The organism is Rathayibacter sp. AY1C2, assembly GCF_002931195.1.
Taxonomy (GTDB): Bacteria; Actinomycetota; Actinomycetes; order Actinomycetales; family Microbacteriaceae; genus Rathayibacter.
The window spans coordinates 260,199-354,408 of sequence record NZ_PSWG01000002.1 but is presented as its reverse complement, the minus strand read 5'-3'; the positions used below and the strand labels follow the sequence as shown (position 1 = coordinate 354,408).

Sequence of the window (94,210 nt, the reverse complement as noted above, 5' to 3'; positions counted from 1 at the left end):
GGCTCATGGGGGACCGTTCTCGAGGGGGAGGACGGTGGGGGAGCCGTCGGTGCTGACGCTAGGGGAGCGGCGCCCCGGATGACCCCGAACGGGTGACCCCAGAACGGGCCGGATGTGCGCGACGGCAGCGGATCCGGTCGTCCGGCGGCGGAACCGTCTGGAAGGCGAGCGTCCTCTCAGCCGCCTGCCACCGGCACGATCCGCAGCCGGCTCATCGCCCAGACCAGCGCCCCCGACGCGAGGAACGCGACCGCGATCCCGACGACGAACACCGACACCTGCCCGTACCCGGTCGCGGGATCCAGGAACGGATAGGGCACCCAGCCGTCCGTCGCTCCGCGGATCAGCACCACGACGAGCCAGACGATCGGGTAGACCACGACCAGCCAGAGCCTCCGCCACGGCAGCGGAGGGCGATCCGCGAGCAGCAGCCAGTCGAGCAGTCCGTAGACGGGGAACAGCACGTGCATGACGGTGTTGGCCCACGGCAGCGCCACTCCGCCCGCCACATCGGTGAGGAGGGTGTTGTAGACGAGGCCGACGATGATGATGTACCCGGTGAAGGCACCCCTCACCAGCACGAGCCCGCCGGGCGCGGGACGGCGGCGGAGCGCGAGCACGGCGGTGGCTCCGAGCACGACGGCCAGCACGATGTTGCTCTGGATGGTGAAGAAGCCGAAGAAGTTGAACGGGTTCAGCGGCGTCCGAGAGGCGGTGTCGACGGCCGTCGCGATCACGGCCACCAGAACGGCGGCGGCCACGAGGAGGCGGAGGAGCGCGACCGGCACGCGGGCCGACTCCGCCCGGGAGGAGGGAGCGGGCGGCGTCATCGCTCGAGCGTAGCGCCGGAGCGCCTACCCTGTCCCCGTGCTCACGATCGGTGTCGACCTCGCTGCGGAGCCGGTGCGCACCGCTCTCGCCGCCATCGAGTTCTCCGGCGGCCGGGCCGTCGTCCGCTCGCTCGTACTCGGCGCCGAGGACGCGACGATCGTCGAGGCGTCACGGGACGCGGCGGTCATCGGGATCGACTGCGCGTTCGGCTGGCCGGTGGAGTTCGCGGCGTTCGTCTCCGCGCACACGCGACGGGAGGTCTCGCCGCGGACGCTCGCGGGACGCGACTGGCGCCGCCGCCTCGCGTACCGCGAGACGGACCGGGTGGCGCGCGAGGTCACCGGCCGCTGGCCGCTCAGCGTCTCGACCGACCGGCTCGGGATGACCGCGATGCGCTGCGCGGAGCTGCTCGACGCCTTCGCCGCGAGCGGGGAGGACGTCGACCGCTCCGGGCGCGGACGGCTCGTCGAGGCGTACCCGGCGGCGGCGCTGCGGCTCTGGGGAGTGGACACCACGGGGTACAAGACGCGACCGGAGGCCGTGGCGCTCGCCGTGGAGTCGCTGCGACGGGCCGCGCCCTGGCTCGATGTGCCGGCGCCCGCGCTCGCGCTGATGATCCGCTCCGACGACGCGTTCGACGCCGTCGTCGCCGCTCTCAACGCCCGCGCCCACGCCCTGGGCGCGACCCTGCCGGTGCCTCCCGAACTGCAGGAGGCGGCGGAGGCCGAGGGGTGGATCGCGGTCCCGACCGGATCGCTCGCGGAGCTCGCGGGCTGATCCGAACCGTTCCGACGGGTGTGCGCTCAGGCCGGGATCTTCGCCCCCAGCAGGCCGGCGGCGACCTCGGCGGCCCGCTCGGCCTCCTCGACGGTCGAGAAGGGTCCGGTGGGGACGAGGGAGGGCGCGGTGGTCAGTCGGGTGTCGATCTCGAGTCGGAACCGGGGCAGCTCCGCCCCGGGAACGACGACGATCCTGACTCCGTTCCGGCTCCATCGCGCGGGTTGGATAGAAGAAATCTGTGTCATGGTGCTCTCCGCTTTCGCGATCATCCGCACGGGTGGCTGACGCCTCGACCGTGCACGCTTCACGCTACGTCCGGTGCCCGTCTCTCCGAACGGGCTTGACCTCTCAGGCTCGTCGGGCGTAGCGCGTCACTGCAGTCGGTCGAGGGTGTCGCTGATCCGCCGCAGGCACTCGATGAGGACCGACACCTGCACGGTGTCCAGGTCGGCGAGCACCTCGCCCTCGGCGGCGACGAGATTGCGCATCGCCTCGTCGACCCGCTTCGTGCCCCGCGGGGTGAGCGAGACGATCTTGCTGCGCGAGTCGGCGGCGTTCTGCTCGCGGACCACGAGCCCGCGGGCCCCGAGGCGGTCGACGCGGCTGGCGAGGTTGCCGCTGGACAGCGCGAGGTGCGTGGCCAGGGCCGAGGGCGTCATCCCGCCCTCCCCGCGCTGCCGCAGCAGCGAGAGGAGCTCGAACTCCCACGGGGCGAGATCGCTGACGGCGAAGGACTGCCGCCGCACCTCCTGCACGCGCGGGCTGAGCCGGCGGAGGCGGGAGACGACGTCCAGAGGCGCGAAATCGAGGTCGGGCAGGGCCCCGGCCCACGCGTCGATCACCAGATCGACATCGTCGTCTTCGCGCATGCCCCGATTATCCCCGGACGGCGCGGGCGCCGACGACGGGTGGTCCGGGGAGGCCGGCGGGCCTAGCCTGTGCGGACGGCGGGCGGACCGGTCAGGCGCGGGCGGCCCGGACGTAGGCGACGATCGCGTTGGCGTGGCCGTGGCCCAGGCCGTGCTCGGTCTTCAGCCAGGTGACGACCTGCATGTGCGGCTCGGAGCGCAGACGCTCGTCGGCGAGGTCCAGCCAGTCCTGGACGGGACGGTCGTAGGTCTTCTCGATGCTCGGGAAGTACGAGGCCGGTCCCTTCGGCTTCGCACCGTCGGCGGGCGGTTCGGGAGCGAGCACGCGGTCGGTCATGCGGTCACGATAGCGAGCCGCGGTCAGGTCGTGTAGGCCGAGGGGTCGAACCGGCCGAGCTCCTCGCGGAAGGCGAAGGCGAAGTCGGGCCAGAGCAGGGTGAGTCGCCGGTTGTCGTCCAGGTACCAGCTCTCGCAGCCGCCGTTGGTCCAGACGGTGTCGGCGCTGAGGGCGTCGAGGCGGGCGACGGAGGCGGCCTCGGCCTCGGCGGTGACCTCGAGCCGGTCGGCGCCGGAGACCGCGAGGTGGTCGAGCGCGGCGAGCACGTAGGCGATCTGCGTCTCGATCATGTGCACCGCGGAGTTGTGGCCGAGGCTCGCGTTGGGGCCGTTGACGACGAAGAGGCTCGGGAACCCGTGGACCGCGGTCGACTCGTAGGCGACCATGCCGTCGGCCCAGCGGTCGGCGAGGAGGACGCCGCCGCGGCCGCGGATGCGCCGGGCGAAGGGCGGCCGCGTGGAGTGGAAGCCGGTCGCGAAGACGAGCACGTCGACCCTGTGCGGGACGCCGTCGTCGCCGAGCGCGGCGCCCTCCTCGATGCGCCGGAGCGGACCGGGGACGACGCGGACGTGCGGCTGCGCGAGAGCGGGGTAGTAGTCGTCCGAGAGGAGCACGCGCTTGCAGCCGATCTCGTAGTCCGGAGTCAGCACGGCGCGGAGCGCGGGATCGATGATCTGCGCCTCGAGGTGGCCGAGCGCCTCCGCCCGCAGCCGATCGATGGCCTCGGGCACGGCGACGCGGCCGGCGAAGCCGAGCTCGGCGCGCCAGAACAGCTCCTCGCGGAGCCTCGCGAGGGCCCCGGGCGCGCGGGAGAGGGTTCGGCGCTCCTCCGGCGGGTACGGGCGGTTCCGGCGGGGGACGACGTACGGGGCCGAGCGCTGGAAGAGCACCACCTCGGCGGCGCGCTCGGCGAGGTGCGGCACGATCTGCACGGCGGAGGCTCCCGAGCCGACGATGCCGACGCGCTTCCCGTTGAGGTCGACGTCGTCCCTCCAGCGGGCGGAATGGAAGGCGGGACCCGCGAACGAATCCAGGCCCGGGACGGCCGGGAGGCGGGGCTCGGAGAGGCGCCCCGCGCAGACGAGGAGGACCGCGGCGGAGTAGTCGCCCCGGGAGGTGCGCACCCGCCAGCGGTGCGCCTCCTCGTCGAAGACCGCCTCGAGCACCTCGGTCCCCAGCCGGAGCCGGGGCGCCAGGCCCTCCTTCTCGACGACGCGCTCGAGGTAGGACTGGATCTCGGCCCCGGGGGCGTAGAACGCCGACCAGTCGGCCTCGGGGGCGAAGGAGTAGGAGTAGAGGTGCGAGGGGATGTCGCAGGAGACTCCGGGGTAGACGTTGTCCCGCCAGGTCCCGCCGATCCGCTCGGCGCGCTCCAGCACGACGAACGAGGTCCCGCCGCGGCGCTCCAGGCGGACCGCGGCTCCGAGCCCGGCGAACCCGGCGCCGATCACGACGACGTCGACGTCCATCAGACCGTCGTCCTCGCCAGGACGCTGCCCGCCGGGTCGCGGTGCGGATCGGCGAGGAAGTGCTCGAGGACGGCGAGGAGCTCGGCGGGCCGCTCGGCGAGCACCGCGTGACCGGCGTCGAGGACGGCGTAGCGGGCGTCGTCGATCGCGCCGAGCAGGGCCTCGGCGCCCTCGACTCCGGCGACAGCGTCGGCGGAGCAGCCGACCACGAGGGTCGGAACCCGGCAGTCCGAGGCGGCCGCAGCGACGTCGGCCCGGGCGGAGGCGGCGAGCATCCTGGCGACGTCGGCGCCCCACGGGGAGGAGGCGGTGGCCGAGCGGACGGCGAGGAGCCGAGCGGCCTCCTCCTGCGCGTCGGGCGGGAGCATCGGCCAGAGGCGCGCCGCGCGGAGGAGGCGCTCCGTCGGCCGCAGCCATCCGGCCACGAGGGCGAGGGCGCGCACCCGCCGATCGCCCGCGGCGAGGGCCACGGCGGCTCCGAGCGAGTGGCCGATCAGGACGGCCTCGTCGGCGCCGAGCGCGTCCAGGGAGGCGCGGACCGCGGCGGGTCCGTCGAGCCAGGGGTCGCCGAGATCGGCGAGCTCGAGCGCGGCGACGCGGTGGCGCCGCGCCAGCATCGGCAGCAGCAGCCCGGTGTCGCTCCGCACGCCCCGGCCGACGCCGGTCAGCATCAGGACCGCGCGCGGGCTCCCGGCGCCCGCGGTCAGCAGCCGCACGGTGGCGCTGTCCGACTCGATCCGCTCCTCCCGGACCAGCTCGGCCTGGCGCCGCAGGTACTCGGAGCGGGTCATGACGCCCGGCGGGTCCCGCGGACCGGGAGGCGCATCCGCTGAGGACCCGCCGCTGCGACGGGCTCCGCCCGCAGCGCCCTCTCCGGCGCGACCACGCCGTACGTCGTGGTGCGCTGGCGCCAGCCGCGGCCGATCTCGCCGCTCAGCCGGGCGACGGTCGCGATGTCGAGCGAGCGGTAGGCCTCCGCTCCGGCCTCGGGCCGCAGGGCCCCGTCGAGCAGCAGGCCGCCGAGGTCGTCCGCCCCGCCGCGGAGGAGGACCTGCGCCGCGTGCAGTCCGAGCTTGGTCCAGGCGGTCTGCACGTGGGCGATCCGGCCGTGGAGGACGAGCCGTGCGACGGCGTGCACGGCGCGGGTCTCGCGGAGGGTCGGCCCGCCCCGGCTCGCGCGCACCACGGCCGGAGGCGCCTCCGCCGGGACGAAGGGCATCGCGATGAACTCGGTGAAGCCGCCCGTCTCGTCCTGGATCGCCGCGAGCGTGCGCAGGTGCGCGAGCTGCTGCTCGGGGGTCTCGACGTGTCCGTAGACCATGGTCGAGGTGGAGCGGAGGCCGCTGCGGTGCGCGGCCGTGATCGCCTCCCGCCACTCGGCCACGGTCGGGTCCGTCCCCTCGCTCAGGACGGCGCGGACGTCGTCGTCGAGGATGCGGGCGGCGGTCCCCGGGACGGAGTCCACGCCGGCCTCGCGCAGAGCGTCGAGCATCGCGGGCAGGGTTCGGCCCGTACGCCGGGCGACCTCGAGGATCTCGCCGGGCCGGTAGGCGTGCAGGTGCAGCGAGGGCTGCCGCTGCTTCAGCGTGCGGACGATCAGCAGCAGATCGTCGCCCGGGTGCTCCGGTCCGATCGCGCCCTGGAGGCAGAGCTCGGTGGCGCCGAGCGCGACCGCCTCGTCGGCGAGCTCCTCCAGCCGCTCGACGGTCAGCCCGCCGTCTCCCCAGAGGGAGGTGTCGATGTTGCGGTTGACGACGACCGAGACCTCGTCGCCGGCGGCGTCGTGCCGCAGGTCGTCCGCCAGAGCGGAGAGGGCGTCGAGGTCGTCGCCGTCGGCTGCGAGCAGGGCGAGGTAGTCGGCGTCCTCGAGACCGGCGGGGTCCGTCTCCGCCCGGGCGAGCACGGCGCCGAGGGCGGGCGCGACTGGTCGGGGCAGGGCGTCGAGCGAGTCGCGGTAGGGCCGGGGGAGGACCGCTGCCGCCTCGTCGGCGAGCCAGGTCCCGCGGTCGGCGAGCGCCTCGACGTAGGGAGCGACGCGCGGATCGATCCAGGTGGCCGAGTCGCGGAGGTACTGCGGGTGGGCGGTCAGCCGCTCGTGCAGCCGGTAGCCGGCCGTCGCGGTGAGCCGCGCGAGGTCGTCGATGTTCGGCCAGGGGCGCTCCGGATTCACGTGATCCGCCGTGAGCGGGCTGACACCGCCCCAGTCGTCGACCCCGGCGCGCAGCAGCAGCCCGAGCTCCTGCTCGTCGGTGAGGTTCGGCGGCGCCTGGATCGTCGCCTCGGCGCCCAGCACGAGGCGCGCGACCGCGACGTTGGCCACGTACTCCTGCAGCTCGAGGTCGACCTCGTTCTGCATGGCCGTCCGCGGCTTCGCGCGGAAGTTCTGGACGATGCACTCCTGCACGTGGCCCCACCGCTCGTGGGACTCGCGGATCGCGAAGAGGGCGTCCGCCCGCTCCGCCGCGTTCTCGCCGATGCCCAGCAGCACGCCGGTGGTGAAGGGGATGCGGCTGCGGCCCGCGTCCTCGAGCACGCGCAGGCGCAGCGCCGGGTCCTTGTCCGGGGAGCCGTAGTGCACGCCGCCCTTCTCGGACCAGAGGCGCTCGGCGGTCGTCTCGAGCATCATGCCCATCGAGGGCGCGACCGGGCGGAGCCGCTGCAGCTCGGCCCACGACATCACGCCGGGGTTCAGGTGCGTGACCATGCCCGTCTCGCTCATGACCAGGACGGCCATCGCGCGCACGTACTCGAGCGTCGAGGCGTAGCCGTGCTCGGCGAGCCAGGCGCGGGCGACCGGCCACCGGTCCTCCGGGCGGTCGCCGAGCGTGAACAGGGCCTCCTTGCAGCCGAGCGCGGCACCGGCGCGGGCGACCTCGAGGATCTCCTCCGGCTCCATGAAGGTCGACTCGCGCTTGGCCGCGAGCCCGCCCGGTGTCTCCACGAAGACGCAGTAGTGGCACCGGTCGCGGCAGAGCTTGGTCAGCGGGACGAAGACCTTCCGCGAGTAGGTGACGACGCCGGGCCGTCCGCGGCGGGCGAGTCCGTCGTCGCGCAGGCGGCCGGCGGCTTCCAGCAGCAGGTCGAGGTCGTCGCCGCGCGCGCCGAGGAGCTCCTCGGCGGTCTCGCGCGTCAGCGCCTCGCCGCGGTCGAGCCGGGCGAGCAGGGTGGCCGTGGTCATGCGGGAGCGGCCCTTCCGAAGGGGGTCGTGGCGGAGGCGGGAGGTCAGAGCGCGCGCAGCCGCGGCGCGAGGTCGCGCTCGAAGGCGTCGAAGAAGCGCTGCTGGTCGTCGCCCGGGGCGTGGAAGACCAGGTGGGTGAAGCCCGCGTCGACGTAGGGCTTGATCTGCGCGACCGTCTCCTCGGGGTCGGAGCCGACGATCCAGCGCTTCGCGACCTGCTCGATCGGCAGCTCGTCGGCGGCGCGCTCCATGTCGACCGGATCGGTCAGCGAGTGCTTCTGCTCCGGCGACAGCGAGAGCGGCGCCCAGAAGCGCGTGTTCTCGAGCGCGAGCGCCGGATCGGGATCGTAGGAGAGCTTGATCTCGATCATGCGGTCGATGGTCGAGGAGTCGCGATCGGCCGCCGCGGCGCCCTCCTCGACGGCGGGGAGCAGCTTCTCGGTGTAGAGCTCCATGCCCTTGCCCGACGTGCAGATGAAGCCGTCGCCCGCGCGGCCGGCGTACTTCGCGACGACGGGGCCGCCCGCCGCGATGTAGACCGGCACGCCGCTCTCGGGCTTGTCGTAGATCGACGCCTCGTGCGTGGAGTAGTACTCGCCGTCGAAGGTGACGCGGTCGCCCGCCCAGAGCGCGCGCATGAGCCGCACGGCCTCGCGCAGGCGGGCGAAGCGCTCCTTGAAGTCGGGCCAGGTCTGCTCGCCCGCGCCCTGGTAGCCGGTGGCGACCTCGTTCAGCGCCTCGCCGGTGCCGACGCCGAGCATGATCCGCTCGGGGTAGAGCACGCCGAGCGTGCCGAACGCCTGGGCGATGACGGCGGGATTGTAGCGGTAGTGCGGGGTCATCACGGAGGTGCCGAGGGTGATGGTGGAGGTGCGCTCACCGGCCGCGGCGAGCCAGGCGAGGGAGAACGGCGCGTGCCCGCCCGTGTGCCGCCACGGCTGGAAGTGGTCCGAGACGACCGCGGTCTCGAAGCCGTGCCGCTCTGCGCCGACCGCGAGCTCGACGAGCTCCCGGGCGCCGAACTGCTCCGCCGATGCCTTGTACCCGAGCGTGATCGTCATCTGCAGCCTTCGTGAGAGGTGGGACGGCCCCCGGAGCGGGAGCGGCCCCTCCATTCTGCGCCCGCCGCGGCGCCCGGCGGGACGGGTGGACGCACCCGGGGGAGGCGTGCCCCGATCCCGTGCTGGGGAGGAGCGTCAGGCCGGCGGAGCGGCGGTGTTCACCATCCAGCCGACGCCGTAGCGGTCGACCAGCATCCCGAAGCGGTCGCCCCAGGGCGAGGCGACCAGCGGCTCGACGACCGTGCCGCCCTCGGCCAGGCCGTCCCAGTAGCCGCTCAGCTCGGCGTCGTCGTCGCCGAAGAGCGCGATCGTGATGCGGGCGCCGCTCTCGGCCGGGCTCGAGGAGGGGGAGTCGGAGCCCATCAGGATCATCCCGCTCGGCGTGACGAGCTGGGCGTGCATGATCCGGTCCTGGTCGGCCGGATCCGCGCTCATCCCGAAGTCGCCGAAGCGGCTGGAGCTGAGCTCGCCGCCGAGGACGTCCCGGTAGAACTCCATCGCCTCCTGCGCGGAGCCGTCGAAGCCGATGTAGGGGCTCAGTGAAGTGGGCACGGCACGCCTTTCCGTCGAGGTGCGCCCAGTATCTCCGCGTCCCGACGCGAGCACCAGGGGCGTCCTGCAGAAGGTCCGCCCCCGGTCCTCAGAGCTCGTCGCGGGTGGGCGGGTTCGCGCCGGAGCGGGAGGTCGTTATGCCGGCGACGTGCGCGGCGTGGCGGCCGATCGCGTGCAGGGCGGGGCCGTCGAGCAGCATCCCGTTCGCGGCGCCGAGGCCCTGGCGGAACGCCTCGTCGAGGATCGCGCCCATCGCGGAGTCACCGGCGCCGATCGTGTCCGCCACCACGATCCGGGCGGCGGGCACGGTCACCCGCGTGACGGCCGAGGCCAGCAGCAGTCCCTCCGCGCCGCGTGTGACGACCGCGAGCTGCGACCCGAGGGAGAGCAGCCGGCTGAGGACCTCGTCGAGCTGCATCGTCGGGTAGAGCCACTCCGCGTCCTCGTCGCTGAGCTTCACGACCTCGCACGCGGCGGCGATCCGCTCGAAGCGCGCGAGCGCCTCGGCGTGCGCGCCGACCAGAGCCGGGCGGATGTTCGCGTCGACGCTCGCCGTCACTCCGGCGGGCAGTGCCTCGAGGAGCTCGAGCACGGCGGATCCGCCCGGCTCGAGGAAGATCGCGATGGAACCGGTGTGGACGTGGGAGGCGCCCTCCGGGTCCGCCGCCGGCGGGTTCCAGGAGAGGTCGAAGACGTAGCGGGCCGACCCGTCCGCGGCGAGGACCGCCCGAGCGGTGCTGGTGCGCTCCGAGTCGCCGTGCCGGACCTCCACTCCGGAGGCCTCGAGGTGGGCGCTGATGCGGCGGCCGCGCTCGTCGTCGGCGATGTCGGTGACGAGGGTCGCGGGTCGCCCGAGTCGGGCGAGCGTGAGGGCGACGTTGGCCGGGGAGCCGCCGACGTGCTCCGTGGCGCTGCCGTCGCGCTCGACGATGTCGATCAGCGCTTCGCCGATGACCAGGGTGCGGGAAGCCGGGCTGACGCGCTCGTCGGTGGAGGACATGCCGACATCATGCCGGGTGACGGGGTCGCCCCGCGACGCGCGGGGCCGACCGGCGCAAGCGGCTCGCGTCCCGACCGCGGTCTCAGCCCCGGGCGCGCAGGTCCGCCAGCACCGCGTCCACGGTCGTGATCTCGATCAGCGGCGCGTACAGGGACATGGCGTCGAGCGCGCGCTGGTGGTCGGCCTCGGAGGCGCCCGCGCAGGCGTCCGCGGCGACCCTGACCCGCACTCCGGCGTCCGCGGCCGCCAGCGCCGTCGAGAGCACGCAGCAGTCGGTCGAGACGCCGGTGAGCACGAGCTCGCGGGAGTCGTCGAGCTCGGCCTCGAGCTCGGGCCCCCACTTGCCGAAGGTCGTGGCGGTGATCGTGCGGTGGCCCTCGAACCCGGCCACGAGCTCGTAGAGCCGGTCGCTCTCGGGGACGAGCGCGAACGGCCACTCGCGGTAGTAGGGGATCCACGCGCCGGCGGGCCGCTCCGGGGCGACGAAGCGGGTGGTCACGACCCGCTCGCCGAACGCCGGGAGGAGCCGGCGGGTCCCCTCGGCCGCGCGCTCGAATCCGCCGGATCCCCACGGCGACTCGGCGTCGGCGAAGACGTGCTGCAGGTCGATCGCGACGAGCAGGCTCACGCCGAGGCCTCCTGGCGGCGGACGGCCCCGCGCGAGAGGGCGAGCGTTCCCGCGAAGCCGATCACGAGCGCCACGAGGACGCCGAGGTTGGCGCCGGCCCAGTCGCCGTCGCGGCCGCCGAGCGGGCCGAGGAGGTAGCCCTCCCACTCGAACCCGGGGGAGTAGTTGACCACCAGGCCCCAGCCGACGACCGCGCCGATCAGCACGAGGGCCACGGGGACCGCCGAGACGCTGCCGTAGCGGCCGCGGGAGTCGTACAGGGCCTCCTGGTCGTAGTCGCGCCGGCGGAGGAGGAGGTCGGCGAGGAACACGCCGAGCCAGGCCGCGATCGGCACGCCGAGGGTGATCAGGAAGCCCTGGAACGGGCCGAGGAAGTCGCCCGCGACGAACACGACGTAGACCGCTCCGAGGACCATCAGCACGCCGTCGATCCCGGCGGCCACCGGCCGCGAGACCTTGAGCCCCGTGCTGAGCAGCGCCAGGCCCGAGGAGTAGATGTCCATCACGGCCCCGCCGATCAGGCCGAGCAGCGCGACGACGATGAAGGGGAGCAGGAACCAGGTCGGCAGGATCCCGGCGAGCGCTCCGATCGGGTCCGCGGCGATCGCGTCCGAGAGCTCCTGCGAGGAGCCGGCCAGCAGCAGGCCGACCACCACCAGCACGACAGGCGCGACCGCTCCGCCGATCGTCGTCCACGCGATCACTCCGCTCGTGCGGGCACCGCGGGGGAGGTAGCGGGAGTAGTCGGCCGCGGCGTTCACCCAGCCCAGCCCGAAGCCGGTCATCATGAACACGAGCCCGCCGATGACCGCGGCGGCCGAGCCCGCGGGCAGGGCGCCGACGGCAGCGAGGTCGATCCGGTCGAGGACGAGCACGACGTAGACCACGGTCAGCACGGCGGTCGCGACGGTGATCGCGAGCTGGAGCCGCATGATCAGGCGGAAGCCCGCGATCCCGGCGATCACGATGAGCGCGGCGACCACGATCAGCGCGACCACCTTGGTGAGCACGCCCCCGTCCCAGCCGAACTCCTCGAACACCGTCGCCGTCGCGAGCACCGCGAGTGAGGCCAGCACCGTCTCCCAGCCCACCGTGAGCAGCCAGGAGATCACCGAGATCAGGCGGTTGCCGTCGACCCCGAAGGCCGCCCGGCTGAGCACCATCGTCGGGGCGGAGCCGCGCTTGCCGGCGACGGCGACCAGACCGCAGAAGAGGAACGAGACGACGATCCCGATCACGCTGACGAGCGTCGCCTGCCCGAAGGAGAGGCCGAAGCCGAGGAGGAAGGAGCCGTAGCTCAGCCCCAGCACGGACACGTTCGCGGCGAACCACGGCCAGAACAGGTCGCGAGGGCGGCCGTGCCGCTCCGACTCCTGGATCGTGTCGAGGCCGTTGAGCTCGATGCCGCCGGCGGGGCGGGTGCTCGGACGATCGGGGGAGGTCATCGCGTCCTCGTTCTCACGGGTGCCGGCCCTGCGCCGGAGCTGTGACGAACTTACAGCGCCCCGCGCTCGAACAGCAGCCGGAGCGATTCGAGGTCGTCCGCGACCCGCGCGCAGTCCTCGTCCCAGTCGTCGAGGCTCATCCCGGGGCGCCGCCGCACGGTGAAGGCCACCTCGGCGCCGTTCCCGTTCACGAGTACCCGGAGCGGATTGTCCACCACCGTCCCGTCGGGGAGCGTGACCTCGTGGTCCGCGACGCCGAACGGGTTCTGCGGGGCGAAGCGCACCTCGACCCGGCCCATCGGCGAGTCGGCGAACCAGCGTCCGTCGACCTGCTCGAGCGCGGAGGAGGCGAGGCCCGCGGCCCACCGCGGGAGGTTCGCCGGGTCGGAGACGAAGGCGTACACCTCCGCGGCCGGAGCCTCGATCACGACGCCCACGGGGCGCGATTCGTACAGGGTCATCCGCTCGTCCTTCCTTTGCAGCCGGTCAGTGCTCGTCGCCGAAGCTGGCGACCAGCAGCGCGGCCAGCGCCGTCCGCTCCAGCATGCCCTCGATGCCGATCGCCTCGCTGCGCGCGTGCGCCCCCTCGCCCGGGGCGCCGAGCCCGTCGAGGACCGGCAGGCCCAGCGCGGCGACGAGGTTGCCGTCGCTCGCCCCGCCGACCGCGATCTCGCGGAGGGGGACGTCGATCCGCTTCGCGACCCGCTCGGCCCTGCGGTAGAGCGCGGCGACGGAGGCGGTCCGCTCGAAGACGGGGCGCTCCCAGGAGCCGCGCACCTCCAGCCGGATGCGCGGGTCGGCGGCGGCGAGCGCGTCGAGCTCGGCCTCGACGCGGGCGGCCTCGGCGGATCCGCGGATCCGCGCCTCCAGCTCCAGGCGCACGCGGGCCGTCGTCACGTTGACCCGCGAGCCGCCGGAGACCACTCCGATGTTGACCGAGGTGCCCTCCTCCTCCCGCGCGATCGCCAGCACCCGCGGGATCAGCGAGCCGAGCTCGTGGATCGCGCTCGCCCCCTTCTCCGGCTCGACCCCGGCGTGCGCCTCGACCCCGACCACGTCGATCACGAAGCGCCCGATGCCCTTGCGCGCCGTCTTGACCGCGTCGCCGATCGCGCCCTCGAACACCAGGACCGCGTCGGCGCCCGCGCACTGCCGCTCCAGGAACGGGCGGGAGGCGGCGCTGCCGATCTCCTCGTCCCCGCTCATCACCAGGCGGACGGCCGGATGCGGGACGCCGGCGTGGCGGAGCGCGGCCACCAGCCACACCATCTGCACCAGCCCGGCCTTCATGTCGTAGCTGCCCGGGCCGCTCAGGCGGTCGCCGTCGACGGCGAAGGGCCAGGAGCGGGTCGTGCCCAGGGGCCACACCGTGTCGTAGTGGCCGAGCAGCGCCACGAACGGACGCGTGCCCCGGTGCGGTCTCGCGCCGCCGCTCGCCGGGAAGGTCCAGCTGGTCGCGGTCGGCGCGTCCTGCGCACGCCGGTGCTGCACGTCGGCGTCGTGCCCGAGCCGCTCTCCCACCCAGTGCACCAGGAAGGCGTGCAGCTCGCCGAGCGCCTCGAGGGAGTCGCTGGGGCTCTCGATCATCACGAGGTGCCGGACGTCGTCGAGCATCCGCGAGCGGTTGTCGCGGAGGAAGGAGCGCACGCGGGCGGCGTCGTCGGCATCGGGGAAGGTCATCGACTCCGGAGTACCAGAGTGCGGCCGCTCGCGCGAACCGGCTGAACCGTTCGGGCCCCCGTTACGTTGGTGCAGGAAGAGGTGGAGATGTCCGAGGATCAGGCCCAGATGCTGCGTGCGCTGCACGACGAGCACGCCAGCGCGCTCTGGCGGTTCGTGCTGCGCCTGACCGGCGACCGCCAGATGGCGGAGGACGTCGTGCAGGAGGCGCTGCTGCGCGCCTGGAAGCACCCCGAGATCCTCGCCCAGGGCGAGGCCGCCGCCCGCTCCTGGCTCTACACCGTGGCCCGGAACCTCGTCATCGACGACCGCCGCAGCGCCCGCTACGCCCGGGAGCTGGGCACGGACGAGGTCCCCGAGCGCCCGACCGCCGACCGCACCGACCAGGTGCTCGACGCCTGGCTGCTCTCGGACGCGCTCAGCGGACTGAGCCACGACCACCGCGCCGTCATCGTGCACGCCTACTACGGCGGCCGCACGGTCACCGAGATCGCCGCGCTCCTGGGGATCGCCCCGGGCACCGTCAAGTCTCGGATGCACTACGGGATGCGGGCCCTCAAGCTCGCACTGCAGGAGCGGGGGGTGACGGAGCTGTGAACCGCGACCCCTCCTCCGACGACCGGCACGACGACCCCTTCCGCGACTGGGACGCCGCGTACCTCCTCGGATCCCTGACCGCTGCCGACCGCCGCGAGTACGAGCTGCACCTGCGCGCCTGCCCCGGCTGCCGCGAGTCCCTCGCCGAGTTCGTCCCGCTGCCGGGCCTGCTGGCCCACCTGCCCCAGGACGAGGCGATGCGCCTGGTCGAGGAGCCGGAGGCGGCCGGCGATCCGGCTCCGGCGGCACTGCTGACCCGCCTCGCCGCGGCCACCGACTCCGTCCGCCGCCGCACCCGGCTGCGCATCGCGGGCCTGGTGCTCGCCGCCGCGGGCGTCTCGGCCGCCGCCGCCGTCGCCCTGCCGCTCGCGATCGGTCCGTCCCTCGCCCCCGTCGAGACCGTCGGCTCGACCGTCTCGCTCGCCGCGGCTCCGGGCGTCCCCGTCGAGGCCTCCGTGCGGTTCGTACCGCAGCAGTGGGGCACGCGGATCGACATGGACTGCAGCTGGGCCGACACGGCCGAGCAGTACGCGGGCTCGGCCGGCTACGTCCTCTACGTCACGGACACCTCGGGCGGCACCGAGGCCGTCGGATCGTGGACGAGCGCGCCGGGGACGACGATGGAGCCCAGCCTCGCCACCGGGCTCCCGCTGTCCGAGATCGCCTCGGTCGAGGTGCGGCTGCAGGGATCGGACACCGTCGTGCTCACCGGCCGCCCCTGAGCGGGCCGCCGGATTCCCAGGTGCGCGCTCGGCGGACTGAGTAGCTTCTCAGTCATGACGATCGCGACCCTCGCCCTCGCCCCCGCCTCCGTGGCGACCGCCTCCTCCTCCGACAGCATCGACGAGCTCTCCGGACTCGTCGGCGTCGCCGCGCGGGTGATCGCCGCGCTCGGTGAGGCGGGCGTCGGCCTGCTGACGCTGATCGAGACGGTGTTCCCGCCGATCCCGAGCGAGCTCGTGCTGCCGCTGGCCGGCTTCCTCGCCCAGCAGGGCCGGATGAACCTGGTGCTGGTCGTGATCACGGCGACCCTCGGCGCCTACCTCGGCGGCCTGATCCTCTACGCGCTCGGCCACCGCATCGGCACGGAGCGCTCGATCCGCCTGCTCTCCAAGCTCCCGCTGGTCGACCGCGAGGACTTCGAGAAGGCGGTCGGCTGGTTCCGCCGGCACGGCACCTGGGCGGTCCTCTTCGGTCGCCTCATCCCGGGCGTGCGCAGCCTCATCTCGCTCCCCGCGGGGGCCGAGCGGATGAACCTGCTGCTGTTCTCGGGACTGACGATCCTCGGCTCCGGCGTCTGGAACGGCCTGCTGATCGGCCTCGGCGCGGCCCTCGGCACGCAGTACGAGCTCGTCGACCAGTACGCGGGCGTGCTCGACGCGATCATCTACAGCGCGTTCGGCGTGCTGCTGCTCGCGCTCGTGGTGCGCCGCGTGCGGCGGCACCGTGCCGCGGCGCGCACCGGATCGCGCCACTGACCTGCGTCCACGGGCGGGCGGGCGCAAGGCCCCGCGCCACCTCGCCCCGGTGCCCTAACGTTCGAGGGGTCCGCACTCCCCGACGCGAAGGAACGCCATGTCCGAGACCGCCGCGCCCACGATGTCCCGCACCTCCGTCGAGCGCTGGTGGATCATCGCCGTCTCGCTGATCGCGATCGTGCTCGGCGTCATCGCCGTCCTGATCCCCGGTCCGACGCTGCTGACCGTCGCCATCGTCTTCGGCATCCACCTGATCGCCGCGGGCGTCTTCCGCCTGCTGCTGGCCTTCACCGCCTCGCGGCTCGATGCCCGGGTACGCTGGCTCGCGGGACTGCTCGGCGCCCTGATCCTGGTCGCGGGCATCCTGTGCCTGTCGAACCCGTTCGAGTCGCTGAGCGTCCTGGGCCTCGTGATCGGCGCGGGCTGGATCCTCGACGGCGTCTCGAGCATCACCAGCGGCCGCACCGTCGCCGGCCCCGCGTGGCTGCCGATCGCGGCAGGGATCGCCTCGGTCATCGCGGGCGTCCTGACGATCATCATGCCCGTGCTGGCGCTGGCCTCCTTCGTCACGGTCGCGGCCATCCTGCTGATCGTCGTGGGCGTCTCGGGCCTGCTCCTGCTCCCGGGCCGCACGAAGCGCCCCGAGGGCGCCGAGGCGTAGACCGCGCGGATGGCCGATCCCGATCTCGTCCCCGAGCTGCTCGTCGCCGACCTCGACCGGAGCCTGGGATTCTGGTGCGGTCCCTGCGGGTTCCGGATCCACTACGCCCGGCCCGAGGAGGGCTTCGCGTACCTGGTCCTCGGCTCCGCGCACGTGATGCTCGAAGAGGCGGGGCGGGGCCGCAACTGGATCGCGGCACCGCTGGAGCGCCCGTTCGGCCGGGGGATGAACCTGCAGCTGCACGTCGACGACGCCGACCGGACGGCAGCGGCGCTCGCCGAGGCCGGGACGCCGCTGTTCTCGCCGCTCGAGACCCGCTGGTACCGGGTCGGAGCGGAGGAGGCGGGCGTCCGTCAGCTGGTGGTGGCCGATCCGGACGGGTACCTGCTGCGGTTCCAGTCGTCGCTCGGACGCCGACCGGCTCGAGCGGACGTCCCCGTCGCTCCCTGACCGGCCGACCGCGCCACCATCCGCTCGGCTCAGGACGTCATGCCAGCGAGTGACGACCGTGACACCGCGCGGCTGGTTCCCTCGATACATGACGCAGCACCCCGCCACCGCGACCCTCCCGCAGGTCCCGGCCGCCGCCCTCTCCGAGCCCGCGATCGAGCAGGCCGCCTCTGCGGAGCACGAGCCCCTCGTCCGTCCGGCAGACCTGGTGTCGGCGCTCACGGGCGTCGCGCTCTGCTTCTTCTCCCTCTTCGTCTACGCCATCGCGCAGTGGCAGTACTTCGGCACGGACGTCGACGAGGTGAGCGTCCTCGGCTGGCTCGCGCCGCTGATCGCCGGCGTCGCCTGCCTGCTGTCGGCCGTCGTGTCCGTCGGGGTCCGCGCCTCCGGGCGCCGCGCCGAGCGGACCGCGGCATGATCCCCGTCCTCGCCGGGCCCGGCCTCGAGGCCGCGGAGCAGCTCCTCGTCCGCGCCGGCTGCCTCCGCCCCGAGCACCCGTGGGCGGCCGGTGCCGCCACGGAGGCCGCGCCGCGGATCGACTTCGCCGTCCTCGCCGAGCAGGCGTGCCTTCTCGACCTCTCGGAGGAGGCGGTCGCGCGCATCGCCGTGTCGCTCGCCACCGGCCGTCCCGTCGATCTGCGGAGCGCCTTCGGGCATCTCACCCGTGACCACGCCCGGCTCGTCATGACCGCTGTCGCCGCGGCCGCCGGGCACGACCGCGTGAGCAGCCGGATCCGCGTGGTCGGCGACGAGCGCCGGGTCGAGACGGCGCCGCCCCTGGCCGTCTGGCCCTCCTGAGCCCCCCGCCCGCCCCGATCGGGCGGACGCGCTCGCCGATCCGACCCTGGGCTCCGCGTTCCTCCGATGCTCCGGCCCGGTGAGCCGTACGGAGGTGCCGTGCCGCCGACCCGCGTCGCTACGGCCTTTCGGAGGTGCCCGGTTTAGGGTATCCGTGTGCAACGAGTCGACGATTTCCCAGGAGCCGGACCGGTGGCGACCTCACCCGAATCCGGTGACCAGGGGGAGGCGTCCGCGCATCGGCTCTCCCCGACGGCGACCTCTCCCGTGCAGGTGACGAGCGGCGAGGCCGGCTACCAGGGCGGCAACGTGGCCGATCCGGTGTGGCAGTCGTGGCGCGACGAGCTCGCCAAGGTCGGCGGTCCGTCGCCCCTGCTCCACTTCGTGGACTCGCCCCGGACGCGCATCGAGCTCTCGACCACGCACCCCGGCGGGCTGCCCCCGTTCATCTCGGGCAAGACGACGCTCCTCTCCTCGCTCATCCGCGACGAGCTCGCCCTGCGCACCGCGAAGAACGCCGCGGGTGCGATCACCGACAAGGGGATCGAGCTGCGCTCGGTCCGCGGCATCGAGGGCGTCCACCTCGCCATCGGCCTCGCCCAGTGGCGCGCCGGCGACACGGAGTTCACCGCACCCGTGCTCCTGCGCCCGCTCGCCATCCGCCGCTACGGCCGCGACTTCGAGCTCAAGCTCAAGGGCCAGCCCTACTTCAACCCGCAGCTCGCGCGTGCCCTCAAGCAGCAGTTCGGCATCACGATCGACCCCGAGCAGTTCGTCGAGCTGGCCGTGCAGAACGGCGTCTTCAAGCCGCAGCCGGTCATCGACCAGCTGCGCGGCCTGACCTCGCACCTGCCGTGGTTCGCCGTGCACCCGCGCCTCGTGGTCTCGAGCTTCGCCGACGTGGCGGGCGACATGCTCCGCGACGCCCGGATGCTCGAGCACCCGGTCCTCGACGCCGTCGCCGGGAACCCGGCCGCCAAGCGGGCGCTGCAGCAGTCGCAGAAGGTGGCGTCGATCATCCCGCAGGACGAGCGTCCTCCGGCGACCGACAACCTCCTCCTCGACGCGGACGCCGAGCAGGAGCAGGTGATCGCGAACATCGCGGCCGGCAACTCGCTCGTCGTGAAGACCCTTCCCGGCACGGGCGGCACCCAGACCATCGTCAACGCGATCGGCGCCCTGGCCGCCCAGCACAAGCGCGTGCTGGTCGTCAGCGCCCGCCGGTCGAGCCTCGACAGCATCCACCAGCGCCTGCTCTCGGCGGGCCTGGGCGGCATCGCGGTCGGGCCCCGCACGCTCCGCCGCGACCTCATCCAGTCGATCGGCCGCAACGAGAAGGCCGCGCGCCCCTCCGTCAGCGAGATCGACGACGCCCTGCTCCGGCTGCGGAAGGTGCTGCTCGACTACCGCGGCGCGCTCTCCCGGCGCGACGAGAGCTTCGGCGTCTCGGCGCTGCAGGCCCTCGAGGAGCTCGCCCGCCTCTCGCAGCTGCGGACGCCCCCGTCGACCGCCGCCCGCCTCGACCGCCGCTCCGTCACCGCTCTCGCGCACAGCCGCCCCGAGGCGACCCGGATGCTGATCGAGTCGGCGCGCCTGGGCGAGTTCCGCTACGGCCCGGGCGACTCGCCCTGGTACGGGGCCCAGTTCGACTCCACCGCCGACGCCGAGATCGCCCACGAGCTGGCCAAGCGCCTGCACCTGCGCGACCTGCCCCGCCTGCTCGACCGCGCCCAGGACGTCATCGGCCAGACGCGGATGCGCCCGTTCGAGTCGGTCGCCGAGCTCGGCATCTACCTGCGCCTGCTGCAGGACGTCCGCGAGACGCTGGACAAGTTCCAGCCGGCCGTCTTCGACCGCTCGATCCAGGACCTCATCGTCGCCACCTCGCCGCGCCGCGAGGCAGCCGAGATGTCGTCCACCAACCGCCGGCGCCTGAAGAAGCTCGCCCGCGAGTACCTGCGTCCCGGCGCGCACGTCACCGACCTGAACGCGGCGCTCCGCCGGGTGCAGCAGCAGCGGACGCTGTGGCAGCGCTACGCGGTCGCCGGCACGATCCCCGAGGTCCCGGTCGGCGTCGCCGACGTGCAGGTGGCCTACCAGCAGGTGACCGACCAGCTGAGCCGTCTCGACGAGCCGCTCGGCCGACGCGGGACGAACCTGCAGCTCGCCTCGCTCCCTCTCGCCGAGCTGGCCTCGATGGTGTCCGGCCTCGCCGAGGACAGCGAGGTGCTCGCCAACCTCCAAGAGCGGACGACCCTCCTCGCCACCCTGCGCGACTGGGGCCTGGACCCGCTGCTCACCGATCTCTCGCGCCGCCACGTGCCGGCCGAGCTGGTCGCGGGCGAGCTGGACCTGGCCTGGTGGCGCTCGGCGCTCGAGATCATGCTGACCGACGAGCGTGCGCTGCTCGGCGGCAACACGAGCGTGCTCGACCGGCTCGAGGCTGACTTCAAGCTCGTCGACGAGGCGCACGCCGCCTCGAGCGCCGAGCTGCTGGCCTGGAAGCTCTCCGAGACCTGGAAGATCGGGCTCGTCGACTGGCCGCAGGAGCGCGACGCGCTGCGCGCGCTGCTGCGCACCGAGGCGGCGACGACCCCTCAGGAGCTGCAGAAGGCCGCTCCTCACCTCTCGCGCGTGCTCGCTCCGGCCTGGCTCGCCTCGCCGTACGAGGTGCACCGCATCGGCACCGAGACGACCTTCGACGCGGTGTTCCTCGTCGACGCCGGGGCGACCACGCTGGCCGAGAACGTCGGAGCGATCCGCCGGGCCAAGCAGGTCGTCGCGTTCGGCGACCCGGTCACGCAGACCCCCACTCCCTTCGGCCTGCGCGTCGACGAGACGCCGGAGTTCGGCTCCACCGCCTCGCGGACCGACGTGGAGGCGCTGCACGCCCAGTCGGCGCTCGCCCGACTCGGCGAGCTGCTCAACACCGTCACGCTCACCCGCAGCTACCGCGCGGGCGGCGAGGACCTGGCCGAGCTGGTCAACCGCCGCTTCTACGGCGGCCGCATCGACTCGCTGCCCTGGGCCGGCTCGTTCCTCGGACACGACTCGCTCCGCTTCCACTACATCGCGAGCGGGCACGGCATGCCCGAGAACGACTCCGGAGCCGTCGAGTCCGTCGACGCCGAGGTCGCGAAGGTGGTCGAGCTGGTGCTCGAGCACGCGGTGATCCGTCCGCGCGAGTCGCTGATGGTCATCACCGCGAGTCCTCGCCACGCCGTGCGGGTGCAGCAGGCGGTGCTGACGGCCTTCGCCAAGCGCACCGATCTGAGCGACTTCATCCTCGGCGATCGGCCCGAGCCCTTCGCCGTCGTGACTCTGGAGCAGTCGGTCGCGCAGAGCCGCGACCGCGTCATCTTCTCGATCGGCTACGGCCGGACGCCCCACGGCCGCCTGCTGTCGAACTTCGGCGCGCTCGCGGAGCCGGGCGGAGAGCGTCTGCTAGCGGTCGGGATGACCCGTGCCCGCCGCTCGATGGACATCGTCTCGTGCTTCCGCCCGGGCGACATCGACGAGTCGCGCATGCGCTACGGCATGGTCGCGCTCGCGCAGGTGCTGCAGGAGGCGGAGGACCGCGTCCAGCCGAGCGACCGCGACGATTACTCGGAGCCGATGCTGGTGGATCTCGCCGCGCGCCTCGAGCGCCGTGGACTCCGGGTCAACATCGGGCACAAGGGCAAGCTGGCCCTCGTCGCCGCGCACGGGACCCGTGCCGTGGTGGTCGAGACCGACCGCGACGTGAGCACGCAGAGCCTGCGCGTGTCGCTGCGCCTGCGTCCGGAGCTGCTGCGCCGGCTGGGCTGGCACTACCTGCGGGTGCACAACTTCGAGCTGTTCGCCGACCCCGAGGCCGTGGCCGCGCGGGTGGCCGGGCTGATCGGTGCGACCGCGGGGGAGGAGCAGACCCCTGCTCCCGCCGCCGGCGAGGCTCCTGCTGCTCCCGCCGCTCCTGCCGCCGCCGCTCCGGCGTCGGGGGAGACGCAGCCCGTCGAGCCGCTGCCGCACGACTGATCGTGGCGCCGGATCCCGACGCCCCCGCGGGTGCCGACCGCCCGTTGCGGCGCACCCGCGGCGGCCGGCGGGCGACGCTCCCCGCGAAGCCCGGCACCGATCCGTCCCCGCACGATGCTCCGGTCGCCGACCCCTCCGCGCCGCCCGCGCGCCCCGACACCGGCCCGAACGACGCGCGCCTGCGCCAGGACGTCCCCCCGCACTACTGATTCCACCCGCGCGGCTGGCGGTCCGCGAGTCGACGCCGGTCCCGTCGACGACCTCGGGCCTCACCCCGGCACGCCCCCGCTCGACGAGCGGACAAGTCACGCGGACGTCTGGCGACCGATCACGTCGGGCCCGTCGACGGTGGCCGACCGCTTCCCGTCCGATGCCCGCTGACGACCGCACCCGTCCGGTGCCCGTTGACCGACCGCTTCCCGCCCGGTGCCCGCCGGTATCGAGGAGCGCGTGGAGACAGGGCCGATCAGCCCCGGTCGGAGACGCCGAAGGTCCCGTTCGGCGACCTCCCGAAGGTGCAGGTGCCGTTCGAAACGCGTGCCGACGTTTCGGACGCACCGTTCGCACAACGCTCTGCGAAGCGTTCCCCGATCGGGAAGCCGACCGCGGTCCTCTTCCGCCTCCGGCGGAAGGAGACAGAGCGACTCAGTCGACGTGCTTGCCGGAGTTCGCGGTGGTGGCGGTGCCGTTGTTGGCGAGCAGGTCGCGGATGTCGGCGAGGAGCTCGAGCTCGGTGGGGGCCTTGTCCTCCGCGGCGGGGGCGTCGGCGGCCTTCTTGGCGAAGGCGGCGTTCTTGAGGTGGTTGATCGGCAGGACGAACGCGAAGTAGAGGACGAAGGCGACGATCACGAACTGGATCAGGGCCGAGACGACCGAGCCGTAGGCGATGACGGTCGGGTCCTCGCCGTTCTCTCCCGGCCGGATGACCCAGTTCAGGGTCTCGAGGGAGGAGGCGTCGAAGATCACGCCGATGAGCGGGTTGAAGATCCCCGTCACGATCGCGTTGACGATGGTCGTGAAGGCGGCGCCGATGACCACGGCGACAGCCAGGTCGATGACGTTGCCGCGGAGGATGAACTCTTTGAAGCCGTTGATCATGATGGTTCCGTTTCTGCCGTGAGCGGTGGGTGGCGGGTCAGCTCCCGGAGGAGGAACCCGAGGAGGAGGACCCGGAGGAGCCCGAGGACGACGAGGAGGAGGACGATCCGGAGCCCGAGGACCCCGAGCCGGACGAGGAGCCGCCCGAGCCCGATGAACCCGAGGATCCGGAGGAGGAGCCGCCCGATCCCGAGGAGCCCGACGACGAGTCGGATGAGCCGGAGCCGGATGCGCCCGAGCCGGACGAGCCGGCACCCGAGGAGGAGGAGCCGCCCTCGCTCGACTTCCCGCCGGAGCGGGAGTCGGTGCGGTAGAAGCCCGAGCCGTTGAAGGTCACGCCGACCGCGCTGAACACCTTGCGCAGCGCCCCCTGGCAGCTCGGGCACTCGGTGAGCGTGTCGTCGGTGAACTTCTGCTGGATGTCGAAGGCGTTGCCGCACTGCGTGCAGCGGTAGGAGTAGGTGGGCACAGGGGGCTCCTCGGAGGCGGGTGGGGGAGAAGGAGGACGGGGTCAGTGGCGCAGGTCGACGATGCCGGAGGGAGTGACGACTCCGTCGACGGCCTGGTCGTGGACCTCGCTGGGCACCCGGTCGACGAGCTCGCTGTCGAAGACGACGGCGTAGACCGGCGGGCACTTCTCCATCGAGCCGAGGGTCTTGTCGAAGTAGCCGCGCCCCCAGCCCATCCGCATCCCCTGCCGGTCGACGGTGGCGGCCGGGACGACGATGAGGTCGACGTCGTTGATCGCGATGGGGCCGAGCAGCTGCCCGACGGGCTCGGGCATGCCGAACAGGCCCTGGGTCTCGGTGTGGCCGTCGCCGACCGCCCAGTCGAGCAGGCCGTCCTGGCGCGAGACGGGGAAGAGGACGCGGATGCCGTGGCTCTCGGCCCAGCCCAGGAACGGCCGGGTGCTCGGCTCGTCCGGAGCGGAGAGGTAGCACGCGAGGGAGCGGGCCCCCACGCGGGTGGCGAGCTCGATCAGGTGGGCGGTGATCTGCTCCGCGGCCTGGTCGCGAGCGGTCGAGGTCTGCGTGCGGCGGCGCTCGCGCAGCTCGGCGCGCAGCGCCCGCTTCTCGTGCGTGATGTCGGCTGGCATGCGCTCAGTCTAGAACCGGGCCCCGCGCCGGCCTCCGCACGGACGACCCTGAGGGACGCTCGTCCCGGACCGCCCCGGAACGGGGTCCGGCGCCTTCTGTCGCCGGTCCTGGCGCGAAACTCCCGCGACTTCCCCCGCCGCTAGGATGGCGCCCCATGGGCACTCGAATCCGCAAAGCAGTCATCCCCGCCGCAGGTCTCGGCACCCGCTTCCTGCCGGCGACGAAGGCCATCCCCAAGGAGATGCTGCCGGTCGTCGACAAGCCGGCGATCCAGTACGTGGTCGAGGAGGCGGCGGACGCCGGCCTCCAGGACGTGCTCGTGATCATCGGGCGCAACAAGAACGCGCTCGCCAACCACTTCGACTCGGTGCCCGAGCTCGAGCAGAACCTGTCCCAGAAGAAGGACGACAAGAAGCTCGAGCACGTCAAGTACGCCAGCGATCTCGCCGACGTGCACTTCGTCCGTCAGGGCGAGCCGAAGGGCCTCGGCCACGCGGTCTCCCGCGCGCAGCGCCACGTCGGCGACGAGCCCTTCGCCGTGCTCCTCGGCGACGACCTGATCGACGCCCGCGACCCGCTGCTCTCGCGCATGATCGACGTCGCCGAGCAGCGCGACACCACGGTGGTCGCGCTGCTCGAGGTCGACCCCGACCAGATCCACCTCTACGGCTGCGCGGCGGTCGAGGCGACCGACGAGGACGACGTGGTGCGGATCACCGGCCTGGTCGAGAAGCCCTCCAAGGAGGACGCCCCCTCGAACCTCGCGATCATCGGCCGCTACGTGCTGAAGCCCGACGTGTTCGGCGTGCTCGAGCACACCGCTCCGGGCAAGGGCGGCGAGATCCAGCTGACCGACGCGCTGGAGCGCATGGCCCAGGATCCGGCCGAGTTCGGCGGCGTCTACGGCGTCGTGTTCCGCGGCCGCCGCTACGACACCGGCGACAAGCTCGACTACATCAAGGCCATCGTGCAGCTCGCCTCCGACCGCGACGACCTCGGCAAGGACCTCAAGCCCTGGCTGAAGGACTTCGTCGCCGGCCTCTGAGCCCCGGCGAGCGCGCCTCCGGAACGGACGGGACCCCCTGCTGAGGCGGGGGATCCCGTCCGTTCCTCCGTTCCACGGAAGCACGGAATGCCCCGGAGTCCAGTCCCCCTCCCGCAGTGCGGCGGAGCAGTAGGGTCGCATCATGCCGCTCCCGATCCCGACGCTCACCGAGGGTCGTGTCACCGTTCGCCCCATCCGCGTGCGCGACGCCCGCCCTCTCGAGCGGGAGCTGATCGCGAACCGGTCGTGGCTGCGCCAGTGGGAGGCGTCCGACCCCCGGGGAGGCGCCGCATTCGACGTGCGCGCCAGCATCCGCTCGCTGCAGCAGAACGCGCGGGCCGGCGGGGGAGTGCCGTTCCTCATCGACTGGGACGGCGAGCTCGCCGGGCAGCTCAACATCTCGAACATCGGGTACGGCTCGCTCTCCTCCGGGTCGATCGGCTACTGGGTGTCCGAGCGCTACGCCGGGCGGGGGATCACTCCGATCGCCGTGGCACTCGCTGCCGACCACGCCTTCCTCGACCTGGGCCTGCACCGGATCGAGATCTGCATCCGCCCGGAGAACCGGCCGAGCCTGCGCGTGGTCGAGAAGCTCGGCTTCCGCTACGAGGGCCTGCGGCGGCGCTTCATCCACATCAACGGCGACTGGCGCGACCACTTCTGCTTCGCCCTCGTGGCGGAGGAGGTGCCCCGCGGCGTGCTCCGCCGCTACCTCGACGGGCAGGTCCCGTCGGAGGTCGGCGTGCCGACCGACGCGGACCTCCGCGCCTCCCGCCGCTCGGGTCTCTCCGGACCCTCCGACGGCGCCGGTGTCCCTCCGACGGGGCCCCGGCTGATCCGCGATCCGCACGGACACACCTACCCGTAATGACGGACGGGAGTGCCCGGTACTCCTAGCGTTGTCCGCATGAGTAGCGACTGGCTGGGCGGGGGCGTCGTCTGGGCGCTCGCCGCCGTTCTGTGGGTCGCCTATTTGATCCCCACGTGGATGCGCAGGCGGTCGTACAACGCGACCGAGCGCAACGCGGTGAGGCTGCAGCAGACGCTGCGGATCCTCGCCGAGACCGCGGAAGTGCCCGAGCACGTGCGTGCGGAGGCGACGGCCCGCGAGGTGGCGCTGCAGCAGCGCCGGCTCCGGGTGACCGAGACACGACGACGAGCCGAAGAGAAGGCACAGGCGATGGAGCTGGCACAGGCGGAGAAGGCGGCGCGCGACGCGCTGCGACGGGCGACCGCGAGCGCACGGCGGAGCACGCGGTCAGGGCCCTCGGTCCTGCGCTGGCGCCAGGGCGCCGCGCTGGCCGTGCTGGTCGGCGCGGTCGCCGCGCTGGTCGGGCTCGTGATGCTGCCGTTCGGCGGCACGGGCGCGGTGCCGCTCGTCGGCCTGCTCCTCGCCGTCGCGGGGCTCGGCACGCTGATCCTGCTGGCGCCGGGTCGCCGCCGCGCCGCCGCTCCGGCCGCGACCGCGACGACGGCCGCCGCGACCGAGCGCCGGCGCGCCGAGGTCTTCGAGGCCGAGCTCGCCGAGGAGGCCGCGGACGACGCCTCCGAGGAGCTCGCCGAGGACCGTGCGAGCTGGACGCCGCAGCCGCTCCCCAAGCCGCTGTACCTCTCCCGGGGCACGGTCGCCGCCTCCGCGATGGCGTCGATCGACGCCGTGGAGCGCCTGCGCACCGCCGCGGCGGAGGCGGAGCTCGCCCAGCGCGCCGCCGCGACCGCTCCCGAGGTGGCGCCGCTGCGCGTCCCGCGTGCCGCCGCTCCCGCTCCCGAGGCCCCGCGTCCCTCCTCCCGCTTCGCCGCCATGGGCGTCGTGGACGGCGTCGACGCGATCGACCTCGACCAGGCGCTGCAGCGCCGCCGCGGGGCCTGACGCGAGTGCGAGGCGCCTGCTCGTCCGTGCTAGTGTGGACGAGTTGTTCGGGCCGGTGACGGCTCGGAAGGCACGGGTCCGTGGCGCAGTTGGTAGCGCGCTTCGTTCGCAATGAAGAGGTCAGGGGTTCGAATCCCCTCGGATCCACCACCACAGAAGGCCCGCTCGAGAGAGCGGGCCTTCTGCTTTGTGCCGGCGGCCGGATCGGGAACCTCGCCTGTTCGGCGGGTCGACCGCCTCGCGGCCTCGACGCGCTCGTCGGCGGAGGAGTGGTCCGTTCGATCGGCACTCGGTACTAGGCGTCTCCGCCGATCCTGGCTCGACCGCCGAGGACGGCGACTCCTGTCGAGACTCCGGCGACTGCGACCATCGCGACGATGCCCAGTGCCCGGAGCACGAACGCCTTGTGCTCCGAATCCTTGAGTGCTTCGTCGTCGATCGCTTCTTTGAACAGCCGAAGGACCGAGTAGCGGTCCGCCGCGCTCAGGGTGTCACGATCCAGTTCGCGGTTCAGGACGGCGCGGTACTCGGCGAAGGCCCTGTGAACCTTCTTCTGACTCTTCCAGTTGGCTCGAACGGCTGAACTCGCCTGATCTCGCACTTCACTGAACGAGTCGAGGACGAGATTCTTGAAATCCGGGAACTGCTCGACGACCTTCAGGGCGAGCTCCTCGCTCATGTTCGGCAGCTCGGATGCGAACGCGATGAACTTCTCTTTCGACAGATTCCTCCAGGAGTCGATACCGATCCTCTGCTTGAGATCGTCCTCGTTCGAGTAGTCCATGCTGATCCCTCTTCCCTCCACGGCGACGGCCGATCATCGCTTCAGAGTATCGAGGAGGAGCCGTCGGTCCACGTGCTCTCCGGGCGGGAGAGCGCGCGGACCGGTCGTGCAGGTCCTGACGATCGGGCGCCCGAAGCTGTGGGCCGCTCGCCTCCGTGCGTCCTCCGTGTCCCCCATCCGGGCCGCGCCGGACGGGAGCCGTTCTCCTCCGGTCCGTCGGGGGATCCGCGGCGACGTACGCTCGCCCCTCGTGCTCTCGCAGCACGCGAGGCACTCGAACGATGGACGACCAGGGGACGGGACGACATGGGGACCACAGCACACAGGGCACGGCGGAGAGCGGCAGGGGTCGGCGCGGGGGCGATCGCGCTCCTGGCGGGGCTCCTGGCGGCACCGCCGGCGCAGGCGTCCGGGACGCAGACGCTGCTCGCGCTCGGCGACTCGATCACGCGCGCGGCCACGACCTGCGGGGTGAACCGCGACTGCGTCGAGAACTCCTGGGCGACGGGATCGGCGCCCGCGGTCGACTCGATCGCGAGCCGGATGGCGGCGGCGGATCCGCGGACGGCGGTCCGCGCGGTGAACTACGCGAAGTCGGGTGCGGTCATCAGCGGAGTCGAGTCGCGGATCGACGCCGCGGTCGCGGCCGGGGAGGAGCCGGACGTGGTCACGCTGCTGATCGGCGGCAACGACCTCTGCTCGCTGAGCCTCTCGCCCGACTCCCGCGACGGCTACGCAATGACGCCCGCGGCCTCCTTCGCCGCGTCGGCGACCCGGATCCTGCGCTCGATCGGCGAGGAGTGGCCGGAGGCGACGGTGCTCGTCGGCTCGGTCCCGGACATCGAGTCGGAGTGGGAGGCCGTGAAGCCGACGCCGGGCGCCGCGATCTGGGCCTGGGGCGGGGTCTGCCGGACCCAGCGCGGAGTCGACGCCACGACCGGAGCCCCGCTGACCGGCTCGGCCTACACCGCCTCGCTCGCGGCGGCGGAGGACCGGGAGGCCGACTTCAACGAGGCACTCGAATCGGCCTGCGCATCCGCCGCGAACGACTGCGTCTGGGACGGCGGCGCCCTCACGGCGGCTCCGATCTCGCTCGACCAGCTCTCGACGGACGTCGACTACTTCCACCCGAACGTCGCCGGCCAGGCGATGATCGCGGAGGAGCTGTGGACGGCCTGGGGCCTCGGCGACGAACCGGCTCCGACCCCGACCCCGACTCCCACGTCGGCGCCCACCGCGGCTCCTGCTCCGGCACCCACGGGCTCGCCCGCGCCGTCGCGCGACACGACGGCTCCGAAGACCGTCATCACCGCGCCGACGAGCGGATCGACGGTGCGCGGCTCGGTCACCCTGGTCGCCACCGCCAAGGACGACGTCGGCACGACGAAGCTGAGCTTCTGGAGCGGAGCCACGCGGCTGGGCGACGCGACGAGGGCGTCGGACGGCACGTGGCGCCTGACCGTCTCGGCCTCCTCCTACCCGGCCGGGCGGTACGCGATCGTCGCGCACGCCTCCGACGCCGCGGGAAACCTCGGGCGGAGCGCTTCGATCACCCTCAAGCGCTGAGCGGCTGAGGGGGCCGCCACCGGCCCCCTCAGCCCCGCGCGACGAGCAGCACGTCGGGACGATCCCAGTTCTCGACGGTCTGCAGCACCCAGAAGATCCCGAAGAGGGCGAGCGCGACGGCCTCGCCGAGCAGGAGCCACTGCTCGCCGAGAAGTTCCGCTCCCCGCCCCGTGAGAAGCAGGAGCACCAGCGCCGCATCGACCGCGGCGATCAGCACCGCGAGAACGGCGTAGCAGCGGGAGTAGAAGCGCGGCGTCCCCGGCCCGCTCGCTCCCTCCTCGCGCACCGCGACGGCGTGCAGACCCGCGGTGACGGCGATGAGGAGGAAGAAGACGCCGGCGGCGGCGTAGTGGCCGAGCCGCAGGAACGACGGGAGCGTGCTCCAGACCGCCAGCGCGATCAGGAGGGCGGCGGCGATCGCGGTGCGGACGAGCGCCCAGCGGTCGAGGACCCGGTCGAGGGCGAGCAGGATCACGGAGGCGACGAGGACGGCCGCGGCCGTGACCAGGTAGGCGGGCAGGGAGGCGGCGACCTCACCCGCGGCCGTCGCGGGAAGGCACGACGCCCCTCCCGCCGGGCACACCGCTCCCTGGAGGCGCTGCAGCTCCTCCGAGGCGAGGGGCACCGGCACGATCGCGATGACCGGCGCCGTCATGCCCGCCAGCAGCAGGAGGAAGCGCCGCACGCTCCTCCCGGCGAGGACGACCAGCGCGACGCCGACCGCGAAGAGCGCCCCGGTGAAGAGGGAGCGGACCGGGGTGTAGTACGAGGCGCTGATCGAGCGCAGCGGGCCTCCGACGACGAGCTGGTGGACGAGGCCGGCGGTGAGGAGCACCACGGCCGCCACCAGGGAGAGGCGGACGTAGCGGTAGGTGCGGAGGGAGGAGACGGCGCCGCCCCCGCCCAGCGCGTCGCCGCGGGCCACCCGGCTACTCCGGGCGCAGGCCGGAGGAGGCGAGGGCGAAGTCGACGTCGATGCGGATGGCGACGCGGAGGGGGTTCGGGCGCGGGGTGCGGTAGCGCTGGGAGTAGAGCTCGACGGCGTGCTGCACGGCGTCGGGCTCCTCCTCGATCGTCGCCGGACCGCCCAGGCTCAGCCACCGGATGCCGTCGACCTGCCCGACCGTCGCGGTGCCGCCCCGCCGGACGTTGAGCACCTTCTGGCTCTCGCGGGAGGTGATGACGCGGACGACGCCGTCCTCGTAGGTGAAGCCCACGGCGACCACGTGCAGGCGGCCCTGGCGGCCGGGGGTGGAGAGGGTGGCCAGGTGGCGCTCGGTGACGAAGGCGAGGCCGTCGGCGCTCAGGATGCTCATCCCGCGAGCGTAGCCGGAGGCGCCGACGCGCTCCCGGGGGCGGACCGCCGGTCAGCCCTCGAGGATCAGCGCCTCGCCCTGGCCGCCTCCGCCGCAGAGCGCGGCGACGCCCAGGCCGCCGCCCCGGCGCCGGAGGGCCAGCGCCAGGTGCAGGGCCAGCCGTGCTCCGGAGGCGCCCACAGGGTGGCCGAGCGCGATCGCCCCGCCGTCGGGGTTGACCGCCTCGGGCTCGACGCCGAGATCGTCCGCCGACTGGAGGACGACGGAGGCGAACGCCTCGTTGATCTCGATCAGGTCCAGGTCGGACACCGCTGCACCGCGGCGGCCGAGCGCCCGGAGGATCGCCGCCGACGGCTGTGAGTGGAGGGAGTTGTCCGGTCCGGCGACCTGCCCGTGCTCAGCGACGGTCGCGAGCCAGGGCAGCCCGCGCTCGCGGGCCCAGCCGCGGGACACGACGACCAGCGCGGCGGCGCCGTCCGTGATCGGGGACGAGCTGCCCGCCGTGATCGTGCCCTCGGGCGAGAACGCGGGGGCCAGCCGGGCGAGCGTCTCGACCGTGCTGTCCTCCCGGATCCCGTCGTCGGCGGACACGACGAGGTCCGGTCCGCGCCGCTGCGGAACCGCGACCGGCACGATCTCCTCGGCGAGCACGCCGGTGGACCGTGCCGCGGCGGCCCGCTGGTGCGAGAGCGCGGCGAAGGCGTCCTGGCGCTCGCGGCGGATGCCCCGTGCGGCGTTGCCGTCGTCGGTCACCCTCCCCATCAGGCGGCGGTCGAACGGATCGAGCAGGCCGTCGTGGAGGAGTGCGTCCTCGAGCGGACGCGGACCGACACCCAGGCCCGAGCGGGATCCGAGCAGGAGGTGCGGCGCGTTGGTCATCGACTCCTGCCCTCCGGCGACGACCACCTGCGCCTCGCCGAGCCGGATCATCCGCGCCGCGTCGATCACCGCGGTGAGACCCGACAGGCAGAGCTTGTTGATCGTGACCGCCGGGACGTCCCAGCCCAGACCCGCGAGGACCGCGGCCTGCCGGGCGGGGCCCTGACCGGCTCCGGCCTGGATCACCTGGCCGAGCACGACCGCGTCGACGTCGGCCGCGGAGGCGCCCGAGCGCTCGAGAGCCCCTCGAATGGCAGCGGCGCCGAGCTCGACGCCCGAGAGCGGCGCGAAGGCTCCGGAGAAGCGGGCGAACGGGGTGCGGGCGCCCCCCAGGATCACGGGGGTGGTGTCGTCAGTGGACACGGGGACTCCTTCTCGACGGTGAGAGCGGGGGAAGCGGTGGGGAGACGGATGCCGGGAGCCGGCCCGGCTCAGGGAACGAGAAGGATCTTCCCGCGGACGTGGCCGTCCTCGCTGAGCCGGTGCGCCTCTGCGGCCTGCTCGAGCGGGAGGCGCGGACCTGTCGCGACCGCGAAGCGCCCCTCGCTCGCCAGCCGGGCGGCCAGCGGCACCCCCTCGCGGCGAAGGCGCTGCTCCTCCTCGGTCAGCGGCACGGGACTGCCGCCGCTCCAGGCCCGGATGCCCAGCTCGGCCGCCCGAGGACCGGCGACCACCGTTCCGACGTGCTGCGGATCCTCCACCAGCGCGAGCGAGGCGGCGAGCGCCTCGTCCGTCCCGGCGGCGTCGAGCACGCGGTCGACGCCCTCGGGCGCCGCGGCACGCAGCCGCTCGAGCAGTCCGGGCCCGTAGGCGACCGGCACCGCTCCGAGCGCGCGCAGCGCCTCGTGATTCGCCGGGCTCGCCGTGGCGATCACCCGGGCTCCGCGGTCGACGGCGAACTGGATCGCCGCCCGGCCGACCGCTCCGGCGCCCGCGTGGACCACGAACGTCGATCCCTCCGCGACGCCGAGCGAGACCACCGCCTGGTAGGCCGTGGAGACCGGGATGCCGAGCGCGGCCGCCTCCTCGAAGCCGAGTCCGTCGGGGAGCGGATCGAGGGAGTCGGGGGAGACCGCGACGGCGGTCGCGTAGGTGCCGGTGGCGCCGCTGACGATGACCCGGTCGCCGACGCTCCAACCGGTCACTCCCGGACCGACGGCGGAGACCACGCCGGAGCCGTCCGACCCGAGCCTCCGCGGACCGTCGAACGGCGGGCTCGGGCGCAGGCCGGAGCGCACCTTCCACTCGATCGGGTTCACACCGGCCGCGCGGACGGCGACCACCACGATTCCGGGCCCCGCCTCGGGCTCCGGCGCGTCGACGGTCTCGAGCACCTCGGGCCCGCCGATCCGCTCGTACTGCACGATCCTCGCCATGTCGTCCTCCTCCTCGCGGGCCACCGCTCGCTCCGGTCGCCTCAGTCCAGCAGACTCTCGCGCACCTGGCGGCGCAGCACCTTGCCGATCAGCGAGGTCGGCAGCTCGTCCACCGGGACGATCCGCTTGGGCACCTTGTAGGGCGTCAGGTGCAGCCGGCAGAAGTCGCGCAGCGCCTCCGGATCCACGGCCGTCCCGGCCCGCAGGACCACGGCCGCCGCGACGCTCTCGCCGCCGTCCTCGCGGGGGAGCCCGACGACGGCCGCGCGCGTCACGTCCGGGTGCGACTCCAGCACTCCCTCGACCTCGGAGGGGGAGACGTTGAAGCCGCCGGTGATGATGAGCTCCTTGGCCCGGTCGACGATCGTCACGAAGCCGTCGGCCGAGACGGTCGCGATGTCGCCCGTGCGCAGCCAGCCGCCGGGGAGGAGGGCCTCGGCCGTCTCCTCCGGCCGCTTCCAGTACCCCTGGAACACCTGCGGCCCCCGGAGCAGGAGCTCGCCGGACTCGCCCGGGCTGCGGTCGACCGACGGATCGGCGGGGTCGACGAGGCGGATCGTCGTGCTGGGGAACGGCACGCCCACCGTGCCGGGCCGGCGGGTCGGGCCGACCGGGTTGCCGAGGGCGACAGGCGAGCTCTCGGTCATGCCGTAGCCCTCGACCAGGAGTCCCCGGCTCGCGCGCTCCCACCGGTCCACCGTCGCGACCGGCAGGCTCATCGCTCCCGAGATCGCGAAGCGGATGCCGCGCAAATCGAGCTCGTGGCGCTCGGAGGCGCGGGCCAGCGCGTCGTACACGGGCGGCACCGCGGGGAGGAAGGTGGGCGGCGACGACTTCGCGGCCGCCTTCACGAGGCCGACGTCGAAGGTCGGGAACAGCACGACCTTCGCGCCGATGCTGATCGCGAAGGTCAGGCACAGCGTCAGCCCGTAGGCGTGGAACAGGGGGAGCACCGCGTAGAACGTCTCGTCGCCCTCGCGCAGGCCCGGCACCCAGGCGCGGCCCTGCAGGGCGTTCGCGCGGAGGTTCGCGTGCGAGAGGATCGCGCCCTTGGGCGTGCCGGTGGTGCCGCTCGTGTACTGCAGCAGGGCCGTGTCGCCGAGGACCGGGCGGGGGTGCGAGCGCGCGATGCGGCGGTTCTTCAGCAGCGACGCGAAGGGCACCAGCGAGCGGCTGCGGGGGGTCGCGGTCAGCTTCTCGCGCGACCGGCGCACCGACGGCAGGGGGAGCCGGAGCGCCAGGCGCTTGCCGAGCGGGAAGGAGCGGGTGAGGTCGACGGAGACGACGCGCTCGATGCCCAGGTCGGCGGGCATGGTCGCGACGACGTCGGCGATCTTGTCCCAGACGACCGCGAACCGGGCGCCGTGGTCCTCGAACTGCCGCCGCAGCTCGCGCGGCGTGTAGAGCGGGTTGTGCTCGACCACGATCGCTCCGAGGCGGAGAGCGGCGTAGAACGCCACCACGTGCTCCGGGCAGTTCGGGAGCACCAGCGCGACGCGGTCGCCGGCGCGCACGCCGAGGCGCCGCAGGCCCTCCGCCGCGCGCGCGACCTGCTCGCCGAGCTCGGCGTAGCTGGTCTCGGCGCCGAAGAACTCGAGGGCGGTGCCGCGGCGGTACCGCGCGACCGAGTCCTCGAGCAGGTCGACGAGCGTCTGAGTGGGAGGGTCGATCTCGGCGGGCACGCCCTCCGCGTAGGAGGTCAGCCACGGCTTCGTCGCCAGGTTCGAGGATCCGGAGGTCACGGGCCGAGTATCGGGCACCCGCCTCCGCACTTCCTCCGAGGCGCGCGGAGGGGGTGCCGCACCGGGCGCGGGAGCGGCAGGCTGGCGGCATGAGCGCAGCCATCGACCTCCTCCGCGACGCCTTCGGCCGGGTGCATGAGAACGTACACGCCGTCCTCGACGACAGCACCCCCGATCAGCTCGCGTTCCGCGCGGACGCCCGCTCGAACTCGCCCGCCTGGCTCGTCTGGCATCTCGTCCGGGTGCAGGACGACCACCTCGCCCCGCTCGCCGGCCACGAGCAGGTGTGGACGGCCGACGGCTTCCACGGCCGGTCCGGCCTGCCCTTCGGGCCCGACGAGACCGGCTACGGGCAGGAGCCGACCGAGGTGGCGGCGCTCGCCGCGGTGCCGGCCGCGCTGCTCGCGGAGTACGCCGACGCCGTGCACCGGCAGACGCTCGCCCTCCTCGACACGCTCGGCGACGAGGACCTCGAGCGCGTCGTCGACGAGCAGTGGGATCCGCCGGTGACCCTCGGGGTGCGGCTGGTCTCGGTGATCGACGACGACACGCAGCACGTCGGCCAGGCCGCGTACGCGAAGGGTCTCGCCGAGCGCTCGGCGCGCTGAGCCCGGCCTCTACGCTGGCGGGATGCGCGCGCTCCGGACCCTGCCCGCGAGCGCGGTCCTCGCCCTCGCCACCGCGCTGACCCTCGTCGGCTCCTGGATCCCCTCTTACTGGAACGACGAGGCCGCGACCCTCCGCCTGGCGCGGCTCCCGGTGGGGGAGCTCCTCGCCTTCGTGCAGGAGAAGGACGCGGTGCACCTGGTCTACGGCCTGATGATGCACGGCTGGATCGCGATCGCCGGGGAGTCGGAGCTCGCGGTGCGGGCGCCGTCCGCTCTCGCCACGGGAGCGGCGGCGGCGGGCGTCGTCGTCCTGCTGCGATCGTTCGACCGGCCCCGGGCGGCACTCCTCGCCGCCGCGGTGCTCGTGCTGCTCCCGCGGTCCTCGTTCTCGGGGACCGAGGCGCGGTCCTCCGCTCTGGCTACCGCGCTCGTGGTGGGAGCGGCGGTCCTCGTCGTGCGGGCGGCCCGCTCCGGAGGAGCCCTGCGCTGGATCGCGTTCGCGGCCGTCGCGGGTCTGGCGGACGCCGTGTTCCTCTACTCCGTGCTGGTGCTGCCGGCTCTCGTCGCGCTCGCCGCGGCCGCGGCGCCCCGGGGTGCCGTGCGGGCTCTCCCGGCGAGCGCCCTCTCTGCACTGGGCGCCGTGCCGGTGCTGCTCGTCGCCGCCGGGCAGAGCGGCCAGGTCGGCTGGCTCCGCTCGCAGCCGGTGACCGCGTTCACCGTCCTGGTCGAGCCGTTCTTCGGATCCGCGTGGTGGCTGGCCGGGATCGCCGTCGCGCTCCTCGCGGTCGCCGCGGTGCGGGGCGGCATGCGCGGGCCGCTCCTGCCGGCCCTCGTCCTCTGGATCGTGCTGCCGACCGCGGTGCTGGTGCTCGGGACCCTCCTCGTCGAGCCGATGTTCACCCCGCGCTACCTCGCGTCGAGCACGCCCGCCCTCGCGGTCCTCCTCGGCCTCGCGCTCGACTCGTTCAGGGCCCGGACGGGCGTCGCCCTCCTCGCCCTGATCGCGGTGGCCGCCCTGCCGGTCCTCGTGCAGATGCGCACGGTCACCGGGAAGCCGGCCGGGCAGGACCTCCGCGGTCTGGCGGCCGCCGTCGAGGAGCGGGCCCGTCCGGGCGACGCCGTCCTCCTCGGCTCCTCCGGGACGGTCTCGCTCCGGCCCCGCCTGGCGCTCGCCGCCTACCCGGAGGCGTTCGCGGGCGTGGACGATGTCGCCCTCGCCGCTCCGTACAGGACGACGGGCACGTATTCGGACGTCCTGCTGGAGGGCGAGGCGCTGCTCGCCGCGCTCGCCGGGGAGGACCGGGTCTGGCAGGCGCTGCCGGAGGGCGAGGCGGACACGGTGCTCGCGGAGGCGGGGTTCGTCGCGCGCGAGCGGATCCGGGTGCCGACGACGGTGCTGACGCTGTGGGAGCGCCCGGAGGGCCGCTGATCCGGAGCGCTCGGGGCGTCGCAGCCCCGGAGTGGAGAGACGCCGGAGTGCCCGGAGCCCCGCCGACGGGGAGCCGCTACCCTTGTCCCCGGCGCCGTCGCAGAGCGGTGGCGTCCGCGGAGCGAGGACCGCGCCACCGAGAGGACCCGAACGTGACGTTGCCCGAGACCACCACCACCGCCATCGCGAAGCGGAAGGGGCGCGACGTCGCCCCCGAGATCGCGCGCTCCTGGCTGCTGGTGAACGCCACCCGCACCGAGACGTTCGACGCCGCGCACGCGTCCCGCGCCGACCAGATCGTCCTCGACATCGAGGACGCGGTCGACCCCAAGGCGAAGCCCGACGCGCGGACCGACGTCGCGGAGTGGCTGACCGGCGAGAAGCGCGCCTGGGTCCGCATCAACGACCACTCCACCCCGTTCTGGTCCGACGACGTCGACGCGCTGAAGGGCCTGCCCGGCCTCGCCGGCGTCATGCTCGCCAAGACCGAGGCCGCTGAGCACGTCACCGAGACCTTCGACCGCCTCGGCGGCTCCACCCCGGTGCTCGCCCTGGTCGAGTCCGCCCTCGGCATCGAGGAGGCGGTCTCGATCGCCCGCGCCCGCGGCACCTTCCGCCTCGCGTTCGGCAGTGGCGACTACCGCCGCGACACCGGCACCAGCGCCGACGATCTCGCAATGGCCTACCCGCGCTCGCGCCTGGTCGTCGCCTCGCGCATCGGCGACCTGCCCGGCCCGATCGACGGACCGACCGTCTCGAACAGCCACCCCGTGCTGCGCGAGCAGTCCGCGCTCACGGTCTCGCTCGGCCTCACCGGGAAGCTCTGCCTCGACACCGAGCAGCTCGCCGTGATCAACGAGGTCATCAGCCCGACGCCGTCCGACGTCGCCTGGGCCCGCGACTTCCTCGACGACTTCGAGGCCCGCGGCCGCGTCATCCGCGACGGCAGCGACCTGCCCCGGCTGGGCCGCGCCAAGAAGATCGACAAGCTGGCCACGGCGTTCGGCGTCAACCCGCTGTGATCCGTCGCGGGGAGGGCGCCACCGCGGCACACTGAGGGAGCCGCGGAGACCCTCCCGCGCAGGACGGAGACTCCGATGGGCGCGGTCAGCACCTTCCTCTGGTTCGACGACGGCGCGGGGGAGGCGGCGCGCTTCTACACAGAGCTGGTGCCGAACTCGCGGATCACCGGAAGCCAGGTGCTGCCGGAGGGCTCCCCGTCGCCCGGCGAGGTGCTGTCGGTGACGTTCGAGCTCGACGGGCAGCGGTTCCAGGCGATCAACGCCGGGCCGCGGTTCCCGTTCACCGAGGCCGTCTCGATCGTCGTGACCGTCGGCGGCCAGTCCGAGCTCGACCGGCTGTGGGACGCCCTGATCGCGGACGGCGGCGAGGAGAGCCGCTGCGGCTGGCTCCGCGACCGCTGGGGGCTGTCCTGGCAGATCGTGCCGGAGGTCCTCCCGCGTCTGCTCGGAGGCGCCGACCCCGAGGCGTCCGCGCGCGCTCTGCAGGCGATGCTCGCGATGAGCCGCCTCGACATCGCGGGGCTGGAGCGGGCCCATGCCGGCGCGTGACTCCGCCCGCCCGCGCCGCTCGACCTCGCTGCGGCGCGCGTACCTCCGCGACTACCGCTACGCCTACGGCTCGCGCTTCGTGCACCTGCGGGAGGGCTGGGACGTGTCGCGGTACGCGTCCGGCGACGGCGCTCCGGTGCTGCTCATCCCCGGCATCTACGAGACGTGGCAGTTCCTCAGGCCCATCGCCGAGAGGCTGCACGCGGCGGGCCATCCGATCCACGTGCTGCCCGCGCTCGGCTACAACACGCGGCCGATCGTCGCGTCGGCCGGACTCGGCCAGGACTACCTGCGCGAGCACGATCTGCGCGGAGTCGTCGTCGTCGCGCACAGCAAGGGCGGCCTGATCGGCAAGCACATGATGGTCGTCGACGACCGCGAGGACGGGCGGATCGAGCGGATGATCGCCGTCTCGACCCCGTTCAACGGCTCGTCGCTCGCACGGATCGCCCCGGCGCGGGCGCTCCGGGAGTTCGCACCCCACCGCCCGCTGATCCGCACCCTGCTGGCTGAGCGCGAGGCCGACGCGCGCATCACGTCGATCTACGGGATGCGCGACCAGTACATCCCCGGAGGGAGCCGCCTCGCCGGGGCGCGCGAGAACATCGCGGTCTCGGTGGTCGGCCACTTCGCGCTGCTCTCGAGCCCGAAGGTGCTCGACCTCATCGCGGCCCGGGTCTGAGGCCGGACGGGATCCGCTGGGCTCGCCGCCCACGTGAGGCGCCTGCCGTGCGGCGCGACCTCGACCGGAGGACGGCCGCCTCAGCGACGGGCCGAGCCGCCCGCCGCACTCAGGACCAGGGAGTGAGCAGCACGAGCGGGATCTGCCGCTCGGTCTTCGTCTGGTACTCGGCGTAGTCCGGCCACGCGGCGACCGCGCGCTCCCACCAGGCCGCGCGCAGATCGCCCTCGAGCACGCTCGCGGCGTAGTCCTTCTTCACGGGCCCGTCCTGCAGCTCGACGTGCGGCTCCTTGAGCATGTTGCCGTACCAGACGGGGTGCTCGGGCGCGCCGCCCTTGGACGCGACGACCACGTACTCGCCCTCGTGCTCGACGCGCATCAGCGCGGTCTTGCGGAGCTTCCCGCTCTTCGAGCCGACGGTGGTCAGGACGATGATGGGGCGGCCGCGGAGGAGGTTCCCCTCGGCTCCGCCGGTCCGCTCGTAGAGCTCCGCCTGCTCGCGGGCCCACTCGGACGTGCTGGGTTCGTACTCTCCGGTCAGCGGCATGCCTCCGATCGTACGGCCGCGGCGGCCCCGGTGGCCGACCCGCGTGCAGGAGGATGGAGCGGTGTTCTCCGCAGACCCGTTCGACCGAGCCCGCATCGCCCTCCTGCGCGACGATCTGATCCGCGCCCGCTACGGCGTGGACGCCGTGCGGGGGCTCTGGGGCGACGAAGCGGCCGAGGCGCTGCACCGCGGCGACCGGGTCCCCGCCCGCCGCGCCCTCGAGCGCAGCGGCGACCACGACGCGCTGGCCACCCTCGCCCGCCTGTTCCTCCTGGCCGATCCCGTCTCGGCCGACGACGCGGACGAGGCGTTCGGCGCTCTCGCGCTGGAGGGGGCGGTGGAGCTCGGCCTGGTGCGCGTCGAGGCCGGAGCCGTCGTCACCGCGGCCCTCGACCTGCGCCCCTACGACGTGGTCGACCAGCGCGGCGCGGCCTCCTGGTGGATCGCCTCCGACCTCGGGGAGCTCGCCCTCGGCCGCGCGCTCGACGAGGACCACGTGCTCGGCGTCGGCGGCGCGAGCCTCACGCTGACCGGCCTGATGATCCAGCGGCCCGTCGGCCGCGTGCTCGACCTGGGGACCGGCTGCGGGATCCAGGCGCTGCACGCCTCCCGCCACGCCGAGCAGGTGGTCGCCACCGACATCTCCGAGCGCGCGCTCGCGCTCGCCTCCTTCACCGCGGCGCTCAACGGGATCGAGAACATCGAGTTCCGCCTCGGCAGCCTCTACGAGCCGGTCGCGGGGGAGCGCTTCGACCACATCGTCACGAACCCGCCGTTCGTCATCACGCCGCGAGTCGAGGGCGTCCCCTCCTACGAGTACCGCGACGGCGGGCTGGAGGGCGACGAGATCGTGCGCCGCGTGATCCTCGGAGCAGCCGAGCACCTGGTGCCCGGCGGTGTCGCGCAGCTCCTGGGGAACTGGGAGTACCGGGAGGGCGCGGACGCCTTCGACCGGATCGCGGACTGGCTCGCCGACGCCCGCAGCCCGCTGGAGCAGGCGCTCGAGGCGGGGCCCGAGGGGCTCGACGCCTGGATGGGCGGGACCGCCTCTCCGCTGGACGTCTGGGTCGTGGAGCGCGAGCGTCAGGATCCGGCGGTCTACGCCGAGACCTGGATCCGGGACGGCGGCACGACTCGCGGCCCCGCGTTCGACGCGCTGGTCGACGCCTGGCTGACCGACTTCGAGCGGCGCGGGGTGACCGGCGTCGGCTTCGGCTACGTCACGCTCCGCCTGCCCGAGCAGCCCCGCCCGCCGATCCGCCGCCTCGAGCGGATCACCACGCCGGTCGCGACCGCGGGCCTGGGCGGCCACCTCGCCGCCTGCCTCGACGCGGCCGAGGCCCTCGCGTCGATGGACGATCGCGCTCTGGCGGGTCTCGCCCTGGTCGTCGCCGGAGACGTCACGGAGGAGCGGCACTACTGGCCGGGCAACGACGATCCGACGGTGCTGCGGCTGCGGCAGGGCGGCGGCTTCGCCCGGGTCGAGGAGGTCGACACGGCGCTGGCCGCCGTGGTCGGCGCCTGCGACGGCGAGCTCTCGGTGGCGGCGATCGCGGCGGCGGTCGCCTCGCTCCTCCAGGTCGAGGAGGAGGCGGTGTCCGACTCGGTGCTGCCGCGGGTGCGCGAGCTGGTGGCGACGGGGCTGCTGCGGCTGCCCCAGGGGGAACGCGGCTAGAAGAGGGTGGCGGAGTCCTCGACGGGGGGCGCAGCGGCCGCGGCGGGCACGGCGGCGGCCGTCGGCCATCCGGGTCCGGCGTCGACGGGCTGCCGGCGCTGGTAGGCGGTCGCGGCGCTCCGGGCGCGGACGTCGGCGGCCTCGTTCATCCGGTGGTTGGCGTGCCCCTTCACCCACTCGAAGGTGACCGCCCGGCCCTGCAGCTCCTCGTCGAGCGCCTTGATGATCTCGACGTTCATCACCGGCTTGCCGTCGGCCTTGCGCCAGCCCTTCCGCTTCCAGCCCGGCAGCCACTCGGTGCAGGCCTTGATGGCGTACTGGCTGTCGCAGAGGATGTGCAGCGGCTCCTCCTCCTGCGCGGTCGCGCGCAGCAGCTCGAGCACCGCGGTGAGCTCGCCGATGTTGTTCGTGCCGTGCGACCAGCCGCCCGCGGCCCAGCGCTCGTCGTCGACGTACCAGGCCCAGCCGGCGGGGCCGGGGTTGCCCAGTGCGGACCCGTCTGCGGCGGCGATGATGCTCACGTGCGTCTCTCCTCGTGCTCTCGGTGCTCGCGCCGGTGCGGCGCCCTCCGAGGGTAGTCGGCGGGCGGGGCGGTCCGCGGCGCGCGGCGCGGAGTCAGGCGGAGGAGGAGCGGCGCGCGATCGTCACGCGCGTCGAGTACGGCATCGCGACGGTCCCGCTCCCGCCCGACTCCTCGTCCACCACGGCGTCGACCGCCGCGAGGACCGCGGCGCGCTCCTCGTCGGGCATCGCGATGACGGAGCTGCGGGACGCGAACATGTCCCGCACCCCGGCTCGGTCCAGCTCGAAGGACCACTCGAAGGCCGCGAACGCCACCCGCTCGAGAGCGGAGCCGAGCGGCGGCCGGAGCGTCTCGAAGCGCTCGGCGGTGGAGGCTCCGGCGACCTCGCCGAGCCGGCGCACCCAGGGGACCGACTCGTCGCGGATGTTCCACACCAGCGCGAGCACGCCCTCCGGCACCAGGACGCGGGCGACTTCGGCTCCCGAGCGCTCGGCGTCGACCCAGTGCCACGACTGCGCGGCGGTGACGAGCTCCGCGGAGGCGTCCGCGGCGGGGATCGCCTCGGCCGTCCCCTCCTCGGGGCGGACCCCCGGCAGATTCGAGGCGAGCCGCGCGAGCATCTCCGCGTCGGGCTCGACCGCGGTCACGTCGAGGCCGCGGGACGCGAGCGACGCGGTGAACTTGCCCGTTCCCGCGCCGAGGTCCACGGCGCGCAGCCGATCGGAGGCGTCGGCTCCCGCCGCGCGGGCCCGCTCCGGGATGAAGGCGCCCGCCACCCGCGCGGGGGCGTGCTCCAGGATCCAGTCGACGGCGTCGTCGGGGTAGCCGGGCCGCCCGCGGTCGTAGGCGTCGACCGCGCTGCCGAAGGAGCGTGCGAGGCCGCTCATGGCTTCTCCGCCGCTCGCGCGAGCACGTCCACCGCGTAGCCGTAGCCGGCGATCCCCGCGCCGACGATGACGGCGATCGCGACGTCCGAGAGGTAGGAGTGCTGCCGGAACGGCTCGCGCCGGTGCACGTTGCTCACGTGCACCTCGACCATCGGCAGCTCGGTCGCGAGGACGGCGTCGCGGATCGCGATCGACGTGTGCGTGTACGCCCCGGCGTTGAGCACCACTCCCGAGACGGAGCCGCGAGCCGCGTGCAGCCGGTTGACGATCGCGCCCTCCGAGCTGCTCTGGAAGGTCTCGACCGTGAAGCCGTGCCGCTCGGCCGCCTCCGCCGCCAGCGCCTCGGCGTCGACGAGGGTGTCCGAGCCGTAGAGCTCGGGCTCGCGGGTGCCGAGCAGGTTCAGGTTCGGGCCGTTGAGGACGAGGATCGGCAGCTTCACGCTCCGACCCTAGCGCCGGCCGTCCCCGCGAGCGGGAGCGGCGGCAGCGCCGCGCGCAGGAGGATCAGCTCGCGCGCATGGGCGTCCAGACGCCGGTCCTCCTCGGTCCGCAGCTCGAGAGGCGGAACCGGCTCGGCCGCCCCGTCGGCGCCCCGCACCACGAAGACGCTCCGGCACTGCGTGGTCAGCTCCAGCTCGCCGGTCCGCGGGTCCCCGGAGCGCACGTGCACCGCCAGGTGCATGCTCCGGGCGCTCGTGTGGATGAGGCGCGCCTCCACCTCGACGAGGTGCCCGATGCGCACCGGACGGTAGAAGTGGATCCCGCCGGAGTAGACGGCCACCGCGTCGCGGCCGGTCCAGCGCTGCGCGACCGCGTCGGCCGCCTCGTCGATCCAGCGCATCACGATCCCGCCGTGGGCGTTGCCGCCCCAGTTGACGTCGCCCGGCGCCGCGAGGAAGCGGAACACGATCCGCGGACCGGTGCCCTCCTCGGTGTACTCCTGGGCGCGCATCACGTCGTGCAGCCGTCGGCGGCCGTCGATGCGCGCGGCGGCGCCCTCGGCGAGGGACAGGTCCTCGATCGAGCGGGGCCGCCACTCCGGGACCGACCGCGGCCTCTTCTCGTCGTCGACGGCCACGAACACGAGGAGGCAGTGCGTGGCGTCCTCGTAGAGGCCGGTCCGCGGATCCGCCTGCGCGACCTGCACCAGCACGTGCATGCTCGTGCGCCCGGTGTGGATGACGCGGGCGGTCGCCTCGATCAGGTTGCCGACCGAGATGGGCCGGGTGAAGTGGACGTTGCCAACGTACGCCGTCACGCAGTAGCCGCCGCTCCAGCCCACGGCGCAGGCGTAGCCGGCCTTGTCGATCCACTCGAGGACGCGGCCGGCCTGGGCGCTGCGGCCGTCGGCGGTGGCGTCCTGCGGGGCGGCGAGGAAGCGGAGCGTGATGCGGTCGGTCATGGTGCCCGTCGTCGTGGGAGCGGAAGGGGGGAGTGGACCCGCGGGGGTGCGAGGAAAGGGGGATGATCCGCCCGCGGGCCACAGGGGTGTCCGGCAGGAGCCGGCTCGGTCAGGGGGATCAGGCCGCCAGCGGCAGCTTCTCGGCGAGGAGCCGGAACCGCAGGGCCTGGAGCTCGGCGGTCAGTTCGGGCGGCAGCCGGTCGCCGAACCGCGTGAAGAACTCCTCCGTGAGCGCGCACTCCTCCAGCCACGCCTCGACAGGGACGGAGAACAGCTCCTCCTTCTGGGCCGCGGAGAGCCGGAGCCCGTGCGTGTTGATCGCGACCGGCAGGTCGCCGAGGGGGCTCCGCCGCGCCTCCGCCAGCCCCTCCAGGCGGCGGACGAGCCACTGCAGCACCCGCGCGTTCTCGCCGAAGCCGGGCCAGAGGAACTCGCCGCCCGCGTCCTTACGGAACCAGTTGACCTGGAACACCGCCGGCGCCGCATCGCCGAGCTCAGCGCCGATCGCGAGCCAGTGCGCGAAGTAGTCGGCCATGTTGTAGCCGCAGAAGGGGAGCATCGCGAACGGATCGCGGCGCAGCTCCCCGACCGTGCCCTCCGCGGCCGCGGTCTTCTCGGAGGCGACGGTCGCACCCAGGAAGACGCCGTGCTGCCACGAGGTGGCCTGCGTGACCAGCGGGACGTTGCTCGCCCGTCGGCCACCGAAGACGATCGCGTCCAGCGGCACGCCCTCGTGGGCGTCCCAGTCGGCGGAGAGCGACGGGCACTGCGCGGCCGGCGCGGTGAAGCGGGAGTTGGGGTGCGCGGCGGGCGTGCCGGACGCCGGCGTCCACGGCTGCCCGCGCCAGTCGGTCAGCCGCTCCGGGACCTCGTCGGTCAGGCCCTCCCACCACACGTCGCCGTCCTCGCGGAGCGCGACGTTGGTGAAGATCGTGTTGCCCCAGAGCGTCTGCACGGCGTTCGGGTTCGAGGTCTCCCCGGTGCCGGGAGCGACGCCGAAGAAGCCCGTCTCCGGGTTCATCGCCCAGAGGCGTCCGTCCTCGCCGCGGCGCATCCAGGTGATGTCGTCGCCCAGCGTCTCGACCCGCCAGCCGGGGATCGCGGGCTGTATCATCGCGAGGTTGGTCTTGCCGCACGCGCTCGGGAAGGCGGCGGCGACGTGGTAGCGCCGTCCCTCGGGCGAGACGATGCGGATCAGCAGCATGTGCTCGGCGAGCCAGCCCTCCTCGCGCCCCATCGCCGAGGCGATGCGCAGGGCGAAGCACTTCTTCGCCAGCAGGGCGTTGCCGCCGTAGCCGGAGCCGTACGAGACGATCTCGCGCGTCTCCGGGAACTGGGTGATGTACTTCACCGGGCTGCACGGCCAGGCGACGTCCTCGCGGGTGACGCCGTCCGCGACGCGGAGAGGCAGCCCCACGGTGTGCACGCCGCGGACGAACGGGGTCTCCTCGGTGAAGGCTGCGAGCGGCTCGGAGCCCACGCGCGCCATGATCCGCAGGTTCAGCACCGCGTAGGCCGAGTCGGTGACCTGGACGCCCAGCTGCGAGAGCGGACCGCCGACGGGCCCCATCGAGAACGGCACGACGTACATCGTCCGTCCGCGCATCGCTCCGTCGAGGAGGGGAGCGAGCTCGGCCCTCATCGCGGCGGGCTCGCGCCAGTTGTTGGTCGGTCCCGCGTCGGCCTCGTCGGTCGTGCAGATGAAGGTGCGGTCCTCGACCCGGGCGACGTCGTCCGGGTCGGTGCGGGCCAGGAACGAGCCGGGCCGCCACTCCGGATTGAGCGGGAGGAGCGTGCCGGAGGCGACGAGCCGCTCGGTCAGGCGGTACCACTCCGCGGGGGAGCCGTCGCTCCACTCGATCGCGTCGGGCTGGAGGATCGCGGCGGTCTCGCGCACCCAGCGGCGGAGGGCGAGGGGCGCCGGCGGCACGACGGGCGCGGGGACGGACGTCGGCGCGGTCATGGTGCTCGGCTCGAGTCGGACGGTGTTGCTGTAGATGCTCATGCTGGCTCCGCTTTCGGTGGTCGTCGTCGACGGGGGTGGGGAGTCGCCGGCCGCAGCCGGGAAGAGGCCGGCCGGGCCGGGAGGGGCGCTCAGTAGCGCCTGAAGCCAGGATGGAGGAGGATCAGGAGGTATTCCCGGCGCTCAGGCGGTCAAGAAACCACCTTTTTGCGCTTCCGTCACAACCGACCGCTGGAGCTCGCCGTGACCGATCCCTCGACACCCGCCCCGGGCTCCGACGCCGTGCTGCTCGGGCAGCGCCTGCGCCACTTCCGCACCCGGCGCGGACTGACCCTCGGGCAGCTCGCCGAGCGCGTCGACGTGTCGGGGAGCCAGCTCTCGCTGATCGAGACGGGCCGCCGCGAGCCGCGCCTCTCCCTCCTGCAGCGCCTCGCGGCCGCGCTCGGCGTCGAGCTGGCGGCGCTGCTCTCGGACGAGCCGCCGAGCGAGCGGGCCGCGCTGGAGATCGAGCTGGCGCGCGTGCAGAAGGGGTCGCTGTACCGCTCGCTCGGCCTGCCCGAGTTCAAGGTCAACAAGGGGCTGAGCACGCCCGTGCTGGAGGCGTTCCTCGGCGTCTACCGCGAGCTCGCCCGTCGCCGGAGCGAGGCGAGTGCCACACCGGAGGAGGCGCGCCGGGCCAACACCGCCCAGCGGCTCCAGCTGCGCGAGCGCAGCTCCTACCTGCCCGAGATCGAGGAGGTGGCGGGCGAGATGCTCCGCACCGTCGGGCACCGCGGAGGAGCACTGACCCACAGCTCCGTCTCGAAGATGGCCCGGCACCTCGGCTTCGAGATCATCCACGTCGGCGACCTGCCGCACTCCGCCCGCTCGGTGATCGACCTCGCGAACGGCAGGATCTACCTCCCGCCCGCCTCGATCCCCGGGGGCCACGGCCTGCGGGCGCTGGCGCTGCAGGCGATGGCGCACCGCCTCCTCGGGCACGAGCGGCCGGTGACCTACGCCGACTTCCTCCGCCAGCGCCTCGAGATCAACTACTTCGCCGCCGCGTGCCTGATGCCGCTGGAGCCGGCGGTCGCGTTCCTCCAGGAGGCGAAGCGCGAGCGGGACATCTCGGTGGAGGACTTCCGCGACGGCTTCGGCGTCACCCACGAGGCCGCCGCCCTGCGCTTCACGAACCTGCTCACCTCGCACCTCGACATCCGGATGCACTTCCTGCGGGTGCTGGGAGACGGCTCGATCCAGAAGGCCTACGAGAACGACGGGCTGCCGCTGCCGACCGACGTCACCGGGGCCGTCGAGGGCCAGGTGGTCTGCCGCTACTGGTCGGCGCGCTCCGCGTTCACCCGGACCAACCGGACGACGGAGTACTACCAGTACGTCGACACCCCGGCGGGGACCTTCTGGTCGGCGTCGCAGACCGGCACGACCGCCACCGAGGAGTTCTCGATCACCGTGGGCGTCCCGTTCGCCGAGGCCCGCTTCTTCCGAGGCCGCGACACCGACCGCCGCGAGCTCTCCCGCTGCCCCGACGAGTCCTGCTGCCGACGCGCCCCGTCGGAGCTCGCCGCGCGCTGGGACGGCAACGCCTGGCCGAGCGCGCGCCTTCACGCGCACGTGCTCGCGCCGCTCCCGTCGGGGACCTTCCCGGGCATCGACGACGCCGAGGTCTACGAGTTCCTCGACGCGCACGCCCGCGAGTCCTGACCGATCCCGCCTCACCCTTCCCCTTCCGCGAGATGCCACTTGCGACGGTCTCCTTCGGCGTGTCGCCCTCACAGGTGGCATCTCGCAGGAGGGGGTGTGGAGAACGCGAGCGGGGTGGGCGGCGGATCGGGCACCCTGCGGGGCATGAGCGAGCAGCAGCACCCCGGGGTCATGAATGCATCGACGAGCGGGCAGTCGCGACACGGTCTCGTCCGGGACTACCCGGTCGCCGTGTTCCGGGGAGCCCGTGCAGCGCTTGAGCCGGCCGATGTCGACGAGCGGATCGCCGCGTTCTCCGCTGTGATGCGGCCGGGCGAGTTCTTCTCCCACGGCACGGCAGCGCATCTGCTGGGCCTGCCGGATCGGCGGATGACCGCGACGAGTCCGCTCGACGTCTCGGTCGCTCCTCCGATGCGAGCCGCCCGACGGGTGGGCGTGCGGTCACACCATCTCTGGGACGAGGCGGTCGCCGTGGTGCAAACGCGATACCCGGCAGCCGACCCCGCTTCGACCTTCTGCCACCTGGCCGACTCCCGCCGTCTCGACGAGCTCATCGTCCTCGGCGACGCGATCGTCCTCCCTGATGACGAGGGACGCAGGCGCGGCCTGCGGGTCGACCTCCCGGTCCTCACGGAGCGTGCAGCGCGGTTCCGCGGGCGTGGCGGCCGGCGAGCACGCGAAGCAGCGGGCCACCTCCGGGTCGGGGCGGAGTCGCCCCGCGAGACCCTGCTGCGGCTCCTGCTGGTCAGGGCCGGGCTTCCCGAGCCGGAGCTGCAGGTGGAGCTGTCCGATGCCGACGGGTGCTTCGTCGCTCGGGTCGACATGCTCTACCGGATCGCGCGCGTCGTCGTCGAGTACGACGGTGACCACCACCGCACCGATCGTGCACAGTACGAGCGCGACATCGCCCGGATCGAAGCGATCGAGGCCCTCGGCTACCGGGTCGTCCGAGTGCGGGCCTCGGGCATGCTCGACCCGGACGCCACCGCCGCCCGGGTCCGCCGCGCGCTCGCGCTCTGACGACCCTCGCGAGATGCCACCTGTGCTGGCGACACGCCGGACGGAAGCGTCACAAGTGGCATCTCGCGGCGGGGGGAGAGGGAGGGGAGCGCGGACGTCAGTCCGAGATGAGGGCGCGGGCCGTTCCCTCGTCGAGGATGAGGTCGGTGATGAGGCCGGCCGCCAGGGCGCCGCGCAGGCCCGGCAGCTTCGAGGCGCCCGACACGACGCAGATCCGGCGCGACGCGCGGCGCACCGTGGAGAGGTCCGGACCGCTTGCACGTTCGTTCATGGGGATGTCGTCCCAGCTGCCGTCGGACCGGTAGAACACCGTCGCGACGTCGCCGACGACCCCGGAGCCGCTGAGCGAGGTGAAGTCGCTCGGCTCCAGGTAGCCGCCGATGTAGACCTTCGAGGGGACCGCCGCGAACGGCGACCCGAGCCCGAACAGCGCCACGTCCATCCGCTGCTGCAGCTCCAGGACCCGTCGGGTGGAGCGCTCGCGCCACACCGCCTGCTTGGTGGTCGGGTCGTCGAAGAACGCCGGCACCGGGAACTGCTGGACCTTCGCCGCGTAGGCGTCACCGAAGCGGCGGAGGATCTCGCTCGAGTAGTTGATGCCCGTGGTCTCGGTGTTGCCGGCGCCGTTCAGCTGCACGATCTGCGTGTTGTGCGTCTCCTTGGCGATCAGGTGGCGGCTGATCGCGCTCATCGTGGAGCCCCAGGCGATGCCGACGATCATGTTCGAGTCGATGAACTGCCCGAGGATCCTCGCTGCGGACAGGGCGACCCGCTCGAGCCGGTCGATCTCGCTGGTGTGGTCCGGCACCGGCACGATGTGCGCCGTGATGTCGAAGTGGGACCGCACCTCGGCCGAGAGGGCGCTCGCCCGGTCGAGGGGGGAGCGGATCTGGATGTCGACCAGGCCGGTCGCGCGGGCGTGCGAGAGCAGGCGCGAGACGGAGGAGCGCGACGTGTGCAGCTCGTGCGCGATCGCGTCCATCGTCAGATCCTGCATGTAGTACAGCTGGGCCGCACGCAGCGCGTCCCGCGTCTTGTCGGGATGGGTCGCGTGGGTCGTCTCGTCGAGTTCGACGACCGGTCTCACCGGGGTCATAGCGCTCCCTGCACGGATTTCCACCCGTCTTGACCGGATGTGTTGTCGGGTCAAGGATGGCTGTATTCCTCCGCGAAATCAATCGGTCATCTCCCCGGTGCACGCTGGTGCGGAGGCCTCGACGACACCCCTACGACACGAAGGCGAGTACGAAGTGGCACAGTCCGACGGAACTCCCGGAAACTCCGCTCTGCGCGAGAGCGTCGCTGCTCTCCGCGACAACCCCCGCGCCACGGTCCTGGTCATCGGCGGTGGCATCAACGGCATCGGGACGTTCCGCGAGCTCGCGCTCAACGGCGTCGACGTCGCCCTCGTCGAGCGCGGCGACTACGTCTCCGGTGCCTCGAGCGCCTCGAGCCACATGATCCACGGCGGCATCCGCTACCTCGAGAACGGGGAGTTCCGACTCGTCAACGAGGGCGTGCACGAGCGCAACGGCCTGCTGAAGATCGCTCCCCATTACGTGAAGCCGCTGCAGACGACGATCCCGATCTACTCGACGTTCTCGGGCATCCTCGCGGCTCCGCTGCGCTTCCTGACCCACAAGTCGGGCAAGCCGCAGGAGCGCGGTGCGCTGCTGATCAAGGTCGGCCTCACGATGTACGACTTCTTCTCCCGCGACGGCGGCACGGTCCCGCGCCACCAGTTCCACGGGCGCAAGCGCTCGCTGAACGAGCTCCCCAAGCTCGACCCGAAGATCAAGTACACCGCCACCTACTTCGACGCCTCCGTGCACGAGCCCGAGCGCCTCGCGCTCGACGTGCTCCACGACGCGCTGATCGGCGGCAGCAAGGCCCGCGCGGCCAACTACGTCGAGGCCGTCGGCGCCGACGAGAAGGGCGTCGTCCTCCGCGACCGCGAGTCCGGCGAGGAGTTCACCTTCGCGGCGGACGTCGTCGTCAACGTCTCCGGACCGTGGACCGACTTCACCAACACGGCCCTCGGCACGACCACGACGTTCATGGGCGGCACCAAGGGCTCGCACATCGTGCTCGACAACCCCGAGCTGGTCGAGGCCTGCGAGGGCCGCGAGATGTTCTTCGAGCACAGCGACGGACGCATCGTCCTCATCTACCCGCTCAAGGGCCGCGTGATGGTCGGCACGACCGACATCGACGCCGACCCCACGAAGCCGGCGGTGTGCACGGAGGAGGAGATCGACTACTTCTTCGAGCTCGTGAACCACGTCTTCCCGGCCATCCGCGTGGACCGCTCGCAGATCGTCTTCAAGTTCTCCGGCATCCGCCCGCTGCCCCGCCACGACGACGAGGCCCCGGGCTTCGTCTCCCGCGACTACCGCATCGAGCCCTCGACGCTCCCCGGCAACGGCTCGCCCGTGCTCAGCCTGGTCGGCGGCAAGTGGACGACGTTCCGCGCCCTGTCGGAGCACCTCTCGAACGAGGTCTTCAAGCGGATCGGCGTGACCCGTCGCGTCTCCACCGTGAAGACCCCCATCGGAGGCGGCAAGGGCTTCCCGCGCACCGACGCGTCCCGCGCGCAGTGGATCAGCCAGCACCGCTCCGGGCTCTCCTCGGCCCGCACGGGCCAGCTGCTCGAGCGCTACGGCACCCGCGCGCAGGAGGTCATCGAGGCCCTGGCCGACGGACACGACGAGGCGCTCGACTTCGACAAGGACTTCACCACCGGTGAGATCCGCTACCTCGCCCAGCGCGAGAGCGTGGTGCACCTCATCGACCTGGTGATGCGCCGCACCAACCACGCCTTCACGGGCGGCCTGAGCCGCGAGCTCCTCGAGGAGCTCGCCGAGCACACGGGCGCCGTGCTGGGCTGGGACGACGCCGCCCGCGCGTCGGAGGTCGACGCGACCATCGCGCACCTCAAGGAGTACAACGGCGTCGACGTCGGGGGCACCTCGGTGCAGACCCCGACGGCCGTGCCCGCCTCCTGATCGGCGATCAGGCGCGGATCGACGGAAGCCCCGGACCGAGGACCACCTCGACCGGGGCTTCCGTCGTGACAACGCACAAACGTGCACGCGCCGTTCCTTGTCGCTAGGACAGGGCGCCGATAACTTCACACCGTCGGGCATCGAAGCCCGCCGCGGACGCCTGTGCGCGTCCGTCTTACGAAAAGGAAAAGGTCAACGTGGACAATCTCGGAGTGGTCTTCCTCGCCGAAGTCGTGGGAACGGCCATGCTCGTGCTCCTCGGCTGCGGTGTCGTCGCCAACGTCGCGCTCGTGAAGAGCAAGGGTCTCAACGGCGGAACCCTCATGGTCAACATCGGCTGGGGCTTCGCTGTCTTCGCCGGTGTGATCGTCTCGTACAACTCGGGGGCGCACCTCAACCCCGCGGTCACCCTGGGCCTCGTCGCGAGTGGAGCGACCGAGTTCGGATCCGGCGTGCCCGTCGACATCGTCTCGATCCTCGTCTACATCCTCGCCCAGATGATCGGTGCGATCCTCGGTGCCGTCTTCTGCTGGCTCGCCTACAAGCAGCACTTCGACGAGGAGCCCGACGCGGCCAACAAGCTCGGCGTCTTCTCGACCAGCCCGGCGATCCGCTCGTACGGCTGGAACTTCGTCACCGAGGTCATCGGCACCTTCGTCCTCGTCTTCGTCGTCATCGGCTTCGGCGGCGGACGTCAGGGCGACGGCGGTCTGGCCGCGCTCGGCGCGCTGCCCGTCGCCATCCTGGTGATCGCGATCGGCGCCTCCCTCGGCGGCCCGACCGGCTACGCCATCAACCCCGCCCGCGACCTCGGCCCCCGCATCGCGCACGCGCTGCTGCCGATCAAGGGCAAGGGCTCGAGCGACTGGAGCTACGCCTGGGTGCCCGTCGCCGGCCCGATCGTCGGTGGAGTGCTCGCGGGCCTCGCCTCGCTCGTGCTGCTCCCGGTCCTCTAGACCGCCGCGCTTCCTTTCACCCCCGTTACGAAGGAGTAATCATTCATGGCTGACTACGTCATCGCTATCGACCAGGGGACCACGTCGTCCCGCGCGATCATCTTCGACAAGAAGGGATCGATCGTCTCCACCGGCCAGAAGGAGCACGAGCAGATCTTCCCGCGCGCCGGCTGGGTCGAGCACGACCCGATCGAGATCTGGAACAACGTCCGCGAGGTGATCGGCCAGGCTCTCTCCCGCGCCGACCTGACCCGCCACGACATCGCCTCCGTCGGCATCACCAACCAGCGCGAGACCGCTGTCGTCTGGGACAGGACGACCGGCAAGCCGGTCTACAACGCGATCGTCTGGCAGGACACCCGCACCCAGTCGATCGTCGACCGCCTCGCGGGCGACGAGGGCGCTGACCGCTTCAAGTCGATCGTGGGCCTCCCGCTCGCGACCTACTTCTCCGGCACCAAGATCGTCTGGATCCTCGAGAACGTCGAGGGTGCTCGCGAGAAGGCCGAGGCGGGCGACCTGATCTTCGGCACGACGGACACCTGGGTCCTCTGGAACCTGACCGGCGGCATCGACGGCGGCGTCCACAAGACCGACGTCACCAACGCCTCCCGCACCCTGTTCCTCGACCTCGAGACCCTCGAGTGGCGCGACGACATCCTCGAGGCCTTCGGGGTCCCGAAGTCGATGCTCCCCGAGGTCTGCTCCTCCTCCGAGGTCTACGGCCACGTCGAGTCCTCGTCGCTGCTGCGCGAGGTCCCGATCGCCGGCATCCTCGGCGACCAGCAGGCCGCGACCTTCGGCCAGGCGGCGTTCGATCCGGGCGAGGCGAAGAACACCTACGGCACCGGCAACTTCCTGATCTTCAACACGGGCACCGAGATCGTCCACTCGAAGAACGGTCTGCTCACCACCATCGGCTACAAGCTCGGCGACGGCGAGGTGCACTACGCGCTCGAGGGCTCGATCGCGGTCTCCGGCTCGCTGATCCAGTGGCTGCGCGACAACCTGGGCCTCATCGGCTCGGCCCCCGAGGTCGAGGCGCTGGCCGCCACCGTCGAGGACAACGGAGGCGCGTACTTCGTCCCCGCCTTCTCGGGTCTGTTCGCCCCCTACTGGCGCTCCGACGCCCGCGGAGCCCTCGTCGGCCTCACCCGCTACGTCAACAAGGGCCACATCGCCCGCGCCGCGCTCGAGGCGACCGCCTTCCAGACCCGCGAGGTCCTGGACGCGGTCAACGCCGACTCCGGCGTCCCCCTGCAGGAGCTCAAGGTCGACGGCGGAATGATCGCCAACAACCTGCTCATGCAGTTCCAGGCCGACATCCTCGGCGTCCCGGTCGTCCGACCGGTCGTCGCGGAGACCACCGCGCTCGGAGCGGCCTACGCGGCCGGTCTCGCGGTCGGCTTCTGGGAGAACCTCGACGACCTGCGACAGAACTGGCAGGAGGACTCGCGCTGGACCCCGCAGATGGACCAGGACGAGGCCGCCCGCCAGTACCGCCTCTGGAAGAAGGCCGTCACCAAGACCTTCGACTGGATCGACGAGGACGTGCAGTAGTTCCTTCCGCGGCAGTCCCTGCCTGCCGCGGCGCGGTCGGCTCATCGAGGTGGTCGCGTCTCGGGGAGCGGGTCGCGTCCGGCTAGGAGACGACGCTGACACGCGTCCTCCCCGTTCGCCTTGCGCGACGAGCGGATGGCGTGAGTCCGTTCACGGTGATGCGCCCTGTCCGACCCTCCGGTCGGGTGGGGCGCTTCGTCGTTCCGACGACGGCGCAACGGGTATCGCAACGGGGTCGTTCGGGGACATCCATGCTGGTCGAGTGGTCGCCGCAGGCGGCTGATCGACACCCGGCAATTCGGACCTGCATGCTGGTCGAGCAGTCGCTGCAGGCGGCTTGTCGAGACCCGAACCGGGTGAGGACTCAGTCCGCCGACAGCCCGAGCTGCGCGTCCAGCGCGTCCAGGGAGCCGATCCGGCGCACGCCCAGCTCGACCGCCTCGGGCGGCAGCACACGGCCGTGCTCAGGACCGCCGACGCGGTCGAGCCAGACGCCGCGCAGGCCCGCAGCGGCCGCTCCGACGGCGTCGGTGCCGAGCCGGTCGCCGACGTAGAGGGCCTCCTCCGGAGAGACCCCGAACCGCTCGCACGCGATCGCGAAGATCCGCGCGTCCGGCTTGGTGACGCCGACGTCGCCGGAGGCGATCACGTGCTCGAAGCGACCGGAGAGGCCCGTACCCTCGATCTTCCCCCGCTGGAAGTCGAGCACGCCGTTGGTGATGACGCCGAGGCGGACCCCGGCGGCGTCGAGCCGGTCGAGGACGGGCAGCGCGTCGTCGTGGAGGGTCCAGGCGGCGACGTAGTGCTCGAGGTACCCGCGGAACCAGCTGCTCGCCTCCTCGGGAGACAGCGCGACTCCGGCCTCCGCGGCGAAGTCCGTGGCGCGCGCCCGGCGCTGGCCCTCGTAGTCGATCTCGCCCGCGAGGTAGCGGTGGTAGTGCTCCTCCTCGAGCAGGTGCCAGCGGCGCTGCACCTCGGCCGGCTCGCCGGCGTAGGCGGCGCCGAGCGAGGCGGCGTACGCGACGATCCCCTCCCGCACGGCGCGGGCATGGGCGAAGAGGGTGTCGTCGAGGTCGAAGAGCGCGAGCCGCAGCACGGCCGCCTCAGCGGACGCGGCGGAGGAGGCCGACGGAGTCGTAGACGGCGGCGAGCGTGCGCTCCGCGGTCTCGGACGCGCGGTCGGCGGCGAGGGAGAGGACCCGGTCGAGCTCGGCCGGGTCGGCGAGCAGCTCCGCGGTCCGCGCGCGGATCGGGTCGAAGGTGGCGGCGACCACCTCGACGAGGCCCTTCTTGAGGTCCCCGTAGCCGCGGCCCGCGTACTCCTGCTCCAGCGACTCGACGGAGCGGTCGGCGAGGACCGAGTAGATCGTCAGCAGGTTCGAGACTCCGGGCTTCGCCGCCCGGTCGAAGCGCACCTCCGACTCGGTGTCCGTCACGGCGCGCATGATCTTCTTCGCGGTCGCCTTCGGCTCGTCGAGCACGCTGAGCAGGCCCGCGTCCGACTCCGCCGACTTCGACATCTTGGCGCCCGGGTTCTGCAGGTCGAAGATCTTCGCGGTCTCGCGCACGATGTGGGGCTCCGGCACGGCGAAGGTCTCGCCGAAGCGCGAGTTGAAGCGCGCGGCGAGATCGCGGGTGAGCTCCAGGTGCTGGCGCTGGTCCTCGCCGACCGGCACCGCGTCCGTCTGGTACAGCAGGATGTCGGCCGCCATCAGGATCGGGTAGGTGAACAGGCCCACCGAGGCGGCCTCAGCGCCCTGCTTCGCCGACTTGTCCTTGAACTGCGTCATCCGGCTGGCCTCGCCGAAGCCGGTCAGGGTGTTGAGGACCCAGGCGAGCTCGGCGTGAGCGGGCACGTGGGACTGGATGAAGAGGGTCGAGCGCGCGGGGTCGATGCCCGCGGCGATGTACTGCGCGGCGGTCGCGCGGGTGCGCTCGCGGAGCTGCTGCGGGTCCTGCGGGACCGTGATCGCGTGCAGGTCGACGACGCAGAAGTAGGCGTCGAAGTCCTCCTGCATCGCGACCCACTGGGTCAGCGCGCCGATGTAGTTGCCGAGGTGCAGCGACCCGGAGGAGGGCTGCATGCCGGAGAAGATGACGGGCTTGGCGCCCGGGGTGCTGGGAGTCATGGGTGGCCTCGAGGGGTCGGTTCGCGGGGGAGAGGGTCAGAGCTCGTAGTCGACGACCACGGGGGAGTGGTCGGACCAGCGGGTGTCGTAGGAGGCGGCGCGGTCGACCTCGTAGCTGCGGGCGAGGTCGGCGAGCGCGGGCGTGGCGAGCTGGTAGTCGAGGCGCCAGCCGGTGTCGGTGTCGAAGGCCTGGCCGCGCTGCGACCACCACGTGTACGGTCCGGGCACCTCGCCCGCGAACCGGCGGCCGAGGTCGACCCAGCCCAGTCCGGCACCGGCGTTGTAGTCCGGGTCGCCCTCGGCGCCGACGAAGCGGTCGACGTAGGCGCGCTCCTCCGGGAGGAAGCCGGCCTTCTTGACGTTGCCCTTCCAGTTCTTGATGTCGAGCGTGCGGTGGCCGACGTTGAGGTCGCCCATCACCACGGCGAGCTCGCTGTGCGCCTGGATCTCGGGCAGGCGCGCCTCCATCGCGTCGAGGAAGCGGTACTTCTCGACCTGCTTGGGGGTGCCGACCTCGCCGGAGTGGACGTAGGTGGAGACGACGGTGAGCGAGCGGCCGCCGACCTCGTAGTCGGCCTCGAGCCAGCGTCCGGCCGAGTCGAAGTCGTCGGCGCCGAAGGTCACGCGGTGGATCGTGGCGCGCCTGCGCGAGGCGAGAGCGACTCCGGCGCGCCCTTTGGCGGTCGCCTCGTCGTGCAGCACATCCCACTCGTCCCCGAGGAGCCCCGTGAGGTCGTCCGTGGAGGCGCGGACCTCCTGCAGGGCCAGGACGTCGACGTCGCGCGCGGCGAGCCAGTCGCCCATCCCCTTGCGGTAGGCGGCGCGGACGCCGTTCACGTTGACGGAGGCGATGCGGAGGGTGCTGCGAGTCACCGGAGCAGTCTATTCGGAGCCGCGGAGCGGGCCGCCCGGCCGCGCTCGCACCCCGGAACGCGGAAGCCGGCGGCCGCCTCGCGCCACTCCCTCGGAGAGGGGGAGGAGCGCGGAGGCGACCGCCGGCGGGACCGCTCAGGACGGTCGGTCGGAGGGGATCAGGCGGGGACGGCCTGCGCGGTGGCGGGCTCGGGCACCTCGGCGACCACCGGGGCGCGCTTGATGCTCTTCGCGATGATCACGCAGACGGCCGTGACGACCATGCCCACCAGGATGGCGACCAGGTAGAGGATCGGCTGCCCGACGAGCCCGGTGACCCAGACGCCGCCGTGCGGGGCGCGGAGGGTGGAGCCGAAGAGCGCGACGAGCGCACCCGTGACGGCCGAGCCGACCATGGCGGACGGGATCACGCGCAGCGGGTCGACCGCGGCGAACGGGATGGCCCCCTCCGAGATGAAGGACGCGCCCAGCAGGTAGGCGGCCTTGCCGTTCTGGCGCTCGGCGTCGGTGAACAGGCGCTTGCGGAGCGTCGTGGCGAGGGCCAGACCCAGCGGCGGGGTCATGCCGGCGGCCATGACGATCGCCATCACCTTGAACTGCACGGAGTTCGGGTCGCCGTCGGCGGGGACGGAGGCGAGGCCGGTGGTCGCGAAGGCGTAGGCCACCTTGTTGACCGGACCGCCCATGTCGAACGCCATCATGAGGCCGAGGATGATCCCCAGGATGATCAGGTTGCCGCCCGAGAGGCCCGAGAGCCAGGACGACAGGCCCTCGCTCAGTGCGCGGAGCGGCGCTCCGAGCACCACGAACATCAGGAAGCCGGTGATGAAGGTGGCGATCAGGGGGATGATCACGACGGGCATCAGCGACTTGAACGCCGCGGGGAGCTTGATCCGCGAGATGTAGAGGGCCGCGTAGCCGGCGATGAAGCCGGAGGCGAGGCCGCCCAGGAAGCCCGCGCCGACGGTGACCGCGACCGCGCCGCCGAGGAAGCCCGGCGCGATGCCGGGACGATCGGCGATGCCGAAGGCGATGAAGCCCGAGAGCACCGGCACCAGGAACGCGAAGGTCGCGCTTCCGATGAGGAACATCACTCCGGCCCAGTCGGTGATGTTCGCGACGTTGAAGCCGTCGTCGATGATCTGCTGGGCCGTGAAGTCGACGATCCGGTAGCCGCCGAACAGGAACGACAGCGCGATCAGCAGACCGCCCGCCGCGACGAACGGGATCATGTAGGAGACGCCGGTCATCAGGTTCTGGCGGATGCGCGTGCCGACGCCGACCTTCTTCGGCGCGGCGGGGGCCGCGGCCGGAGTCGAGCGGGCGGGGGCGGACGCGGCGGAGCCGGAGCCGCGGAGGGCCAGAGCGCGGTCGAGGACCTCGTCCGGCTTGGACAGGGCCTCGGCGACGCCCACCTGGAGGATCGGCTTGCCGGCGAAGCGGTCCTTGCCGCGGACCTCGAGGTCGGCGGCCAGGATGACGACGTCCGCGGCGGCGATGTCGGCCGCGGTCATCTCGTCCGAGCCGGCCGCGCCCTGGGTCTCGACGTGGATCGGGTAGCCGCGCTTCTTCGCGGCCTGCTCGAGCGCCTCCGCGGCCATGTAGGTGTGGGCGATGCCCGCGATGCAGCTGGTCACGGCGACGAAGCGCGGGCCGGAGGCGGGGCTCGCGGCGGGCGCGTCCTGCACCTTCGCGACGGCGCGGTCGATGACGTCCGCCGCCTTCGCGAGCGCCTCCGACGTGCCCACCTCGAGGGTGGGCTTCCCGGCGAAGCGCTCCTTGCCGCGGACCTCGAGGTCGGCGGCGAGGATCACGACGTCGGCGTCGGCGATGGTCCGGTCCGACATGGGATCGGAGCCCGCGGCGCCCTGGGTCTCGACCTGGATCTCGTACCCCTTCTTCTTCGCGGCCTGCTCGAGGGCCTCGGCCGCCATGTAGGTGTGCGCGATGCCGGCGATGCAGCTGGTGACGGCGACGATCCTCATGAGACGACGACCTCTCGGGCGATGATGTCCGCGACCTCCTGGCCGCTGGCGGCGGCGCGGAGGGAACCGGTGAAGGACTCGTGGATCAGCTTGCGGGCGAGCTGGGCGAGGATCTTGAGGTGCGCCTGGTCGGCGCCGTCCGGAGCCGCGATCAGGAAGATCAGGTCGGCCGGGCCGTCGGGGGCCCCGAAGTCGACGCCCTGCTTCGCGATGCCGACCGCCACGCTGGGCGAGACGACGTGGGAGGAGCGGGCGTGGGGGATCCCGATGCCGCCGGGCATGCCGGTCGCCATCTGCGACTCGCGGTCGCGGACGTCGGCGAGGAAGCCGTCGAGGTCGGTGACGCGGCCGGCGTCGGCGAGCGTCTTCGCGAGCTGCGCGGTGGCCTCGTCCTTCGTGGCGGCGGTGAGGTCGACGATGACCGTCGACGCCTCGGTGAGAGCAGTCATGCGCTCAGTTCTCCAATCGGGAGGGTGGGGTCGGGGTTCTCGACGACGGAGACGTCGTCGAGGCGGAGGGAGTCGGGACCCGGGGCTTCGCTGCCCGGGAGCTGGACGGCGGCGGTACCCCACGCGACTGCTGTCGCGAGGCGCTCCGCCTCCGTGGCGTCGACGGCCGAGAGGTAGCCGGCGAGCGTGCTGTCGCCGGCGCCGACGGTGCTGAGGGGCACGACGGCGGGGGCGCCCGCCCACCACGACGCGTGCGCCGTGACGAGGAGGGCGCCGTGCTCTCCGAGACTGACGAGCGCTCGCGCGTCGGGCAGCTGCAGGAGTTCACGGGCTCCGGCGACGACGTCTCCGACCGTCGTCAGGGAGCGGCCGAGGAGCTCCTCGAGCTCCTCGAGGTTGGGCTTCACCAGGGTGGCGGTGCCGGCCGCGATGATCGCGGTCAGGGGGGCTCCCGAGGTGTCGACGGCGAGGGGGACGCCGAAGTGCAGGGCGAGGCGGCCGAGAGCGGGGTAGAAGTCCGCTCCCAGTCCCGGGGGGACGCTGCCGCAGGCGACGAGCCAGCGGGGCGAGGCCGAGACGTGCTCGCCGATCAGCTCGGAGAGGGCGTGGGCCTCCTCCTCCGTGACAGCGGGGCCGGGCTCGTTGATCTTGGTGGTGCGGCCCGTCCGGTCGTCGACCACGGTGATGTTGGTGCGGATCGGGTGGGCGATCGCCGCACTGGCCGAGCGGACTCCGGCGGCCCGGAGCATCGTGGACAGGTCGAGGCCGGTGGAGGCGTCGGCCGGGTAGACCGCGGTCGCCTCGACGCCGTTGCGGGCGAGGGCACGGGCGACGTTGACGCCCTTGCCGGCCGGGTCGCGCCGCACGTCGTGCGCGCGGTTGACCTCGCCGACGGCGAAGCCGCTCGTGGAGAGGGTGACGTCGATACTCGGGTTGGCGGTGACGGTGACGATCATGCGCGGACGACCTCCGGGCCGGCCGACTCGATGTCGTCGGCGAGCTCGTCGTCGACATCGGCGTCGGTGATGACGGTGTCGACCGCGGACAGCGGAGCGACGTGCCCGAAGTCCTGCCGGCCGAACTTCGAGTGGTCGGCGAGGACCACGACCCGGCGCGCGGAGGCGATGATCGCGGACTTGACGACGGCCTCGTCGAGATCGGGGGTGGTGAGCCCGCGCTCGAGGCTGAGGCCGTTCGTGCCGATGAAGGCGACGTCCACCGAGACCGTGGAGAGGGCCTGGGCGGCCCACGGTCCGACGGCAGCCTGCGTGACTCCGCGCAGGTGCCCGCCGATGAGGTGGAGGTCGATGTTGGGCCGGCCGACGAGCGCCATCGCGACGGGGAGGGAGTGGGTGACGACCGTCAGCCGGCGGTCCAGGGGGAGCAGCTCCGCCAGCCGCACCGTGGTGGTGCCGGCGTCGATGGCGATCGAGCCGCCGTCGGGCACCTCGGCGAGGGCCGCGGTGGCGATGCGGTCCTTCTCGCCGGCGAGGTGTCCCTCGCGGGCGGCGACCTCGGGCTCGATGCCCAGGCGTTCGACCGGGATGGCGCCGCCGTGCGCACGGCGCAGCAGGCCCCGCTTCTCGAGGCTGGTGAGGTCGCGGCGGATCGTCTCCGGCGTCACGGCGAGGGAGAGGGCGAGGTCGCGGACCTCGACGCGCCCGTCGGTGCGGGCGCGGTCCAGGATCGCCTGGTGCCGCTCCGGTGCGTACATGTGGACTCCGTCGTCTCGCCGTGGGTGGTGCGCCGGATCCACGGTGTCGTTGCCGACCTCGGATCTGCGTTTACCTCTTTTTAGACCCGTTCGGGAGGGAAGTCAACAGAAACGGACGGACTCGGCAGGCGGAATCGGACCCGGCGACGCAGGGCTGGACGGAAGGAGGGCCGCCAGGTCAGGCGGCGAGCTGCTCGAGCTCCTCCTCGAGCTGCGCGAGCTGGCGCTCCAGGCGCCGTCGTTTGAGGAGGGACGCCTCCGGCAGCGCGGCGCGAAGCCGCTCGCGCTCGGCCTCGGCGAGGGTGCGGCGGGCGGTGCGCAGCTGCTCCTCCCGCTCCTTCTCGCGCTCCTCCGGCGTGAGCTTGCGCGCCGAGATCCCGGCGTCGCTCATCCCGACGGAGATCCACGACGCGGCGATCAGGATCACCTGGCAGACGAGGTTGAACCAGATCAGCAGACCGATGAGGACCGCGAACGAGGCGAGCAGCGGATTGCGGGAGGCGCCGCCCAGCAGCTGCGTCCCGAGGACCTTGAGCGCGCCGAGAGCGATCCCGCCGAGCAGCGAGCCCGCCCAGAGGTTCTTCCAGGGGATCGAGATGCCCGAGAGGATGCGGAAGGAGCCGGCGAGCGTGCCCGTGTCCAGGGCGAGCATGATCAGCAGGCCGACCGCGCTGCCGGCGAGACGGGCCGGCATCGACTCGCTGCCGATCCCGAGGAAGCCGAACGCCACGTCCACCAGCGAGGTCGAGAACACGGAGAGACCCGCCGAGACCAGCAGCACCGCCCCGAAGACCAGGGCGAGCCCCGCGTCCTTGAGCTTGAGCAGGACGAAGAGGGTCGTGGGTCCGGGGAGCGAGAAGAGCAGCCGGACCGCCTGGCGCAGGCTCCCCAGGAAGTTCAGCGCCGTCCAGAGCAGGCCGGCGGCCGCGATCGCACCCGTCCAGCCGAGGATCGACGAGTCGAGCAGGTCGTCGACCGACACGAGGGCGTTCTTCCCGCCGATCAGGCCGGGGACGGAGCGGGTCACCAGGTCGAGGAGGGAGTCGCGCAGCACCGAGTCGTCGCGCACCCAGAAGCCGAAGACGGCGAAGAAGACGAAGAGCGCCGCGAAGACCGCGAACAGGGCCTGGAAGGCGAGTCCGGAGGCGAAGAGGGGCCCGCCGGTCTCGGAGTAGTGGAGCATCACCCGCACCGGCCGCGTCCGCATGACCCGCTCGAACAGGCCCGGGATCCCGCGGGGAGTGTCGGCCGCCTCGGTCATTCCTCCAGCGTACTGAGGCCTCGCGGCGCTCCCGTGCACGCGCCCGCCGTCACGCTGGAACGCGTCCGGCCCGCCGGATCCGAGGATCCCGGCGGGCCGGACGCGTTAGCGAGGAGGATCAGGCGCGGCCGCGGATGACGGCCTGCTTCACCTCGGCGATCGCCTGCGTGATCTGGATGCCGCGCGGGCACGCCTCCGTGCAGTTGAAGGTCGTGCGGCAGCGCCACACGCCCTCCTTGTCGTTGAGGATGTCCAGGCGCGCTCCACCGGCGTCGTCGCGCGAGTCGAAGATGAAGCGGTGGGCGTTCACGATCGCCGCGGGGCCGAAGTACTGCCCGTCGGTCCAGAACACGGGGCAGGACGACGTGCACGCGGCGCAGAGGATGCACTTCGTGGTGTCGTCGAAGCGGGCGCGGTCGGCGACCGACTGCACGCGCTCCTTGCCCTTGGGCGCCGGGGTGTTGGCGACCAGGAACGGCTGCACCTCGCGGTAGGAGGCGAAGAACGGCTCCATGTCGACGACGAGGTCCTTCTCGAGGGGCAGTCCCTTGATCGCCTCGATGTAGATCGGCTGCGAGATGTCGAGATCCTTGATCAGCGTCTTGCAGGCCAGGCGGTTGCGGCCGTTGATCCGCATCGCGTCGGATCCGCAGATGCCGTGCGCGCACGAGCGGCGGAAGGTCAGCGATCCGTCCTGGTCCCACTTGATGCGGTGCAGGGCGTCGAGGACGCGGTCGGTCGAGTACATCTCGACGTCGAAGTCCTGCCAGCGCGGCTCGGCGTCCACCTCGGGGTCGAAGCGGCGGATGATGAACGTGACGGTGAACGCCTCCGGGGCCGCGGGGGCGGCGGGCGGCTGCTCGAGGGTAGCGGTCGACATGGCTAGTACTTCCTCTCCATCGGCTGGTACCGGGTGATCACGACGGGCTTCCAGTCGAGCCGGATGTGGTCACCGGCGTCGGAGGAGTGGGCGTCACCGGAGAGGTACGCCATCGTGTGCTGCATGTAGTTCTCGTCGTCGCGCTTCGGGAAGTCGTCGCGCATGTGGCCGCCGCGGCTCTCCTTGCGGTTGCGCGCCGAGTAGACGACGACCTCGGCGAGGTCGAGCAGGAAGCCCAGCTCGACGGCCTCGAGGAGGTCGGTGTTGAAGCGCTTGCCCTTGTCCTGCACCGAGATGTTGCGGAACCGGTCGCGCAGGCGCTGGATGGTCCCGGTGACGGCCTCGAGGGACTCGTCGGTGCGGAACACCTGGGCGTTCTTGTCCATCTCGTCCTGCAGCTCCTTGCGGATCGAGGCGATCCGCTCGGTGCCGGTCGCGGAGCGGAGCGAGGCGAGCATGTCGCGGATCGCGCCGGCCGGGTCGGCGGGCAGGGGGGTGAAGTCGACCGTCTTGGCGTAGTCGGCGGCGTTGTTGCCGCTGCGCTTGCCGAAGACGTTGATGTCGAGGAGGGAGTTGGTGCCGAGGCGGTTGGAGCCGTGCACCGAGACGCACGCGCACTCGCCGGCGGCGTAGAGGCCGGGGACGACGGTCGTGTTGTCCGAGAGCACCTCGGCCTTGACGTTGGTCGGGATGCCGCCCATCGCGTAGTGCGCGGTCGGCATGACGGGGACCGGCTCGACGACGGGGTCGACGCCCAGGTAGGTGCGGGCGAACTCGGTGATGTCGGGGAGCTTGGTCTCGAGGACCTCGGCGCCCAGGTGGGTGCAGTCCAGCAGCACGTAGTCCTTGTGCGGTCCGGCGCCGCGGCCCTCCGCCACCTCCTGGACCATGCAGCGGGCGACGATGTCGCGCGGCGCGAGGTCCTTGATGGTGGGGGCGTAGCGCTCCATGAAGCGCTCGCCCGAGGCGTTGCGGAGGATCGCACCCTCTCCTCGCGCTCCCTCGGTGAGGAGGATGCCGAGGCCGGCGAGGCCGGTCGGGTGGAACTGGAAGAACTCCATGTCCTCCAGGGGGAGGCCCTTGCGCCAGATGATGCCGACGCCGTCGCCGGTGAGGGTGTGCGCGTTGGAGGTGGTCTTGTAGATCTTGCCGAAGCCGCCGGTCGCGAAGATGATCGCCTTCGCCTGGAAGACGTGCAGCTCGCCCGTGGCCAGCTCGTAGGCGACGACGCCGGAGGGCTTGGCCACTCCGTCGACCTCGGTCATCACCAGGTCGAGGACGTAGAACTCGTTGTAGAAGTTGATGCCGAGCCGGACGCAGTTCTGGAACAGCGTCTGCAGGATCATGTGGCCGGTGCGGTCGGCCGCGTAGCAGGCGCGGCGGACGGGCGCCTTGCCGTGGTCGCGGGTGTGGCCGCCGAAGCGGCGCTGGTCGATCTTGCCCTCCTCGGTGCGGTTGAAGGGCAGGCCCATGTTCTCCAGGTCGATGACCGCGTCGATGGCCTCCTTCGCGAGGATCTCGGCCGCGTCCTGGTCGACGAGGTAGTCGCCGCCTTTGACGGTGTCGAAGGTGTGCCACTCCCAGCTGTCCTCCTCGACGTTCGCGAGGGCGGCGGCCATGCCGCCCTGCGCCGCTCCGGTGTGGGAGCGGGTCGGGTACAGCTTCGAGATCACGGCCGTCTTCGCCTTGGGGCCGGCCTCGATGGCCGCGCGCATCCCGGCACCGCCGGCGCCGACGATGACGACGTCGAACTGGTGGTAGTGGACGCCGTCGGGTCCGACGGTCTGCGCGAAGGCGCTCTGGTCGGCGCCGGTGTGGGAGTGGCCTGGTGTGCTCACGGGGTGGGTGCTCCGTCGTACGGGGATGGGAGGGGGAGGTGCCGGGACGCGGTGCCGCGGACCGGGAGGGGCGCGGGCCCCTCTCCGATCCGCGGCACCGTGGTCACGCTGCGCAGAAGGAGGGCAGCAGGTCCGCGGCGGTGCCGGCGGGGCACGGGTCGAACGCGAAGACGACCCAGGTGCCGAGCGCGATCAGCGCGACGACGGCGACGAGGATGCCGCCCTTGAAGGCCTTGGCCAGCAGGGGCGAGGTCGCGTAGTCGTTGACCAGCGTGCGCATGCCGTTGCCGCCGTGGATCAGCGCGAGCCACAGCATGAGGACGTCCCACCACTGCCAGAACGGGTTCGCCAGCTTGCCGCCGACGAAGCCGAAGTCGATGGCCTTGATGCCGTCGCCCAGCAGCAGGTTGTAGATGAGGTGTCCGAAGATCAGGACGATCAGCACGACGCCGGAGGCGCGCATGTAGATCCAGCCCCACTTCTCCCAGTTGGTGCCGGAGGAGCGGGTCGGGGTGTGCGGGGTCCGCGGTGCGGCGACGGTGCTCAATGCGCACCCCCCTCGCTGAAGACGTTGATCAGGTGGCGCGGCGCGAAGCCGAGCATCAGCACGACCCAGAGGCCCATGACGACCCAGAAGAGGACGCGCTGGTTGCGGGTCGCCCAGCTCCAGAAGTCGACCAGGATGATCCGCAGGCCGTTCAGCGCGTGGAACGCGATGGCGCCCACGAGCCCGGTCTCGCCGAGTCCCATGATCGGGTTCTTGTACGTCCCGATGACCGCGTTGTACGCCTCGGGGCTCACGGCGATGAGAGCGGAGTCGAGGACGTGGACGAGGAGGAAGAAGAAGATGGCGACACCGGTGATCCGGTGGAGCACCCACGACCACATGCCTTCGCGACCGCGGTACAGGGTGCCGGCCGGACGCCGGATCTTCCCCTGCTTCCGGGGTGCGAGGGTTTGAGCAGCTTGAACTGACACGAACAACCCTCCCTGGTTGTGCTCCGACGGCCTGACCTGTTCCCACGTCGCGTGGACGGGGACGGGGCGGGGAGCGACGAGAAACTCGCCCTTCGATTCTAAGCGCGCTCGCAGGCGGGCGCGGCTTAGGCGAGCCTTAGCTGCGGGGCAGGGCGAGGGCGGGCGCCCCCGCGGTCGCGTAGTGCGCGAGGAGCTCGTCGGTGAGCGCGCTCCAGGTGCGGTGGAGCACGCGGCGGCGGCCCGCCTCGCCGAGCCGGGCGCGCAGTGCGGGATCTCGGACCAGGCGCTCCACCTGCCGGCGGAGGTCGGAGTCGCTCTCAGGCGCGTAGAGCAGGCCGTCCACGCCGTGCTCGATGAGATCGGTGGGGCCGCCCGCGTGCGGCGCGACCACCGCGGTGCCGGACGCCTGCGCCTCCTGGACCGTCTGGCCGAACGTCTCCTCCGTGCCGGTGTGCACGAACACATCGAGCGCGGCGAAGACCGCCGGCAGCCGGTCGCCGTCGAGCCGGCCGAGCATCCGCGCCGCCGGGCCGAGGGCGGCGGCGACCCGGGCGGAGGAGGGGCCGTAGCCGCCCACGACCAGCTCCGCGTGCGGGAGGGAGGCGAGCGCCGCCATCCGCTCCACCCTCTTCTCGGGGGAGAGGCGCCCGATGTAGCCGACGAGCGCGTCGTCGGCGCCGAGTCCGGCACGGACGGCCTGCGCGTAGGGGGAGGAGCGGCGGCGCGGGTGGAAGCGCTCGCTCTGCACGCCGCGGCCCCACAGCGCGGTGCACTCGATGCCGGCGGCGGCGAGGTCGTCGAGGGCGCTCGTGGAGGGGGCGAGGGTCAGGTCCGCACCGGCGTGGATCTGGCGGATCACCCGCCAGGCGAGGGCGCGGGCGCCGCGGATGCCGTAGCGGGCCGCGAATCGCGCGACGTCCGTCTGGTAGATCGCGACACTCGGCACCCCGAGCCGGCCGGCCGAGGCGATGGCGCGGGCGCCGAGGAGGAAGGGCGAGGCGACGTGCACCACGTCGGGCTCGAAGTCGGCCAGCTCCCGGGTGAGGGCCAGCGTGGGGATCCCGACCGGGAAGTCGCGGTACGCGATCGCCGGGTGCTCCACGACGCGGTGGCCCGCGTAGTGGCCCGGCGCCCCCGCGGCCGGGCAGACGACGAGCGCCTCGATCCCGCGCTCCGCGAACTCGTCGAGCACCCGCAGGACGCTCGTGGTCACGCCGTTCAAGGACGGCAGGAAGCTCTCGGTGACGACCGCGACTCTCACGCCCCGGACGCTACGGCGGCGGGATGAACGGCGGCGCGCGCCCGGGTGAACGGACGGTCGCGCTCGGGCTCCCTTGTATCCTGCGGACATGACATCACCTGAGACCGATGGCCGTGCCCCGCTCGACCGCTTCTACAGCGTGATCCCCGCAGGCGGGATCGGCTCGAGGCTGTGGCCGCTCTCCCGGGCCGACGCCCCGAAGTTCCTGCACGATCTGACGGGATCGGGACAGACCCTCCTCCGCGACACCTGGGACCGCCTCGCGCCCATCTCGGGCGCCGACCGGATCATGGTCGTGACCGGCCGCGCGCACCGCGCCGCCGTCGAGGAGCAGCTCGAGAGCCTCGAGGACCTCAACGTCGTCCTCGAGAGCGAGCCGCGCGACTCCTCCGCCGCGATCGGCCTGGCCGCCGCCATCCTCGAGCGCCGCCAGCCGGGGGTGATCATCGGCTCGTTCGCCGCCGACCACGTCATCAGCGGTCAGCAGCTGTTCCACGACGCGGTCGCCGAGGCCGTCGTCGCGGCGGACGCGGGCTACATCGCGACCATCGGCATCACGCCGACCGAGCCTGCCGTGGGCTTCGGCTACATCCGCACCGGGAAGCACCTCGGGATCGACGGAGCGACGCACACGCTCGCCGTCGACTCCTTCGTCGAGAAGCCCGACGCCGACACCGCGCGCGCCTACCTCTCCAGCGGTCAGTACCTCTGGAACGCGGGCATGTTCATCGCCCGCGCCGACCGCCTCCTCGAGGAGCTCGGCCGCGCGAAGCCGAAGCTGCTCGCCGGACTGCTCGAGCTCGCCGCCGCGTGGGACACCCCGGAGCGCGGCGCGGTCGTCGACCGCATCTGGCCGGGCCTGGAGAAGATCGCGATCGACTACTCCGTCGCCGAGCCGGCCGCGGCCGCGGGCAAGCTGGCCGTCGTGCCGGGCCACTTCTCCTGGGACGACGTGGGCGACTTCGCGTCCATCGCGAAGCTGCACTCGAGCGGACTCCGCTCGGACCTCGCCATCCTCGGCGAGGACGCGCGTGTGCTCGCCGACTCCGCGACGGGCATCGTCGTCAGCGGCGGCAACCGCACCATCGCCCTCATCGGAGTGAAGGACATCGTCGTCGTGGACACCCCCGATGCGCTCCTGGTGACCACGACCGAGAACGCCCAGAAGGTCAAGGGCGTCGTCGACGCCCTGCGCCTCTCCGGCCGCACCGACGTCCTCTAGCCCTCCGTCCCACCCGTCGAAGCGCGGCCCTCCCCTCGGAGGCGCCGCGCTTCGCCGTTCCGCCCCTCGCCTCATGCGCGTGCGGCGGTCCCGATACGCCGTTCGCGCGGCCACTCGACCACCACCGGTGAGGACCTCGGCCGTCGCCCTGGGGGCTGGTGGCCGGGTCTCGATCCGCCGCTTCCGCGGCAACTCGACCACCATGGAGGAGCATCGCGTCCGTGCCCGACCGCGCGCAGCGCGGAGCTCCTCCGAACGCCTTCGACGTCCGGCAGCAGGGGAGAGGGCCGCGAGCCGGAATCGCGTGCCAAGCGATTCAGGCCAGCCCGACTCGACTCGCTCTGCGGAACGCACCCGTCGCGAAGCCGACCGCGCCGAGCCGCTCCGCGGCTCGGAATCGAGCACAGCCGACCGCGCCGAGCCGCCCCTCGGCTCGGAATCGAGCACAGCCGCCCGCCCCGCGACACGCTCCGCATGTCGCGAAGATCAACACTGTGTAACTCTTCCTGACCACCACCGTCCGGGCGGCTGAGCGGCTTGTCACATTGGGTAACGTGTGGGGATCGACGCCCTGCTGCGCTCGTCGCGCGGGGCCGCATTCCTGGAGGACGACATCTTGACTATCACCTCGCGTAAGGCCGCGTTCGGCGGTCTCGCCGCCCTCGGCGTCACCGCGCTTCTCGCCGGTTGCGCCTCCGCCCCCGAGGAGAGCGGCTCCAGCGCCGCCGCCGGTGGCGACTTCCTGCCCTGCATGGTCTCCGACGCGGGCGGGTTCGACGACAAGTCGTTCAACGAGCTCGGCTACAACGGCCTCGTGAAGGCCTCGGAGGACCTCGGCGTCACGCCGAAGACCGTCACCTCGGAGTCCGAGACGGACTACGCCCCGAACCTGACCAGCCTCGTCGACCAGGGCTGCAACCTGATCATCACCGTCGGCTTCGCGCTGGCCGAGGCCACGTCGGCCGCGGCCGAGGCGAACACGGACATCGACTTCGCGATCATCGACGACGCGTCGATCGACCTGCCGAACGTCAAGCCGATCACCTTCGACACCTCGCAGGCGGCGTTCCTCGCCGGCTACACGGCCGCGTCGTACTCCAAGACCGGCGTCGTCGGCACCTACGGCGGCCAGCAGTTCCCGACCGTCACGATCTTCATGGACGGCTACGCCGACGGCGTGAAGTACTACAACGAGCAGAAGGGGAAGGACGTCAAGGTCGTCGGCTGGGACGTCGACGCGCAGACCGGCTCCTTCACCGGCGGCTTCGCGGCGGGCGTCGAGGCCAAGTCGGCCGCGCAGTCGCTGATCGACCAGAACGCGGACGTCATCCTCCCCGTCGGCGGTCCGATCTTCCAGTCGGCGATCGAGGCGATCCGCGACTCCGGCAAGGACATCGCGATGGTCGGCGTGGACGCGGACCTGTACGAGACCTACCCCGACGGCGCCGACCTGTACCTGACCTCGATCCTCAAGGGCATCGAGGCCGGCACGACCGACGTCACCAGCTCCGCCGGAGCCGACGACTTCGACCCCACTCCCTTCGTGGGCACCCTCGAGAACGACGGAGTCGGCATCGCGCCGTTCCACGACTTCGAGTCGAAGGTCTCGGGCGACCTGCAGGGCGAGCTCGACACCATCAAGGCGGGCATCATCGACGGCTCCATCACCGTCACCTCTCCGTCCGCTCCCGCGGCGTCCTAGCCGCTTCCTCGAAGAGGCCGGCGGGCCCGAGCACACCTCGGGCCCGCCGGCCTCTTCGTCGGTCCGGCGGGCGGATCGGCTCCGCTGCGGCCATCGATCCCGGCCGACGGCGCATCGTGGCGCGAACCGAAAGTTAGATTGGTCCCATGAAGCTCGAACTGCGTGGCATCACGAAGCGCTTCGGCGCGCTCGTGGCCAACGACCACATCGATCTCACCGTCGAACCCGGTGAGATCCACTGCCTCCTCGGCGAGAACGGCGCGGGCAAGTCGACGCTCATGAACGTGCTCTACGGCCTGTACCAGGCCGAGGAGGGGGAGATCCTGCTGGACGACGCGGTCCAGCACTTCTCCGGTCCGGGTGACGCCATGAAGGCGGGCATCGGGATGGTCCACCAGCACTTCATGCTCGTCCCCGTGTTCACCGTCGCCGAGAACGTCATGCTGGGCCACGAGGAGACGAAGGCCGGCGGGCGCCTGGACCTCGCTGCCGCGCGCGCCCGGGTGCGCGAGATCTCGGACCGCTTCGGCTTCGACGTGGATCCCGACGCCCTGGTCGAGGACCTCCCCGTCGGCGTGCAGCAGCGGGTCGAGATCATCAAGGCGCTCTCCCGCGACGCCCGGGTGCTCGTGTTCGACGAGCCGACCGCGGTGCTGACCCCGCAGGAGACCGACGAGCTGATCGCGATCATGCGCCAGCTGCGTGCGGCCGGGACCGCCATCGTCTTCATCACGCACAAGCTCCGCGAGGTGCGCGAGGTCGGGGACCGCATCACGGTCATCCGCCTCGGCAGAGTCGTGGGGGAGGCGTCGCCGACGGCGAGCAACGCCGAGCTCGCCTCGCTGATGGTGGGCCGCGCCGTCGAGCTGACGGTGCAGAAGGAGCAGGCGGTGCCGGGCGACGAGGCCCTCGTCGTCTCGAACCTCACCGTGCGCGACGCCAACGGCCAGGCCGTCGTCGACGACGTCTCCTTCGAGGTCCGCCGCGGCGAGATCCTCGCGATCGCGGGCGTGCAGGGCAACGGCCAGACCGAGCTCACCGAGGCGATCATGGGCCTGCAGGAGCGGGTCGAGGGCTCGGTGACCCTGGACGGGCGCCGCCTCGACGGGCTATCCGTGCGCCGCGTCCTCGAGTCGGGGGTCGGCTTCGTCCCCGAGGACCGCACCGAGGACGGTCTGGTCGCCGAGTTCACGATCGCCGAGAACCTCATGCTCGACCGCAGCGACCGCGGTCCGTTCGTGAAGGGACTGGGCCTGCGGCTGAAGGAGCTCGAGCGCTTCGCCGAGGAGCGGGTGCGCGAGTTCGACGTGCGCGCCCAGGGGATCGGCACCCACGTCGGCCGCCTCTCCGGAGGCAACCAGCAGAAGGTGGTGCTCGCGCGCGAGCTCAGCCGGGAGCTGCGGCTGTTCATCGCGGCGCAGCCCACCCGCGGCATCGACGTCGGCTCCATCGAGTTCGTCCACAAGCGCATCGTCGAGACGCGCGACACCGGGGTCCCCGTGATCGTGGTGTCGACGGAGCTCGACGAGGTCGCGGCGCTCGCCGACCGCATCGCGGTCATGTACAAGGGCGGGATCATCGGCATCGTCCCCGCCGACACGCCCCGCGAGGTCCTGGGGCTCATGATGGCCGGGCAGGCGCCCGCCGAGAAGGGAGCGGCGGCGTGAGCGACGCGCAACTGCCCGCGGTCGATCCCGACGCGGAGACCGAGAAGGCGTCCGGGCTCGAGCCCGGCCAGAAGCCGGATCAGGAGGTGCGCTCCGGCCCGCTCGAGAGCGGCGCCTCCCGCGTCCTGCGCGAGATCCTCTCCGGCACCGCGCTGATGTCGGTGCTCGCCGTGCTCCTCTCCCTCATCGCGGGCGGCGTGCTGATCGCCGCGACCGACAAGGACGTCCAGGCGGCGTCGGGCTACTTCTTCGCCCGGCCGCTCGACACCCTGCAGGCGATCTGGCAGTCCGTCTCCGGTGCCTACTCCTCGCTCTTCCAGGGCTCGGTCTACAACTTCCGCCGCGAGGGCTTCGCCAACGGCATCAAGCCGCTGACGGACACCCTGGCCTTCGCGACTCCGCTGATCGCCGGCGGGCTCGGAGTGGCGCTGGCCTTCCGCGTCGGCCTGTTCAACATCGGCGGCCGCGGCCAGATGCTGATCGCCGCCGCCTGCGCGGGCTGGGTCGGCTTCTCCTTCGACCTCCCGTGGGGCGTGCACCTGATCGTCGCGCTCGCCGCCGGAATCCTGGGCGGCGCGCTCTGGGGCGGACTCGTGGGACTGCTCAAGGCCCGCACCGGCGCGCACGAGGTGATCCTCACGATCATGCTCAACTACGTCGCGTTCTACCTGATCTCCTACCTCCTGCGGACGCCCGGCGCGCTGCAGGCGCCCGGCTCGAACAACCCGAAGTCGCCCGGGATGAAGGAGACCGCCGTCTTCCCGGCGCTCCTCGGCCCCGGCTACTCGCTCACGCTCGGCTTCGTCTTCGCGGTCCTCGCGACCGTGTTCGTCTGGTGGCTCCTGAACCGCTCGACGATCGGCTTCAAGTTCCGCGCGGTGGGGGAGAACCCGCACGCGGCGCGGGTCGCGGGCATCGACGTGAAGAACAGCTACGTGTACGCGATGCTGCTCTCCGGCGGCCTGCTCGGCCTCGCCGGCAGCGCCCAGGTGATGGGGACGGTCACGACCGGCTTCACCTCGGGGATCGACGCGGGCATCGGCTTCGACGCGATCACGGTCGCGCTGCTGGGCCGCTCCCGACCCTGGGGCGTGTTCTTCGCCGGCATCCTCTTCGGCGCCTTCAAGGCGGGCGGCTACTCGATGCAGGCCGCCGAGGGCGTGCCGATCGACGTGGTCCTCGTCGTGCAGTCGCTGATCGTCCTCTTCATCGCCGCACCGCCGCTGGTGCGCGCGATCTTCCGCCTCCCGACGCCCGGGGCCGCCCCGAAGCGCCGCACCCGCCGCACCTCGGAGGTGTCCGCATGAGCACCGCCGTCGCCACCGCCCCCGACCGCGTCGTGATCCGCAGCTGGAAGGCGCCGATCGCGTTCGGCGTCTTCGCGCTGCTCGCCGTCGTCCTCTTCGTGGCCCTCGGCCGCGACGGGACGAGCTCGTTCCGCCTCGCCGCGGGGACCGACTTCTTCGCGCTGCCGGACATCCCGTTCCCGACGCGGGGGACGGGCGTGGTCGTCGCGATCCTCCTGGTCGCCCTGGCCGTCGCGTCGGCCGCGCTCACCCGCGCCGGCCGCCGGATCCCGCTCTGGCTCTCGGCGGTCTTCGCCCTGGTCTTCCTGATCGGGTTCCTCGTCTGGGCGTCGGCCGGTGCCGCGCTGCCCGTCTCGGGGCTGCTGCTCGGGACCGTCGGGCTCGCCACTCCGCTGATCTTCGGCTCGCTCGGCGGCGTCATCTCCGAGCGGGTCGGAGTCGTCAACGTCGCGATCGAGGGTCAGCTGCTCGCCGGCGCCTTCACCGCGGCGATGGTCGGCTCCCTCACCCGCCAGCCGGTGCTCGGCCTGCTCGCGGCGATGGTGGCGAGCGTCCTGGTGTCGTTCGTGCTGGCCGCCTTCGCGATCAAGTACCTGGTCGACCAGGTGATCGTCGGAGTCGTGCTGAACGTGCTGGTGACCGGCCTGACGAGCTTCCTCTACTCCCAGGTCCTCTCCGCCGACGCGTCGACGTTCAACTCGCCGGTGAAGTTCGACCGCCTCCCGATCCCGGTGCTCAGCCAGGTGCCGATCGTGGGCGCCGTCCTGTTCAACCAGACGGTGATCGTCTACCTGATGTACTTCGCGATCTTCGCGGTGTGGTGGGGCCTGTTCAAGACCAAGTGGGGCCTCCGCCTGCGCGCCGTGGGCGAGCACCCGCAGGCCGCGGACACCGTGGGCATCGATGTCGCCCGCACGCGCTTCTGGAACGTCTCCCTCGCCGGTGCGATCGCCGGAGTCGGCGGCGCGTACTACACGCTCGACGCGGTCGGCGCGTTCGGCAAGGAGATGACCGCGGGCGCGGGCTTCATCGCCCTGGCCGCCGTCATCTTCGGCCGCTGGGACCCGATCAAGGCGACGCTCGCGTCGCTCCTGTTCGGCTTCGCGACCAACCTGCAGAACGTGCTCGGCGTCATCGGCTCGCCCGTGCCCAGCGAGTTCATGCTGATGCTGCCGTACGTCGTGACGATCTTCGCGGTGGCCGGTCTCGTCGGCCAGTCCCGCGGACCGGCCGCAGCCGGCAAGCCGTACCTGAAGTCCTGAGAGGAGCCGTCGTGACCGACATCGACTGGGAGGCGCTGCGCGAGGCCGCCCTGGAGGCCATGAGCCACGCCTACGTCCCGTACTCGAAGTTCCCCGTCGGGGTCGCCGCGCTCGTGGACGACGGCCGGACGATCTCGGGCTGCAACGTCGAGAACGCCTCCTACGGGCTCACGCTCTGCGCCGAGTGCGCGCTGGTGTCCTCTCTGCACATGACGGGCGGCGGCCGGCTCGTCGCCTTCACCTGCGTCGACGGGAAGGGCGGCGTCCTGATGCCCTGCGGGCGCTGCCGCCAGCTGCTCTTCGAGCACTCGGCCGAGGGCATGCTCCTCCAGACCGTGTCGGGCGTGAAGACGATCGACGAGGTCATCCCCGACGCCTTCGGCCCGCGCACCCTCGAGGCCTACGCCGCCTCCTAGCGCCGCCGTCACCGCTCCCACTCCCGAACCGAGGACTCCGCATGACCCGCACCACCCCCGTCGAGGACTTCGACGCCGTCGACATCATCCGCGCCAAGCGCGACCGCGGCACGCTCTCGACCGCGCAGATCGACTGGCTGATCGACGCCTACACCCGCGGCTACGTCGCCGACGAGCAGATGGCGGCCTTCGCGATGGCGGTCCTGCTGAACGGGATGGAGCGCGACGAGATCCGCGACCTCACCCTGGCCATGATCGCCAGCGGCGAGCGCATGCGCTTCGACGGACTCGGCAAGCGCACGGTCGACAAGCACTCCACGGGCGGGGTCGGCGACAAGATCACGCTGCCGCTGATGCCGCTGGTCGCCTCCTTCGGCGTGGCGGTGCCCCAGCTCTCGGGACGCGGGCTCGGCCACACGGGCGGAACGCTCGACAAGCTGGAGTCGATCCCGGGCTGGCGGGCCGACCTCGGCAACGAGGAGATGCTGGAGCAGCTGCGGACGGTCGGCGGCGTGATCTGCGCCGCGGGCTCGGGTCTGGCCCCCGCCGACAAGAAGCTCTACGCGCTCCGGGACATCACCGGGACCGTCGAGGCGATCCCGCTGATCGCGTCCTCGATCATGTCGAAGAAGATCGCCGAGGGGACCGACGCCCTGGTGCTCGACGTGAAGTTCGGCTCCGGCGCGTTCATGGTCGACATCGAGCGCTCGCGGGAGCTGGCGCGGGCGATGGTCGACCTCGGCAACGACGCGGGGGTGCGGACCACCGCGCTGCTGACCAACATGAACGTGCCGCTCGGTCTGGCCATCGGCAACGCGAACGAGGTGCGGGAGTCGGTCGAGGTGCTCGCCGGCGGCGGCCCCTCGGACGTCCGGGAGCTGACGCTGGCCCTGGCCCGCGAGATGCTGGCTCTCGCCGGGCAGCCGGACGCGGACGTCGAGCGCGCCCTCGACGGCGGCGCGGCGATGGACACCTGGCGCGCGGTCATCCGCGCTCAGGGAGGGGATCCGGATGCGGCGCTCCCCGAGGCCCGCGAGACCCACGTCGTGGTCGCCGAGCGCGACGGCGTCCTGGTGGAGCAGCAGGCGCTGCCGTTCGGCATCGCCGCCTGGCGCCTGGGCGCCGGACGCGCGCGCCAGTCCGACGCGGTGCAGCACGCGGCGGGGATCGACCTGCACGCGAAGCCGGGCGACCGAGTCCGCGCGGGCCAGCCCCTGATCACCCTCTCGGCAGACGAGCCGGAGCGCTTCGCCCGGGCGCTCGAGGCGCTCGACGGTGCCTTCCGGATCGGCGACGACGGCGACGAGGTGCTCGACGTCGGCCCCCTCGTGGCGGAGCGCGTCTCCTAGCCCCGCGCCGCCCAGCACGGAGGAGGCGCCGCCCGGCGAGCCGCTCCCGCCGACCCTCTAGGGTGGTCGGCGAACCACCGCCGACCCGCGAGGAGCACCGTGACCGATCAGACCGAGGAGTACCTCCTCCCGGGCGAGGGCGTCCTCATCGACGAGCTCCCCAAGGTGTCGCTGCACGACCACCTCGACGGAGGGCTGCGGCCCGGGACGGTCCTCGAGATCGCCCGCGAGACGGGCGTGCCGCTCCCGGCCGAGGAGCCGCATGCCCTCGCCGAGTGGTTCCGCGCCACGGCCGACTCCGGCTCCCTCACCGACTACATCGCCACCTTCGAGACGACGGTCGCCGTGATGCAGACCGCGCCGGCGCTCGAGCGCGTGGCCCGCGAGTTCGTGCTCGACCTCGCCGCCGACGGAGTCGTGCACGGCGAGGTGCGCTGGGCGCCGGAGCAGCACCAGCGCGCCGGGCTCTCGCTCGACGCGGCTGTCGAGGCGGTCCAGGAGGGACTGCAGCAGGGCGTGCAGGAGGCGGCGGCGCAGGGACACCGCATCCGCGTCGGCCAGCTGATCACCGCGATGCGGCACGCCGACCGCTCGCTCGAGGTCGCCGAGCTGGCGCTGCGCCACCGCGAGCGCGGTGCGATCGGCTTCGACATCGCCGGAGCCGAGGCGGGCTTCCCCGCCTCGCGGCACCGTCCCGCCTTCGAGCTGCTCGCGGCGGCTCACTTCCCGACCACGGTCCACGCGGGGGAGGCGGACGGCCTCGACAGCATCCGCTCGGCCCTGCTCGACGGCCGCGCGCTGCGACTGGGCCACGGCGTCCGGATCGCGGAGGACATCCGCATCGAGCGCCAGGACGACGACGCGAGCTACGTGACCCTCGGCGAGCTCTCGGAGTGGGTGAAGGACCGCGAGATCGCCCTCGAGCTCAGCCCCTCCTCCAACCTGCAGACCGGCGCCGTCGCGGCGTGGGGTGCCGAGCTCGCCGACCACCCCTTCGACCTGCTCTACCAGCTGGGCTTCCGCGTCACGGTGAACACCGACAACCGCCTGATGAGCGCGACGACCCTCAGCCGCGAGCTCGCCCTCCTGTCCGACGCGTTCGGGTACGACCTCGACGACTTCGAGGCCTTCCAGCTGAACGCGGCCCACGCCGCCTTCCTGCCGCTCGACGAGCGCCGCGAGCTCGTCGAGACGATCAGCGCCGGCTTCGAGGCGGCCTGACGGTGCCGCTCGACGCGCTCCCCGAGGAGGCGGTGGCCCTCCGCCACTCCGCCGGATCGTGGCGGGAGGCCGTCCTCGAGGCGGGCCGTGCGCTCGAGCGGACCGGCGCGGTCGACGCCGCCTACTCCCGGCGCATGGTCGAGCAGGTCGACGTGCTCGGGCCGTACATCGTCATCGCGCCCGGGCTCGCCCTCGCGCACGCCCGGCCCGGCAACGACGTCCTCGCGGACGGCCTCTCCGTCGTCACGCTGGCCGAGCCCGTCGCCTTCGGGCACAGCACCAACGATCCGGTCTCGGTCGTCATCGGGATCGCCGCCACCCAGGCGCACGGGCACGTCGGTTTCGTCTCCGGGCTCGCCGACGTGCTCAGCCGTCCGGACGCGGTCGGTGCACTCGCCGCCGCCCGCACCCTCCGCAGCATCAACGCCGTCCTCACCGACAGCACCCCGCACCACCCGCACCACGGAAGAAGCGCATGAAGATCGTCACCCTCTGCGGCGCCGGAATCGGCACCTCCGCCATCCTCAAGCTCGGCGCCGAGCGCGCCCTCGAGACCCTCGACCTCGAGGCCGAGGTGATCGCCTCCGACCTGGCCTCCGTCGACGCGCTCGCCGCCGACGCGCAGGTCATCCTCACCTCCGGCGAGCTCGTCGACCGCATCGGCCGCACCTTCGCCGAGGTCGTCGTCATCGACAACTACCTCGACCAGAACGAGATCACGGAGAAGATCGAGCGAGCGCTGGGCTGAGTCCGTTTCTGAGCCGCTCCCTGCGCGGCTCAGCGCGGTCGGCCTCCCGACGGGGCGCGTTCCGCAGAGCGGGTGGCGTCGGGCTGCCTCGAATCGCTGGCACGCGATTCTCGGACGCGCCCTCCACCTTGCGGGGAGAGGGCGCCCCTGCCCCTGCTGGTCGAGTGGCCGCGGAGCGGCGTGCCGAGAGCCGGGTTCCCGCGCGGACGGCTGCTCGGACCTCGGGTGGTCAGCGGGCGGCGAGCTGAGCGAGGACGGTGCGGATCAGGCGGCGGGCGCGGGCGGCGAAGGCGGTCCACACGATCGCGTCGGGGACGTCCTCGTCCGCGACGCACGCGATCTCGTCGCAGAAGACGCGCAGCCGCACCTCGGCCGAGGGTTCGGCCTCCAGGCGGCTCCGCATCCGCTCGCGGAAGCGCTCCTCGACCCGGGCCATCGCGCCGGCCAGCAGCGCCTGCTTCGTCGGGAAGTGGTGCTGGACGGCCCCCACTGAGACGCCGGCCTCGGCCGCGACGGTACGGATGCTGAGGTGCTCCGCCCCGCGGGTCGAGAGGACGGCGACGACCGCCGAGAGGATGTCGCTCCTGCTCTCGCGCCGATCCGGCATGGCGTCCCTCTCGTTCGACTGCTCGAGCAGGCTACGCTCTCGGACATGACCAATACGACCGTATTGCCGCCCCGTGCCGGAGCCGGCCGCCGCATCGCGACCTTGGACGTCGTCCGCGGTGTCGCGATCATCGGGACCCTCGGCACGAACATCTGGATCTTCTCCCACCCCTGGGGGATGCTCGGACTGCTCTCCGTCCCGGTGACGCCGGAGACCTCCTCCTCCGCCGGGACTGCGCAGCTCCTGCTGATGGCGCTGGCGCAGGGCAAGTTCCTCGCCCTCCTCTCCCTCGCCTTCGGGGTGGGCCTCGCGATCCAGCACGCGTCCGCGGTCCGGCGCGGGACGCGCTGGCCGGGCCGCTACCCCTGGCGCGCGACGCTCCTCCTCCTGGACGGCGCGGTCAACTACGTGCTGATCGCGGAGTTCGACGTCCTCATGGGATACGCCGTCACCGGAGCGGTCGTCGCCTGGCTGCTGCTCACCCGGCCGACGACGCAGCGCCGCGTGATCCTCGTCTGCGGCGCTCTGCACGTCGTCCTGATCTCGGCGCTCGTGGCGCTCGTGGCGGCGAGCCCGGACGGTGCCGGACAGGGGCCGACCGGCCGGAGCCCCTACGCGGACGCGTCGTTCCTCGGCCTCGCCCTCTTCCGGCTGCAGAACGCGGGCGTCTTCCGTGCGGAGCCGGTGCTCATCGGGCTCCTCAGCCTCGCGATGTTCCTCCTCGGCGCGCGCCTCCATCGGGCGGGGGTCCTCGCCGCCGAGGGCGCGTCACTCCGCCGTCGCCTGATGGTCCTCGGCGCCCTCGCCCTCCCCGTCGACCTCGCGCTGGGCATCGGGGGGAGCGCCGCCGGTCTGCTCGCCGAGCGCTACCTCGTCGCGCCCCTGGTCGGGCTCGGCCTGCTCGCGGCCCTCGCCGAGGCCTGCCTCCGTCGGGGCGCCGAGGGCTGGGCGGCACGCCGGGCGCAGGAGGTCGGCCGGGTCGCCCTGAGCGCCTACCTCCTGCAGAACCTGCTCGGCGGCGCCCTCTTCTACGGCTGGGGACTCGGGCTGGCGGTGACCGCCGCGCAGTGGCGCGTCCCGGTGACTGTCGGAGCGCTCCTGCTCATCGCGGCGGTCGTCGTGCTCGCGGCGCACCTGTGGCTGCGCCGGTTCGAGCTCGGTCCGGTGGAGTGGCTCTGGAAGCGAGGCGAGCGGATCGGTGTCCGCGCGCCCCGCTGACCGGAGGGGGACCTACGCGAGGAGCTCTGCGGCGCCGGTGCGCAGGGCGGCGAGGCGGGACGAGACGGCCGACCGGCGGGCGTCGGCGTCGGAGTCGTGCGACCAGGCGTCGAGGTAGAGCTTGACCTTCGGCTCCGTGCCGCTCGGGCGCGCGATGAGACGGGCACCGTCCAGGGAGAAGCGGAGCGCGTCGGTCGGGGGCAGCGCGCCGCCCTCGGCGAGCAGGTCCTCGCTCCGCTCGACGGCGAGCCCGCCGATCGCGGTCGGAGGCGTCGCGCGCAGTCCGGCCATGATCCGGCCGATCTCGGAGAGGTCGGTGACGCGGAGCGAGATCTGCTCCGATCCGAAGAGCCCGAACCGCTCGGCGAACGACTCCAGCTCGTCGTCGATCGTGCGCTCCTCGGCGGCGAGCGCGCTCGCGAGGGAGAGGAAGGCGAGCGCGGCCGAGACGCCGTCCTTGTCACGGACCGTCCCGGGGTTCACCAGGTAGCCGAGCGCCTCCTCGTAGCCGAAGACGAGGTCGGGGACGCGCGAGATCCACTTGAAGCCCGTGAGCGTCTCGGCGAAGTCGAGGCCGTAGTCGGCCGCCACGGCACCGAGGGCGGGGGAGGACACGATCGAGCAGGCGAGCGCTCCTCCGGTGCGGCCCTCGCGGCGGGCCTGCTCGGCGGCGCGCCAGCCGAGCAGCGCTCCGACCTCGTTGCCGGTGAGGCGCCGGAAGCCCTCCGGGGCGGAGGCGTCGGGCACGGCGGCGGCGAAGCGGTCGGCGTCCGGGTCGTTGGCCACGATCAGCTGCGCGCGACCGGAGCGCGCGGTCGAGAAAGCGAGGTCGAGGGCGCCCGCCTCCTCCGGGTTGGGGAACGCGACCGTGGGGAACGCCGCGTCGGGCTCGATCTGCTCGACCACGACGGCCGGCTCGTCGAATCCCGCCGCGGAGAGCACCCGGTGCGCCGTCTCCCAGCCGACCCCGTGCATCGCCGTGTAGACGATGCGCAGCGGAGCGGACTGGCGGCCGACGGCGGCCGTCGCCTCGATGTAGGCGGCGACCACGGACTCGTCCGCGAGCCGGTACTCGCCGCGCGGCAGCTCCGGAACGCGCCGGTCCCGCGCGACCGCGAGGATCCGCTCGGCGATGTCGGAGTCGACCGGCGGCACGATCTGCGAGCCCTCGTCGGCGCCGCCGAGGTACACCTTGTAGCCGTTGTCCTGCGGCGGGTTGTGGCTCGCCGTGACCATCACTCCGGCGTCGGCGCCGAGGTGGCGCACGGCGAAGGCCAGTACGGGGGTGGGCAGGAGCCGGGGGAGCAGCACCGCGTCCACGCCGGCGCCCGCCATCAGCGCGGCGGAGTCCTCGGCGAAGACGCGCGAGTTCTTCCGGCCGTCGTAGCCGATCACGACCACGGGCCGCTGGACGCCCTGCGCCAGCAGGAAGTCGGCGAGGCCGACGGCGGCCTGCGAGACCAGCACGCGGTTCATCCGGTTGGATCCCGCCGCGATGGCGCCGCGCAGGCCCGCGGTGCCGAACGCCAGGCGGGCGCCGAAGCGGTCCTCGAGCTCGGCGCGGGCGGAGGCGTCGCCCGAGTCGGAGGCGGTCAGCAGGCCGACCAGCTCCTCCCGCGTCTCCGGGTCGGGGTCCTGGGCGAGCCAGGCCTCGGCGAGCTCCCGGACGTCGGCGCTCACAGGGCGCCCGTGATCCCGGCGAGCAGGCGGGCGAGGTCGTCCTCGGCGTCGCGGCCGGCCTCGAGCACCTCCTCGTGGCTGAGGGGGGTCTTCTGGATGCCGGCGGCGAGGTTCGTGATGAGCGACATGCCCAGCACCTCCATGCCCGCCTCGCGCGCGGCGATGGCCTCGAGGGCGGTCGACATGCCGACGATGTGGCCGCCGATGATCCTCGCCATCTGCACCTCGGCCGGGCTCTCGTAGTGCGGCCCGCGGAACTGCACGTACACGCCCTCGTCCAGCTCAGGACGCGTCCCCCGGGCGAGGTCGCGCAGGCGCGAGGAGTAGAGGTCGGTGAGGTCGACGAAGGTCGCGCCCTCGAGCGGCGAGTCGGCGGTGAGGTTGATGTGGTCGCTGATCAGCACGGGGGTCCCGGGCGTCCAGTGCTCCTTGATGCCGCCCGCGCCGTTGGTGAGGATCATCACCGTCGCGCCCGTCGCGGCGGCGGTGCGGACGCTGTGCGCGACTCGGCGCACGCCGTAGCCCTCGTAGTAGTGGGTGCGGGCGCCGATGATCAGCGCGCGCCTGCCGGTGGGGAGCAGGACGGAGCGCAGGGTGCCGCCGTGCCCGTGCACGGCCGGCTTGGAGAAGCCGAGGATCTCGGTGGCCTCCACCGTCGCGGTCGTCTCGCCGATCGCGTCGGCGGCCTTGCCCCAGCCGCTGCCGAGGGTGAGGGCGATGTCGTGCTTCTCGACCCCTGTCGCCTCGGCGATCTGAGCGGCCGCGCGGGCCGCGATCTCGAAGGGATCGGCGTCGGGGGCGTCGAGCGGGTGCAGGGTCTGGTCGGACATCCTCCCACCCTACCGACGGGCTGCGCGGCGGCGGAGGGCGACTCCCGCGGCTGATCCGACACCCCGCGATTGGGCGAACACTCAGTGAGAGAGGACAATGGGAAGCATGGCTTACGAGTTCGAGCGCGCGCAGAGGATCGCTGTACTCGGAGGGGGGCCGGGCGGCTACGAAGCCGCCATCGCGGGAGCGCAGCTCGGCGCTGAGGTCACCCTGGTCGAGCGGGTCGGAGTGGGCGGCTCGGCCGTCATCACCGACGTCGTCCCGTCGAAGTCGCTCATCGCGACGGCGGAGGCCACCAACGCCATCGGCGAGGCCGCCGACCTGGGCGTGCAGTTCTTCACCCGCTCGGAGCAGAACAAGCCGGTGCGCCCGGACGTGGCGGTCAACCTGGCGACGGTGAACAAGCGCCTGCTCGGGCTCGCGCGCCAGCAGTCCGAGGACATGCGCGCGAACCTGGTGCACCACGGCGTGCGCATCGTCCAGGGGGACGGGCGCCTGGACGGCTCGAACGCCTTGATCGTCGCCACGGCGGCCGGCGGCGAGGGCATGGACTTCGACCGCATCGAGGCGGACACGATCGTGGTCTCGGTGGGCGCCAGCCCGCGCGTGCTCCCGACCGCGGCTCCCGACGGCGAGCGCATCCTCAGCTGGACCCAGCTCTACAACCTCAAGTCCGTCCCCGAGCACCTGATCGTGGTGGGCTCCGGCGTGACCGGCGCGGAGTTCGCCTCCGCCTACCGTGCGCTCGGCGCCCGCGTGACCCTCATCTCCTCCCGCGACCAGGTGCTGCCCGGCGAGGACGCCGACGCGGCCGCCGTGATCGAGAACGTCTTCAAGCGCAACGGCATGGTCGTGCTCTCGAAGTCGCGCGCCGACCGCGTCGAGCGGACCGAGAAGGGCGTGCAGGCCGTGCTCTCGGACGGACGTGTCGTCGAGGGCTCGCACTGCCTGATGGCCGTCGGCTCCGTGCCGAACACGGCGGGCATCGGCCTCGAGGACGCGGGGGTGCAGCTGACGGAGTCGGGGCACATCCGCGTCAACCGCGTCGCCCGCACCAGCGTCCCCTCGATCTACGCGGCCGGGGACTGCACCACGTTCCTCCCGCTCGCCTCCGTCGCCGCCATGCAGGGCCGCACCGGCGTGTTCCACGCCATGGGCGACGCCGTGAACCCGACCGAGGTGCGCAACGTCGCGGCGAACATCTTCACGCAGCCCGAGATCGCGACCGTCGGGTGGAGCCAGCGCGAGATCGAGGAGGGCATCGCGCAGGGCGAGATCTACAAGCTCCCGCTCGCCGCGAACCCGCGGGCGAAGATGATGGGCATCCGCGACGGCTTCGTCAAGCTGTTCGCGCGCACCGGCTCCGGCACCGTCATCGGAGGCGTCATCGTCGCTCCGAAGGCGAGCGAGCTGATCTTCCCGCTCGCCCTCGCCGTGGAGCACCGCCTGACCGTCGACCAGGTCGCGCGGGCCTTCACCGTCTACCCGAGCCTCACCGGCTCGATCTCGGACGCCGCGCGCGCCATGCACATCGTCACCTGACGCGCCACTCCGCCGGGCCGCGCGGGGTGCGGCCCTTCATCGGCAGAGCGCACGACCGGGAATCGCGTGCGAAGCGATTGACGGCAGCGCGACACGACCCGCTCGGCGGTACCCCTCACGTCGAGGAGCCGACCGCGCCGGGCCGCGCGGGGAGCGGCCCGGAACGGGCTCAGACGATCTGGAGGAGCACGTGTCCCGCGGGGACGGTCGCTCCGGCCGTCGCGTCGAGGCCCTTCACGACGCCGTCCTTGTGGGCGGTGAGCGGCTGCTCCATCTTCATCGCCTCGAGGACGACGACCAGGTCGCCGGTGACGACCGTGTCGCCCTCGGCGACGGCGACCTTGACGATGGTGGCCTGCATGGGCGAGGCGACGGAGTCGCCCGTGACGGTGCTGACGGAGGAGGAGCCGCGGCGCTTCGGGGAGGCGGCAGCGGCCCCGCGGGCGGGTCCCGAGCCGACCAGGTCGCCGGGGAGAGTGACCTCGACGCGGCGCCCGTCGACCTCGACGACCACGTTCCGGCGGGCCGCCGGCTCGTCGGTCGCTCCGGGCTCGCCGCTCCAGGCCGGGATCGTGTTCTCGAACTCGGTCTCGATCCAGCGGGTGTAGATCGTGAAGGGCGCGCCGCCCTCGGGGGCGAAGGCCGGGTCCTCGACGATCGCGCGGTGGAAGGGGAGGACGGTCGGCAGTCCGGTGACCTCGAACTCGGCGAGGGCGCGGCGCGAGCGCTCCAGCGCCTGCTCGCGGCTGTCGCCGGTGACGATCAGCTTCGCGAGGAGCGAGTCGAAGGAGCCGGAGATCACGTCGCCGGCGACGACGCCGGAGTCGACGCGGACGCCGGGTCCGCCGGGGGCCTTGAAGACGTGCACCGGGCCCGGAGCGGGGAGGAAGCCGCGGCCCGCGTCCTCGCCGTTGATGCGGAACTCGAAGGAGTGGCCGCGGGGCGCCGGGTCGTCGTAGTCGAGCACGCCGCCCTCGGCGAGGCGGAACTGCTCGCGCACGAGGTCGATGCCGGTGATCTCCTCCGACACGGGGTGCTCGACCTGGAGGCGGGTGTTCACCTCGAGGAAGGACACCGTGCCGTCCTTGCCGATCAGGAACTCGCAGGTCCCGGCGCCGAGGTAGCCGACCTCCTGCAGGATCGCCTTCGAGGCGCGGTAGAGCTCGGTGTTCTGCGCATCCGTCAGGAACGGCGCGGGCGCCTCCTCGACGAGCTTCTGGTGGCGGCGCTGGAGGGAGCAGTCGCGGGTGGAGACCACGACGACGTTGCCGTGCGCGTCGGCCAGGCACTGGGTCTCGACGTGGCGCGGCTGGTCGAGGTACTTCTCGACGAAGCACTCGCCGCGGCCGAAGGCGGCGACGGCCTCGCGCGTGGCCGAGGCGAACAGCTCCTCGACCTCGTCGCGCTCGCGGGCGACCTTGAGGCCGCGACCGCCGCCGCCGAAGGCCGCCTTGATCGCGACGGGGAGGCCGTACTGGTCCACGAACTCGAGCACCTCGGCGGCGCCGGAGACGGGGTTGAGGGTTCCCGGGGCGAGCGGCGCGCCGACCTTCTCGGCGACGTGGCGGGCCGAGACCTTGTCGCCGAGGCGCTCGATGGCCTCGGGGCCGGGGCCGATCCAGATCAGGCCGGCGTCGATGACGGCGCGGGCGAAGTCGGCGTTCTCGGCGAGGAAGCCGTAGCCGGGGTGCACGGCGTCGGCACCGGAGCGGCGCGCCACCGAGAGCAGCTTGTCGATGACGAGGTAGGTCTCGGCGCTGGTCGTCCCGCCGAGGGCGTAGGCCTCGTCGGCGAGGCGGCTGTGCACGGCGTCGCGGTCCTGGTCGGCGTAGACGGCCACGGAGGCGATCCCGCTGTCGCGGGCGGCGCGGATGACTCGGACGGCGATCTCGCCCCGGTTGGCGACGAGCACCTTCGTAATCTTCGGCATGGTCCCCAACCCTAGGGGGCGGCTCCGCCCGGCCCGGCGCGGCTCACCACAAAGAAGCGGAGGGCCTTCGTCGGTTCCTCACAAGGGCGGGACGGGCCTCAGCGGTTCCAGAGCGCGGTCCAGTCGACGCCGAGGCTCCGCACCAGAGTGCGGAGGGTCGGCACCGACATCCCGATCACCGTCGAGGGGTCGCCCTCGATCGCGGTGATGAAGCCGGCGCCGCGGCCGTCGATGGTGAAGGCGCCGGCCACCTCGAGGGGCTCGCCGGTGGCGACGTAGGCGTCGATCTCGGCGTCGTCGATGTCGTCGGCGAACGTGACGGCGGCGGAGGTGACCGCTCCGGCCTCGGCGACGATCCTCCCGCCGCGGTGGTCGACGAGCCAGTGGCCGGAGTGGAGGCGGCCGGTGCGACCGCGCTGGGCGCGCCAGCGCTCCCGGGCCCGCTCCGGCTCGTGCGGCTTGCCGTGGACGACCCCGTCGAGGACGAACGCGGAGTCGCCGCCGAGCACCAGACCGTCGATGTCCGGGCGCAGGACGGCGTGCGCCTTGGCGCGGGCGAGCAGCGAGACGGTGGCGTCCGCGTCCAGCGCCGCGCCCCGCTCCTGCTCGGCCCGGGCGACGGCCGCGGGCTCGTCCACCTCGGAGGGGACGACGACGGGCTCGATCCCGGAGGCCCGCAGCAGCGCGAGGCGCGCGGGGGAGGTGGAGGCGAGGTAGAGGCGCACGAGGGCTCCCTGCGGCCGGGCCCACGCTGTGGGATGCTCGACGGATGGCACAGACCCCGTCCCGAGCATCCGCCCGCCCCGACGGGGCCGACGACGCACTCGGGACCGAGATCGAGCTCGACATTAGCAACGTCGCCCACGGCGGCGTGTTCGTCGCCCGGCACGAGGGCCGCGTCGTCTTCGTCCCGGACGTCCTCCCCGGCGAGCGCGTGCGGGCGCGGATCAGCGAGGTCCGGCACGACAGCTTCTGGCGTGCCGAGGCGCTCGAGGTGCTCGAGGCGTCCGAGCACCGGGTGGAGCACGTCTGGCCCGAGGCCGCCCTCGACCGCCGCCCGGGGGAGCGCGTCGGCGGCGCCGAGCTCGGCCACGCCGACCTGGCCTACCAGCGCGAGCTGAAGCGCCTCGTGCTCGTCGACTCCTTCTCCCGCTTCGCCCGTCGCGAGGTCGAGGTGGAGGTCTCGCCGATCGGCGGGGACGACGCGTCCGGCGGCCTCGGCTGGCGCACGCGGAACCGCCTCCACGTCGACGACGACGGACGGGTCGGCCCCTACGCGGCACGCAGCCACCACGTCGTCACCGTGGAGTCGCTGCCCCTCGCGACCGCCGACTCCTCCCTGGCCGCACCGCTCGGCGAGCGCCTCGCTCCCGGCTCGGTGGTCGACCTCGTCGACGCGGCCGGGTCCGAGGGGGCCGCGGTGCTCGTGCACGACCCCTCCGACAAGCGCGCCCGCCGCGACCGCACGGTGGTGAGCGAGTTCGTCGCCGACCGCACCTTCCGGGTCGACCGCACCGGCTTCTGGCAGGTGCACCGCGGAGCCGCCGCCGCGCTCTTCGAGGCCGTGCAGGCCGCCGTCGACGCGGATGCGGCGGACCCGTCGGCCGCCAACCACGACCTCTACGGCGGGGTGGGCCTGCTCGCCGCGGCGCTGGCCGACCGCCTCGGCGCCGGAGTGCGCGTGACAAGCGTCGAGAGCGACTCCCGCGCCACCGAGCACGCGCTCGAGAACCTGGCCGACCAGGTCGGCGCCCGCGCGGTGACCGCCCGCGTCGACCGCTACCTCCGCGACGTCGTCGCCCAGGCCGATGCGCGCGAGCGGGCGCGGTGGCGCGCGGCGACCGTGGTCCTCGACCCGCCGCGCTCGGGCGCCGGCCGAGCGGTCACCGACGCTCTGGCGGAGCTGCGGCCGGCGCAGCTCGTCTACGTCGCCTGCGACCCGGTCGCGCTCGCCCGCGACGTGGGCGCCCTGACCGGGGCGGGCTACGAGCTGGAGCGCCTCGAGGGCTTCGACCTCTTCCCGCACACCTCCCACGTGGAGGCCGTTGCGCGACTGGTCCGCCGAGAGGACTGACCGCGGGCCCGCGTCTGCGTACCATGGGCGGGATGAAGCCCCACGTCGACGCAGCCGAGGCCCCGCGCGTGCGCGTGGCGATCGTGGACGACCACGAGTCGGTGCGCCTGGGCGTGGCCGCCGCCGTCGAGAGCGCGGGAATGCAGGTGGTCGCCGCCGCCGAGACCGTCCAGGCCCTCGAGAGCACGATCGGCGGCGCCGAGATCGAGGTGCTCGTCCTCGACCTGTCCCTGAACGACGGCTCGAGCATCACCAGCAACGTCAAGTGGGGGCAGGTGCGCGGCTCCGCCGTCCTCGTCCACAGCATCGCGGACCGCGTCGTGGCCGTGCGGGAGGCGCTCGCCGCGGGAGCGGCCGGCGTCATCCCGAAGTCCTCGCCCATGTCGACGGTCGTCGCCGCCATCCGCACGGTCGCCCGCGGCGAGGTGCTCAACAATCTGGAGTGGGCCTCGGCCATCGACGCCGACGACGACTTCGCGCGGGCCGTGCTCGGCCGTCGCGAGCGCGACGTCCTGCACCTCTACGCCTCGGGGCTGCCGCTGAAGCTGGTGGCCGATCGGCTGCAGATCTCGGTGTCGACGGCGAAGGAGTACCTCGACCGGATCCGCGACAAGTACGTCGAGATCGGCCGTCCCGCCCCGACGAAGGTCGATCTGCTGAGGCGCGCGGTGGAGGACGGCATCCTGCCGGGCATCGACCCGGACGACGGCGATGGCGGGCGCTGAGGCGCCGATCGCCCGCCGCAACGCCGGGCGCGAGCGGATCGACCGGATCATCAGCACGGTCGTGTCGTTCTTCGGCTTCGGCTTCGGTGTGCAGACCGTCCCGCCGATCCTCGCCCAGCTGCCCCTGCTGCGCCCCGAGGTGGCCTGGCCGGTGCTGGTGCTGGTCTTCGGATCGCTCACCGCCGCCGTGGTCACCGCCGTGCTGCGGCGGGGCACGCGGATCACGGCCTTCCTGGTCGCGGTCGGCGTCCTCGTCGCCCTCCTGACCTGGCCGGCCGCCGTCGCCACCGGGGGCGCGGACCGCGAGACCCCGTGGATCTGGTATCTGCTGACCATCGGCACCGCCTTCTGCACGATCGCGGCTCCCCTCCGGATCGCGATCGCGTACGTGTCGGTGACGACCGTGCTGTTCGGGCTGCTGCGCGTCCTCCCCTCCGGCGGCGGGGCGGAGCCGACCCGCGCGATCCTCGACGCCGCCTACGTGGGCATCGTCGGCTTCGTGATGCTGGTGCTGATCACCGTGCTCCGGCAGTCGGCCGACCAGATCGATCGCGCGCAGACGACGGCCATGGAGCAGTACGAGGCGGCGATGCGCCAGCACGCCGGCGAGGTGGAGCGGGTCGAGGTCGACGCCCTGGTGCACGACAACGTGCTCGCGACGCTGCTCTCCGCCGCCTCCGCCGAGTCGCCGGCCGAGCGTGCGCTGGTCTCCTCGATGGCGCAGCGCACCCTCGCCGTGCTGCTGCCCGACCACGAGCCGGAGCCGCCCGAGGGGCTGGTCCCGCTCGAGCTCCTGCAACGCCAGCTCGCCCACGCGGCGTCCACCTTCGGGACCGAGATCGCAGTCGCGACGGCCGACGGAGTGGATCCGCGCGCGACGACGCTGCCGCGCCCGGTGGCCGAGGCGCTGCTCGGCGCGGTCTGGCAGGCGCTCGCCAACAGCGTTCAGCACGCGGGTCCGAGCGGCAGCGTCCACCGCGCCGTGCACGGGCTGCTGGGCGACGGCGCGGTGGAGGTCGTGGTGGAGGACGACGGCCGCGGCTTCCGGCTCGCCGACGTCCCGCGCGAGCGGCTGGGCATCCGGCTCTCCATCCTCGAGCGGGTGCACAACGCGCGGGGATCGGCGCGGGTCGACTCGACTCCGGGCGAGGGCACCCGTGTCGTCCTCTCCTGGCGGGCGGACGCGGGAGGAGGGCCGTGATCGCCTACCCGCGCCCCCTGCTCCAGGCGCTCGGCGCCGGCTTCTCGCTGTACCACGTGGTGCTCGCCTTCTTCTCCTTCCGCATCTCCCCGGCCACGCCGGCCGACCTCGTCGCGGTCGCGCTGTACGTCGCGGCGACCGTCGTCGCCCTCTGGCCGGGAGCGACGACCCGGCTCGCCCTGCCCGTCGCGGTCGGGATGACCGCGGTCGCCGTCGCTCTGCCGCTGCTGGTCGCGCCCTCGCTCGATCCGGGTGCCTCCAACGGCTACTCCACCTGGTACATCGCCGCGGTCGGCACCCTCATGACGATCGTGTGCGCCCGCCGGCGCGCGGCCTGCGCCTGGGTCGGCGTCGGCTTCCTGATCGTGCACACCGTGTTCTGGGCCGGCCCGGCCGCGCTGGCCACTCTCGGCGTCGTCGGGGGGATCGCCTGGGTCGCGATCGCGCAGCTGCTCATCGTCGAGCTCGGGCGCGCGGGCTCCGAGGCGCGCGTGCTCGAGGCGGCCGAGCGCGCGGCCGCGTCGTGGCGGGCCGCGGAGGAGGCGCACCTCACGGAGCGCGAGGTCCGGCTGGAGCAGACCCGCGCCCTCGCCGCCGACATGCTGCTGCGCATCGCCGAGCCGGGACCGGGCCTCACCGACGAGGAGCGGCGCGAGTGCCGGCTGCTCGAGGCGGCCGTGCGCGACGAGATCCGCGGCCGGCGGCTGCTGGACGACGAGGTGCGGCGTCTCGTGCTCGACGCGCGGCAGCGGGGGGTGACCGTCTCGGTGCTCGACGACGGCGGCCTCGACCGCACCTCCGAGGGCGAGAGCCGACGGGTGCTGGGGGAGCTCGCCCAGGCTCTGAGCGGGATCCGCGAGGAGGTCGACCGCGTGGTGGTGCGCACCGCGTCGGCCGACTCGGCGTCAGCCGTCACGGTCGTGGGCCTGCGGACGGCCGGCGACGGCAGCGCGGGCGCCCTCGGCTCCGACGACGCGGGGGACGAGGTCGACGCCTGGGTCGAGATCCGGCGCGACGGCGTCGGCGGACGGGACGTCTGAGCGGCGGAGCGCGCTCGGGACGGCGCGGCCGTCCCCATGCGCAGTGACCGGTGGCGACCCGGCCCGGAGGGCGTGCGGATGTCGGATCGGTGCCGCGGGCGGGACGCTCCGGCTCTCAGCACGGCTCAGGTCTCGGCGCGCCCGAACTCTCGGAGCGGACCGATCGTCGGCGCGGCACGAGCGTGAGCAGAGCCGTCGTGAGCAGTGCCCGTCGAGCGCACGGCACGGGATGAGAAGAGCCCGTTAACGGAGTGCGGCGGGCCGTCCACTCCTCCGAAGAGGGGGCCCGGCCCGCCGTTAAACCCCGAGTGAGGGTAACAACCCGAATATTACCCTCACTCGCCCCCAACACACCCGCCTGCTTACCCTGGTCGGCGAGTGATTGGCGGTGCCCCTTCCGAAGGAGGAGCACCGTACGTCCACTAGTGTGCTCGCTCCGCCAGGAGGCGCATAGTCAGCACTTTAGGGGACTAATCGGGGGACAAATTTCACGTTCCGCGTCGCGGATCGCTCGTTCCCCGACGGGCTGCGTCTGCGAGTCCGCTCAGCCGGAGAAGGAGCGCCACGCTCCCGGTGCCGGCCGCAGCGGCCCGCGGACCGCCGCGGCGCGGTCGTTCCAGCCCCCGCTGAGCTCCTGCGGGGTCTCCGGCTCGGCCTCGGTGCGAGAGGTCAGTGCGGTGACGACGGCCGTGACGGCGGCGATCTCGGCGGCGTCGAGGCCGGGGGTGGAGATGACGACGGCGGGTGCGGAGTCGGAGGCGGTCATCCCGTGACGCTATCGCATGCCGTTCACGGCGCCGGTCGGCGGGGCATGGCTATGCTGACGCCGGATGCCGCCGGAGCGTCGTCCGTCCGTTGCGAACAGGAGCGTCCCCGCATGCCGACGTGGTTCCCGAGGAGCGGTGCCGCGGCGCTGCGCCCCCTGCGTCTGCTGGTCCGGAGGTCGCCTGCGGCCGTCTCGGTCGTCCTGGTCCTCCTGGCCGCGAGCGCGATCACGGGGACGCTCGTCGCCCCCGCGGGAGCCGAGACGACGGCCTGGTGGGCGGCGGGCCCGATGACGACCTTCGACGGCCGTCCGTGGACGGCGGTGACCGCCCTCCTGATCGCGGCGGACCCGCTGCAGCTGCTCCTGGACGTCGTGCTGGTGCTCCCGATGCTCCTCGCCGCGGAGCGCCGCCTCGGCTCGGCCCGCACCCTCCTCGCCTTCCTCGTGACCGGCGCCGTCGGGATCGTCGTCGGGTCCTCCGTGCAGTCGATCGGCGCTCTCGTCGGGGAGTGGTGGGCGGGCGACACCGTCAGCGACCACACCTTCGACCCGCTGATCGGCGCGGTCGGCGCCCTCATCGCCTCGACCGCCTTCATGGGCGCTCTGTGGCGTCGCCGGCTCCGGGTGACCGTCTTCGCCGTCGTGCTGATGTTCGTTCTCTACGCGGGCGACTCCGCCGACGCGTACCGGCTCCTCGCGGGCGGCGCGGGGCTCGTGCTCGGCGCGGTGCTCGCGCGGGGAGCGGCGGGGCTGCGTCCGCAGCGTCCGGCGCCGAGCTCGCACCGCGAGTCCCGGGGGCTGCTGGCGGCGGTCGTCGTCGTCACCGCGATCGGTCCGCTCGTCGCCGTCCTCTCGGACTCGGGTTACGGTCCGTTCTCGTTCCTCGGCCGACTGCTGCAGAGCGCCTTCACGGGGACGACGGACCTCGAGGACCCGTGCAGCCGCGCCCTCCGGCACTGCGCGCACCACGTGAAGCTGAGCCTGGTCGCCCCCGGGCCGATCCTGCTGACGTTCGTCCCGCTCCTCCTCCTGCTCGTCGCCGCCTACGGCCTGCGCTCCGGGCGCCGCCTGGGCCTGCTGCTGGCGGTCGGGGTGAACATCGCGATCGCGATCCTGGAGGTCTTCTCCCTCCAGCGCGCCGCCCGTCACCCCGAGTTCCTGTACTACGCCGAGTACCTGCTCTGGGTGGCGACGACGGTGCTGGTGCCGCTGGCCGTCGTGGCGATGCTCGTGATCGGGAGGAGGCACTTCCGCATCCGCGCGCCCCGTGCCGCTGCGAGGCTCTGGACGCGGGTCGTCGCCATCGCCTTCGTCGTGTCCCTCGGCGGCTATCTGGCGCTCTCGGCCGGCGTGCGCACGAGCTTCGAGCCGCTCCTGGGCCTCGGGAGGCTCCTCCTGGACGGGCTGCTGCGCTTCGTCCCGGTGAGCTTCCTCGGCGGCGCCGGACTGCTCGCCGTGCCGCGGGAGCCCGTTGCGCGGATCGTCTTCGAGTGGGTCGGCCCGGTGTTCTGGCTCGTGGTCGTCGTGGCGGTGGTCGCTCTGCTCCGGGCCACCGACGTGCAGCGGAACCGCGGCGACGAGGCGCGGTACCGCGTGCTCCTGTCCCTGCACGGCGCCGGCAGCCTCGGCCACCAGGGGACCTGGGAGGGCAACGCGCACTGGATCTCGGCCGACGGGACCGGCGGAGTCGCCTACCGGGTGATCGGCGGCGTGGCGATCACTCTCTCCGACCCCGCCTGCGCTCCCGAGCGGCGGAAGGATGTCGTGGCCGAGTTCGTGCGGTTCTGCGACGAGCGCAGCTGGACGCCCGTGTTCTACAGCATCCACGACGAGCTGCTCCCCGTCTTCGACCGGCTCGGCTGGTCGCGCCTCTCGGTCGGCGAGGAGACGATCATCGAGCTCTCCTCCTTCGAGCTCACCGGCAAGCGGTGGCAGAAGGTGCGCTACCCGCTCACGCGCGGCATCAAGCTGGGCATCGAGGCGCAGTGGACCAGCTGGCCCGAGCTCTCCCTCGGCATGGCCAACCAGATCGTCGACCTGTCGGAGCGCTGGGTCGCCGAGAAGGCGCTGCCCGAGATGGGCTTCACCCTCGGTGGGATCGACGAGGTCCGCGATCCCGACGTCGCCCTCCTGCTCGCGGTCGGACCGGACGGCGTGCTGCAGGGGGTGACGAGCTGGCTGCCCGTGCACCGGGAGGGGCG

91 protein-coding genes and 1 tRNA gene (1 of these 92 running past the window's edge) are annotated in these 94,210 nt (G+C 72.8%); 43 read left to right on the top strand and 49 right to left on the bottom strand.

The features are described 5' to 3' along the window. Positions 1-176 precede the first annotated feature (176 nt). Positions 177-830 (bottom strand): Pr6Pr family membrane protein, encoded by a 654-nt coding sequence (locus tag C5C55_RS03235; protein ID WP_104232876.1) that lies wholly within the window; start codon positions 828-830, stop codon positions 177-179. Positions 831-867: 37 nt separating this feature from the next. On the opposite strand from C5C55_RS03235, the gene C5C55_RS03230 reads away from it, so the two are divergent. Further along, positions 868-1,608 (top strand): DUF429 domain-containing protein, encoded by a 741-nt coding sequence (locus C5C55_RS03230; protein ID WP_104232875.1) that lies wholly within the window; start codon positions 868-870, stop codon positions 1,606-1,608. A gap of 26 nt (positions 1,609-1,634) precedes the next feature. On the opposite strand, the gene C5C55_RS03225 is transcribed toward C5C55_RS03230, so the two are convergent. The 13 genes from C5C55_RS03225 to C5C55_RS03165 form a co-directional block, all read right to left on the bottom strand. Further along, positions 1,635-1,856, bottom strand: a complete 222-nt coding sequence (locus C5C55_RS03225) for a hypothetical protein (protein ID WP_146080878.1) — start codon at positions 1,854-1,856, stop codon at positions 1,635-1,637. A 126-nt stretch (positions 1,857-1,982) separates the two neighbouring features. Then, positions 1,983-2,480 (bottom strand): MarR family winged helix-turn-helix transcriptional regulator, encoded by a 498-nt coding sequence (locus C5C55_RS03220; protein ID WP_104232873.1) that lies wholly within the window; start codon positions 2,478-2,480, stop codon positions 1,983-1,985. A 91-nt stretch (positions 2,481-2,571) separates the two neighbouring features. Further along, positions 2,572-2,817: a DUF4287 domain-containing protein gene (locus C5C55_RS03215; RefSeq protein ID WP_104232872.1), complete on the bottom strand. Its 246-nt coding sequence runs from the start codon at positions 2,815-2,817 to the stop codon at positions 2,572-2,574. A 23-nt stretch (positions 2,818-2,840) separates the two neighbouring features. After that, on the bottom strand, positions 2,841-4,286 hold the full coding sequence (locus C5C55_RS03210; RefSeq protein ID WP_104232871.1) for an NAD(P)/FAD-dependent oxidoreductase: 1,446 nt from the start codon (positions 4,284-4,286) through the stop codon (positions 2,841-2,843). Further along, positions 4,286-5,077, bottom strand: a complete 792-nt coding sequence (locus tag C5C55_RS03205; protein ID WP_104232870.1) for an alpha/beta fold hydrolase — start codon at positions 5,075-5,077, stop codon at positions 4,286-4,288. Before C5C55_RS03205 ends, C5C55_RS03210 begins: the two co-directional genes overlap by 1 nt. Further along, positions 5,074-7,464: a 7,8-didemethyl-8-hydroxy-5-deazariboflavin synthase CofG gene (gene cofG, locus C5C55_RS03200; RefSeq protein WP_104232869.1), complete on the bottom strand. Its 2,391-nt coding sequence runs from the start codon at positions 7,462-7,464 to the stop codon at positions 5,074-5,076. The genes C5C55_RS03205 and cofG overlap by 4 nt, the downstream gene beginning before the upstream one ends. 44 nt (positions 7,465-7,508) lie before the next feature. Next, the gene (gene fgd, locus C5C55_RS03195; protein ID WP_181067747.1) at positions 7,509-8,525 is read right to left on the bottom strand and encodes a glucose-6-phosphate dehydrogenase (coenzyme-F420); all 1,017 of its coding nucleotides are present in this window, start codon (positions 8,523-8,525) and stop codon (positions 7,509-7,511) included. 135 nt (positions 8,526-8,660) lie between these two features. Then, on the bottom strand, positions 8,661-9,077 hold the full coding sequence (locus C5C55_RS03190) for a VOC family protein (protein WP_104232868.1): 417 nt from the start codon (positions 9,075-9,077) through the stop codon (positions 8,661-8,663). A gap of 88 nt (positions 9,078-9,165) precedes the next feature. After that, positions 9,166-10,077 carry a carbohydrate kinase gene (locus tag C5C55_RS03185; protein ID WP_104232867.1) on the bottom strand — a complete coding sequence of 304 codons (912 nt, stop codon included), beginning with the start codon at positions 10,075-10,077 and terminating at the stop codon, positions 9,166-9,168. 82 nt (positions 10,078-10,159) lie between these two features. Next, on the bottom strand, positions 10,160-10,705 hold the full coding sequence (locus tag C5C55_RS03180; protein WP_104232866.1) for a cysteine hydrolase family protein: 546 nt from the start codon (positions 10,703-10,705) through the stop codon (positions 10,160-10,162). Further along, entirely contained in the window at positions 10,702-12,150 is a 1,449-nt protein-coding gene (locus C5C55_RS03175) for a cytosine permease (protein ID WP_104232865.1), read from the bottom strand. The genes C5C55_RS03180 and C5C55_RS03175 overlap by 4 nt, the downstream gene beginning before the upstream one ends. Positions 12,151-12,200: 50 nt before the next feature. After that, positions 12,201-12,611, bottom strand: coding sequence for an SRPBCC family protein (locus C5C55_RS03170; RefSeq protein WP_104225068.1), 411 nt, complete (start codon positions 12,609-12,611; stop codon positions 12,201-12,203). Between the two features lie 25 nt (positions 12,612-12,636). Beyond that, positions 12,637-13,830 (bottom strand): M20/M25/M40 family metallo-hydrolase, encoded by a 1,194-nt coding sequence (locus C5C55_RS03165; protein WP_104232864.1) that lies wholly within the window; start codon positions 13,828-13,830, stop codon positions 12,637-12,639. Positions 13,831-13,917: 87 nt separating this feature from the next. Between C5C55_RS03165 and C5C55_RS03160 the strand changes: the two genes are divergently transcribed. The 9 genes from C5C55_RS03160 to C5C55_RS03120 all read left to right on the top strand — a co-directional run bounded on the left by C5C55_RS03160 (position 13,918) and on the right by C5C55_RS03120 (position 22,037). Continuing rightward, complete coding sequence (locus tag C5C55_RS03160; protein ID WP_104225070.1) at positions 13,918-14,427, top strand: sigma-70 family RNA polymerase sigma factor; 510 nt, start codon at positions 13,918-13,920, stop codon at positions 14,425-14,427. Further along, positions 14,424-15,149: an anti-sigma factor gene (locus C5C55_RS03155; RefSeq protein WP_104232863.1), complete on the top strand. Its 726-nt coding sequence runs from the start codon at positions 14,424-14,426 to the stop codon at positions 15,147-15,149. The genes C5C55_RS03160 and C5C55_RS03155 overlap by 4 nt, the downstream gene beginning before the upstream one ends. A gap of 54 nt (positions 15,150-15,203) precedes the next feature. Continuing rightward, the gene (locus C5C55_RS03150; RefSeq protein ID WP_104225072.1) at positions 15,204-15,905 is read left to right on the top strand and encodes a DedA family protein; all 702 of its coding nucleotides are present in this window, start codon (positions 15,204-15,206) and stop codon (positions 15,903-15,905) included. A 97-nt stretch (positions 15,906-16,002) separates the two neighbouring features. Continuing rightward, positions 16,003-16,566 carry an HdeD family acid-resistance protein gene (locus C5C55_RS03145; protein WP_104232862.1) on the top strand — a complete coding sequence of 188 codons (564 nt, stop codon included), beginning with the start codon at positions 16,003-16,005 and terminating at the stop codon, positions 16,564-16,566. Between the two features lie 9 nt (positions 16,567-16,575). Next, positions 16,576-17,016: a VOC family protein gene (locus C5C55_RS03140; RefSeq protein ID WP_104232861.1), complete on the top strand. Its 441-nt coding sequence runs from the start codon at positions 16,576-16,578 to the stop codon at positions 17,014-17,016. A gap of 88 nt (positions 17,017-17,104) precedes the next feature. After that, positions 17,105-17,434, top strand: a complete 330-nt coding sequence (locus C5C55_RS03135; protein ID WP_104232860.1) for a hypothetical protein — start codon at positions 17,105-17,107, stop codon at positions 17,432-17,434. Next, positions 17,431-17,814, top strand: coding sequence for a hypothetical protein (locus C5C55_RS03130; protein WP_104232859.1), 384 nt, complete (start codon positions 17,431-17,433; stop codon positions 17,812-17,814). The genes C5C55_RS03135 and C5C55_RS03130 overlap by 4 nt, the downstream gene beginning before the upstream one ends. 192 nt (positions 17,815-18,006) lie before the next feature. Beyond that, entirely contained in the window at positions 18,007-21,828 is a 3,822-nt protein-coding gene (locus C5C55_RS03125) for a DEAD/DEAH box helicase (RefSeq protein ID WP_374953575.1), read from the top strand. 2 nt (positions 21,829-21,830) lie between these two features. Continuing rightward, positions 21,831-22,037, top strand: a complete 207-nt coding sequence (locus tag C5C55_RS03120; RefSeq protein ID WP_104232858.1) for a hypothetical protein — start codon at positions 21,831-21,833, stop codon at positions 22,035-22,037. 436 nt (positions 22,038-22,473) lie between these two features. Here the strand turns inward: C5C55_RS03120 and mscL are convergent, their stop codons facing one another. From mscL to C5C55_RS03105, 3 genes are read right to left on the bottom strand one after another with little or no spacing between them, the layout of a single operon-like run. After that, the gene (gene mscL, locus C5C55_RS03115) at positions 22,474-22,926 is read right to left on the bottom strand and encodes a large conductance mechanosensitive channel protein MscL (protein WP_181067745.1); all 453 of its coding nucleotides are present in this window, start codon (positions 22,924-22,926) and stop codon (positions 22,474-22,476) included. Between the two features lie 37 nt (positions 22,927-22,963). Continuing rightward, on the bottom strand, positions 22,964-23,395 hold the full coding sequence (locus tag C5C55_RS03110) for an FmdB family zinc ribbon protein (RefSeq protein ID WP_104223220.1): 432 nt from the start codon (positions 23,393-23,395) through the stop codon (positions 22,964-22,966). Between the two features lie 42 nt (positions 23,396-23,437). Continuing rightward, positions 23,438-24,022 carry a 5-formyltetrahydrofolate cyclo-ligase gene (locus C5C55_RS03105; RefSeq protein WP_104223219.1) on the bottom strand — a complete coding sequence of 195 codons (585 nt, stop codon included), beginning with the start codon at positions 24,020-24,022 and terminating at the stop codon, positions 23,438-23,440. A 155-nt stretch (positions 24,023-24,177) separates the two neighbouring features. On the opposite strand from C5C55_RS03105, the gene galU reads away from it, so the two are divergent. The 4 genes from galU to C5C55_RS03085 all read left to right on the top strand — a co-directional run bounded on the left by galU (position 24,178) and on the right by C5C55_RS03085 (position 27,088). Further along, positions 24,178-25,068 (top strand): UTP--glucose-1-phosphate uridylyltransferase GalU, encoded by an 891-nt coding sequence (gene galU, locus C5C55_RS03100; RefSeq protein ID WP_104223218.1) that lies wholly within the window; start codon positions 24,178-24,180, stop codon positions 25,066-25,068. 142 nt (positions 25,069-25,210) lie between these two features. Continuing rightward, complete coding sequence (locus C5C55_RS03095; RefSeq protein ID WP_104223217.1) at positions 25,211-25,936, top strand: GNAT family N-acetyltransferase; 726 nt, start codon at positions 25,211-25,213, stop codon at positions 25,934-25,936. Between the two features lie 39 nt (positions 25,937-25,975). Beyond that, positions 25,976-26,938 (top strand): hypothetical protein, encoded by a 963-nt coding sequence (locus C5C55_RS03090; RefSeq protein WP_104223216.1) that lies wholly within the window; start codon positions 25,976-25,978, stop codon positions 26,936-26,938. Between the two features lie 74 nt (positions 26,939-27,012). Then, positions 27,013-27,088: transfer RNA gene (locus C5C55_RS03085), tRNA-Ala, on the top strand. A 145-nt stretch (positions 27,089-27,233) separates the two neighbouring features. Here the strand turns inward: C5C55_RS03085 and C5C55_RS03080 are convergent. Continuing rightward, entirely contained in the window at positions 27,234-27,722 is a 489-nt protein-coding gene (locus tag C5C55_RS03080; RefSeq protein ID WP_104226443.1) for a hypothetical protein, read from the bottom strand. Positions 27,723-28,028: 306 nt separating this feature from the next. Here C5C55_RS03080 and C5C55_RS03075 point away from each other — a divergent pair, with 306 nt between their 5' ends. Further along, entirely contained in the window at positions 28,029-29,288 is a 1,260-nt protein-coding gene (locus C5C55_RS03075) for a GDSL-type esterase/lipase family protein (protein ID WP_104232856.1), read from the top strand. Between the two features lie 28 nt (positions 29,289-29,316). On the opposite strand, the gene C5C55_RS03070 is transcribed toward C5C55_RS03075, so the two are convergent. The 5 genes from C5C55_RS03070 to C5C55_RS03050 all read right to left on the bottom strand — a co-directional run bounded on the left by C5C55_RS03070 (position 29,317) and on the right by C5C55_RS03050 (position 34,601). Next, on the bottom strand, positions 29,317-30,213 hold the full coding sequence (locus tag C5C55_RS03070; protein ID WP_104232855.1) for a hypothetical protein: 897 nt from the start codon (positions 30,211-30,213) through the stop codon (positions 29,317-29,319). A gap of 4 nt (positions 30,214-30,217) precedes the next feature. Then, positions 30,218-30,604 (bottom strand): pyridoxamine 5'-phosphate oxidase family protein, encoded by a 387-nt coding sequence (locus tag C5C55_RS03065; protein ID WP_104232854.1) that lies wholly within the window; start codon positions 30,602-30,604, stop codon positions 30,218-30,220. Positions 30,605-30,655: 51 nt separating this feature from the next. After that, on the bottom strand, positions 30,656-31,846 hold the full coding sequence (locus tag C5C55_RS03060) for an acetyl-CoA C-acyltransferase (RefSeq protein ID WP_104232853.1): 1,191 nt from the start codon (positions 31,844-31,846) through the stop codon (positions 30,656-30,658). Positions 31,847-31,914: 68 nt separating this feature from the next. Continuing rightward, positions 31,915-32,859: an NADP-dependent oxidoreductase gene (locus C5C55_RS03055; RefSeq protein ID WP_104232894.1), complete on the bottom strand. Its 945-nt coding sequence runs from the start codon at positions 32,857-32,859 to the stop codon at positions 31,915-31,917. Between the two features lie 41 nt (positions 32,860-32,900). Further along, positions 32,901-34,601 (bottom strand): long-chain-fatty-acid--CoA ligase, encoded by a 1,701-nt coding sequence (locus tag C5C55_RS03050; protein ID WP_104232852.1) that lies wholly within the window; start codon positions 34,599-34,601, stop codon positions 32,901-32,903. An 89-nt stretch (positions 34,602-34,690) separates the two neighbouring features. Between C5C55_RS03050 and C5C55_RS03045 the strand changes: the two genes are divergently transcribed. The 5 genes from C5C55_RS03045 to C5C55_RS03025 all read left to right on the top strand — a co-directional run bounded on the left by C5C55_RS03045 (position 34,691) and on the right by C5C55_RS03025 (position 38,891). Further along, positions 34,691-35,209 carry a DinB family protein gene (locus tag C5C55_RS03045; protein ID WP_104232851.1) on the top strand — a complete coding sequence of 173 codons (519 nt, stop codon included), beginning with the start codon at positions 34,691-34,693 and terminating at the stop codon, positions 35,207-35,209. Positions 35,210-35,231: 22 nt separating this feature from the next. After that, the gene (locus C5C55_RS03040; protein ID WP_104232850.1) at positions 35,232-36,638 is read left to right on the top strand and encodes a glycosyltransferase family 39 protein; all 1,407 of its coding nucleotides are present in this window, start codon (positions 35,232-35,234) and stop codon (positions 36,636-36,638) included. A gap of 158 nt (positions 36,639-36,796) precedes the next feature. Next, positions 36,797-37,660, top strand: a complete 864-nt coding sequence (locus tag C5C55_RS03035) for a CoA ester lyase (RefSeq protein ID WP_208543400.1) — start codon at positions 36,797-36,799, stop codon at positions 37,658-37,660. A 75-nt stretch (positions 37,661-37,735) separates the two neighbouring features. Then, positions 37,736-38,209 (top strand): VOC family protein, encoded by a 474-nt coding sequence (locus tag C5C55_RS03030; protein ID WP_104232849.1) that lies wholly within the window; start codon positions 37,736-37,738, stop codon positions 38,207-38,209. Then, positions 38,196-38,891, top strand: coding sequence for a triacylglycerol lipase (locus tag C5C55_RS03025; protein WP_104223206.1), 696 nt, complete (start codon positions 38,196-38,198; stop codon positions 38,889-38,891). Before C5C55_RS03030 ends, C5C55_RS03025 begins: the two co-directional genes overlap by 14 nt. Before the next feature lie 109 nt (positions 38,892-39,000). Here C5C55_RS03025 and C5C55_RS03020 read toward each other — a convergent pair whose 3' ends face one another. Beyond that, entirely contained in the window at positions 39,001-39,438 is a 438-nt protein-coding gene (locus tag C5C55_RS03020) for a nitroreductase family deazaflavin-dependent oxidoreductase (RefSeq protein ID WP_104223205.1), read from the bottom strand. A 61-nt stretch (positions 39,439-39,499) separates the two neighbouring features. On the opposite strand from C5C55_RS03020, the gene C5C55_RS03015 reads away from it, so the two are divergent. Beyond that, positions 39,500-41,113, top strand: coding sequence for a methyltransferase (locus C5C55_RS03015; protein ID WP_258065225.1), 1,614 nt, complete (start codon positions 39,500-39,502; stop codon positions 41,111-41,113). Here the strand turns inward: C5C55_RS03015 and C5C55_RS03010 are convergent. The 5 genes from C5C55_RS03010 to C5C55_RS02990 form a co-directional block, all read right to left on the bottom strand. Beyond that, positions 41,110-41,634 (bottom strand): ribonuclease H, encoded by a 525-nt coding sequence (locus C5C55_RS03010; RefSeq protein WP_104232847.1) that lies wholly within the window; start codon positions 41,632-41,634, stop codon positions 41,110-41,112. The two genes, C5C55_RS03015 and C5C55_RS03010, sit on opposite strands and share 4 nt — an antisense overlap. Positions 41,635-41,728: 94 nt before the next feature. Further along, complete coding sequence (locus C5C55_RS03005) at positions 41,729-42,523, bottom strand: class I SAM-dependent methyltransferase (protein WP_104232846.1); 795 nt, start codon at positions 42,521-42,523, stop codon at positions 41,729-41,731. Continuing rightward, positions 42,520-42,963, bottom strand: a complete 444-nt coding sequence (gene aroQ, locus C5C55_RS03000) for a type II 3-dehydroquinate dehydratase (protein ID WP_104232845.1) — start codon at positions 42,961-42,963, stop codon at positions 42,520-42,522. The genes C5C55_RS03005 and aroQ overlap by 4 nt, the downstream gene beginning before the upstream one ends. Beyond that, positions 42,960-43,925: an acyl-CoA thioesterase gene (locus C5C55_RS02995; protein ID WP_104232844.1), complete on the bottom strand. Its 966-nt coding sequence runs from the start codon at positions 43,923-43,925 to the stop codon at positions 42,960-42,962. Before C5C55_RS02995 ends, aroQ begins: the two co-directional genes overlap by 4 nt. Positions 43,926-44,043: 118 nt before the next feature. Further along, positions 44,044-45,888 (bottom strand): phosphoenolpyruvate carboxykinase (GTP), encoded by a 1,845-nt coding sequence (locus C5C55_RS02990; RefSeq protein WP_104232893.1) that lies wholly within the window; start codon positions 45,886-45,888, stop codon positions 44,044-44,046. 243 nt (positions 45,889-46,131) lie between these two features. Here C5C55_RS02990 and C5C55_RS02985 point away from each other — a divergent pair, with 243 nt between their 5' ends. Continuing rightward, on the top strand, positions 46,132-47,592 hold the full coding sequence (locus C5C55_RS02985; protein ID WP_104223199.1) for a helix-turn-helix domain-containing protein: 1,461 nt from the start codon (positions 46,132-46,134) through the stop codon (positions 47,590-47,592). 144 nt (positions 47,593-47,736) lie between these two features. Beyond that, complete coding sequence (locus C5C55_RS02980; protein WP_219812363.1) at positions 47,737-48,612, top strand: endonuclease domain-containing protein; 876 nt, start codon at positions 47,737-47,739, stop codon at positions 48,610-48,612. A 97-nt stretch (positions 48,613-48,709) separates the two neighbouring features. Here the strand turns inward: C5C55_RS02980 and C5C55_RS02975 are convergent, their stop codons facing one another. After that, complete coding sequence (locus C5C55_RS02975; protein ID WP_104223198.1) at positions 48,710-49,708, bottom strand: sugar-binding transcriptional regulator; 999 nt, start codon at positions 49,706-49,708, stop codon at positions 48,710-48,712. Between the two features lie 154 nt (positions 49,709-49,862). Here C5C55_RS02975 and C5C55_RS02970 point away from each other — a divergent pair, with 154 nt between their 5' ends. The 3 genes from C5C55_RS02970 to glpK all read left to right on the top strand — a co-directional run bounded on the left by C5C55_RS02970 (position 49,863) and on the right by glpK (position 54,133). Beyond that, positions 49,863-51,617: a glycerol-3-phosphate dehydrogenase/oxidase gene (locus C5C55_RS02970; RefSeq protein WP_258065223.1), complete on the top strand. Its 1,755-nt coding sequence runs from the start codon at positions 49,863-49,865 to the stop codon at positions 51,615-51,617. 245 nt (positions 51,618-51,862) lie between these two features. Continuing rightward, on the top strand, positions 51,863-52,573 hold the full coding sequence (locus C5C55_RS02965; protein ID WP_374954228.1) for an MIP/aquaporin family protein: 711 nt from the start codon (positions 51,863-51,865) through the stop codon (positions 52,571-52,573). A gap of 45 nt (positions 52,574-52,618) precedes the next feature. Next, complete coding sequence (glpK, locus tag C5C55_RS02960) at positions 52,619-54,133, top strand: glycerol kinase GlpK (RefSeq protein WP_104226427.1); 1,515 nt, start codon at positions 52,619-52,621, stop codon at positions 54,131-54,133. Between the two features lie 364 nt (positions 54,134-54,497). On the opposite strand, the gene C5C55_RS02955 is transcribed toward glpK, so the two are convergent. From C5C55_RS02955 to C5C55_RS02895, 13 genes are all read right to left on the bottom strand, one after another. Continuing rightward, the gene (locus C5C55_RS02955; RefSeq protein WP_104232841.1) at positions 54,498-55,229 is read right to left on the bottom strand and encodes an HAD family hydrolase; all 732 of its coding nucleotides are present in this window, start codon (positions 55,227-55,229) and stop codon (positions 54,498-54,500) included. 7 nt (positions 55,230-55,236) lie between these two features. Then, positions 55,237-56,262 (bottom strand): tryptophan--tRNA ligase, encoded by a 1,026-nt coding sequence (gene trpS, locus C5C55_RS02950; RefSeq protein WP_104232840.1) that lies wholly within the window; start codon positions 56,260-56,262, stop codon positions 55,237-55,239. Positions 56,263-56,298: 36 nt separating this feature from the next. Then, entirely contained in the window at positions 56,299-57,135 is an 837-nt protein-coding gene (locus C5C55_RS02945) for an exodeoxyribonuclease III (RefSeq protein ID WP_104223192.1), read from the bottom strand. Between the two features lie 158 nt (positions 57,136-57,293). Continuing rightward, positions 57,294-59,120 carry a PTS fructose-like transporter subunit IIB gene (locus C5C55_RS02940; RefSeq protein ID WP_104232839.1) on the bottom strand — a complete coding sequence of 609 codons (1,827 nt, stop codon included), beginning with the start codon at positions 59,118-59,120 and terminating at the stop codon, positions 57,294-57,296. Continuing rightward, positions 59,117-59,569 (bottom strand): PTS sugar transporter subunit IIA, encoded by a 453-nt coding sequence (locus C5C55_RS02935; protein ID WP_097166616.1) that lies wholly within the window; start codon positions 59,567-59,569, stop codon positions 59,117-59,119. Before C5C55_RS02935 ends, C5C55_RS02940 begins: the two co-directional genes overlap by 4 nt. Then, positions 59,566-60,525: a 1-phosphofructokinase family hexose kinase gene (locus C5C55_RS02930; RefSeq protein ID WP_104223191.1), complete on the bottom strand. Its 960-nt coding sequence runs from the start codon at positions 60,523-60,525 to the stop codon at positions 59,566-59,568. The genes C5C55_RS02935 and C5C55_RS02930 overlap by 4 nt, the downstream gene beginning before the upstream one ends. Then, entirely contained in the window at positions 60,522-61,283 is a 762-nt protein-coding gene (locus C5C55_RS02925; protein WP_104226423.1) for a DeoR/GlpR family DNA-binding transcription regulator, read from the bottom strand. The genes C5C55_RS02930 and C5C55_RS02925 overlap by 4 nt, the downstream gene beginning before the upstream one ends. Positions 61,284-61,461: 178 nt before the next feature. Further along, positions 61,462-62,544, bottom strand: coding sequence for a YhjD/YihY/BrkB family envelope integrity protein (locus tag C5C55_RS02920; protein WP_104223189.1), 1,083 nt, complete (start codon positions 62,542-62,544; stop codon positions 61,462-61,464). Between the two features lie 118 nt (positions 62,545-62,662). After that, on the bottom strand, positions 62,663-63,424 hold the full coding sequence (locus C5C55_RS02915; protein ID WP_068254543.1) for a succinate dehydrogenase iron-sulfur subunit: 762 nt from the start codon (positions 63,422-63,424) through the stop codon (positions 62,663-62,665). Between the two features lie 2 nt (positions 63,425-63,426). Beyond that, positions 63,427-65,163 carry a succinate dehydrogenase flavoprotein subunit gene (gene sdhA, locus C5C55_RS02910; protein WP_104232891.1) on the bottom strand — a complete coding sequence of 579 codons (1,737 nt, stop codon included), beginning with the start codon at positions 65,161-65,163 and terminating at the stop codon, positions 63,427-63,429. 202 nt (positions 65,164-65,365) lie between these two features. Beyond that, entirely contained in the window at positions 65,366-65,809 is a 444-nt protein-coding gene (locus C5C55_RS02905) for a succinate dehydrogenase hydrophobic membrane anchor subunit (RefSeq protein ID WP_104223187.1), read from the bottom strand. Beyond that, on the bottom strand, positions 65,806-66,240 hold the full coding sequence (sdhC, locus tag C5C55_RS02900; RefSeq protein ID WP_374952907.1) for a succinate dehydrogenase, cytochrome b556 subunit: 435 nt from the start codon (positions 66,238-66,240) through the stop codon (positions 65,806-65,808). The genes C5C55_RS02905 and sdhC overlap by 4 nt, the downstream gene beginning before the upstream one ends. Positions 66,241-66,376: 136 nt before the next feature. Continuing rightward, positions 66,377-67,501: a glycosyltransferase family 1 protein gene (locus tag C5C55_RS02895; protein WP_181067743.1), complete on the bottom strand. Its 1,125-nt coding sequence runs from the start codon at positions 67,499-67,501 to the stop codon at positions 66,377-66,379. Positions 67,502-67,589: 88 nt separating this feature from the next. Between C5C55_RS02895 and C5C55_RS02890 the strand changes: the two genes are divergently transcribed. From C5C55_RS02890 to C5C55_RS02845, 10 genes are all read left to right on the top strand, one after another. Continuing rightward, positions 67,590-68,723 carry a mannose-1-phosphate guanylyltransferase gene (locus C5C55_RS02890; RefSeq protein WP_104223184.1) on the top strand — a complete coding sequence of 378 codons (1,134 nt, stop codon included), beginning with the start codon at positions 67,590-67,592 and terminating at the stop codon, positions 68,721-68,723. Positions 68,724-69,339: 616 nt separating this feature from the next. Further along, the gene (locus C5C55_RS02885; RefSeq protein WP_104232890.1) at positions 69,340-70,425 is read left to right on the top strand and encodes a BMP family protein; all 1,086 of its coding nucleotides are present in this window, start codon (positions 69,340-69,342) and stop codon (positions 70,423-70,425) included. A 146-nt stretch (positions 70,426-70,571) separates the two neighbouring features. Next, the gene (locus C5C55_RS02880) at positions 70,572-72,092 is read left to right on the top strand and encodes an ABC transporter ATP-binding protein (protein WP_104226419.1); all 1,521 of its coding nucleotides are present in this window, start codon (positions 70,572-70,574) and stop codon (positions 72,090-72,092) included. Then, positions 72,089-73,399 carry an ABC transporter permease gene (locus C5C55_RS02875; RefSeq protein ID WP_219812170.1) on the top strand — a complete coding sequence of 437 codons (1,311 nt, stop codon included), beginning with the start codon at positions 72,089-72,091 and terminating at the stop codon, positions 73,397-73,399. Before C5C55_RS02880 ends, C5C55_RS02875 begins: the two co-directional genes overlap by 4 nt. After that, positions 73,396-74,661: an ABC transporter permease gene (locus C5C55_RS02870; protein ID WP_104232837.1), complete on the top strand. Its 1,266-nt coding sequence runs from the start codon at positions 73,396-73,398 to the stop codon at positions 74,659-74,661. The genes C5C55_RS02875 and C5C55_RS02870 overlap by 4 nt, the downstream gene beginning before the upstream one ends. A gap of 11 nt (positions 74,662-74,672) precedes the next feature. Beyond that, a complete protein-coding gene (locus C5C55_RS02865; RefSeq protein WP_104223180.1) occupies positions 74,673-75,077 on the top strand; it encodes a cytidine deaminase in 405 nt (134 codons plus the stop codon). 41 nt (positions 75,078-75,118) lie between these two features. After that, complete coding sequence (locus C5C55_RS02860) at positions 75,119-76,426, top strand: thymidine phosphorylase (protein WP_104232836.1); 1,308 nt, start codon at positions 75,119-75,121, stop codon at positions 76,424-76,426. Positions 76,427-76,525: 99 nt separating this feature from the next. Continuing rightward, positions 76,526-77,647 carry an adenosine deaminase gene (locus C5C55_RS02855; protein ID WP_104232835.1) on the top strand — a complete coding sequence of 374 codons (1,122 nt, stop codon included), beginning with the start codon at positions 76,526-76,528 and terminating at the stop codon, positions 77,645-77,647. Positions 77,648-77,649: 2 nt separating this feature from the next. Then, on the top strand, positions 77,650-78,126 hold the full coding sequence (locus tag C5C55_RS02850; RefSeq protein WP_104223177.1) for a PTS sugar transporter subunit IIA: 477 nt from the start codon (positions 77,650-77,652) through the stop codon (positions 78,124-78,126). Further along, positions 78,123-78,395, top strand: a complete 273-nt coding sequence (locus C5C55_RS02845) for a PTS sugar transporter subunit IIB (protein ID WP_104226416.1) — start codon at positions 78,123-78,125, stop codon at positions 78,393-78,395. The genes C5C55_RS02850 and C5C55_RS02845 overlap by 4 nt, the downstream gene beginning before the upstream one ends. A 229-nt stretch (positions 78,396-78,624) precedes the next feature. On the opposite strand, the gene C5C55_RS02840 is transcribed toward C5C55_RS02845, so the two are convergent. Further along, positions 78,625-79,002: a TetR/AcrR family transcriptional regulator gene (locus C5C55_RS02840; protein ID WP_104232834.1), complete on the bottom strand. Its 378-nt coding sequence runs from the start codon at positions 79,000-79,002 to the stop codon at positions 78,625-78,627. 45 nt (positions 79,003-79,047) lie between these two features. Between C5C55_RS02840 and C5C55_RS02835 the strand changes: the two genes are divergently transcribed. After that, complete coding sequence (locus tag C5C55_RS02835) at positions 79,048-80,220, top strand: DUF418 domain-containing protein (protein ID WP_104232833.1); 1,173 nt, start codon at positions 79,048-79,050, stop codon at positions 80,218-80,220. Positions 80,221-80,232: 12 nt separating this feature from the next. On the opposite strand, the gene C5C55_RS02830 is transcribed toward C5C55_RS02835, so the two are convergent. Both C5C55_RS02830 and C5C55_RS02825 read right to left on the bottom strand, forming a co-directional pair. Next, on the bottom strand, positions 80,233-81,900 hold the full coding sequence (locus C5C55_RS02830; RefSeq protein WP_104232832.1) for a phospho-sugar mutase: 1,668 nt from the start codon (positions 81,898-81,900) through the stop codon (positions 80,233-80,235). Continuing rightward, positions 81,897-82,730, bottom strand: coding sequence for a purine-nucleoside phosphorylase (locus C5C55_RS02825; protein ID WP_104232831.1), 834 nt, complete (start codon positions 82,728-82,730; stop codon positions 81,897-81,899). The genes C5C55_RS02830 and C5C55_RS02825 overlap by 4 nt, the downstream gene beginning before the upstream one ends. 106 nt (positions 82,731-82,836) lie before the next feature. Between C5C55_RS02825 and C5C55_RS02820 the strand changes: the two genes are divergently transcribed. Further along, the gene (locus tag C5C55_RS02820; protein ID WP_104232830.1) at positions 82,837-84,273 is read left to right on the top strand and encodes an NAD(P)H-quinone dehydrogenase; all 1,437 of its coding nucleotides are present in this window, start codon (positions 82,837-82,839) and stop codon (positions 84,271-84,273) included. Positions 84,274-84,442: 169 nt separating this feature from the next. On the opposite strand, the gene C5C55_RS02815 is transcribed toward C5C55_RS02820, so the two are convergent. Together C5C55_RS02815 and C5C55_RS02810 are read right to left on the bottom strand one after the other, a co-directional pair. Next, positions 84,443-86,203: a biotin carboxylase N-terminal domain-containing protein gene (locus C5C55_RS02815; protein WP_104223170.1), complete on the bottom strand. Its 1,761-nt coding sequence runs from the start codon at positions 86,201-86,203 to the stop codon at positions 84,443-84,445. 98 nt (positions 86,204-86,301) lie between these two features. Continuing rightward, positions 86,302-86,928 carry a nucleoside triphosphate pyrophosphatase gene (locus C5C55_RS02810; RefSeq protein ID WP_181027094.1) on the bottom strand — a complete coding sequence of 209 codons (627 nt, stop codon included), beginning with the start codon at positions 86,926-86,928 and terminating at the stop codon, positions 86,302-86,304. A 44-nt stretch (positions 86,929-86,972) separates the two neighbouring features. On the opposite strand from C5C55_RS02810, the gene C5C55_RS02805 reads away from it, so the two are divergent. Genes C5C55_RS02805 through C5C55_RS02790 form a run of 4 tightly spaced genes read left to right on the top strand, consistent with a single transcriptional unit; the run spans position 86,973 to position 91,243 of the window. Further along, positions 86,973-88,277, top strand: a complete 1,305-nt coding sequence (locus C5C55_RS02805; RefSeq protein ID WP_146080877.1) for a class I SAM-dependent RNA methyltransferase — start codon at positions 86,973-86,975, stop codon at positions 88,275-88,277. A 23-nt stretch (positions 88,278-88,300) separates the two neighbouring features. Then, complete coding sequence (locus tag C5C55_RS02800) at positions 88,301-89,002, top strand: response regulator transcription factor (protein WP_104232829.1); 702 nt, start codon at positions 88,301-88,303, stop codon at positions 89,000-89,002. Beyond that, positions 88,989-90,203 carry a sensor histidine kinase gene (locus C5C55_RS02795; protein ID WP_104232828.1) on the top strand — a complete coding sequence of 405 codons (1,215 nt, stop codon included), beginning with the start codon at positions 88,989-88,991 and terminating at the stop codon, positions 90,201-90,203. The genes C5C55_RS02800 and C5C55_RS02795 overlap by 14 nt, the downstream gene beginning before the upstream one ends. After that, positions 90,200-91,243, top strand: coding sequence for a hypothetical protein (locus C5C55_RS02790; RefSeq protein WP_104232827.1), 1,044 nt, complete (start codon positions 90,200-90,202; stop codon positions 91,241-91,243). Before C5C55_RS02795 ends, C5C55_RS02790 begins: the two co-directional genes overlap by 4 nt. 544 nt (positions 91,244-91,787) lie before the next feature. Here C5C55_RS02790 and C5C55_RS02785 read toward each other — a convergent pair. Next, entirely contained in the window at positions 91,788-92,009 is a 222-nt protein-coding gene (locus C5C55_RS02785) for an acyl-CoA carboxylase subunit epsilon (protein ID WP_104223166.1), read from the bottom strand. Positions 92,010-92,120: 111 nt separating this feature from the next. Between C5C55_RS02785 and C5C55_RS02780 the strand changes: the two genes are divergently transcribed. After that, positions 92,121-94,210 carry the 5' portion of a DUF2156 domain-containing protein gene (locus C5C55_RS02780; protein WP_181067741.1) on the top strand. Its footprint extends 715 nt past the window's final position, so the window shows 2,090 of its 2,805 coding nt (coding positions 1-2,090); it begins with the start codon at positions 92,121-92,123; its stop codon lies beyond the right edge, outside the window.

What these genes read in the sequence shown, in the direction of transcription:
- C5C55_RS03235 (WP_104232876.1), bottom strand. Translation starts at nt 830, where the DNA reads ATGACGCCGCCCGCTCCCTCCTCCCGGGCGGAGTCGGCCCGCGTGCCG.
- C5C55_RS03225 (WP_146080878.1), bottom strand. Translation starts at nt 1,856, where the DNA reads ATGACACAGATTTCTTCTATCCAACCCGCGCGATGGAGCCGGAACGGA.
- C5C55_RS03220 (WP_104232873.1), bottom strand. Translation starts at nt 2,480, where the DNA reads ATGCGCGAAGACGACGATGTCGATCTGGTGATCGACGCGTGGGCCGGG.
- C5C55_RS03215 (WP_104232872.1), bottom strand. Translation starts at nt 2,817, where the DNA reads ATGACCGACCGCGTGCTCGCTCCCGAACCGCCCGCCGACGGTGCGAAG.
- C5C55_RS03210 (WP_104232871.1), bottom strand. Translation starts at nt 4,286, where the DNA reads ATGGACGTCGACGTCGTCGTGATCGGCGCCGGGTTCGCCGGGCTCGGA.
- C5C55_RS03205 (WP_104232870.1), bottom strand. Translation starts at nt 5,077, where the DNA reads ATGACCCGCTCCGAGTACCTGCGGCGCCAGGCCGAGCTGGTCCGGGAG.
- cofG (WP_104232869.1), bottom strand. Translation starts at nt 7,464, where the DNA reads ATGACCACGGCCACCCTGCTCGCCCGGCTCGACCGCGGCGAGGCGCTG.
- fgd (WP_181067747.1), bottom strand. Translation starts at nt 8,525, where the DNA reads ATGACGATCACGCTCGGGTACAAGGCATCGGCGGAGCAGTTCGGCGCC.
- C5C55_RS03185 (WP_104232867.1), bottom strand. Translation starts at nt 10,077, where the DNA reads ATGTCCTCCACCGACGAGCGCGTCAGCCCGGCTTCCCGCACCCTGGTC.
- C5C55_RS03175 (WP_104232865.1), bottom strand. Translation starts at nt 12,150, where the DNA reads ATGACCTCCCCCGATCGTCCGAGCACCCGCCCCGCCGGCGGCATCGAG.
- C5C55_RS03170 (WP_104225068.1), bottom strand. Translation starts at nt 12,611, where the DNA reads ATGACCCTGTACGAATCGCGCCCCGTGGGCGTCGTGATCGAGGCTCCG.
- C5C55_RS03165 (WP_104232864.1), bottom strand. Translation starts at nt 13,830, where the DNA reads ATGACCTTCCCCGATGCCGACGACGCCGCCCGCGTGCGCTCCTTCCTC.
- C5C55_RS03160 (WP_104225070.1), top strand. Translation starts at nt 13,918, where the DNA reads ATGTCCGAGGATCAGGCCCAGATGCTGCGTGCGCTGCACGACGAGCAC.
- C5C55_RS03150 (WP_104225072.1), top strand. Translation starts at nt 15,204, where the DNA reads ATGACGATCGCGACCCTCGCCCTCGCCCCCGCCTCCGTGGCGACCGCC.
- C5C55_RS03145 (WP_104232862.1), top strand. Translation starts at nt 16,003, where the DNA reads ATGTCCGAGACCGCCGCGCCCACGATGTCCCGCACCTCCGTCGAGCGC.
- C5C55_RS03140 (WP_104232861.1), top strand. Translation starts at nt 16,576, where the DNA reads ATGGCCGATCCCGATCTCGTCCCCGAGCTGCTCGTCGCCGACCTCGAC.
- C5C55_RS03135 (WP_104232860.1), top strand. Translation starts at nt 17,105, where the DNA reads ATGACGCAGCACCCCGCCACCGCGACCCTCCCGCAGGTCCCGGCCGCC.
- C5C55_RS03130 (WP_104232859.1), top strand. Translation starts at nt 17,431, where the DNA reads ATGATCCCCGTCCTCGCCGGGCCCGGCCTCGAGGCCGCGGAGCAGCTC.
- mscL (WP_181067745.1), bottom strand. Translation starts at nt 22,926, where the DNA reads ATGATCAACGGCTTCAAAGAGTTCATCCTCCGCGGCAACGTCATCGAC.
- C5C55_RS03105 (WP_104223219.1), bottom strand. Translation starts at nt 24,022, where the DNA reads ATGCCAGCCGACATCACGCACGAGAAGCGGGCGCTGCGCGCCGAGCTG.
- galU (WP_104223218.1), top strand. Translation starts at nt 24,178, where the DNA reads ATGGGCACTCGAATCCGCAAAGCAGTCATCCCCGCCGCAGGTCTCGGC.
- C5C55_RS03095 (WP_104223217.1), top strand. Translation starts at nt 25,211, where the DNA reads ATGCCGCTCCCGATCCCGACGCTCACCGAGGGTCGTGTCACCGTTCGC.
- C5C55_RS03090 (WP_104223216.1), top strand. Translation starts at nt 25,976, where the DNA reads ATGAGTAGCGACTGGCTGGGCGGGGGCGTCGTCTGGGCGCTCGCCGCC.
- C5C55_RS03080 (WP_104226443.1), bottom strand. Translation starts at nt 27,722, where the DNA reads ATGGACTACTCGAACGAGGACGATCTCAAGCAGAGGATCGGTATCGAC.
- C5C55_RS03075 (WP_104232856.1), top strand. Translation starts at nt 28,029, where the DNA reads ATGGGGACCACAGCACACAGGGCACGGCGGAGAGCGGCAGGGGTCGGC.
- C5C55_RS03065 (WP_104232854.1), bottom strand. Translation starts at nt 30,604, where the DNA reads ATGAGCATCCTGAGCGCCGACGGCCTCGCCTTCGTCACCGAGCGCCAC.
- C5C55_RS03055 (WP_104232894.1), bottom strand. Translation starts at nt 32,859, where the DNA reads ATGGCGAGGATCGTGCAGTACGAGCGGATCGGCGGGCCCGAGGTGCTC.
- C5C55_RS03045 (WP_104232851.1), top strand. Translation starts at nt 34,691, where the DNA reads ATGAGCGCAGCCATCGACCTCCTCCGCGACGCCTTCGGCCGGGTGCAT.
- C5C55_RS03040 (WP_104232850.1), top strand. Translation starts at nt 35,232, where the DNA reads ATGCGCGCGCTCCGGACCCTGCCCGCGAGCGCGGTCCTCGCCCTCGCC.
- C5C55_RS03030 (WP_104232849.1), top strand. Translation starts at nt 37,736, where the DNA reads ATGGGCGCGGTCAGCACCTTCCTCTGGTTCGACGACGGCGCGGGGGAG.
- C5C55_RS03025 (WP_104223206.1), top strand. Translation starts at nt 38,196, where the DNA reads ATGCCGGCGCGTGACTCCGCCCGCCCGCGCCGCTCGACCTCGCTGCGG.
- C5C55_RS03020 (WP_104223205.1), bottom strand. Translation starts at nt 39,438, where the DNA reads ATGCCGCTGACCGGAGAGTACGAACCCAGCACGTCCGAGTGGGCCCGC.
- C5C55_RS03005 (WP_104232846.1), bottom strand. Translation starts at nt 42,523, where the DNA reads ATGAGCGGCCTCGCACGCTCCTTCGGCAGCGCGGTCGACGCCTACGAC.
- C5C55_RS02995 (WP_104232844.1), bottom strand. Translation starts at nt 43,925, where the DNA reads ATGACCGACCGCATCACGCTCCGCTTCCTCGCCGCCCCGCAGGACGCC.
- C5C55_RS02990 (WP_104232893.1), bottom strand. Translation starts at nt 45,888, where the DNA reads ATGACCGCGCCGACGTCCGTCCCCGCGCCCGTCGTGCCGCCGGCGCCC.
- C5C55_RS02980 (WP_219812363.1), top strand. Translation starts at nt 47,737, where the DNA reads ATGAGCGAGCAGCAGCACCCCGGGGTCATGAATGCATCGACGAGCGGG.
- C5C55_RS02975 (WP_104223198.1), bottom strand. Translation starts at nt 49,708, where the DNA reads ATGACCCCGGTGAGACCGGTCGTCGAACTCGACGAGACGACCCACGCG.
- C5C55_RS02965 (WP_374954228.1), top strand. Translation starts at nt 51,863, where the DNA reads ATGCTCGTGCTCCTCGGCTGCGGTGTCGTCGCCAACGTCGCGCTCGTG.
- glpK (WP_104226427.1), top strand. Translation starts at nt 52,619, where the DNA reads ATGGCTGACTACGTCATCGCTATCGACCAGGGGACCACGTCGTCCCGC.
- trpS (WP_104232840.1), bottom strand. Translation starts at nt 56,262, where the DNA reads ATGACTCCCAGCACCCCGGGCGCCAAGCCCGTCATCTTCTCCGGCATG.
- C5C55_RS02940 (WP_104232839.1), bottom strand. Translation starts at nt 59,120, where the DNA reads ATGAGGATCGTCGCCGTCACCAGCTGCATCGCCGGCATCGCGCACACC.
- C5C55_RS02935 (WP_097166616.1), bottom strand. Translation starts at nt 59,569, where the DNA reads ATGACTGCTCTCACCGAGGCGTCGACGGTCATCGTCGACCTCACCGCC.
- C5C55_RS02930 (WP_104223191.1), bottom strand. Translation starts at nt 60,525, where the DNA reads ATGATCGTCACCGTCACCGCCAACCCGAGTATCGACGTCACCCTCTCC.
- C5C55_RS02925 (WP_104226423.1), bottom strand. Translation starts at nt 61,283, where the DNA reads ATGTACGCACCGGAGCGGCACCAGGCGATCCTGGACCGCGCCCGCACC.
- C5C55_RS02920 (WP_104223189.1), bottom strand. Translation starts at nt 62,544, where the DNA reads ATGACCGAGGCGGCCGACACTCCCCGCGGGATCCCGGGCCTGTTCGAG.
- C5C55_RS02915 (WP_068254543.1), bottom strand. Translation starts at nt 63,424, where the DNA reads ATGTCGACCGCTACCCTCGAGCAGCCGCCCGCCGCCCCCGCGGCCCCG.
- C5C55_RS02890 (WP_104223184.1), top strand. Translation starts at nt 67,590, where the DNA reads ATGACATCACCTGAGACCGATGGCCGTGCCCCGCTCGACCGCTTCTAC.
- C5C55_RS02880 (WP_104226419.1), top strand. Translation starts at nt 70,572, where the DNA reads ATGAAGCTCGAACTGCGTGGCATCACGAAGCGCTTCGGCGCGCTCGTG.
- C5C55_RS02870 (WP_104232837.1), top strand. Translation starts at nt 73,396, where the DNA reads ATGAGCACCGCCGTCGCCACCGCCCCCGACCGCGTCGTGATCCGCAGC.
- C5C55_RS02860 (WP_104232836.1), top strand. Translation starts at nt 75,119, where the DNA reads ATGACCCGCACCACCCCCGTCGAGGACTTCGACGCCGTCGACATCATC.
- C5C55_RS02845 (WP_104226416.1), top strand. Translation starts at nt 78,123, where the DNA reads ATGAAGATCGTCACCCTCTGCGGCGCCGGAATCGGCACCTCCGCCATC.
- C5C55_RS02840 (WP_104232834.1), bottom strand. Translation starts at nt 79,002, where the DNA reads ATGCCGGATCGGCGCGAGAGCAGGAGCGACATCCTCTCGGCGGTCGTC.
- C5C55_RS02835 (WP_104232833.1), top strand. Translation starts at nt 79,048, where the DNA reads ATGACCAATACGACCGTATTGCCGCCCCGTGCCGGAGCCGGCCGCCGC.
- C5C55_RS02825 (WP_104232831.1), bottom strand. Translation starts at nt 82,730, where the DNA reads ATGTCCGACCAGACCCTGCACCCGCTCGACGCCCCCGACGCCGATCCC.
- C5C55_RS02820 (WP_104232830.1), top strand. Translation starts at nt 82,837, where the DNA reads ATGGCTTACGAGTTCGAGCGCGCGCAGAGGATCGCTGTACTCGGAGGG.
- C5C55_RS02815 (WP_104223170.1), bottom strand. Translation starts at nt 86,203, where the DNA reads ATGCCGAAGATTACGAAGGTGCTCGTCGCCAACCGGGGCGAGATCGCC.
- C5C55_RS02805 (WP_146080877.1), top strand. Translation starts at nt 86,973, where the DNA reads ATGGCACAGACCCCGTCCCGAGCATCCGCCCGCCCCGACGGGGCCGAC.
- C5C55_RS02800 (WP_104232829.1), top strand. Translation starts at nt 88,301, where the DNA reads ATGGGCGGGATGAAGCCCCACGTCGACGCAGCCGAGGCCCCGCGCGTG.
- C5C55_RS02795 (WP_104232828.1), top strand. Translation starts at nt 88,989, where the DNA reads ATGGCGGGCGCTGAGGCGCCGATCGCCCGCCGCAACGCCGGGCGCGAG.
- C5C55_RS02785 (WP_104223166.1), bottom strand. Translation starts at nt 92,009, where the DNA reads ATGACCGCCTCCGACTCCGCACCCGCCGTCGTCATCTCCACCCCCGGC.